At 70.9% G+C, this 88113-nt stretch carries 74 protein-coding genes, 1 tRNA gene, 2 pseudogenes and 1 riboswitch; of the genes and pseudogenes, 28 read left to right on the top strand and 49 right to left on the bottom strand.

Translation table 11 applies throughout. The features are described from left to right. The coding region (locus ACFYOY_RS42710) for an acyl-CoA dehydrogenase family protein (RefSeq protein WP_351902485.1) at positions 1–176 on the bottom strand (176 nt) is incomplete at its 3' end. A 164-nt stretch (positions 177–340) separates the two neighbouring features. On the opposite strand from ACFYOY_RS42710, the gene ACFYOY_RS42705 reads away from it, so the two are divergent. Continuing rightward, entirely contained in the window at positions 341–1681 is a 1341-nt protein-coding gene (locus tag ACFYOY_RS42705) for a UDP-glucose/GDP-mannose dehydrogenase family protein (protein ID WP_351902306.1), read from the top strand. A 169-nt stretch (positions 1682–1850) separates the two neighbouring features. Here the strand turns inward: ACFYOY_RS42705 and ACFYOY_RS42700 are convergent. The 4 genes and pseudogenes from ACFYOY_RS42700 to ACFYOY_RS42685 form a co-directional block, all read right to left on the bottom strand. Continuing rightward, a pseudogene (locus ACFYOY_RS42700) lies at positions 1851–2782 on the bottom strand (alkaline phosphatase family protein); the annotation flags it as partial. 197 nt (positions 2783–2979) lie between these two features. Beyond that, complete coding sequence (locus ACFYOY_RS42695; protein ID WP_351902309.1) at positions 2980–4179, bottom strand: dipeptidase; 1200 nt, start codon at positions 4177–4179, stop codon at positions 2980–2982. A gap of 185 nt (positions 4180–4364) precedes the next feature. Further along, on the bottom strand, positions 4365–4889 hold the full coding sequence (purE, locus tag ACFYOY_RS42690) for a 5-(carboxyamino)imidazole ribonucleotide mutase (protein ID WP_351902312.1): 525 nt from the start codon (positions 4887–4889) through the stop codon (positions 4365–4367). Then, a complete protein-coding gene (locus tag ACFYOY_RS42685; RefSeq protein WP_388593166.1) occupies positions 4886–6034 on the bottom strand; it encodes a 5-(carboxyamino)imidazole ribonucleotide synthase in 1149 nt (382 codons plus the stop codon). The genes purE and ACFYOY_RS42685 overlap by 4 nt, the downstream gene beginning before the upstream one ends. 163 nt (positions 6035–6197) lie before the next feature. Between ACFYOY_RS42685 and ACFYOY_RS42680 the strand changes: the two genes are divergently transcribed. Beyond that, the gene (locus tag ACFYOY_RS42680) at positions 6198–6725 is read left to right on the top strand and encodes a GtrA family protein (protein WP_119989178.1); all 528 of its coding nucleotides are present in this window, start codon (positions 6198–6200) and stop codon (positions 6723–6725) included. Positions 6726–6750: 25 nt separating this feature from the next. Here the strand turns inward: ACFYOY_RS42680 and ACFYOY_RS42675 are convergent, their stop codons facing one another. Next, positions 6751–8001, bottom strand: a complete 1251-nt coding sequence (locus ACFYOY_RS42675) for an ATP-binding protein (RefSeq protein WP_351902318.1) — start codon at positions 7999–8001, stop codon at positions 6751–6753. A gap of 31 nt (positions 8002–8032) precedes the next feature. Further along, positions 8033–8713, bottom strand: coding sequence for a response regulator transcription factor (locus ACFYOY_RS42670; protein ID WP_014061218.1), 681 nt, complete (start codon positions 8711–8713; stop codon positions 8033–8035). 325 nt (positions 8714–9038) lie between these two features. Here ACFYOY_RS42670 and ACFYOY_RS42665 point away from each other — a divergent pair, with 325 nt between their 5' ends. Continuing rightward, positions 9039–10565 (top strand): oligopeptide:H+ symporter, encoded by a 1527-nt coding sequence (locus tag ACFYOY_RS42665; RefSeq protein ID WP_351902322.1) that lies wholly within the window; start codon positions 9039–9041, stop codon positions 10563–10565. Between the two features lie 95 nt (positions 10566–10660). Here ACFYOY_RS42665 and ACFYOY_RS42660 read toward each other — a convergent pair whose 3' ends face one another. From ACFYOY_RS42660 to ACFYOY_RS42635, 6 genes are all read right to left on the bottom strand, one after another. Continuing rightward, positions 10661–12067 (bottom strand): hypothetical protein, encoded by a 1407-nt coding sequence (locus tag ACFYOY_RS42660; protein ID WP_351902325.1) that lies wholly within the window; start codon positions 12065–12067, stop codon positions 10661–10663. A 1-nt stretch (position 12068) separates the two neighbouring features. Further along, a complete protein-coding gene (locus ACFYOY_RS42655; RefSeq protein ID WP_351902328.1) occupies positions 12069–13133 on the bottom strand; it encodes a hypothetical protein in 1065 nt (354 codons plus the stop codon). Beyond that, positions 13130–14050, bottom strand: a complete 921-nt coding sequence (locus ACFYOY_RS42650) for a hypothetical protein (RefSeq protein ID WP_351902331.1) — start codon at positions 14048–14050, stop codon at positions 13130–13132. Before ACFYOY_RS42650 ends, ACFYOY_RS42655 begins: the two co-directional genes overlap by 4 nt. Before the next feature lie 98 nt (positions 14051–14148). Beyond that, entirely contained in the window at positions 14149–14904 is a 756-nt protein-coding gene (locus ACFYOY_RS42645; protein ID WP_086710830.1) for an LPXTG cell wall anchor domain-containing protein, read from the bottom strand. A gap of 323 nt (positions 14905–15227) precedes the next feature. Beyond that, a complete protein-coding gene (locus tag ACFYOY_RS42640; RefSeq protein WP_093462359.1) occupies positions 15228–15737 on the bottom strand; it encodes an ATP-binding protein in 510 nt (169 codons plus the stop codon). Between the two features lie 183 nt (positions 15738–15920). Beyond that, positions 15921–16289, bottom strand: coding sequence for an STAS domain-containing protein (locus tag ACFYOY_RS42635; protein ID WP_069873351.1), 369 nt, complete (start codon positions 16287–16289; stop codon positions 15921–15923). A 252-nt stretch (positions 16290–16541) separates the two neighbouring features. On the opposite strand from ACFYOY_RS42635, the gene ACFYOY_RS42630 reads away from it, so the two are divergent. Further along, complete coding sequence (locus tag ACFYOY_RS42630; protein ID WP_351902488.1) at positions 16542–17486, top strand: RNA polymerase sigma factor SigF; 945 nt, start codon at positions 16542–16544, stop codon at positions 17484–17486. Positions 17487–17591: 105 nt separating this feature from the next. Here the strand turns inward: ACFYOY_RS42630 and hutI are convergent, their stop codons facing one another. From hutI to hutU, 4 genes are all read right to left on the bottom strand, one after another. Further along, the gene (gene hutI / locus ACFYOY_RS42625; protein WP_351902336.1) at positions 17592–18800 is read right to left on the bottom strand and encodes an imidazolonepropionase; all 1209 of its coding nucleotides are present in this window, start codon (positions 18798–18800) and stop codon (positions 17592–17594) included. A gap of 44 nt (positions 18801–18844) precedes the next feature. Next, on the bottom strand, positions 18845–20239 hold the full coding sequence (locus ACFYOY_RS42620; protein ID WP_351902339.1) for a formimidoylglutamate deiminase: 1395 nt from the start codon (positions 20237–20239) through the stop codon (positions 18845–18847). Then, a complete protein-coding gene (locus ACFYOY_RS42615) occupies positions 20230–21417 on the bottom strand; it encodes an allantoate amidohydrolase (protein WP_351902342.1) in 1188 nt (395 codons plus the stop codon). The genes ACFYOY_RS42620 and ACFYOY_RS42615 overlap by 10 nt, the downstream gene beginning before the upstream one ends. Positions 21418–21509: 92 nt before the next feature. Next, entirely contained in the window at positions 21510–23168 is a 1659-nt protein-coding gene (gene hutU / locus ACFYOY_RS42610) for a urocanate hydratase (RefSeq protein ID WP_351902345.1), read from the bottom strand. 200 nt (positions 23169–23368) lie between these two features. Between hutU and ACFYOY_RS42605 the strand changes: the two genes are divergently transcribed. Beyond that, complete coding sequence (locus ACFYOY_RS42605) at positions 23369–24385, top strand: NADP-dependent oxidoreductase (RefSeq protein ID WP_351902348.1); 1017 nt, start codon at positions 23369–23371, stop codon at positions 24383–24385. A gap of 62 nt (positions 24386–24447) precedes the next feature. On the opposite strand, the gene ACFYOY_RS42600 is transcribed toward ACFYOY_RS42605, so the two are convergent. Further along, positions 24448–25368 (bottom strand): SDR family NAD(P)-dependent oxidoreductase, encoded by a 921-nt coding sequence (locus ACFYOY_RS42600; protein WP_351902351.1) that lies wholly within the window; start codon positions 25366–25368, stop codon positions 24448–24450. A 422-nt stretch (positions 25369–25790) separates the two neighbouring features. Between ACFYOY_RS42600 and ACFYOY_RS42595 the strand changes: the two are divergent. Continuing rightward, positions 25791–26682 (top strand): annotated as a pseudogene (locus ACFYOY_RS42595) (helix-turn-helix transcriptional regulator). Then, positions 26679–28034, top strand: a complete 1356-nt coding sequence (locus tag ACFYOY_RS42590; protein WP_388593156.1) for a diaminopimelate decarboxylase — start codon at positions 26679–26681, stop codon at positions 28032–28034. Before ACFYOY_RS42595 ends, ACFYOY_RS42590 begins: the two are co-directional and overlap by 4 nt. 413 nt (positions 28035–28447) lie before the next feature. Here ACFYOY_RS42590 and ACFYOY_RS42585 read toward each other — a convergent pair whose 3' ends face one another. The 4 genes from ACFYOY_RS42585 to ACFYOY_RS42570 all read right to left on the bottom strand — a co-directional run bounded on the left by ACFYOY_RS42585 (position 28448) and on the right by ACFYOY_RS42570 (position 33920). After that, positions 28448–29665 (bottom strand): helix-turn-helix transcriptional regulator, encoded by a 1218-nt coding sequence (locus ACFYOY_RS42585; RefSeq protein WP_388593153.1) that lies wholly within the window; start codon positions 29663–29665, stop codon positions 28448–28450. A gap of 980 nt (positions 29666–30645) precedes the next feature. Further along, a complete protein-coding gene (locus ACFYOY_RS42580; protein ID WP_351902363.1) occupies positions 30646–31236 on the bottom strand; it encodes a hypothetical protein in 591 nt (196 codons plus the stop codon). Between the two features lie 127 nt (positions 31237–31363). After that, complete coding sequence (locus ACFYOY_RS42575; RefSeq protein ID WP_351902366.1) at positions 31364–32362, bottom strand: MurR/RpiR family transcriptional regulator; 999 nt, start codon at positions 32360–32362, stop codon at positions 31364–31366. Positions 32363–32393: 31 nt separating this feature from the next. After that, positions 32394–33920, bottom strand: coding sequence for an aromatic amino acid ammonia-lyase (locus ACFYOY_RS42570; RefSeq protein ID WP_388593149.1), 1527 nt, complete (start codon positions 33918–33920; stop codon positions 32394–32396). A gap of 160 nt (positions 33921–34080) precedes the next feature. On the opposite strand from ACFYOY_RS42570, the gene ACFYOY_RS42565 reads away from it, so the two are divergent. The 5 genes from ACFYOY_RS42565 to ACFYOY_RS42545 are packed head-to-tail and all read left to right on the top strand — an operon-like array spanning position 34081 to position 39047. Then, the gene (locus ACFYOY_RS42565) at positions 34081–35280 is read left to right on the top strand and encodes an ABC transporter ATP-binding protein (RefSeq protein ID WP_351902372.1); all 1200 of its coding nucleotides are present in this window, start codon (positions 34081–34083) and stop codon (positions 35278–35280) included. Continuing rightward, positions 35277–35918: an ABC transporter permease gene (locus ACFYOY_RS42560; RefSeq protein ID WP_093462376.1), complete on the top strand. Its 642-nt coding sequence runs from the start codon at positions 35277–35279 to the stop codon at positions 35916–35918. Before ACFYOY_RS42565 ends, ACFYOY_RS42560 begins: the two co-directional genes overlap by 4 nt. A 1-nt stretch (position 35919) precedes the next feature. Next, on the top strand, positions 35920–36597 hold the full coding sequence (locus ACFYOY_RS42555; protein WP_059145155.1) for an ABC transporter permease: 678 nt from the start codon (positions 35920–35922) through the stop codon (positions 36595–36597). Positions 36598–36634: 37 nt separating this feature from the next. After that, positions 36635–37573: an ABC transporter substrate-binding protein gene (locus ACFYOY_RS42550; protein WP_351902376.1), complete on the top strand. Its 939-nt coding sequence runs from the start codon at positions 36635–36637 to the stop codon at positions 37571–37573. Positions 37574–37589: 16 nt separating this feature from the next. Continuing rightward, on the top strand, positions 37590–39047 hold the full coding sequence (locus ACFYOY_RS42545) for a cytosine permease (RefSeq protein WP_351902379.1): 1458 nt from the start codon (positions 37590–37592) through the stop codon (positions 39045–39047). Positions 39048–39079: 32 nt separating this feature from the next. On the opposite strand, the gene ACFYOY_RS42540 is transcribed toward ACFYOY_RS42545, so the two are convergent. Then, entirely contained in the window at positions 39080–40459 is a 1380-nt protein-coding gene (locus tag ACFYOY_RS42540; protein ID WP_351902382.1) for an acyl-CoA synthetase, read from the bottom strand. 119 nt (positions 40460–40578) lie between these two features. Between ACFYOY_RS42540 and ACFYOY_RS42535 the strand changes: the two genes are divergently transcribed. Then, positions 40579–41016 carry a hypothetical protein gene (locus ACFYOY_RS42535; RefSeq protein ID WP_351902385.1) on the top strand — a complete coding sequence of 146 codons (438 nt, stop codon included), beginning with the start codon at positions 40579–40581 and terminating at the stop codon, positions 41014–41016. A gap of 361 nt (positions 41017–41377) precedes the next feature. On the opposite strand, the gene ACFYOY_RS42530 is transcribed toward ACFYOY_RS42535, so the two are convergent. After that, positions 41378–42763 (bottom strand): cystathionine beta-synthase, encoded by a 1386-nt coding sequence (locus tag ACFYOY_RS42530; protein ID WP_351902388.1) that lies wholly within the window; start codon positions 42761–42763, stop codon positions 41378–41380. Positions 42764–42961: 198 nt separating this feature from the next. On the opposite strand from ACFYOY_RS42530, the gene ACFYOY_RS42525 reads away from it, so the two are divergent. The 3 genes from ACFYOY_RS42525 to ACFYOY_RS42515 all read left to right on the top strand — a co-directional run bounded on the left by ACFYOY_RS42525 (position 42962) and on the right by ACFYOY_RS42515 (position 47368). After that, positions 42962–43993 carry an SGNH/GDSL hydrolase family protein gene (locus ACFYOY_RS42525; RefSeq protein WP_351902391.1) on the top strand — a complete coding sequence of 344 codons (1032 nt, stop codon included), beginning with the start codon at positions 42962–42964 and terminating at the stop codon, positions 43991–43993. Between the two features lie 979 nt (positions 43994–44972). Continuing rightward, entirely contained in the window at positions 44973–46193 is a 1221-nt protein-coding gene (locus ACFYOY_RS42520; RefSeq protein ID WP_208520903.1) for an acetyl-CoA C-acetyltransferase, read from the top strand. A 254-nt stretch (positions 46194–46447) separates the two neighbouring features. Continuing rightward, a complete protein-coding gene (locus ACFYOY_RS42515) occupies positions 46448–47368 on the top strand; it encodes a hypothetical protein (RefSeq protein WP_351902394.1) in 921 nt (306 codons plus the stop codon). A gap of 116 nt (positions 47369–47484) precedes the next feature. Here the strand turns inward: ACFYOY_RS42515 and ACFYOY_RS42510 are convergent, their stop codons facing one another. Continuing rightward, positions 47485–47826, bottom strand: a complete 342-nt coding sequence (locus ACFYOY_RS42510; RefSeq protein ID WP_351902397.1) for a hypothetical protein — start codon at positions 47824–47826, stop codon at positions 47485–47487. Positions 47827–47946: 120 nt separating this feature from the next. Between ACFYOY_RS42510 and ACFYOY_RS42505 the strand changes: the two genes are divergently transcribed. Beyond that, positions 47947–48177, top strand: a complete 231-nt coding sequence (locus ACFYOY_RS42505) for a DUF4287 domain-containing protein (RefSeq protein WP_014061257.1) — start codon at positions 47947–47949, stop codon at positions 48175–48177. Between the two features lie 158 nt (positions 48178–48335). On the opposite strand, the gene ACFYOY_RS42500 is transcribed toward ACFYOY_RS42505, so the two are convergent. Further along, positions 48336–49214: a Bax inhibitor-1/YccA family protein gene (locus tag ACFYOY_RS42500; RefSeq protein WP_351902400.1), complete on the bottom strand. Its 879-nt coding sequence runs from the start codon at positions 49212–49214 to the stop codon at positions 48336–48338. A gap of 185 nt (positions 49215–49399) precedes the next feature. Next, a tRNA-Leu gene (locus ACFYOY_RS42495) sits at positions 49400–49482 on the bottom strand. Positions 49483–49885: 403 nt separating this feature from the next. Between ACFYOY_RS42495 and ACFYOY_RS42490 the strand changes: the two genes are divergently transcribed. Both ACFYOY_RS42490 and ACFYOY_RS42485 read left to right on the top strand, forming a co-directional pair. Then, positions 49886–50668 (top strand): ABC transporter ATP-binding protein, encoded by a 783-nt coding sequence (locus ACFYOY_RS42490; protein ID WP_351902403.1) that lies wholly within the window; start codon positions 49886–49888, stop codon positions 50666–50668. A 74-nt stretch (positions 50669–50742) separates the two neighbouring features. Next, positions 50743–53283, top strand: a complete 2541-nt coding sequence (locus ACFYOY_RS42485; protein WP_351902406.1) for an FtsX-like permease family protein — start codon at positions 50743–50745, stop codon at positions 53281–53283. A gap of 76 nt (positions 53284–53359) precedes the next feature. Here the strand turns inward: ACFYOY_RS42485 and ACFYOY_RS42480 are convergent, their stop codons facing one another. The 9 genes from ACFYOY_RS42480 to ACFYOY_RS42440 form a co-directional block, all read right to left on the bottom strand. After that, positions 53360–54673: a cyclopropane-fatty-acyl-phospholipid synthase family protein gene (locus ACFYOY_RS42480; RefSeq protein ID WP_351902409.1), complete on the bottom strand. Its 1314-nt coding sequence runs from the start codon at positions 54671–54673 to the stop codon at positions 53360–53362. 198 nt (positions 54674–54871) lie between these two features. Continuing rightward, positions 54872–56251 carry an NAD(P)/FAD-dependent oxidoreductase gene (locus tag ACFYOY_RS42475; RefSeq protein WP_351902412.1) on the bottom strand — a complete coding sequence of 460 codons (1380 nt, stop codon included), beginning with the start codon at positions 56249–56251 and terminating at the stop codon, positions 54872–54874. A gap of 395 nt (positions 56252–56646) precedes the next feature. Next, positions 56647–57606 (bottom strand): Ppx/GppA phosphatase family protein, encoded by a 960-nt coding sequence (locus ACFYOY_RS42470; RefSeq protein ID WP_351902415.1) that lies wholly within the window; start codon positions 57604–57606, stop codon positions 56647–56649. Further along, complete coding sequence (locus tag ACFYOY_RS42465) at positions 57603–58151, bottom strand: DUF501 domain-containing protein (RefSeq protein ID WP_351902418.1); 549 nt, start codon at positions 58149–58151, stop codon at positions 57603–57605. The genes ACFYOY_RS42470 and ACFYOY_RS42465 overlap by 4 nt, the downstream gene beginning before the upstream one ends. A gap of 69 nt (positions 58152–58220) precedes the next feature. Next, a complete protein-coding gene (locus ACFYOY_RS42460; protein ID WP_014061265.1) occupies positions 58221–58703 on the bottom strand; it encodes a septum formation initiator family protein in 483 nt (160 codons plus the stop codon). A gap of 118 nt (positions 58704–58821) precedes the next feature. After that, entirely contained in the window at positions 58822–60102 is a 1281-nt protein-coding gene (eno, locus tag ACFYOY_RS42455; protein ID WP_093462405.1) for a phosphopyruvate hydratase, read from the bottom strand. 303 nt (positions 60103–60405) lie between these two features. Then, on the bottom strand, positions 60406–61092 hold the full coding sequence (locus tag ACFYOY_RS42450) for a transglycosylase family protein (RefSeq protein WP_351902422.1): 687 nt from the start codon (positions 61090–61092) through the stop codon (positions 60406–60408). Positions 61093–61099: 7 nt separating this feature from the next. Next, positions 61100–61267, bottom strand: a riboswitch (cyclic di-AMP (ydaO/yuaA leader). A gap of 254 nt (positions 61268–61521) precedes the next feature. Further along, a complete protein-coding gene (locus ACFYOY_RS42445; protein WP_351902425.1) occupies positions 61522–62520 on the bottom strand; it encodes a transglycosylase family protein in 999 nt (332 codons plus the stop codon). Positions 62521–62666: 146 nt separating this feature from the next. After that, positions 62667–63944 carry a cytochrome P450 gene (locus ACFYOY_RS42440; protein ID WP_388593135.1) on the bottom strand — a complete coding sequence of 426 codons (1278 nt, stop codon included), beginning with the start codon at positions 63942–63944 and terminating at the stop codon, positions 62667–62669. A gap of 651 nt (positions 63945–64595) precedes the next feature. Between ACFYOY_RS42440 and ACFYOY_RS42435 the strand changes: the two genes are divergently transcribed. The 7 genes from ACFYOY_RS42435 to ACFYOY_RS42405 all read left to right on the top strand — a co-directional run bounded on the left by ACFYOY_RS42435 (position 64596) and on the right by ACFYOY_RS42405 (position 71349). Continuing rightward, positions 64596–65753 (top strand): ATP-binding protein, encoded by a 1158-nt coding sequence (locus ACFYOY_RS42435; RefSeq protein WP_351902431.1) that lies wholly within the window; start codon positions 64596–64598, stop codon positions 65751–65753. Next, entirely contained in the window at positions 65750–66151 is a 402-nt protein-coding gene (locus tag ACFYOY_RS42430) for a roadblock/LC7 domain-containing protein (RefSeq protein ID WP_216345818.1), read from the top strand. Before ACFYOY_RS42435 ends, ACFYOY_RS42430 begins: the two co-directional genes overlap by 4 nt. Beyond that, complete coding sequence (locus ACFYOY_RS42425; RefSeq protein WP_014061272.1) at positions 66148–66519, top strand: DUF742 domain-containing protein; 372 nt, start codon at positions 66148–66150, stop codon at positions 66517–66519. Before ACFYOY_RS42430 ends, ACFYOY_RS42425 begins: the two co-directional genes overlap by 4 nt. Beyond that, the gene (locus ACFYOY_RS42420) at positions 66494–67084 is read left to right on the top strand and encodes an ATP/GTP-binding protein (RefSeq protein ID WP_351902436.1); all 591 of its coding nucleotides are present in this window, start codon (positions 66494–66496) and stop codon (positions 67082–67084) included. Before ACFYOY_RS42425 ends, ACFYOY_RS42420 begins: the two co-directional genes overlap by 26 nt. A gap of 9 nt (positions 67085–67093) precedes the next feature. After that, positions 67094–68440 (top strand): cytochrome P450, encoded by a 1347-nt coding sequence (locus ACFYOY_RS42415; protein ID WP_351902439.1) that lies wholly within the window; start codon positions 67094–67096, stop codon positions 68438–68440. Positions 68441–68782: 342 nt separating this feature from the next. Further along, positions 68783–69928 carry a tryptophan dimethylallyltransferase family protein gene (locus ACFYOY_RS42410; RefSeq protein WP_351902442.1) on the top strand — a complete coding sequence of 382 codons (1146 nt, stop codon included), beginning with the start codon at positions 68783–68785 and terminating at the stop codon, positions 69926–69928. Between the two features lie 47 nt (positions 69929–69975). Then, positions 69976–71349: a tryptophanase gene (locus ACFYOY_RS42405; RefSeq protein ID WP_351902445.1), complete on the top strand. Its 1374-nt coding sequence runs from the start codon at positions 69976–69978 to the stop codon at positions 71347–71349. A gap of 138 nt (positions 71350–71487) precedes the next feature. On the opposite strand, the gene ACFYOY_RS42400 is transcribed toward ACFYOY_RS42405, so the two are convergent. The 4 genes from ACFYOY_RS42400 to ACFYOY_RS42385 form a co-directional block, all read right to left on the bottom strand. Next, a complete protein-coding gene (locus tag ACFYOY_RS42400) occupies positions 71488–71907 on the bottom strand; it encodes a DUF6479 family protein (RefSeq protein WP_351902448.1) in 420 nt (139 codons plus the stop codon). Positions 71908–72012: 105 nt separating this feature from the next. Continuing rightward, positions 72013–73071 (bottom strand): nucleoside triphosphate pyrophosphohydrolase, encoded by a 1059-nt coding sequence (locus ACFYOY_RS42395; RefSeq protein ID WP_388593127.1) that lies wholly within the window; start codon positions 73069–73071, stop codon positions 72013–72015. Beyond that, positions 73032–73649, bottom strand: coding sequence for a SurA N-terminal domain-containing protein (locus tag ACFYOY_RS42390; protein ID WP_351902453.1), 618 nt, complete (start codon positions 73647–73649; stop codon positions 73032–73034). Before ACFYOY_RS42390 ends, ACFYOY_RS42395 begins: the two co-directional genes overlap by 40 nt. Before the next feature lie 144 nt (positions 73650–73793). Continuing rightward, entirely contained in the window at positions 73794–74492 is a 699-nt protein-coding gene (locus tag ACFYOY_RS42385; RefSeq protein WP_351902456.1) for an HNH endonuclease family protein, read from the bottom strand. An 83-nt stretch (positions 74493–74575) separates the two neighbouring features. Between ACFYOY_RS42385 and ACFYOY_RS42380 the strand changes: the two genes are divergently transcribed. After that, positions 74576–76039 (top strand): DUF2079 domain-containing protein, encoded by a 1464-nt coding sequence (locus tag ACFYOY_RS42380; protein ID WP_388593123.1) that lies wholly within the window; start codon positions 74576–74578, stop codon positions 76037–76039. Between the two features lie 41 nt (positions 76040–76080). Here the strand turns inward: ACFYOY_RS42380 and ACFYOY_RS42375 are convergent, their stop codons facing one another. From ACFYOY_RS42375 to ACFYOY_RS42365, 3 genes are all read right to left on the bottom strand, one after another. Beyond that, positions 76081–76863 carry a VOC family protein gene (locus tag ACFYOY_RS42375; RefSeq protein ID WP_351902462.1) on the bottom strand — a complete coding sequence of 261 codons (783 nt, stop codon included), beginning with the start codon at positions 76861–76863 and terminating at the stop codon, positions 76081–76083. Positions 76864–77101: 238 nt separating this feature from the next. Further along, entirely contained in the window at positions 77102–78364 is a 1263-nt protein-coding gene (locus ACFYOY_RS42370) for an Ig-like domain-containing protein (RefSeq protein WP_351902491.1), read from the bottom strand. Between the two features lie 281 nt (positions 78365–78645). Then, on the bottom strand, positions 78646–78972 hold the full coding sequence (locus tag ACFYOY_RS42365; protein ID WP_351902465.1) for a hypothetical protein: 327 nt from the start codon (positions 78970–78972) through the stop codon (positions 78646–78648). Between the two features lie 99 nt (positions 78973–79071). Here ACFYOY_RS42365 and ACFYOY_RS42360 point away from each other — a divergent pair, with 99 nt between their 5' ends. Then, positions 79072–79368 (top strand): hypothetical protein, encoded by a 297-nt coding sequence (locus ACFYOY_RS42360; protein WP_351902468.1) that lies wholly within the window; start codon positions 79072–79074, stop codon positions 79366–79368. 73 nt (positions 79369–79441) lie between these two features. Here ACFYOY_RS42360 and hutH read toward each other — a convergent pair whose 3' ends face one another. The 6 genes from hutH to ACFYOY_RS42330 form a co-directional block, all read right to left on the bottom strand. Next, positions 79442–80986, bottom strand: a complete 1545-nt coding sequence (hutH, locus tag ACFYOY_RS42355) for a histidine ammonia-lyase (RefSeq protein WP_388593119.1) — start codon at positions 80984–80986, stop codon at positions 79442–79444. Positions 80987–81312: 326 nt separating this feature from the next. After that, positions 81313–82434, bottom strand: coding sequence for a sensor domain-containing diguanylate cyclase (locus ACFYOY_RS42350; RefSeq protein WP_351902494.1), 1122 nt, complete (start codon positions 82432–82434; stop codon positions 81313–81315). Positions 82435–82787: 353 nt separating this feature from the next. Further along, complete coding sequence (locus tag ACFYOY_RS42345; protein ID WP_388593117.1) at positions 82788–83582, bottom strand: enoyl-CoA hydratase/isomerase family protein; 795 nt, start codon at positions 83580–83582, stop codon at positions 82788–82790. A gap of 93 nt (positions 83583–83675) precedes the next feature. Next, positions 83676–85223 (bottom strand): cytochrome P450, encoded by a 1548-nt coding sequence (locus ACFYOY_RS42340; RefSeq protein ID WP_351902476.1) that lies wholly within the window; start codon positions 85221–85223, stop codon positions 83676–83678. Positions 85224–85481: 258 nt separating this feature from the next. Further along, on the bottom strand, positions 85482–86672 hold the full coding sequence (locus ACFYOY_RS42335) for an adenylate/guanylate cyclase domain-containing protein (protein ID WP_351902479.1): 1191 nt from the start codon (positions 86670–86672) through the stop codon (positions 85482–85484). A 147-nt stretch (positions 86673–86819) separates the two neighbouring features. After that, the gene (locus ACFYOY_RS42330; RefSeq protein ID WP_351902482.1) at positions 86820–87707 is read right to left on the bottom strand and encodes a biotin--[acetyl-CoA-carboxylase] ligase; all 888 of its coding nucleotides are present in this window, start codon (positions 87705–87707) and stop codon (positions 86820–86822) included. Positions 87708–88113 lie beyond the last annotated feature (406 nt).

Genomic DNA, 88113 nt, shown 5'->3' with positions numbered 1-88113 from the left:
TGCAGATCGTTCGCGACCAGGGCGTCGAGCGCCTCCTGGGGGAACCGGGCCCCCTCGTCGACCTCTGCGGCGAAGGGGGCTATCTTCGCCTCGGCGAGAGAGCGGACGGCGTCCCGGAGCATGTCATGCTCCTCGGACGGCCGGTACAGGTCGAAGTCGTTCACCGAGGACGCCAAGCCTCTCACTCCTCAAGAGTGCTAACTACCGTTAAGTAACTGAATTCTAGGGGCGACGCCCCGGCAGGTATACGTGAGTTACCCGACAGAGTCGGCTGAGCCCGTCCCACGGTCCCGACTATGCTCAGGCACCGCATCTGCGATCGACCGTTCTGGAGCACTGCATGGCCCTCAAGATCACTGTGATCGGCACCGGCTACCTCGGCGCCACCCACGCAGCGGCCATGGCGGAACTGGGCTTCGAGGTGCTCGGCCTCGACATCGTGCCCGAGAAGATCGCGATGCTCACCGAGGGCCGGGTGCCCATGTACGAGCCCGGCCTCGAGGACCTGCTGCGGCGCCACGTCGCGGGGATCGAGGGCGCCACCGGGCGGCTGCGCTTCACCACCTCCTACGAGGAGGCCGGGGAGTTCGGCGACATCCACTTCATCTGCGTGAACACCCCGCAGAAGCACGGCGAGTACGCCTGTGACATGAGTTACGTGAACGCCGCGGTGGACTCGCTCGCCCCGCATCTGCGCCGCCCCGCGCTGGTCGTGGGCAAGTCCACGGTGCCGGTCGGCAGCGCCGACCTGCTCGCGGCCCGGCTGGCCGAGCTGGCCCCGGTGGGGGCGGACGCGGAGCTCGCCTGGAACCCGGAGTTCCTGCGCGAGGGGTTCGCCGTCCAGGACACCCTGCACCCGGACCGGATCGTGGTCGGCGTCGCCGGCGACCGGGCCGAGAAGCTGCTCCGCGAGGTGTACGAGACGCCCATCGCCGAGGGCTCGCCCTTCGTGGTGACCGACTTCCCGACCGCCGAGCTGGTGAAGGTCGCGGCCAACTCCTTCCTGGCGACGAAGATCTCCTTCATCAACGCCATGGCCGAGGTCTGCGAGGCGGCGGGCGGCGATGTGGTCAAGCTGGCCGAGGCCATCGGCTACGACGAGCGCATCGGCAAGAAGTTCCTGCGGGCCGGGATCGGCTTCGGCGGCGGCTGTCTGCCCAAGGACATCCGGGCCTTCATGGCGCGCGCCGGTGAGCTCGGCGCCGACCAGGCGCTGACCTTCCTCCGCGAGGTCGACTCGATCAATATGCGGCGCCGCGGCCACATGGTCGAGCTGGCCCGCGAGGCCGTCGGCGGCAGCTTCCTGGGCAAGCGGGTGGCTGTGCTGGGCGCGACCTTCAAGCCGGACTCCGACGACGTCCGGGACTCTCCCGCACTCAATGTGGCCGGTCAGATACAGCTCCAGGGCGCTCAGGTGACCGTCTTCGACCCCAAGGGCATGGAGAACGCCCGGGCCCTCTTCCCGACCCTCGCCTACGCGGCGACCGCGACCGAGGCGGCGCAGGGCGCCCATGCGGTGCTGCATCTCACCGAGTGGCGCGAGTTCCGCGAGCTGGACCCGGCGGCCCTCGGCAGCGTCGTCGCCGAGCGCCGCATCCTGGATGGGCGCAACGCCCTGGACCCCGACCACTGGCGCGAGGCCGGCTGGACCTACCGCGCGTTGGGGCGCCCGCTGGCGTAGCCGTTCGCCCTGGGCCGCCTCCTGGCGTAGCCGTTCGCCCTGGGCCGCCTCCTGGCGTAGACGTCGCACTGGGCCGCCCCTTGGCGTAACCGCCGCCCCCGCCGGACGGGCTCCGGCGGCGGCGGCTTCGGTCGGGTCGGGCCGGTTTCAGCGGCGGGGGCGGTGGCTGGCTGATGTTCGGCTCCTCGACCCCGGTCAGCCGCTCCAGGAACTGCGGCACCGAGATGTGGTCGAACGCCTGGCCCGCGGCACAGCCGCCCACCGTCCACGGCGAGACGATCAGGCAGGGCACCCGGAAGCCGCCGCCGATGGGCAGGCCGCCCACGAACTCCTCCACGGTCCCCTGCTTGGGGGTGGGCGGCGGGACGTGGTCGAACAGTAGTCGTCCTCCTCCTGGTACACCTTCCAGCTCACGCCGGCCTGCTGGAGGCGTTCGGCGTACGTCGTCCAGCGGTAGGGCTGCGGGGCGGTGTTGTCCAGGATCGGACCGCCCCTGCCGCCGGTCGGGTCGATGGTGCCCGTCATCCAGTACAGCCGGTTGGGCCAGGTGGGGCCGAAGACCGGGCAGAAGTAGTTGTCGCAGATCGTGAACGCCTCGGCGAGCGCGAACTGGAACGGGATGTCCTCACGGGTGTGGTAGCCCATGGCATACCGGCCGTTCTTGCCGTCGGCCTTACGGTGCGCGGGCAGCCACTTGTCCATGGCGCCGTCGTTCCACGCCTCGTGCTGCACCGACCCGGCGTGGCTGGTGGAGGGGATCGCCTGGGCGCTGGTGGAGTGGGTGTCCAGGTGGAACGGGAGCAGATAGCCGTCCGGGTTCTCCTCGTCCGGCTGGTACAAGACGGACTTGCCGGTGGAGAGGGTCAGGGCGTCCGGGTCGGCGAAACCGCGCACTCCCTTGAGGGTGCCGAAGTAGTTGTCGAACGAGCGGTTCTCCTGCATCAGCAGGACGACGTGCTCGATGTCGTGGAGGGAACCGCCCTTGGCCGGGCCGGCGGCTATCGCCTGCTGCACACTCGGCGGCACCAGCGACGTCGCCGCGCCCACACCGAGCGAGCCGGCGGCGGCACCGAGAAGTCTACGACGGGTGAAGTCGGACATAACGCCTCTTCCCGTTGAGCGCGTGAGAGATCGTCAGACCGCTTCGACTCTCTCGCCCGCAAGGCAACGAGGAAGAGGAGAATTGCGTGAACGATGCATCAAGGCATCACAAAGGCACCAAGGGCCACTAAAGGGCCTGTTGGTGTGTCAGGTGGGTTGGTGCGTTGTCCGGCTCGGTGCGCCGGGCCGGTGGGGTGTCAGGCGGTGGCTGCGCCGTCCAGTTGGTCGATGGTCGCGAGGGACGGGCCGCGGCTGCTCTGCGCGGCGCGCGCCACGTCCTCGGCACCGCGCAGCGTACGGACCGCGTTCTGCCAGGTCAGCTTGGCGAGGTCGGCCGGTGACCAGCGGCGGTCGAGGAGCTCGGCGATCAGGTTCGGATAGCCCGCGACATCGGTGAGGCCCTCGGGGGTGAAGGCGGTGCCGTCGAAGTCGCCGCCGATGCCGATGTGGTCGATGCCCGCCACTTCGCGCATGTGGTCGAGATGGTCGGCGACGGTCGACACGGTCGCCAGGGGGCGCGGGTTGGCCTCCTCGAAGGCGCGCTGGACCTTCATCCCGGCGGGCGTCATCTCCAGCGGATGCAGTCCGTGGGCGCGCATGTTCTCGTCCGCCGCCCGGGTCCAGGCGACCGCCTCGGGCAGGACGAACTTGGGGACGAAGGTGGCCATCGCCAGGCCCCCGTTGGCGGGCAGCAGCGCCAGCACATCGTCGGGGATGTTGCGCGGATGGTCGCAGACGGCGCGTGCGGAGGAGTGCGAGAAGACCACGGGCGCCTCGGTCACCCGGAGCGCGTCCCGCATGGTGTCGGCCGAGACATGCGAGAGGTCGACGAGCATGCCCAGGCGGTTCATCTCGCGCACCACCTCCTCGCCGAAGCGGGTGAGGCCGTGCGCCTTCGGCTCGTCGGTCGCCGAGTCGGCCCAGGGGACGTTGTCGTTGTGGGTGAGCGTCATGTACCGCACGCCCAGGTCGTACAGGGTGCGCAGAGTGGCCAGGGAGCAGTTGATGCTGTGGCCGCCCTCGGCGCCCATGAGGGAGGCGATCCGGCCCTCGGTCCGCGCGGCCTCCATGTCGTCGGCGGTGAGGGCTGGGCGCAGGTCGGTCGCGTAGCGGTCGGTGAAACGGCGGACGACGTCGATCTGCTCGAGGGTGGCACTGACCGCGGTGTCGCCGCTGAAGTCCGAGCGCACGTACACCGACCAGAATTGGGCGCCTACGCCGCCTGCGCGGAGGCGGGGGATGTCGGTGTGGGTGTGCGGGGTGAGATCGGCGGCCATGTCGCGCTGGTCGAGGTCGTAGCGGACCTGCTCGCGCAGGGCCCAGGGGAAGTCGTTGTGGCCGTCTACGACGGGGTGGGCGGCCAGCAGGTCGTGGGCTTGCGCGAGGTGATCGGTCATCCTGGCATTTTCGTATGCGGCCGGGTCGAAGTCACGTGTTGGGGGCGCCTGCGGCGGCTTGCCCCACCCCGCCCCTTCCCGGAACTGGGGGCTCCGCCCCCAGCCCCCGCTTTCTGGGCTCCGCCCCGGACTCCGCTCCTCAAACGCCGGAGGGGCTGGAGTTACCCGGTGGGGCTGGAATGGGCTCAGTGGCCGAAGCCGAACGCGCCCGCCCCGTCCACCTTCGCGCGCAGGCGCTTGCCCTTTTCCGTGGCCTGGGCGTTGAGCTCGTCCTGGAACTCGCACATCCGCGCCTGGAGTCCGGGGTCATGTGCGGCCAGGATCCGGGCGGCGAGCAGGCCCGCGTTGCGGGCGCCGCCGATGGAGACGGTGGCCACCGGGACGCCCGCGGGCATCTGGACGATCGACAGCAGGGAATCCATGCCGTCGAGGTACTTCAGCGGTACGGGCACCCCGATGACCGGCAGCGGGGTGACGGACGCGAGCATGCCCGGGAGATGGGCGGCGCCGCCCGCGCCCGCGATGACGGCCTTGAGGCCGCGGGACGCCGCGTTCTCCCCGTAGGCGACCATCTCGCGCGGCATGCGGTGGGCCGAGACGACATCCACCTCATACGGGATCTCGAACTCGTCGAGGGCCTTGGCCGCTTCTTCCATGACGGGCCAGTCGGAGTCGGAGCCCATGACGATGCCGATCACAGGAGCGCTCATTCGGTGATGGTCCCTCGGAGGTAGTCGGCGGCGTGCCGGCCGCGCTCGCGCACATCGGCCAGGTCGTCGCCATAGGTGTTGACGTGGCCGACCTTGCGCCCGGGCTTCACGTCCTTGCCATACATATGGATCTTGAGCGCCGGGTCGCGCGCCATGCAGTGCAGATACGCCCCGTACATATCGGGGTAGTCGCCGCCGAGCACATTGGTCATCACGGTCCACGGCGCGCGCGGCCGCGGATCGCCGAGCGGCAGGTCCAGCACGGCCCGCACATGGTTGGCGAACTGGGAGGTGACGGCGCCGTCCTGGGTCCAGTGACCGGAGTTGTGCGGGCGCATCGCCAGCTCGTTGACCAGCAGCCGGCCGTCGAGGGTCTCGAACAGCTCGACCGCGAGATGGCCGACCACCCCGAGCTCCGCCGCGATCTTCAGCGCCATCTCCTGCGCCGTGCCGGAAAGCTCCTCGGAGAGACCGGGGGCCGGGGCGATCACGGTGTCGCAGACCCCGTCCACCTGGATCGACTCCACGACGGGGTAGGCCACGGCCTGGCCGTGCGGGGACCGTACGACATTGGCGGCGAGCTCACGGGCGAAGTCGACCATCTCCTCGGCGAGGACGGGCACCCCCGCACGGAACGGCTCGGCCGCCTCCTCCACACCGCGGACGACCCAGACGCCCTTGCCGTCGTAACCGCCGCGCACCGTCTTGAGGACGACCGGAAATCCGTCGCCCTCCCCCGCTTCCTCCGCGAACCGCGCGACGTCCTCGGGGTCGGTCACGATGCGGTGGCGGGGGCACGGCACACCGGCCTCACTCAGCCGCTTGCGCATCACCCCCTTGTCCTGGGCGTGCAGCAGCGCCTCGACTCCGGGGCGGATGACCACGCCATCCGCTTCCAGAGCGCGCAGATGCTCCGCCGGGACATGCTCGTGGTCGAAAGTGACCACATCACAGCCTTGTGCGAAAGCACGAAGAACGTCCAGGTCGCGGTAGTCGCCGATGACGACATCGCTGACCACCTGGGCCGCCGAGTCCTGGGGGGTGTCACTGAGGAGCTTGAACCTGATGCCGAGGGGGATGCCCGCCTCATGGGTCATACGGGCGAGCTGGCCGCCGCCGACCATGCCGACTACCGGGAATGTCACCCTCCCAGGGTAACTTCCTCCGCCGACCGGCCCTGACCTGCGTTGGAGGAACCTCCAGAGATACGCACCGGACACTTGACCGCGGGCTGAAGGGCACGGGGCACGGCCGCTGGTTAGCATGGGGGGATGGACGACACCGACAGGACGGGGCTGAACGATCACCATGAGTGAACGGAGCACACTCGGCGGGCTGCGCGCCCAGATGGGGCAACTGGCTCGCGAGATCGCGAAGTTCGGGGTGGTCGGCGGCGCCGGCGTCTTCGTCAATCTCGCGGTGTTCAACCTGGTCCGCAGCGTCACCGAACTGCCGGTGGTGCGGGCCAGCATCGTGGCCACGGTGGTCGCCACCGGCTTCAACTACGTGGGATACCGCTACTTCACCTACCGGGACCGCGACAAGCAGGGCCGCACCAAGGAACTCAGCCTCTTTCTGCTGTTCAGCGCCATCGGCCTGATCATCGAGAACGGTGTGCTCTACGCCGCCACCTATGGCTTCGGGTGGGACAGCTCACTGCAGAGCAATGTGTTCAAGTTCCTCGGCATCGGCCTGGGCACCCTCTTCCGCTTCTGGTCCTACCGGACCTGGGTGTTCCGGACACTGCCCGCACGGGACGCCGTCGTGTGCGCGGAAGCCTTCCTGTCCGACGCGCCGCCCGCCCAGGCCACCCGTAAGCAGCCGGTCCGCAAGTAGCGCCCGAGGGGCCCTCGGGCGCCGCTCAAGAGCCCGAGGCGTCCTCGGCCTCCCGGCTGAGGAAGAGCGCGAACACCGGCGGATGCTGCTGCAGCAGCTCCAGCCGGCCGCCGTCCGCCTCGGCCAGGTCCCGCGCGACGGCCAGCCCGAGCCCCGTGGAGTTCCGCCCGCTGACCGTCCGCTCGAAGACCCGCGCGCCCAGGTCGGGCGAGACCCCCGGACCCTCGTCGGAGACCTCCACCACGGCCTGGTTGCCGGTCACCCGGGTACGCAGCGCGACCGTGCCGTCACCGTGCATCAGCGAGTTCTCGATCAGCGTCGCCAGCACCTGGGCGACCGCGCCCGGGGTGCCCACCGCGCGCAGCCCCTTCTTGCCCGAGCGCACGATGGCGCGGCCCTCGCTGCGCGAGGCCGGGCGCCACTCCTCGATCTGCTGCTTGACGACCTCGTCCAGGTCGAAGGCGACCGCCGAGCCGCTGCGCGGATCGCGCGAATTGGTCAGCAGCCGCTGGACGACGTCGGTGAGCCGCTCCACCTGGCCCAGCGCGATCATCGCCTCCTCCTTGACCGTCTCCGGGTCGTCGGTGAGCGTGATCTCCTCCAGCCGCATCGACAGCGCGGTCAGCGGCGTGCGGAGTTGATGCGAGGCGTCGGCGGCCAGCCGCCGCTCGGCGGTGAGCATCCGGGCGATGCGCTCGGCGCTCCCGTCCAGCACGTCGGCGACCCGGTCCAGCTCCGGCACCCCGTAGCGCCGGTGGCGCGGCCGGGGGTCCCCGGAGCCCAGCCGCTCGGCGGTCTCCGCGAGGTCGGTGAGCGGGGCGGAGAGCCGGTGCGCCTGGCGTACGGCGAGGGCGACTGCGGCGAGCACGGCGAGCAGCGCGACCGCGAGGATGATCAGCATGGTGCGGCCGACCTCGCGGCTCACCGTCGTCCGGGACGCCTCGACCCGTACGACCTCGCCCTGCTCACCCGGCTCCTCGGCGGAGATGACGCTGCCCTCGGGGCGCTTGCCGATCTCCACATTGCGGTGGTCGGGCATCCTGATCACGGCATAGCGGCCGGGCTCGATCTGCTCGCGCAGCACTCTGGGGGTGACCCCCTCGCCCCCGAGCAGCCTGCTGTCGACGATGCTGACCAGGCGCACCGCGTCGGAGCTCACACTCTCCTGGGCGCTGTTCTCGATGGTCCGCGTCTCGACGATGACCAGCGACAGGCCGAAGACCGCGATGACGACGAGCACCACGGCGAGCGTGGAGTTGATCAAGCGACGGCGCATTGCCCTACCGTGTCAGCCCTGGTCACCTTTTTCAGCTTTTCTCGAATCGGAAGCCGACACCACGAACGGTGGCGATATAGCGGGGATTGGCCGCATCGTCACCGAGCTTCTTGCGCAGCCAGGAGATGTGCATGTCGAGGGTCTTGGTGGAGGACCACCACGTGGTGTCCCACACCTCACGCATCAGCTGATCGCGGGTGACGACCCGCCCGGCGTCCCGCACCAGGACGCGCAGCAGGTCGAACTCCTTGGCGGTCAGCTGCAGCTCCTCGTCGCCCATCCAGGCGCGGTGCGACTCGACGTCGATCCGCACCCCGTGGGTGGCCGGCTGCTGTTGCTGCGTCTCGACGGCACCGCGCCGCAGCAGCGCCCGGACCCGGGCGAGCAGTTCGGCGAGCCGGAACGGCTTGGTGACGTAGTCGTCGGCGCCGGCGTCCAGGCCGACCACCGTGTCCACCTCGTCCGCGCGGGCCGTGAGCACCAGCACCGGAAAGCCATGGCCCTCCGTACGGAGCCGACGGCAGACCTCGAGCCCGTCCATCCCGGGCAGGCCGAGGTCGAGGACGAGCAGGTCGACGCCTCCTTGCAGACCGGCGTCGAGCGCGGTGGGTCCGTCCTCGCGCACCTCGACCTCGTACCCCTCGCGGCGCAGGGCGCGGGCGAGCGGCTCCGAGATGGATGCGTCATCCTCGGCGAGCAGTACTCGGGTCATGGGGGTGATGGTAGTCCGCTGAGGTCGGGGCACGGGGCGCGTACGGCGCGACGGACGGTGCACGGAAGGTTGCACGCCTCCGCCGTGAGCTATCTCTCACCGTCTCCAGGAGTGTCAAGTACGTGTCGTATGGTGAAACAACGTCTGTAGCACTCCTCCGGGACCTTTGGTGACGACGACGCACCCAAAGGTCTCTGTCATGTCCGGAGCGGGGAAGGGGTCGGCACGACCGGCCCGGGCCACGTCCGGCGCTCAGTCGCTCAGCCATCCCCCCATGGGCGCTGGCCCTGTCGGCAGCGCTCTCTGAGCACGCAAGGAAACCACCATGGCGTCCAGCCTGACGAAGGGCGCCACCGCGCAGGGGACCCCTGCCGGCGGCAAAACCTTCTTCGGCCACCCCCGCGGCCTGGCCACTCTCTTCATGATCGAGATGTGGGAGCGGTTCAGCTTCTACGGCATGCGGGCCCTCCTCGTGGTCTATCTGATCTCCGGCGGCCCCGACGCCAAGGCCGGCGGGCAGGGCGGCGGGCTCGGGCTGACCGAGGGCAACGCGGTGGCCATCTACTCGGTCTACCTGGCCATGGTCTATCTGCTGGCCATGCCGGGCGGCTGGTTCGGCGACCGGGTGTGGGGTCCGCGCAAGACGGTGGTCATCGCGTCCGGGATCGTCATGGCCGGACATCTGGCGCTCTCCGTCCCCGGCCAGGCCACCTTCTTCGTCGGTCTCGCCCTGGTGGCGCTCGGCTCCGGTCTGATCAAGGCCAACATCTCGACGATGGTGGGCCAGCTCTACGACGGTCCGCAGGACCCGCGCCGGGACGGCGGCTTCACCCTCTTCTACATCGGCATCAACCTCGGTGCCTTCGCCGCCCCGTTGGTCATCGGCACCGTCGGCCAGTCGTACAACTGGCACCTGGGCTTCGCGCTCGCCGCGCTGGGCATGGCCTTGGGCCTGGTCCAGTTCCTGATCGGCACCCGCCATCTGAGCCCGGAGAGCAACGTCGTCCCCACCCCACTGGCGACCGAGGAGCGCCGCTCCTGGCTGCGCAAGGCGATGATCTGGCTGATCGTCGCCGCGGTCTTCTACACCGGCGTGGTGCTCAGCGGGAGCTGGACCCTCAACTGGGTGCTGATCCCGATCACCATCCTGGGCCTGATCATCCCGACCGGCGTGCTCATCCGGATCAAGCGCGACCGGGAGCTCTCGGCGGTCGAGCAGACCAAGGTGAGCGGCTACATCTGGTTCTTCGTGGCCGCCGCGGTGTTCTGGATGATCTACGACCAGGGCGGTTCGACGCTGTCCGCCTTCGCCGACTCCAAGACCGCGGACACGATCTTCGGGCTGCACTTCCCGTCCTCGTGGTTCCAGTCGGTCAACCCGCTGATGATCATGGCGCTGGCCCCGGTCTTCGCCTGGCTGTGGCTGTGGCTGGCGCGGCGTGACCGCGAGCCGAACACCACGCTGAAGTTCGCGATGGCCCTGGTCCTGATCGGCGCCTCGTTCTTCGTCTTCGTCGTGCCGATGGGGATGGCCCAGGACGGGACCAAGGTCAGCCCGCTGTGGCTGGTGTCGATCTACATGGTCCAGACGATGGGTGAGCTGTGCCTGTCGCCGGTCGGCCTGTCGGTGACCACCAAGATGGCGCCGGCGAAGTACGCCAGCCAGATGATGGGCGTGTGGTTCCTGGCCGTGACCGCGGGCGACTGCATCACGGGACTGCTGTCCATCGCCGGGGTCGACCTGAGCGGGGTCGGGGTGATCACGCTGGAGGCGGCCATGGCGGCACTCGCGGGCTTCGCGGTCTTCATGTACCGGAAGAAGGTCGTGGCCCTGATGGCCGACGTCCACTGACGTCCGCGGCGGTAGGCGCTACTCCGTAGCGATACGAGGGGCCCGGCGCGGAGAGACCGCGCCGGGCCCTTCGCCGTTCGGTGTGGCTATTTGGCTCAGCGGGTGGTGCCGCGCAGCTTGCGCCACGGGGTGAGGGTGAAGATGGCACCGCCGAGCAGAACGGTGGTGCCGGCGATCAGGGCGAGCGCCTTCAGCCCGCCGTGGTCGTTCGCACCGGTGTCGGCGAGCCCGCCGCTGGTGGCCGAACCGCCGCTGCCCGAGGTGCCGCTGCCGCCGGAGGTGCCACCCCCGGAGCCGCTGCCCCCGGTCGTGCCACCGCCGGTCGTGTCACCTCCGGTGGTGCCGCCGGGCTGGCCGGTGGTGTCCAGTTCGAGCGAGACGCCGGGGTCCTTGGACGGGGTGCAGGTGGTGGTCGTGCCGAGCGCCTTGACCGTCAGCACCCCGGGGGTGAGCGTCGACTTGCCGCTCGCGCCCGGCTTGTAGGTGCCGGTGAGGTCGGGAATCTCGATCGGATCACCGGACTTGATGGGCTCCTTGTTGGTCGGCCCCGCCACGGCGACGGTGCCCTTGTCGGCACCGCCCACCTTGACGGCCATCGAGGGCTTGACCGAATCGGCGGGAATATCGGCCGGGCTGTCCATCACGGACTTGCCGAACTTCACGGTCAGCGCGAAGCTCCCGCCGCGCTTGGTGGCGTTGATCTGGACCGGGGAGGTCGCGTTCTTGTCGCCGATGGGGGTCTTGCAGGCGTAGGCGACCTCAACCTCCTTGCCGGTGTACGAATCGTCTCCGCCGCCCCCGCCACCGGTGGTACCGCTGGTGGTACCGCTGGTCGTCCCGCTCGTGGTGCCACTCGTCGTCCCGCTGGTGGTGCCACTCGTCGTCCCGCTCGTGGTGCCACTGGTGGTACCGCTGGTCGTCCCGCTCGTGGTGCCGCTGGTCGTGCCGCCCGGACCGCTGCCGCCGTCCGTCACCTTGATGGTCGCCGCGGTCTTGACCGCCTCCTTCGCCGAGCATTTGGTGTCCGTGGGCAGCGGCTTGCTGACGTTGATGTTGTAGCCGCCGGGCGTCAGCGTCACCTCCCCCGCCTTTGTGAGCTTCAGCTTCCCCTTCATGTCGGAGAGCTTCATCTCACCGCCCTTGGGGATCGCCGGGTTCTCCCGCGGCCCCTCCAGGGACAGGTCACCGGTCTGTGCGCCGCCCACCGTGATGGTGCCGGTCGGCAGGATGGTGTTGGCCTCCAGGTCGAGGATCGGCGGGTTCTTGGAGGCGGCCTGCACCGTCTTCCACACCACCTCGACCTCCTCCCCGACCTTGGCCGTCGCCGGTGCCGTGACGGCCACGGTCGTGGTGCCCTCCACCGGCGGCAGACCGGAGATCGGAGGCGGTAGACACTCGGTCTGGTACGAGACCTCGGCGCCCTCTGCGCTGCCCGCGCCGAGCAGCACGCCCGCACCGCCGAGCAGCAGCGCGACGGCGGCCGCACTCACTCTTCGTCGCATCTCAGGTGGTTCCTTTCGGAGTCGATCGGATCTCCTCGGACGGTGCGGAAATCTGGTGGTGCGGCGGTGCCTCCGGCGCCGTGTCGGGGGTGAACCAGGGCAGCGCCGGATGCGGGCCGCTCGCCCCGGCCGGTCCGATGCTGGACGGGGGCGGGGATGGGGGCGGCAGTGGCGCGGCCCGGGCCGTACGGGGCCGTACCTTGTCCACGACGGCCATGCCGATCCGGAAGACCGTCGCCGCGACCACCACGCACAGCAGGACCCAGAAGAGCGTGACCCCCCAGGGCCGTCCCACCGCCCACGGCTGTTCGACGAGCAGCTTGGATCCGTAGCGCAGCGAGACCAGATAGTCGCCATGGGCCCCGGCCGACAGTTCGACGTCCAGCTTGACCTGCGCCTTCTTCCCCGGCTGGATCGTCCCCCGCCATCGCTGCTCCTCCCAGGAGGGGGCGAAGACGCCATGCGAGGTGCCCACTTCGAAGACCGGATCGCGGGCCGGTGTCGAGCCGAGATTGCCGACGGTGACGACGAGCCGTCGACGCGGTGGCGCGCCGAACCAGGTCAGCAGCCCGCTGGACCCGTCGAGCCGGGCCGAGAGCACGCTCAGCCGCTCGCCTCCGCGCCGCTCCTTCGGCAGCGGCGCGACCGGATGCCCGGCGACCTTGAACGCCACGTCCGCGGCGGCGGCTTCACCGGTCGCGGTCGCTATATGGATGACACAGGGACAGGGTTTGGGCGGCTCGGCGACCGGCAGCTTCTTGGTGAAGGTGCCGTCCGCGCCGACGGTGACCGCCCTGCCGTCGCCGTTGGCACAGGAGTTGGTGCCGCCGATCATGTTCTGCCCGCAGATGAGCAGCGTGAGCAGGGCACGCGGCCGCCATCGGGCGCCGGTCACGGTGACCGTGCCACCCGTACCCGCCTCGGCCTGGGAGACCTTCGCGGTCGGGCCCTCGGCCGCCTTGGCGCCGCCCGTAAGGGGCACGCCGAAGGTGAGGAGGACCAGGGCGAGCACGGTGACCACGGCGGACGGCCGGGCCGGGGTGCCTGCGCATCGGCATGGGTTCACGTGGTCGCTCCTGCCCCTGTGCTCTGCGGTTGCGGCTGCGGTCCCGGGGTGTGGCGTCGACGCCGTCGTCTTCGCAGCAGCCGGACGCCTCCGCCGGCACCCGCGCCCACCAGGGCCGCCGCCACGGGGGCGAGCAGCCACCAGGGGACGGCCGTGTATCCGGCGGTCGCTGTGGCGTGCGCGCCCCCGCCCGCGGTGACCGTGAGCCGCACGTCCACCGAGTCGAGGGCGGGCGGGTGCGGCCAGCTCTCGGTGAGCCGCACCCGTTTGCCCGGCGGCAGCTCGACCGGCAGGGTGCGCGGGGCCCGGCGCAGCACCTGGCCGAAGAGCCCGTCGGCGCGTACGGCCAGCCGCGGGGTGAGCACGGTGTTGCCGCGGTTGACGAGGGCGTAGCGGATGGCCGCCCGGTCGCCGCGGCCCTGGATCGTCACGTCCTCCACGGCGAGGGCGGACAGCGTCGCGCCGCTGATCCGCAGCCGCAGCCGGACCGCGATCTCGCGGCCGCCGGAGGAGACCATGACCGTGCCGGGGCGTTCGCCGGGCACCGCGTCGGAGGGGACGGTGAGGGTGAAGGGGATGTCGGCGCGGGTGCGGGGCGGCACCGTCACCCGCTGTTCGGCGAGCGCGATACGGGCGCCGTCGGCGCCGCGCAGCCGGACGGTGCGGGGGCGCTCGCCCTTGTTGGTGACCGACAGCTTGTCCTCCAGGACGGCGCCGGGCCCGCCTTCGAGGTAGATGTACGGCCGGTCGCCCGCGCCCGGTGCGCTGCCGCCGCCCGCGGCGGGAGCCGCCGACCAGTCGGGTCCGGCGGCGGCAGCCGGGGAGGCCCAGGACATCGGGGTCGCCGGGGTCATCAGGGACGCGGCCAGCAGGGCCGGGGCCCAGACGCGGACGGCTGGGCGGATGACGGCGTGCATGGCCGCACGGCCGGCTGCTCGGCCGGCTGTACGGCGCACTGCACGGCGGACGGCACGGATGCGCGACGGCATCGGCGGCTCCTCGGATGCCGCGAGCGTCAGGGGGTCCGCTGACGGCGGGTCAGCCAGAGCGCCCCGGCCACTCCGGCGAGCAGCACCGTGCCGCCGAGGGTGCCGAGCGCGACGGCGGAGTCCGCTGGTCCGGTCTGTGGCAGCTGGTCGTTGCCGGAGCCGCCCTGCGCACCGCCGGATCCGCCCGTGCCGCCCGTACTCGTACCGCCCGTGCCGCCCGTACCGCCGGTGGAGCCGGAGTCCCCGCCGCCGCCCGCGCCCTTGACGTCCAGCGTCAGGGAGGGCTTGGGGTTGTTGCCGGGGGTGCAGGTCGTGGTCGTTCCCAGCGCCTTGATGGTGAGGGTCGAGGCGGTGAAGGTGACCTTTCCGCTCTTCTTGGGGGTGTAGGTGCCCGACAGGTCACTGATCTTGATCGGGGTGTTGGCCGGGATGGCCTTGTCGTTGGCGGGCCCCGACACCGAGACCGTACCGCTCTCCGCTCCGCCCAGTTTGATCAGCGCGCTGGGGTGCATGGCGCCCTTGCCGAGCTCGACGGGGCTGGAGGAGACGCCCTTCTCGAAGGACATCGTGAGCTTGTAGGAGCCGCCGCTCGCCACGCTCTTGATGTCGATGGGCGAGACGGCGCTCTTGTCGCCGATCGGCGTCTTGCACTGGTAGTCGACGTCCACGGTGTCGGCGTGCGCGGCCGGAGCGGTGAGGAGCACCACGGAGCCGGCCAGGGCCGCCGCGAGCGTGAGGGCGCCGCCACGGCCGGCCGGGCGCCGTTGGTTGTGGGACACCACGAGATCCCCTCTCGTCAAGCGCCGCAGCCGAATGTAACTGACGGCACATCAGATTGGGCGCTGACGGTACGCCGGGGACCTTGCCAAGGGAAGACAAAAAGCACGCCGGATCGGCGCGAAGCGGAGAAGAGGGGTGAAGTGGCCGCCGCGGCGGCCGGGATCAAGCGGGCCCGGGGCCGGAAGTGCGGCCGGGATCAAGCGGGCCCGGGGCCGGAAATACCGGAGGAGCCACCGGCCGTGGCCGGCACGGCCGGGTCGGCGCGGCGGATCAGCCGGGCCTGCGGGTGGACGGTGGCATCGCGGTGGGGCCGAAGCCGCGCTCTTCAGCCCGGCGCGGCGAGTTCGGCCCAGACCGTCTTGCCGGATCCCTCCACGTTCCGCACGACCCCCCAGTCGAGGCACAGCCGCTGGACGATGAACATGCCGTGACCGCCGGGCCGGCCGGCGCGGTGCGGGGTGCGCGGCGCGGGCGTACCGGTGCCGAGGTCCACGACCTCGAGGCGGAGCACTTTGGCGTTGCAGCTGACGCGCAGCTCCTCGGGACCCTCGGCGTGCAGGCAGGCGTTGGTGACCAGTTCGGAGACGACGAGCAGGACGTCCTCGGCGGCGGCCCGGTGGTCGGCGGTCGCGGCCGGAAGCCACCCCCAGTCGCGCAGTGCCTCGCGCGTGAAGTCGCGGGCGCGCGGAACGGCCCCGCTGGCCCCGATCAGAGCGAGCCTGCGGGTCTGGCGGATGGGACCGGCGGTCGGGGGGGCCGGTGGGGAGGCCGAAGCCGCGGGGCCGTCCGGGTCCGGGCCGCGGTCGCCCGGCGGGTACGGCCGGGTGGTGCTCATCAGCGCTTCACCTCACCGATTCACCGATTCAGGGTCAAGGGATACCTGATCTCTTCAACAGTTTCAGCCTGTCTCCTGCCCGGCCAAAGCGTGAGAACACCCACTACTTCCGCCCCACCGATGTGACGCGGGCAACGCATCGCTGACCCACCGATGACACGCCGGAAACAGGAGTGATCTATGTCACTCGACAAGGGCCGCGTCAAGCGACTCGTGCACCGTAAAGACGGCGTCCGCGCCCGTGATCTCGAACACTCGGGCAACGATCGGCAGCATCCCGGCCAGATGGACACCGCCGCCTTCGGCCTCGGCCTTGAGTCGTGCGCCGAGGAGGACATTGAGTCCGGTGGAGTCGCAGAACTCCAGCTTCGAGCAGTCCACCACCAGCCGGACACGTCCCCCCTCTACGCACTTCTCGAGCGGCTCGCGCAGCACTTCGGCGGTGTGGTGATCCAGCTCACCCGCCGGTGTCACGACTGCGCTCGCCCCGTGGTGCCGAACCTCGACCTGGAGCCGGCCTTTGCTGGCGCTGCCGACCATCCCGCGGTCCATCTGCGCACCTCTTCTGGCGTCTCGTTGCTTTCGATTGCGCGCATCGAACCCTACGCCTTCTACCCGGTCCTCTGGTAGCTGAACATTTCGCATAGTTCGGCAAATATGGACAACGTGGACTTGCCACTTGGTGGCTGATGCAGGTAGGCGTAGAGGGTCACATCCGCTTACGGCCCGGCTTTGGAGGCGCCGCTCACCGGAGCAGCACGTTATGGCACCGGCAGCCATATGCCGAGAACGATGGAGGAGACTATGTCACCCCGCCTCGACGACACGCGTACCGAACCCTCGGGGAGTACCCGGACCACCGTTTCGTCGGCCCCCCTGCCCGAGCAGTTCACCCCCGACGCGGACGCCCAGGCGACCGTTGGCTTCTTCGACGAACTGCCGGAATTGTCCGATCTGCCGGAAATACCTCCTTATGACACGGTAGCACCGGTAGACGCAAGGGCTCTGTCGAAGACCCTTTTCGAACGTCTCGAGGTGCTGGAGGAAGGCACCCACGAATACGCCTATGTGCGTAACACCCTGGTCGAGCTCAACTTGGCGCTGGTCAAGTTCGCGGCCTCCCGGTTCCGCTCCCGCAGCGAGCCGATGGAGGACATCGTCCAGGTCGGCACCATCGGCCTGATCAAGGCCATCGACCGCTTCGAGACCGGCCGGGGCGTCGAGTTCCCGACCTTCGCGATGCCGACGATCGTCGGTGAGATCAAGCGCTTCTTCCGCGACACCAGCTGGTCGGTGCGCGTACCGCGGCGGCTGCAGGAGCTCCGTCTCGACCTGGCCAAGGCCGGCGACGAACTCGCCCAGCGGCTGGACCGGGCCCCCACCGTCAGCGAGCTGGCCAAGCGGCTGGACATCAGCCAGGCCGAGGTCGTCGAGGGCATGGCCGCGAGCAACGCGTACACCGCGAGCTCGCTGGACGCCCAGCCGGAGGAGGACGACTCCGAGGGAGCGCTGGCGGACCGGATCGGCTACGAGGACCACGGACTCGAAGGCATCGAGTACGTCGAGTCCCTGAAGCCGCTGATCGCCGATCTGTCCGCGCGCGACCGGAAGATCCTCTCCCTGCGCTTCGTGGCGAATATGACGCAGTCGGAGATCGGTGAGGAGCTGGGCATCTCCCAGATGCATGTCTCGCGGCTGCTGTCGCGCACCCTCCGTCGGCTCCGTAAGGGTCTGATGATCGAGGAGTGACGCCTCCGCAGACGGATAAGGGCCCGCCCCCGGCCGACCGGGACGGGCCCTTATCCGTGCTCGCCGCCATTCCCCGTCAGGTCACGTCAGATCGCTGCCGTTCCGTCAGGCCAGGTCAAGGTCAGACCTGATCAGGGTGCCGTTGTGCCACACCGCCGAGACCAGCGGGACGCCGGGGCGGTAGGCGAGGTGCACATGGGACGGGGCGTCCAGCAGCGCCAGATCGGCGCGGGCGCCCGGGCTCACCCGGCCCACGTCGGTACGGCGCAGGGCCCGCGCCCCACCGGCCGTGGCGGCCCACACCGCCTCGTCGGGCGTCATCCCCATCTCCCGTACGGCCAAGGCGATGCAGAACGGCATGGAGCTGGTGAAGGACGAGCCCGGGTTGCAGTCCGGGGACAGCGCGACCGTGGCGCCCGCGTCGAGCAGCCGGCGCGCGTCCGGATAGGTCGAGCGGGTGGAGAACTCCGCCCCGGGGAGCAGAGTGGCGACCGTCTCCCCCTGGGCCAGCGCGTCGACGTCCGCATCGGTCAGATGCGTGCAGTGGTCGGCCGAGGCGGCTCCCAGCTCCACCGCCAGCTGCACCCCGGGGCCGTAGGAGAGCTGGTTGGCGTGGACCCGCGGGACCAGCCCGCGCTCCTTGCCCGCCGTCAGGATGGTGCGGGCCTGGTCGCCGTCGAAGGCGCCCTGCTCGCAGAAGACATCGATCCAGCGGGCGTACGGGGCGCAGGCGTCCAGCATCGGGCCGGTGACCAGATCCACGTACGCGGCCGGGTCGTCGGCGAACTCGGGGGCGACGATATGCGCCCCGAGAAAGGTCACCTCGTCGGTGTGGGCACCGGCGATGGTCAGCGCGCGGGCCTCGTCCTGCGAGGTCAGCCCGTAGCCGGACTTGATCTCGACGGTCGTGGTGCCCTGGCGGCGCGCCTCGGCCACATAGCGGCCGACGTTGGCGTGCAGCACGTTGTTCGACGCGGCGCGGGTGGCGGCGACGGTGGTGCGGATCCCGCCGGCGCTGTACGGGCGGCCGGACATCCGGGCGTTGAACTCCTCGGTCCGGTCGCCCGCGAAGACCAGATGGGAGTGGGAGTCCACAAAGCCCGGAATGGCGGCCCGGCCACCGGCGTCGACCCGGTTGTCGGTGGCGGGTGCTTTGCTGGACTCACCGACCCAGGCGATGCGGTCGCCGTCGATGACGACGGCCGCGTCCCGGATCAGGCCGAGGGGGCCTTCACCGAGGGAGGGGTCATTGGTGACCAGACCGGCGATGTCGGTGATGGCGGTCGTGGTCGGCGCAGTCGTCGCGGTGGTCATCGTGGGGGTGTTCTCCTTCGTCGGCCGTTGCGGTAGCGGCCGGATCACCGTCCGTGCAGGGCTTCGATGGATTCGGCCAGCGCTTGCGGGACGCGCGGGACGAGTTGATGGGTGCCGTCCCGTACGACATGGCGGCCGCCGACCACGGTGTGCCGGACGTCCGCGTTGGTCGCCGCGAATACGGCGGTCTCGGCGCCCAGCCGGGGCGGCGGCCCCGCCGTGCGCACCGAGTCCAGCGCGACCGTGGTGAGGTCGGCGAGCGCGCCCACCTCGATCCGGCCGGCCTCCGCACCCCAGCCGAGCGCCGCGTGACCGTCCACGGTGGCGGCCCGCAGCAGCTGGGCCGCGGTCCAGTGGCCCCGGGCGCGGGTGCGCAGCCGCTCGTCGAGCTCCATGGCGCGGGCCTCCTCCAGGATGTCGATCACGGCATGGCTGTCGCTGCCCAGCGAGAGCGGTGAGCCCGCGCTCTGCAGCTCGGCGGCCGGGCCGATCCCGTCGGCGAGGTCACGCTCGGTGGTCGGGCACATACAGACACCGGTGGCGGTGTGGCCCAGGAGCCGGATGTCGCCGGGGGTGAGATGGGTGGCGTGCACGGCGGTCGTCTCCGAGCCCAGCACGCCGTGGTCGGCGAGCAGCCGGGTGGGGGTGAAGCCGTGCGCCTCCACACAGGCGTCGTTCTCGGCGGTCTGCTCGGAGAGGTGGACGTGCAGGGGCGCCGTGCGCTCCTGGGCCCACCCGGCCACGGTCGCCAGCTGATCGGCGGGAACGGCCCGCACCGAGTGGATCGCCGCGCCGATGCGGGTGTTGCCGTCGCTCTTCAGCCCGGAGACCCGCTCGGCCCAGGCTTCCGCCGTGCCGTCGGAGAAGCGCAGCTGGTGCTCGCTGGGCTCGGCCCCGAAACCGGAGGAGAGATAGCAGGTGTCGAGCAGGGTGATCCGGATACCGGCCTCGGCCGCGGCCGCGATCAGGGCCTCCCCCATCGCGTTGGGGTTGCCGTAGCGGGCGCCGCCGGGCGCGTGGTGGAGGTAGTGGAACTCCCCCACGCAGGTGATCCCGGCCATGGCCATCTCGGCGTAGACGGCGCGGGCCAGCTCGAAGTAGCTGTCCGGGGTCAGCCGGTCGGCGACCCCGTACATCACCTCGCGCCAGGTCCAGAAGGAGTCGGGCGCGCCCTTCCCCCGCCCCTCGCGCTGCCGGTCCGGCGCGCCCTCCGCCTGTACGACACCGCGCAGGGCCCGGTGGAAGGCGTGGCTGTGGGTGTTGGCCAGACCGGGGATGGTCAGACCACGGAGCGTGACGGACCCGGCGGGCGGCCGTGGGCTCCCGGGCACCACCGCCGCGATCCGTCCGTTGGCCGCGGCCACGATCACCACGTCCGACCGCACGCTTCCGTCCACCCAGGCGTGCTCCGCCCAGTACGTCTGCGCCGTCAGTGACACGCCAGGCCCTCCAGTACCTCCGCGAGTGCGGCCACACCGGCGAGGCAATCGTCCTCGCCCGCCGTCTCCGCGGGTGAATGCGAGACGCCGGTGGGGTTCCTTACAAACAGCATGGCCGTAGGAACGGACGCGGACAAAATGCCGGCGTCGTGCCCGGCCCCGGTCGGCAGCACCGGAACGCCGCCCAGCAGCCCGGACAGCCGGTCCCGAAGGTCGTGGGCGAACTCGACGACCGGGGTGAACGACTCCCGGGTGACCCGGACGTCCACCCCGTCGCGCTCCCCGCGCTCCTGCGCGGCGCGCTCGATCTCGCCGACCACGGCGGCCAGGGTCTCCTCGTCGGCGGCGCGCGAGTCCAGCCAGCCGCGGACCAGGCTCGCGATCGCGTTGACCCCGTTCGGCTCGACGCTGACCTTGCCGAACGTCGCCAGCGCCCCGGCGATCCTGGCCTTCTTACGGGCCGCGAGAACGGTGTTGGCGTAGGTGAGCATGGGATCGCGGCGGTCCTCGATCCGGGTCGTCCCGGCGTGGTTGGCCTCACCGTGGAAGTCGAACCGCCAGCGGCCGTGCGGCCAGATCGCGGACGCGACGCCCACCGCGTCGTTCGTGTCGGCCAGGGCACGCCCCTGCTCGATATGCAGCTCGACGAAGGCCCCGATGCGGGCCAGCCGCTCCGGGTCGGGGCCGATGGCGTCCGGATCGTATCCGGCGCGCTCCATCGCCTGGGGGAGGCTCAGCCCGTCCGCGTCGCGCAGCTGGTGCGCCTGGTCCGTGGTGAGCTGCCCGGCGGTCAGCCGGGAGCCCACGCAGGCCAGGCCGAAGCGGGCGCCCTCCTCGTCGCCGAAGTTGACGATGGCGAGCGGTTTGGTGGGGTGCGCACCCCGTGCTCGCAGCTCGTCGAGGGCGGCGAAGGAGGAGACGACGCCCAGCGGGCCGTCGAAGGCGCCGCCGTCGGGGACGGAGTCGAGGTGGGAGCCGGTGACCACGGCGCCTTGGGCGGTGGGGTCGCCGAGCCAGGCCCATTGGTTGCCGTTGCGGTCCACCTCGTAGGTGAGACCGCGGTTCTGGGCTTGTTCCTTGAACCACGTTCTGCAGTCGGCGTCCGCGTCTGTCCAGGCGTAGCGGCGGTAGCCGTTTGTTGTTGTGTTGCGGCCTACGGGCGCCAGGTCGCGCCACATCTCGTGGAACGACGGGGTTTCGTGGGCGGCTGACGGTCGGTGGGTGGGTTGTGCCCACCCGTCCCGCCCTGCGGGACGATTGCCCACAACACTCACTGTGCTTCCCTCATCGGGATTCGGACGTCTCGCTCCTCCGCCACCTCGTCCGCGCGGTCATAGCCCGCGTCCACGTGGCGGATCACGCCCATGCCGGGGTCGTTCGTCAGCACCCGGCGGATCTTCTCGCCCGCCAGCGCGGTGCCGTCGGCGACCGTGACCTGGCCCGCGTGGATCGAGCGGCCCATGCCGACGCCGCCGCCGTGGTGGATGGAGACCCAGGACGCGCCCGAGGCCACGTTGACCATGGCGTTGAGCAGCGGCCAGTCGGCGATCGCGTCCGAGCCGTCCAGCATGGCCTCGGTCTCGCGGTACGGGGAGGCCACCGAGCCGCAGTCGAGGTGGTCGCGGCCGATCGCCAGCGGTGCGGCGAGCGTGCCGTCGGCGACCATCTCGTTGAAGCGCTCGCCCGCCTTGTCGCGCTCGCCGTAGCCGAGCCAGCAGATACGCGCGGGCAGTCCCTGGAAGTGGACCCGCTCCCCCGCCATCTTGATCCAGCGGGCCAGCGACTCGTTCTCCGGGAACAGCTCCAGCATCGCCTTGTCCGTGGCCGCGATGTCCCTCGGGTCGCCGGACAGAGCGGCCCAGCGGAAGGGGCCCTTGCCCTCGCAGAAGAGCGGCCGGATGTAGGCGGGCACGAAGCCGGGGAAGGCGAAGGCGCGTTCGTAGCCCGCGAGCTGGGCCTCGCCGCGGATCGAGTTGCCGTAGTCGAAGACCTCGGCGCCCGCGTCCATGAAGCCGACCATGGCCTCCACGTGGCGGGCCATCGCCTCGCGCGCCCGCTGAGTGAAGTCGGCGGGCTTCTCGGCGGCGTACGACGCCATCGCGTCGAAGTCCACGCCGATCGGCAGATACGCCAGCGGGTCGTGGGCGCTGGTCTGGTCGGTGACGATGTCGATCGGGGCGTTCATCGCGAGCAGCTGCGGGACCAGTTCGGCCGCGTTCCCCAGCACGCCGATCGACAGGGGGCGCCGGGCGTCGCGCGCCTCGGTGGCCAGCTGCAGGGCGTGGTCCAGGCTGTCGGCGCGAACGTCCAGGTAGCGGTGTTCGATACGGCGCTCGATGGCGCGGGGGTCGCAGTCGATGCAGATCGCGACGCCGTCGTTCATGGTGACCGCCAGCGGCTGGGCGCCGCCCATGCCGCCGAGACCCGCGGTGAGGGTGATCGTCCCGGCCAGGGTGCCATTGAACTTCTTGGCCGCCACGGCCGCGAAGGTCTCGTAGGTGCCCTGGAGGATGCCCTGGGTGCCGATGTAGATCCAGGAGCCCGCGGTCATCTGGCCGTACATGGTCAGGCCCAGCGCCTCCAGGCGACGGAACTCCTCCCAGTTGGCCCAGTCGCCGACCAGATTGGAGTTGGCGATCAGCACCCGCGGCGCCCATTCGTGCGTCTGCATGACGCCCACCGGGCGGCCCGACTGGACCAGCATCGTCTCGTCCTGCTTGAGCGTGCGCAGGGTGCGGACCATGGCGTCGAAGGAGCGCCAGTCGCGGGCCGCCTTACCGGTGCCGCCGTAGACGACGAGCTTGTCGGGATGCTCGGCGACCTCCGGATCGAGGTTGTTCTGCAGCATCCGCAGGGCGGCTTCCTGCTGCCACCCCCGAGCGCTGAGCTCTGCACCACGCGGCGCCCGTACGGGTCGCGGTCCTGTCATGGGGCCAAGCCTCCCTGCCATCGATTGGATCGAGTTATTCACATCTTGATGCCGATGAATATGGCTAGTCAATACCGCGGAGCTGCGCATACACCCGGGTGGTTCAGCGGCGCGGGCTCGCGGGGGACACGACCGGCACGGTCCGGCCCCCCGGGGTAGCGTCACCGGGACGTGTCCGCTCCGCCCGCGAGGAGCCCTGCGTGTCCCTTCCCGCCACCCATCGCGAGGTCCGTCTGGCGGCCCTGCCCGAAGGGGCGCTCACCCCCGGTCACTTCGAGGTCGTCACCGCTCCCGTCCCCACCCCCGGCCCCGGACAGGTGCTGGTGCGCAACCGGCTGATGAGCGTCGCCGCCGTAATGCGCCCGCTCACCCTCCCCGACCCCGACACCTTCGGCCTTCCCCAGCTGCTGCACAAGACCGGCGAGGTGATGCGGGGCCCGGCCCTCGGCGAGGTGATCAGCGCGCCCGGCACGGAACTCGCCCCCGGAACCCTCGTCCGCCACCGCGCCGGCTGGCGCGAATACGCGGTGCTCGACGCCGCGCAGGCGTCGCCCATCGACCCCGGGGCGCTGCCGGACCCCGCCGCGCATCTGTCGCAGGGGTTCGCCGCCTGGCTGGGGGTGGTGCGCGGGGCCGGGGTGCGGCGCGGCGACACGGTGTTCGTCACCGGCGCGGCGGGCGGCGTGGGCTCCCTGGCCGGGCAGTTCGCCCGGCTGCACGGCGCCGAACGGGTCATCGGCTCCACCGGCTCCCGCCACAAGGCCGACCGGCTGACGCGGGAGCTGGGCTACGACGCGGCCGTCCTCCGCGGGGCCGGACCGATCGAGGAGCAGTTGCGCGCGGCCGCCCCCGACGGCATCGACGTCCTCTTCGACACCGTCGGCGGCGAACAGCTCGAGGCCGCCCTGGCGCTGGCCCGCCGCAACGCCCGTTTCGCCCTGGTCGGCGCGCTGGCCGCGCAGCTCTCCGACGACGCGCCGGCCCCGACCGGGATCAGCACCCTGGCCCTCATCGCCCGCGGCGTCACGCTGCGCGGCATCAGCGCGCTGGATCACCAGGACGCCTTGCCCGCGTACACGCGCGAGTTCGGCCGGGCGCTGCGCGAGGGCGCCCTCACCTATCCGTACACCCGGCTGACCGGGATCGGCCAAGCGCCGCGCGCGCTGTGCGAGTTGGTGGCGGGCCGTCACCTCGGGGCGGTGCTGGTGGAGCTGTGACCTGGGCGGGGTGCTGGGGTGGCAGCCCTCGGGGCGGTGCTGGTGGGGGTTGTCGAGCGCGGTCAGTCCGAGGCCAGGAGCCGCTCCGACGTCGCCCAGAGGCGGTCGGCGCCCTCCGGGTCGAGGGCGTACGGGGCGACCCCCGCCATCATGGCGATGAGGTCCTCGGGGCGGCGGCTCACCGGCTCGGCCTCGGCGCAATCCGCGAAGTAACGCCCGCCGACGCCCTCCAGCAGTGGCGAGGCGGCCAGCAGCACCGAGGTGGCCGCCCCCTGCTCCGGGGTCTTCCACACCATCGCCGGGGCCGTGAGGGTCCCGACGTGGCGCTGCAGATTGGTCCGGATGCCCCCGGGGCTGAGCGCGTTGACCGTGATGCCGTCGCCCGCCCAGCGGGCGTGGGCGCCGACCGCGAAGAGCACGTTCGCGGTCTTGGACTGCCCGTACGCCTGCATCGGTTCGTACGGCCGGTAGTCGAAGTGGAGGTCGTCGAAGACGACAGGTGAGCGCAGATGCGCGGCGGAGCTGACCGAGACGATCCGCGCGCCCCCGGCGGCCGCCAGGGCGCCGTGCAGGCCGCGCGCCAGCGCGAAGTGGCCGAGGTGGTTGACGGTGAACTGCCGGTCCCAGCCCTCGGGCGTACGTCCCTCGGGCAGGGCCATGACGCCCGCGTTGTTGACCAGGATGTCCAGCGGCCCGTCCCACCCGTCGGCGAACGCGGCGACCGAGGCCCGGTCGGCCAGGTCCAGCGGTGTGACATGCAGCCGCTTGTTGCCGGTGGTGGCGGTGATGTCCTCGGCGACCCGGGCCCCGGCCTCGAGGTTCCGCACCGCGAGGGTCACCTCGGCCCCCGCTCCGGCCAGCGCCCGCGCGGTCTCGATGCCGATGCCGGAGGCGGCCCCGGTGACCACCGCGCGCCTGCCCGAGAGGTCGATGCCGTCGATCACCTCGGCGGCGGTGGAGCGGGAGCCGAAAGGTGTCGTCATGCGTGTTTCGTTCTGGTCCATGCCCCCAGCGTCGCCCCGCCCACCGCCCCCAGCCAGACCCCACGCATCCTGGGAGTCACAGGGACAGGCTCGGACCGCGCCCTCGCCCCCACGGCCACGCGGGCCGCGCCCGCGCCCCGGGCGGCACGGGGCCCTCTTCACACGCCGGGAGGACAGCCGCCCGCCCGTCGCGATCAACCGGACTCACGGCTGATCGCTTGTCCCGGGAGCGACAGGCACGGGCCCCGCGCCGGGCGCCCCACCTCCACCTACGACCTCATGCCGGGCGACGGACGGGCCGCTCCCGGCGGGCGGCGGGCCCGCGCCCCTCCCCACCGCCCGCCGGTCCAGCCCGCCGCACAACCGGGTCCTGGGAGTCACAGGGACAGGCTCGGACCGCGCCGGGCGCATAGCGTGGAGGTATGGCGGAGAGCACGAATCGGCTGGGCGAGTATCTGCGGGCCCGACGCGAGCTGGTGGGGCCCGAGGACGTCGGGCTGCCCGCCGTCGGACGGCGCCGGGTGCCCGGGCTGCGCCGTGAGGAGCTCGCGCTCCTCGCGGGCATCAGCAGCGACTACTACCTGCGGCTGGAGCAGGGCCGCGACCGCCCCCCCCTCCGAGCAGGTGCTCGACGCCCTGGCCCGCGTGCTGCGGCTCGACGACGACGCCACCGCCCATCTGCACCGGCTGGCCCGCCCCGCGCCCCGCCACCGTCCGCGGCGGCCGGAGCGGGTGCCCGCCGGGATCCAGCAGCTGGTGCTGTCCTGGACGCGGAACCCCGCCTTCGTCCAGGGCCGCTATATGGACATCCTCTTCGCCAATCCGCTGGCCATCGCCCTCTCCCCGCTCTGCAGACCCGGGGTGAACGTGGTCCGCGCGCTCTTCCTCGACCCGGAGATCCGCGAGGCGCACGGCAGCGAGACCGCCACCGCCGGTGTCGTGGCCGGCCTGCGCGCACTCGTCGGCCCCGATGTCGACGATCCGCCCCTCGCCGAGCTGGTGGGTGAGCTGTCGGTCAGGAGCGAGCGGTTCCGGCGGCTGTGGGCGCGCCATGACGTCAAGCCCAAGGCCGGCGCCGGTACGTCCACCTTCCAGCACCCGCAGATCGGCCCGATCGAGCTGAGCTACGAGAAGCTGGCCGTCACCGGCACCGAGGGCCAGCTCCTGGTGGTCTACCACGCCGCCCCGGGCAGCCCCGCCGAACAGGCCCTGGCACTGCTGTCCGGGCTCGCGGCCGACGCCGGGCAAGACCCCCGGAGCGGCCCCGGGGCAGTTGGCCCGCAGCCGTCCTCGGATGGTTGGCTGAGGTCATGACTTCGAAACCGGTGGCGATGGCCGCCCGGCGCGAACGGGCCGTTCGGGCCGCCGTGGAGCAGGGGCTGCTGGGCCCGGATCAGCCCGTCGTCGGGCTGCTGGACGTGGCCGGGATCCGCGCCGCCGCCGCCGAACTGCGCGCGGCCTTCGAGGACGTCGTCACGCCCGGCACCCCCGTCCTGCACGCCTTCGCGGTCAAGGCCGCCGCGCTCGTCCCGGTCCTGCGGCTGCTGGCCGACGAGGGCCTGGGCTGCGAGGTGGCCAGCCCCGGCGAACTGGCGCTGGCCCGCGCGGCGGGGGTGACGCCCGACCGGATCGTCCTGGACTCCCCCGCCAAGACCCCCGCGGAGCTGCGCGAGGCCCTCGACCTGGGTATCGCCGTCAACGCCGACAACCCACAGGAGCTGGACCGGCTCGGCGCGCTGGTGGGGGACCGCGCGGACCCGCCCGCACCCCTGGGCCTGCGGATCAACCCGCAGGTGGGCGGCGGCAGCATCGACGCGATGAGCACGGCCACCACGACCTCCAAGTTCGGCGTCGCCCTCCAGGATCCGGGGGCGCGCGAGTGGGTCGTCCGCGCCTTCGCCGAGCGCCCCTGGCTGACCCGGCTGCACGCGCACGTCGGCTCCCAGGGCTGTCCACTGGAGCTGATGGCGGCGGGCATACGGGTGGCCTACGAGCTTGCCGAAGAGATCAACGGGACGGTCGGCCGACAGCAGATCGACGCCCTCGACATCGGCGGCGGCCTCCCGGTGAACTTCGCCTCCGACGAGATCACCCCCAGCTACCGGGAGTACGCACAGCTGCTGCGGACCACCGTGCCGGGGCTCTTCGACGGGCGGTACAAGCTGGTCACCGAGTTCGGACGGTCCCTCCTGGCCAAGTCCGGCCTGGTGCTGGCGCGGGTCGAATACGCCAAGTCCGCGGGCGGCCGCCCGATCGCGGTCACCCACGCGGGCGCCCAGCTCGCCACCCGTACGGTCTTCGCCCCCGAGGCCTGGCCACTGCGCGTCACGGCCTACGACGCGGAGGGCCGCCCCAAGACGGGGGGCTCCGACGGCCAGGTCCCCCAGGACATCGCCGGTCCCTGCTGTTTCGCGGGCGACCTGGTCGCCCGGGACCGGCCCCTGCCGGAGCTGGCGGCGGGCGATCTGGTCGGCCTGCTGGACACGGGCGCGTACTACTTCTCCAACCACTTCGCGTACAACAGCCTGCCCCGGCCCGGGGTCTACGGCTTCGACGCCACCGGCGACGAGGTGCGCTTCGCGACGGTGCGGGAGCCGCAGACGGTGGACGAGATCGTGGTCGAGAGCGGCGCGGCCCATGCGCTGGGCCTCAGCCGCCTGCGGTAGCGGACCACGTCCAGGCGGGCTGCGATGCGCCGCATATCGCGAGGTGCGCCCAGGCCGCATGAGCTCAAGGTCCATCGCGCGCCTACCGCTTCGTCTCGCTTGGCGTCGTTTGAGCATCGGGACAGGTAGGGGCGGCCCGGAGCCCGGCCACCCCACCCGATGGGGGTACCCCCTTCCAGAAAACGCTTGATCTGACGCAACTAATTCATCAAACGATTTCGCGAGGGGTACCCCCCGCAGTCCGGATCGGCGCGAAGCCCAGGCCGGAGGGGCGCCGCAACCGGGCCCGCCCCCACCGGCCGCCCCCGGCAACGGGCCCCGGCCAGGGCACCCCCGGCCCCATGCTCAAACGCGCCGAAGGCGCGAAACGGCGCCGCACCCACCCACGCCGCGCAACCCCCACAGCCTGGTTTCTAAGCTGCCTGATGCTCGGCGAGCAGGGTGGCCACTTCCGGCACCTCTGCGCACTTCCGCAACCTGGCGAGGATGACGCGTACCCGTTCGGCCGTGCGTTCCGAAGAGATGTCTGCTGCCAAGGTGATGACCCGTTCCGCTACGGCTGCTGCCTCTTCTGGTTCATTGGCGTCAGCCAGGGCCACAGCAAGCCAAGACAGATACAAAGCCATTTCCCGAGTATGCGTGGCGTCGTAGCCGCCAAGGACTTCGCGGAGCAAGGGCACAGCACGCAATGGCCGGCGAAGCTCCGCATAGACCCTGGATTCCATCACCCGGAGTTCCCCGGCATCCACCCAATACAGGTAGGCAGGTGATTCCGTGCCGGGGCCGTCTTCGCTGAGCGCCTCCCCGGCTTCCCCCAGCGCTCGCATGGCCTGTTGCCCGTTCTCGATGCCCCCGGCTTTCGTATGAGCCCAAGCCACCCGGTCGAGATAGAGCGCGCGGGCTTTCGGGGGCGCCTTGCTGCCGGCGTCATTCAGTGCAGCATGGGCCAGTGTGAGTCCTTCTGATTCCCGACCCGTATTGCTGAACTGATAGGCCAACGATCCTGCGATATTCCCGGCTAGGGTGTGGTCTTCAGCTTGCCTTGCGGCGCTGATTCCTAGACGGTAGATGCGCTCTGCCTCTTCATGCTGTCCGGCGTCGCTGGCAATCCATCCAGCAATCTGCGTCAACTCTCCGATTTGGCGTAGAAGCTGCCGACCTACTTCGCCGCTGTGAGTTCCCTCGCGGTACAGCTTCACGGCAGAGCGGAGTTCCCGGAGCGCTGGGCGGATCAGGTCGCCTCCGGCGAGGACATCATCGGCAAGCCTCAGCCCATGCACACGCTGTTGCAGGTCGTCCACCGCACCCATGCCGATACGGCGTCCTGCGTGAGCTTCCAGCGGACGTAGCGGATCATCTCCGGGCAGGAAGTCAGCGAGCGTGGGCAGAGGTGGTTCAGCAGGCGCCTGAGGTGTCCTGAGCGTTTCCTCGGACACGCCCAAGGCGGTAGCAATGAACGACAGCCATTCCCGAGGCGTGCGTTTCCCGTTCTCCCACCGGTTGACTTCCTGCCGCCCGACTGGATCACCAGCCAATCCGGCTGCCCGGCAGATCTCACGCGCCAGCCGCGCCTGACTCCACTCGTGCTCTTCACGTAGGCGTCGGATGTTGGCCCCGATGTCGCTGCCCATGTGCCAATTGTGGCCGACAGTCGGCCTACAGGGGGCCGCTATGCAGTCACTCATTGGAGCGGAAGCGTAGGGACGGCAACAAGGACCCCCGCGACCGTGCGACCGGTCCGGGGGCGTGGCCCTCAACCCCGTGGAGGTTGACGACGTGTCCCAAGCTACAGCGAGAGTGTTCCTGCCGTTGCTGCGGCTCCTACTGCCCCCTGTGGGCCGTCACCGGGCGGCTGATCAGCCGTCGTCATCCCGGCCCGTGAGTGCGCCTCGTGCGGCCGCGCTGAGAGGTGAGGACATCGGGCTTGTCCGGCCGTACCTGGTGGCTCATGAACGTCGGCAGCAACGAGCGCGGCGCCGTGCCCTATGGCTGGCCGTTCACGGAGTCGATATCGGCCCCCGGCGGATTCACGGAGTGGAGGTTTCCGCATGACGGGCCGGCCAACTGACGCATCAACGCCCTCGGATGGAAGCATGCGGGCTTCGGCGTCAGATACAGAAGCCAGGACTGTTTGCAGCTCTTGTGCGCTGACGGAGTTGGCAGACTCGGCGAGTTGTCCTGTGTGCGCCGCGTTGCTCAGGCAACAGGCAGCGCACGTGCGGGCCGGGGATCACAAGCGTCTGGCGCTCTGTATGAGGGAACTCAACGAGCACAAGACCGGTTGGGCCCACAGGGGGCGGGCATGAGCGACCCCACGCTTATGACCATCCGTGTGTCACGCGACAACGGGCAGACCTTCGGCCCTACGACCATCTACAAGGCGTCCAACCAATCTCTCGAACCGCTGAAGTCATCAGCATGGCCACCGTGCGAATGCCCTCGGTGCCTCTCGTCCTATGGCTCACGGCGGCTACAGGAAACGCTGGCGCAGCGCAGCAGCTAGCCACAAAACCGGCCCCGTCCACGCGCAGAACCCCTGAGCCACGGGCGGGGCTTCCCCTTGTTCTGATCGGGGCAGGCGTGCCCCTCGAAAGCCCCGCGGGGCGACCCCTCAGCGCGTGGCCGTCGCCACGGTCCGCGAGGAGCGGCGCGCGCCGCCCGGGCCCGCGTCGCCGGCCACGATGCCCGTCGTCTGGTAGGCGTCCACCGTCTTGCCCGCGGGCCGGCCGCCGGAGACCCGCTCGGTGCGTACCCACAGCAGCACATCGTTGGCGCGCTCCCAGCGGCCCAGCCACAGCGCCTTGGCCCACAGCCCGGCGCCGAGCCCCGCCATCAGCATCCCGCCCGCCGCCGGAACGGCGAAGGACGAGCCCATCGCGGCGAGGAAGGCCAACAGCAGCCACCACCGCAGGGCGCGTCGGCGCGTCCGTACGGTCACCGCGCGATCCTGGAGGAAGACCGACTTGCTCGCGCGCGAGGCACCGCGCGCCAACTCCAGGTACCGCTTCCTACGCGCCGTGAACACCACGACCGCCGCGATCAGGAAGAGCGCCGCCCCCGCGAGCACTCCGATCCGGCGCCCGGTCAGCCCCGGCACCAGCACTCCGATTCCCGCGGCCAGCACACCGGGCCACCACAGCCACCCCGCAGGGGCCCTCACGACCACCGCCACCCGTGCCAGCGCATATGCCCCGCGCCCCACGACCGACCTCCTCACCCTGGCGAATCCCTGATGAAATCCCTGTCGAATCGAGGAATCTAGCCAGGATGCCTGAGAATTGGGTGAGAGGGGCGGGGGTTGACACACAGAGCGGCCCGGAAGCCCGGGCTCACTCCACGAACAGTCCCCGCTCCGCCGCCTTCGCGTCGAACTCCTCCAGCCGCGCCTGCGCATCCGGCAGCGCGTCGCACATCGCCTCCAGCAGCACCCGCCCCAGCAGCATCGGCGCACACGCGGTGTCGAAGGCCAGGCCCGTGCCGACCGCCGCGGGCAGCAGCAGATCGCTGTGGCGGGCGACCGGGGCGAAGGCGCTGTCGGCGACGGCGACCACGGTCAGGCCCGCCTCCTGCGCGTACTCCAGACCCTCCACGACCTCCCGTGGATGCCGCGGCAGCGCGAAGCACAGCAGCGCCGTCGCGCCCGCGCGCTTCGCCGCGTCGACGCGGTCGGCGAGCATCGTGCCGCCCTCGTCGAGCAGCCGGACGTCCGGATGGACCTTGCGCGCGAAGTAGACGAAGCCGCGCGCTTGCGCGGAGGCAGCGCGCAGCCCGAGGACCGGCAGCGGGCGGGACTCGGCGAGCAGCCGGCCGGCGCGGACGACCGGGGCGGGGTCGGCCAGCAGCGCCGCGAGATGGCGCAGATTGTCGATCTCGGACTGCACGGCCTGCTGGTACTCGTTGTACGACCCCTCGTCCGCCTCCGGCTCGGCGGGGGCGACATCGCGCAGATGTTTGCGCAGCGCCGGATAGCCGTCGAAGCCGAGGGCGACCGCGAAGCGGGTCACGGACGGCTGGCTGACGCCCGCGAGTTCGGCCAGCTCGACGCTGGAGAGGAACGGAGCGTCCGCGGCCCGCCGCACCATGCAGTGGGCGATCCGCCGCTGGGTCGGGGTCAGCCGGTGGCCTTCGAAGAGCGCCTGCAGCCGAGCGGCGGTCGAGACACCGGAAGCGGCCGAGGCGACCGAACCCGTCGTCGCGGCCGAGCCACCCGCACCGCCCGGGCCGCCCGCGCCCACCGACACCCCCGGCGACGCCACCGCGACGTCCTCGCCCGCCGGCGCCATCCGGGCACCGCTCACCCCGTCGCTCACCCCATGGTCCGTACTCATCGCGTCCTCCCGAACCTCGTACCCTCGTCCCTCATACCCCCGCCAGCCGGTCGAGCAGGCGCGCGGCCACCGCCACATCCTCCGTCAACGGCCGGTCCTCCATGCGGGGATCGAGCACTTCCGACGCCATGGCGAAGGCGACACCGGCCGGGAGCTCCGGGTCCGGTTCCAGACCGCGCTGGCGCAACGCCCTTACGGCCGCGACCAGTTCGCAACCCAGCACCAGCCGGTAGTGGTCGGCGACCCGCAGCGTCTGGCGGGCGCCGAGCGAGGCGAAGCTGGCCTGTTCCTCGACACCGCGGGAGAGCACGGCATGGCCCAGCGAGGCGGGGTGGGAGACCGCGCGCATCTCGCCGAGGGCCGCCCCCGCCGCGTATTCGAGGATCATCACGCCCGAGCTGGCGGGCGCGGCGTCGCCGAGGAAGGGGCGCAGCCGGGTGAAGTCGGGTTCGCTGAGCGCGGCGAGCCGGGCCGTGGAGAGCCGGGCGGTCTGCAGCGCGGCGAGCCGGAAGGCGTCCAGGGCGAGGGCGGCGTGCGCGGCGTAGAAGTTGCCGTGGTGGTAGGCGGCCTCGTCGGCGGAGCTGATCAGCGGGTTCTCGGTGGCCGCGTTGAAGTCGACGGTCAGCACCCGCTCCAGCGCCTCCGCGGCGTCCAGCGCCGGTCCGTGGATCTGCGGCAGACAGCGGAAGCCGTACGGGTCCTGGATGCGCCCGAGCGGCGGGGTGGGCCGGGCCGGGGCGCCGAGCAGGGCGCGCATCCGGGCGGCGGCCGCGACGGAGCCGGGGTGCGGCCGGGCGGCGTGCACGGGTTCGGCGTACGCCTCGTACGACCCGCCGACCGCGATCAGCGAGAGCGCGGCCACCGAGAGCGAGGCGGACAGCAGCCGCCGCAGCTCGGCGAGGGCGAGCGCGGACTGGCCGAGGGTGAGGGCGTTGCTGCTGATGAGCGCGAGGGCGTCGTTGCTGTCCAGCACGATCGGGTCGGGGGCGCGGCGCCCCGGGGCGGCCTCGGTGAGGTCCCAGGGGTGCTCGCCGACGAGCGCGAGACCGGTCTGGGCGAGCGCGGCGAGGTCCCCGGTGCCGACCGCGCCGTATTCGTTGATCACCGGGTGGGCGCCGCTGTCGAGCCCCTCGACGAGCGCGGTGACGACGGCGGGGCGCAGCCCGGCGCCGCCCGCCAGCAGCTGATTGGCGCGGACGGTCATCATGGCGCGCACCTCGCGCCCGGGCAGCGGTGCGCCGATCGCGCCCGCGTGGCTGCGCAGCAGCCGCAGCCCGTGGTCGGAGTCGGCCGGGCCGACGTCCTCGGTACGGTTGGCGCCCACGCCGGTGCTCCGGCCGTAGACGCGGCCGGTGGCGGCCAGCCGGTCCGCGGTCTCCCAGGCGCGCTCGGCCAGCGCGAGCGCGGTCGGGTCGGGCGCCGCGGGCCGGCTGATGCGGTCGGCCAAGCGGGCGATATCGACGACGCGTAGGCTCCGGCCGTCCAGTGTGATCCGCTGAGCTGTGCCGCCTGCGCCCTCGGCCGCCGCGGCATCAGCATCCAGCATGTGAGACAACATCCAGGGCAACTCCTCTCAAAATGCCCATTCCGGGCCAGCCGCCAGGCACTTCGTCCACATCGCGAGCAGAAGTAACCGGTGATTAACGCAGACCTCTTGACTTCTATTCACTCGACTATGACTGTGCATGACTATATGCAGACAGGGCAAGGGGAAGCGGATGATCAGCTTCAAGGACGTCAGTAAGCACTACCCGAACGGCACCACGGCCGTGGACCGGCTCAGCCTCGAACTCCCGGAAGGGGGCATCACGGTTCTTGTCGGCTCGTCCGGCTGCGGCAAGACCACCACCCTCCGCATGGTCAACCGCATGGTCGAGCCGAGCAGCGGCACGGTGAGCGTGGCCGGGCGTGATGTCCTCGCGGCGGACGCCGCCGAGCTGCGGCGCGGGATCGGCTATGTGATCCAGCAGGCGGGGCTCTTCCCGCACCGTACGATCCTCGACAACATCGCCACCGTCCCGCTGCTGCTGGGCTGGGGCCGCCGCAAGGCGCGGGCCCGCGCCGCCGAGCTGCTGGAGCTGGTCGGGCTGCCCGGCGACTCCGGCAAGCGCTATCCGCACCAGCTATCGGGCGGTCAGCAGCAGCGCGTCGGGGTCGCCCGCGCGCTGGCCGCCGATCCGCCGGTGCTGCTGATGGACGAGCCGTTCGGCGCGGTCGACCCGGTCGTACGGACCCAGCTCCAGAACGAGCTGCTGCGGCTGCAGAGCGAGCTGCGCAAGACGGTCGTCTTCGTCACCCACGACATCGACGAGGCGGTACGGCTCGGCGACCGCATCGCGATCTTCCGCACCGGCGGGCATCTCGTCCAGTGCGCACCCCCCGCCGAGCTGCTGGCGAGCCCCGCCGACGACTTCGTGGCGGGCTTCCTGGGCGCCGAGCGCGGGCTGAAGCTGCTCTCCCTGTCCACCCTCGCGGACCTGCCGCAGGAGCCCGTCCCCGCCGATGGGGACCGCTGGCGGCTGGTCACCTCCGAGCGCGGTGAGCCGCTGGGCTGGCGCGACGCCGAGGGGCCGGACGGCGACCGGGCCCCGCTGCTGCCGGTGCGGGCGCTGCGGGACGGCGATTCGCTGCTCACCGCCCTGGACGAGTCGCTGGCCTCCCCCGCCGGCCTGGTGGCCCGCGTGGACGCCGACGGCGTCCTCACCGGGGTCACCGGGCGTGAGCGGATACATGAGTTCGCGGGGCGCCGCCACGCGGAGGCGGGCCGCGCGGCCGCCCTCAAGAACGCCGCGGAAGCCGCCGGGGCCGCTGAGACCGCCGAAGCCCCCGAAGCCGCCAAGACCCGTGGCGAGACCGACGCCGAGAACGCCCAGGGCTCCGACGACACCCCGGCCTCCGACCCGAGCGTGACCGCATGACCGTCGACTGGGGCTGGTTCCCCGATCACCAAAGCGACCTGGTCACGCTCACCCTCGACCACCTCTCCACCGCCGTCCCCGCCGTCCTCTTCGGTCTGCTGATCGCGCTGCCCCTGGCCGTGATCGCCCACCGGGTGCGGGCCCTGCGCGGACTCCTCCTCGGGCTCTCGAACATCCTGTTCACGATCCCGTCCATCGCGATCTTCGTCCTGCTGCTGCCGGTCACCGGCCTCACCCGCACCACCGCCATCACCGGCCTGACCATCTACACCCTGGTCGTGCTGCTCCGGAACACCGTCGAGGGGCTCGACAGCGTCCCCACCAAGGTCCGCGAGGCGTCCACCGCGATGGGCGCCCGTCCGCTGCGCACCCTGCTCACCGTCGAGCTGCCGCTCGCCTTCCCGGTGATCATGGCGGGCGTACGGGTCGCCACGGTGATGGCGATATCCCTGGTCAGCGTGGCCAGCTACATCGGGTACGGCGGTCTCGGCCAGCTGTTCACCGACGGCTTCCAGCGCAACTACCCCACCCCCGTCGTGGCCGGGGTCCTTCTGTCCCTGCTGCTCGCGCTGGTCGCGGACGCCGTGCTGGTCACCATCCAGTGGCTGTGCACCCCGTGGCTGAGGAGGCGTGCCTGACATGATCGAACTGCTGAAGGACCTCCTCCGCTGGCTGACCAGCGGCTCCCAGTGGTCCGGGACCGACGGCATCGCGACCCGCCTCCTGGAACACCTCCAGTACTCCCTGCTGGCCACCCTGGTCGCCGCCGCCATCGCCCTTCCGGTCGGGCTGCTCATCGGGCACACCGGACGCGGCGCGTTCCTCGCCATCAACCTCTCCGGCTTCGGGCGGGCGCTGCCCACCGTCGGCCTGGTCACCCTGGTCTTCCTGGCCAGCGGGCTGAGCATGTGGCCGGTGTACATCTCGCTGGTCGCCCTCGCGGTCCCGGTGATCGTCACCAATACGTACGCGGGCATGGCCGCCGTCGACCCCGAGGTCCGGGACGCGGCGCGGGGCCAGGGCATGCGCTGGTACCAGGTGCTCTTCCAGGTCGAACTGCCCCTCGCGCTCCCGCTGATCATGACCGGGCTGCGGCTGGCCTGCGTCCAGGTCGTCGCCACCGCCACCATCGCCGCGTACGTCAGCTTCGGCGGGCTCGGCCGCTACGTCTTCGACGGGCTCGCCCAGCGCGATCTGGTGCAGGTGCTGGGCGGGGCGGTGCTGGTCGCCGTGCTGGCCATCGCCCTGGACCTGGCGCTGGCCGGAGTGCAACGCCTGCTGTTCCGCAACCGTCCCCCGCGCGCCCACGCGCACTGACGTCACCGACTCACTCCGGATCCGAGGAGAGCACCCCATGAACCGCAGGAAACTGCTCGGCGGCCTGCTCGCCGGCGCCTCCGTGCCCGCGCTGGCCGCCTGTAGCGGCGGCGTCACTTCACTGAAGGGCGATGGCGGCAGCGGTGGCTCGGGCGGCGGCAGCAGCCTGGGCGGCCTGGTCATCGGCACCGCCAACTTCACCGAGAACCAGCTGCTGGGCTATCTCTACGCCGAGGCGCTGAAGGGCGCGGGCATCAAGACGAGCGTGCGGCCCAACCTCGGCTCCCGCGAGATCGTCATTCCCGCCCTCCAGCAGGGCGATATCGATCTGCTCCCCGAGTACCAGGGCAATCTGCTGCTCCACTTCGACGACAAGGCCCCCCAGACCGAGGCCGGCGACCTGCAGAACGCCCTCACCGTCGCCCTTCCCAGCGGCCTGGAGGCCCTGTCGTACGCGGCCGCCGAGGACAAGGACGTCTTCTGCGTCACCCATGAGGTCGCGCAGAAGTACGGTCTGCGCAGCTTCGCCGACCTGGCCAAGCAGAACGGCAAGCTGGTCTTCGGCGGCCCGGCCGAGGACAAGAAGCGCGTGGTCGGCCTGGTGGGCCTCAAGGACCGCTACGGCGTGACCTTCAAGGAGTTCAAGGCCCTCGACGCCTCCGGCCCCCTGGTCAAGGGCGCGTTGAAGAAGGGCGATGTCGACGTCGCCAACCTCTTCTCCACCGATCCCGACATCGAGGCCAACGACTGGGTGATCCTCGCCGACCCCAAGGCCCTCATCCCCGCCCAGCACATCGTGCCCGTCGTCCGCTCCGCCAAGGCCGACGCCAAGGTCCGCAAGGCCCTGGCCCGCCTGGGCGGCGCCCTCACCACCCAGGAACTGGCCCGTCTCAACAAGCTGGTGAGCAACGACAAGAAGGACCCGGACCGGGTCGCCGCCGACTGGGCCGCCAAGAACGGCCTCACCAAGAAATAGCGGCAGGAGCACCCCTATGCCCGATTCCCTCGACTCCCGCGACACCCTCGACTCTCTCGTCGAGAAGCGCTCGATCGACGTCGTCCCGGACGCGGAGCGCCATGGCACCGCCTTCAGCCAGTTCACCCTGTGGCTCGGCGCGAACCTCCAGATCACCGCCGTCGTCACCGGCGCGCTGGCCGTCGTCTTCGGCGCGGGCGCCTTCTGGTCGATCATCGCCCTGCTGCTCGGCAACCTGCTCGGTGGAGCCGTCATGGCGCTCCACTCGGCCCAGGGACCCCGGCTCGGCCTCCCCCAGATGATCTCCTCCCGGGCCCAGTTCGGGGTCCGGGGCGCGATCGTCCCGCTGCTGCTGGTCATCGTCATGTACGTGGGCTTCTTCGCCAGCGGCAGCGTGCTGGCGGGCCAGGCGGTCGGCGAACTCACCCATCTCGGCGACACCACCGGGATCATCCTCTTCGCCCTCATCACCGGCGTGGCGGCCGCCGTGGGCTACCGCCTGATCCACACCCTGGGCCGGATCGCGGGCGTCGTCTGCGCCCTGGCCTTCGTCTACCTGGGCATCCGGCTGCTGGACCGCACCGACCTGGCCACCCTGCTCCACGACCGGACCTTCGACTTCCCGCTCTTCCTCCTCGCGGTGTCGCTGTCCGCCTCCTGGCAACTCGCCTTCGGCCCGTACGTCGCCGACTACTCCCGCTACCTGCCGCGCACCACCTCCGCCAAGGCCACCTTCTCCTGGACCCTGGCCGGCACCGTCCTCGGCTCGCAGTGGTCCATGACCTTCGGCGCCCTCGCGGCCGCCGCGGCCGGTCACGCCTTCGTCGGCAACGAGGTCTCCTACATCGTCGGCCTCGGCGGCGGCGCGGCCGTGATCACCTCACTGCTCTACTTCGTCATCGCCCTCGGCAAGCTGACGATCAACGTCCTGAACACCTACGGCGGCTTCATGTCGATGGTGACCAGCATCAGCGGCTTCCGCGGCAACGCCACCCTCTCCCCGCGCGGCCGGGCCGCCTACATCGCCGGGATCATGGTCGCGGGCACAGCGGTCGCGCTGCTCGGCAAGGACAGCTTCCTGTCCTCCTTCAAGGACTTCCTGCTGTTCCTGCTGACCTTCTTCACCCCGTGGAGCGCGATCAACCTCGTCGACTACTACGCCATCGCCAAGGAGCGCTACGACATCCCCGCCCTCAGCGACCCGGGCGGCCGCTACGGCGCCTGGCGCTGGAAGGCCCTGTCCACCTACGCCGTGGGCGTCCTGGCCCAACTCCCCTTCCTGTCAACGGCCTTCTACACCGGCCCCTTCGTCGCCCCGCTGGGCGGCGCGGACATCTCCTGGCTCGTCGGCCTCGCCATCCCCGCCGCCCTCTACTGGCTCCTGGCCCACCGCGACACCGCCCACGTCCCCGACCACATGATCCTCGCCCCGGAGCCGTCACCCGACCGCCCGTACGCCACCGAACCCGGGTGACGGCAGGGCCCCCGGACAACGGCGGGGCCGGATCAGGCCGGGGGCAGGAGCTTCTTCTGGGGCTTGCCCATGGCGTTGCGCGGCAGGGCCTCCAGGAAGCGGACCTTGCGGGGCCGCTTGTGGACGGAGAGCTGGGTGGCGACGAAGTCGATCAGCTCCTGTTCCCCGATGCCGTCGGCAACGACATAGGCGACGATCTCCTGGCCCAGATCCTCGTGCGGGGCGCCGACGACGGCGGCCTCGCGGACGGCGGGGTGGTCGAGGAGGGCGTTCTCGACCTCGCCCGCGCCGATGCGGTAGCCACCGGACTTGATCATGTCGGTGGAGGCTCGGCCCACGATGCGGTGGAAGCCGTCCGGGTCGAGCGCGGCGATGTCGCCCGTGCGGAACCAGCCGTCCTCGGTGTACGAACCGGCCGTGGCCTCGGGCCGGTTCAGATAGCCGTCGAAGAGGGTGGGGCCGGTGAGCTGGAGTTCGCCGATCTCAGCGCCCTCCTCGGCGGCGATCCGGGTGCGGATGCCCGCCAGCGGGGTGCCGACATAGCCGGGGCGGCGCTCACCGTCGGCCCGGGTGGAGAGGGTGATGAGGCTCTCGGTCATGCCGTAGCGCTCGATGGGGCGCTGGCCGGTGAGCCGCTCGAGGTCGCGGAAGACCGGGGCGGGCAGCGGGGCGCTGCCGGAGACCAGCAGCCGGGCGGAGGCCAGGGCGCGGGCGGAGTCCGGGTCCTGGACGATCCGGTTCCAGACCGTCGGCACCCCGAAGTAGAGGCTGCCGCCCGCCGCCGCGTACGCCGCCGGGGTCGGCTTGCCGGTGTGAACGAGGCGGCTGCCCGTCCGGAGCGCGCCCAGGACGCCCAGCACCAGGCCGTGCACATGGAACAGCGGCAGCCCGTGGACCAGGGTGTCCTCCGCGGTCCAGGCCCACGCCGCGGCGAGCCCGTCCAGGTCGGCGGCCACCGCCCGCCGCGAGATCAGCGCGCCCTTGGGCGCCCCCGTGGTCCCCGAGGTGTAGAGGATGAACGCCGTGGACTCCGCGTCCGGCTCCGGCTTCGTCCACTCCGCCCGCTCGGCCGGGTCCACCGGGACGGTCTCGATCGGGGCCGCTATGGCCTCCCCGGTGAGCAGCAGGGTGGCGCCCGAGTCCCGCAGTATGTGGTCACGTTCGGCCGGGCCGGAGTCCGGCGGTACGGGCACCACCGGCACCCCGGCCAGCAGCGCGCCGACCACCGCGACCACCGTCTCCGGGGTCGCGGTCGCCCGGACCGCGACGACCGGCGCACCGGCGATACGGGCCGCCACCGCGCCCGCGGCACCGAGCAGTTCCTCGCGCGAGAGGGAGCGGCCGCCGACGCTCAGCGCGTCGGGGCGGTCGCCGCCGGGCGCGGCGAGGGACGTGAGGAGAGGTGCGGTCACGGAACTGACTCCTTCCACAGCGGGCCGGGGGTACCAGGGGTGTACCTCTTCGCGCCCGCGCGTCTTTCGGGGGCTAGCCCTACCGACAAAGCGTCCCCGCGACCGTACCGTCATTAAGCATGGACGCCCGTGACCCGGATCTGAAAAAAGAACTCGACGCGGCCCTGCAGACCCGTAAGGAGCTGGGTGCGGAGTACGAGTCGGAACTGGTCGACTCCTTCATGGAGAAAGTCGAGCAGCGCTTCAACGATACGGCGGACCGGCATGTCCGCCGCCAGCTCGCCGAACAGCAGATGGCCGCGGCCCGCGGTACCCGCCCGTACGCCACCGGCACGCATCCGGACCAGCCCCACGGAATGGGCGTCGGCGAGCGCTTCGCCTTCGTCGGGATCTCCCTGGTGCTGGCGATCCCGCTGTCGGCGATCGGCGTGGTGAACGAGGGCCTGCCCGGCCTGCTGATCACCTGGGCCGGGATCTTCGGGGTCAATGCGGTCCACGCGGCGGGCGGCTTCTCCTGGCTGCGCCGGGAGCGGAGCCAGGAGGAGAGCCGGGAGTAGGTTCCGCGAACGCCGAACCTCCAAAAAAGACTGCGCGGGGACCGCCGCACCCCGGTGCTGGGCACCGAGGGCGGGACGACGGCGGTCCCCGCGGGGGACGCGGGCCGGGTCAGGGCCGGACTTCCGCGTCCAGGCGACTGTGGAGGTCCGGGAGCCGCTCCGGAGGTCCTGTCGCCTCATCCTGGGTGTCGGTGTCGTCCTTCCGACGCCCACTAATCTGCCGGAGCTGTGTTAACCCTGTGCTGCGGGCGCGTGACACGTACGTACCACTTCCCCGAAGCCCTGGCCGGCCTCCCTCGAAGGGCAGTTGGGCCCCGTTCGGGTCCCGTTCGAGCCCCCTGATGAGCCCCCTGATGTGCGCTTACTTGACGCCGCTGGCCAGGTACGCCAGCAGGTCCTGCCGGCTCACCACGCCCTTCGGCTTCCCCTCCACCAGCACGATCGCCGCGTCCGCCGTGCCCAGCACCGCCATCAGGTCCTCGACCGGCTCGCCGGAGCCGACGTGCGGCAGCGGCGGGCTCATGTGCTTCTCCAGCGGGTCGGTCAGCTCCGCGCGGCGGGCGAACAGGGCGTCCAGCAGCTCGCGTTCCACCACCGAACCGATGACCTCGGCGGCCATCACATCCGGGTGCCCGGCGCCCGGCTTGACGATCGGCATCTGCGAGACGCCGTACTCCCGCAGCACGTCGATGGCCTCGCCCACCGTCTCGTCCGGGTGCATATGGACCAGCGAGGGCAGTCCGCCCTGCTTGCCCTGGAGGACGTCGCCGACGCGCACCGAGGGGCCGTCCTCCTCCAGGAAGCCGTAGTCGGCCATCCACTCATCGTTGAAGATCTTGGACAGATAGCCACGGCCGCTGTCGGGCAGCAGCACGACCACCACATCGTCCGGGCCGAGCCGCTCGGCGACCTTCAGCGCGGCCACGACCGCCATTCCGCAGGAGCCGCCGACCAGCAGCCCCTCCTCCTTGGCCAGCCGCCGCGTCATCTGGAAGGCGTCCTTGTCGGAGACCGCGACGATCTCGTCCGCGACGGTCTGGTCGTAGGCGGTCGGCCAGAAGTCCTCACCGACGCCCTCGATCAGATACGGGCGGCCGGAGCCGCCGGAGTAGACCGAGCCCTCGGGGTCGGCGCCGACCACCTGGACCCGGCCCTCGCTGGCCTCCTTCAGATAGCGGCCGGTGCCGGAGATCGTGCCGCCGGTGCCGACGCCCGCGACGAAGTGGGTGATCTTCCCCTCGGTCTGCTCCCACAGCTCGGGGCCGGTGGACTCGTAGTGGGAGAGCGGATTGTTCGGGTTGCTGTACTGGTCGGGCTTCCAGGCACCCGGCGTCTCGCGGACCAGCCGGTCGGAGACGTTGTAGTACGAGTCGGGGTGCTCGGGGTCCACGGCCGTGGGGCAGACCACCACCTCGGCGCCATAGGCCCGCAGCACGTTGATCTTGTCCGTGGACACCTTGTCCGGGCAGACGAAGATGCACTTGTAGCCCTTGCGCTGGGCGACCATCGCGAGGCCCACGCCCGTGTTGCCGGACGTCGGCTCGACGATGGTGCCGCCCGGCTTGAGCTCACCGGAGCGCTCGGCCGCCTCGATCATCCGGACCGCGATCCGGTCCTTCACGGAGCCGCCGGGATTGAAGTATTCGACCTTGGCCAGGACGGTTGCCCGGATGCCCTCGGTCACGGTGTTGAGCTTCACCAGCGGGGTGTTGCCGACCAGCTCAATCATCGATTCGTAGTACTGCACACCTGCTCCTGGTCCGGTTCCGCGGGATCTCCGCGTCGGGGCGGCCGCCATCGCGGCGCCGTGCTGTCAGCTTATTGCGCGCCCCCGCCCTGCGACCCAGTGCGTTGGGAGGAAGGCTGTGCGGGGCAACAAGTTGTTAGCGAGGCGTACAAAGGAGAAAGAAGCGCGTGCGCGTGCGGACGGAGGTGGGCTGGACCCATGTCGATGTCGAGGGCGAGGGTGGCGCGGCGGATCGCGGCCGCGGCGGCGTACGGGGGCGGCGGGATCGGGCTGCTGGGCGGGGTGACCGCCGTGCTGTTGCTCACTGAGGTGTCCCATGCGAAGCGGGTCGTGGGCGGATCGGACGATCCTCCGCCGCGCGCCGACGGCCGATATGGCTTCGCCTTCGCCCGCAGGACCGGCCAGCCCCCACTCCGGCTGGCCTTTCTCGGCGACTCCACGGCCGCCGGGCAGGGCGTCCACCGCCCTAGTCAGACACCGGGCGCGCTGCTCGCCTCGGGGCTCGCGGCGGTCGCCGAGCGCCCGGTGGACCTGCGGAACGTGGCGCTGCCGGGGGCGCAGTCCAGCGATCTGGAGCGCCAGGTCACGCTGGTGCTGGAGGATGCGGAGCTGCTCCCCGACGTGTGCGTGATCATGATCGGCGCCAATGACGTCACCCGCCGGATGCCGCCCGCCAAGTCGGTGCGGCTGCTCTCGGACGCGGTGCGCAGACTGCGCGAGAGCGGCTGCGAGGTGGTGGTGGGCACCTGTCCCGACCTCGGCACGATCGAGCCCGTCTATCAGCCGCTGCGCTGGGTCGCGCGGCGGCTGAGCCGACAGCTGGCCGCCGCGCAGACGATCGGGGTGGTGGAGCAGGGCGGGCGTACGGTCTCGCTGGGCGATCTGCTCGGCCCCGAGTTCGCCGCCAATCCGCGCGAGCTGTTCGGCCCGGACAACTTCCACCCCTCGGCGGAGGGGTACGCGACGGCCTCGATGGCCGTTCTGCCGACCCTGTGCGACTCGCTGGGCCTGTGGCCCGAGGAGGCGCCGGAGACGCTCGACGAAGGCATCCTGCCGGTCGCCAAGGCGGCGGCCGAGGCGGCCGCCGAGGGTGGCACCGAGGTCACCGCGGCTCGCGGGCCCTGGGCCCGGTTGCTGCGGCGCCATCGGCCCGCGACGAAGGAGCCGGCGAGCGTGTCCGGCTCCACCGACACCTCGTCCCCGAGCTCCCCGCCCCCTTCGGGCTCCTGACCCCGGCCGGGGCCCGGCCCGCCTGGGGCCACAGCCCCCAGCCCACCCGGGCCTGCGGCCCAGCCCACCCGGGCCTGCGGGCCCCGGGCCGGGGCCGAGGGCCGGGCTGCCACGCCGTCGCCGGACTCCGGCTGCCCCTTGGGCGCGGGCTGATCCGCCCGGCCGGGCGCGGGTTTCGTCTCGCGCCTGCGGCGCAATTGAGCAGCGGCGGCGGAGGTGCCCGGCCAAGCCCTCGCCGCCGACCACCGGGCCGGAAGAAGCGAGGGCCGGTGGCGGCCCCCGCCACCAGGGGCAAGGCCGACACCGGACAGCAAGCGGGGCCGCGCCACGCCCGCACCGCCGGACCGGTAGCGGCTCCGGTGGCCGCGCCCCGGCCGCCATGCCCCTTGGGCGCGGGCTGATCCGCCCGGCCGGGCGCGGGTTTCGTCTCGCGCCTGCGGCGCAATTGAGCAGCGGCGGCGGAGGTGCCCGGCCAAGCCCTCGCCGCCGACCACCGGGCCGGAAGAAGCGAGGGCCGGTGGCGGCCCCCGCCGCCAGGGGCGAGACCGACACCGGACAGCAAGCGGGGCCGCGCCACGCCCGCGCCACCGGCCGCCGGGGCGGTGGCGGCTTCCGTGGGCCGGGGGCAAGGCCGATGCCGGGGCAGGGGGGTGGGGGTACCCCTCTGGAAATCGCTTGATGAATTAGTTGCACCAGATCAAGTACTGGCCGCCGGGGGCGCCGGGCCCGGAAGCGCCCGCTCGTCCGGGCAGCGGGCGCCCGCCCCGCGTTCGGGGCCCCGGCGGCGGCGCCCGGGCGCGTATCGGCGGCCGGGTAGGGCGCGAGGGAAGGGCGCCGCGGGCGGGGCGAACCCGGGGTCGCTGAGCGTACGCTTGGAAAAAAGAGTCCCGCGTCACAGCCCGCACCCCGTGACCCTGCCGATACGTACGGGTAACTTCCCTCAGAGTCCAGCCCGCACCCCCGCCCCCATGGAGCCGTGATGCCCGAAGCAGTGATCGTCTCTGCAGCCCGTTCTCCCATCGGCCGCGCCTTCAAGGGATCGCTCAAAGATCTGCGCCCGGACGACCTCACCGCCGAGATCATCCAGGCCGCGCTCGCCAAGGTCCCCGAGCTCGATCCGCGCGAGATCGACGACCTGATGCTCGGCTGCGGAGCGCCCGGCGGTGAGCAGGGGCACAACCTGGGGCGGGTCGTGGCCGTGCAGATGGGGATGGACCACCTCCCCGGCTGCACGATCACCCGCTACTGCTCCTCCTCCCTCCAGACCTCGCGGATGGCGATGCACGCCATCAAGGCGGGCGAGGGCGACGTCTTCATCTCGGCGGGCGTCGAGATGGTCTCGCGGGCCAAGAAGGGCACCTCGGACGGGCTGCCGGACACCCACAACCCGCTGTTCGCGGACGCCGAGGCCCGTACGGCCACGCGCGCCGAGCAGGGCGGCGAGGGCTGGCACGACCCGCGCGAGGACGGCCTGCTCCCCGACGTGTACATCGCCATGGGCCAGACGGCCGAGAACCTGGCCCGGCTCAAGGGAGTCACCCGCGAGGACATGGACGAGTTCGGCGTCCGGTCCCAGAACCTCGCCGAGGAAGCCATCAAGAAGGGCTTCTGGGAGCGTGAGATCACCCCGGTGACCACCCCGGACGGCACGGTCGTCAGCCAGGACGACGGCCCCCGCGCGGGTACCACCCTGGAGGCCGTGCAGGGCCTGAAGCCGGTCTTCCGCCCCGACGGCCGGATCACCGCGGGCAACTGCTGTCCGCTCAACGACGGCGCCGCGGCGCTGGTGATCATGTCCGACACCAAGGCGCGGGAGCTGGGCGTGACCCCGCTGGCCCGGATCGTGTCGACCGGCGTCTCCGGCCTCTCCCCCGAGATCATGGGGTACGGACCCGTCGAGGCGTCCAAGCAGGCGCTGGCCCGCGCCGGGATGTCGATCGGCGACATCGACCTGGTGGAGATCAACGAGGCGTTCGCCGCGCAGGTCATCCCGTCCTACCGCGACCTGGGCATCGACCTGGACCGGCTCAATGTCAACGGCGGCGCGATCGCCGTGGGCCACCCCTTCGGCATGACCGGCGCCCGGATCACCGGCACGCTGATCAATTCGCTGCAGTTCCACGACAAGCAGTTCGGCCTGGAGACCATGTGCGTCGGCGGCGGCCAGGGTATGGCGATGGTCATCGAGCGCCTGAGCTGAGCCGGGCGGCCGAGCCCGGCCGAGCCGCCCCGCGTCTGAGACACTGGTTTCGATCGAGCCGTGACCGAATCTCCCCCAGGATGTGACAAAGGTCCTGGGGGAGAGGCGTCTGCCCAGCTCAGCACCGGTGACCAAAGACTCTCCCGGTACCGAATTCTGCCCATTTGGTGATGGTATGCACTGAGGTCGAGAGGCGATAAGCCTCAAGCTGAGGTAGGAATTCGGGGGATCAACAGCCAACCGGGAGTACGTCAGTGAGCCCCACGACTCTTGCCCTCCTCCTGGCCGCGGTGACCGCCACGGCCGTAGGGGCGGCCGCCCTGCACACCGCGCGCGGTATGCGCCGGCAGCTCTGTGAGCTGCGCGCCGAACTCGCGGCCACCGTCGCCGCAGGCGCCCAGGCGGGCAGAGGCGGCGAGGAGAACGGTGTGACGGTGCCCGCACCCCGCGCCACCCCGGCCGCCGAGATACGCGCGGCCGTGGCCGAGGCGCTCGCCGAGGAGCGGGAGCGCGAGCTGGCCGAGGCGCGGGCATTCTGGGCCGCCCAGGAGGCCAGGGACTCCGCCGGAACGGCCGACGCCCACTCGCTGCTGGGCGGGCCGGGCGGGTACGGCGAGGACTCCGTCCAGGACGCGCAGCTCTTCGTGCCCCGCCAGGCCGATCTGGCCGGGCTCGAACCGCTGCTCGGCCTGGACGCGCTGGGCCCCGAGGCGCTGGACTCCGCCGGGGACCAGGAGCCCGAGGTCGAGGCCGAGGTGGAGCTGGAGCTGAGCGTCGAGCCGGAGCCGGCGGCCGAGCCCCGGGAGTCGGCCGAGCTCGCGGCGGCCCGCCGGCGCCATCCGTCCCACCCCGACTTCTCCCCGTCGTCACCCGTGGCCGACCACGACCGCACGGTGACCCGGATCACCGAGCTGGCCGACGCCCGCACCCCGCTGTCCGATGTGCGCCCCGGGCCCCTCGGCACCCTCGATGTCTACGTCTTCGCCGACGGCACCACGATCTGCATGACCCCGGGCCACCGGGAGACGGCCGAGCGGCTGGCGGACGCGCTGCGCGAGGGCACCACCCCGGTGCTGCTCGGCGGCTCGGGCGTCTCCGGTGCGTATGCGCTCACGTTCGGTTGCGGCGAGGACAATGTGTACGTCCTGGCCGACCGCGTCATCGCCTCGCTGTAGGCCCCGGCGCACCCGCGCGGTAAGCCCCGGTACGTACTCGCGGTAAGCCCCCACAGGAATCAGTAAGAACAAACCGGCCAGAACGGGGAAGCCGCCCGGCCCCGGAACCGGCGCCCTCAGACCCCGCAGCGCCCGGCCGTCTCCACCACGAGCGCCACCGCCTCGGTGACCCCCTGCGCCGTCCGGCCGCCCCCGGCGCCCCCCGGCGCACGCTCCAGCGCGTGCACCAAGTCATGTCCGGCCACCGCGACCTGGTCGGCGACCACGAACAGCCCCGCGTCCGGCATGATCCGCGGCGGGGTTCCCGGCTCCTCCAGACGCTGTGCGCGCGCCGACAATTCCCTGGCCAGCGCCAGCCCTTCGGCCGCCGCGCCCGCGCGCAGCCGGGACTGCGGAAGGGCCCGCAGCCGGTCGGCGAGCCGGTCGACGGCGGTCAGGAGGGGGGTCGTATCATCCACGCTCCGAGCGTATGCGCCACTGAGGGACTGTTGCCAACGGGCGAACACTCAGGCACGGTGAGCTGAAGGAAACCCGGGCCATGGACCCGGGGGCCGGCATGGAAGCGTCCGGAGGCGCCGATGTCCCAAATCTTCTCCGACGAGACTCACCGGAACCTACTCTCCCGCATCCCACAGTGCACGGGCCGTGAAGTTGCCGACTGGCTGCGCACGGTCGACGATGGCCCCGCTTTCTTCCGCTTCGAGGAGAAGGTCAGCTGGTTGCGCGGCGAGCACCAGCTCGCTTACGGCCACGCGAAGGCCATCATCCATGAACACGACTTGAGGCGTGCGGCACGCAAGCTGCTGTAGCCGCTGCCCGGAGGCAGAAGCGTGTATGACAGACCCACCGAACCGGGCGGCTTAAGCCGCACAGGAAGAAGGGCCCGCGGAGGTCATCGCCTCCGCGGGCCCTTTCAGGTGTTGCGGGTCCGAGCCGGTGGTGCGGATGAGGCCCGCACCACCGGGCGCTAGTCCCTGAAGATCGAGATCAGCCGGAGCAGCTCCAGGTAGATCCACACCAGCGAGAGCGTCAGCCCGAAGGCCGCCAGCCAGGACTCCTCGCGCGGAGCGCCGTACCGGACGCCGTCCTCGATCTGCTTGAAGTCCATCGCCAGGAACGCCGCGCCGAGCACGACACCGACGAGGCCGAAGACGATGCCGAGGCCACCGCTGCGGAAGCCGAGGCCGTCCCCGCCGCCGATGGCGGCGAACAGCAGGTTGACCGCCATCAGCAGCACGAAGCCGATGGCGGCGGCGAGCACAAAGCGCTGGAATCGCGCGTTCACCCGGATGAGACGGGTCTTGTACGCGACGAGCACACCGACGAACACGGCCATCGTGCCGAGCACGGCCTGCATCGGGATGCCGGACCAGCGCTCGTTGTACACCTGGCTGATGACGCCGAGGAAGAGGCCCTCGAAGAGGGCGTAACCCATGATCAGCGCAGGCGAGGCCGTGCGCTTGAACGCCTGGACGAGGCCGAGCACCATCGCCACGAGCGCGGCGCCGAAGCCCACGCCCACCGGAAGCTGCGCGATCCACGCGGCCGCGGCGGCGACGATGACGGTGCCGAGCGTCATACCGGTGCGCATGACGACGTCGTCCATCGTCATCCGGCCGGTCTGCAGCGGGCCCGCCGGCGGCGCGCCGTACATCTGCTGCAGCTGCTCGGGGGTCAGATTCTGCTGGTCGCCCGCCGCATAGGGGTTCGTGGGCGCCTGTGTCTGCGCGTACGGATTGCCCTGACCGGCGACGGGGCTCCCGGCCTGCGGCGCCGCGCCGAAACCGGCGTAGCCGCCGCTGCGGCTGAACCCCCGTCGCGAGAAGACCGGGTTGCTGCTCCTCATCTCACTCCTCCATGGCCGCCGGGCGCGACCTTGACTTAAGAGTAATAGGTAAGCAAAGAAAGCACCCTAGTGCCCAAGGAGGATCTTTTCACGCAGGGAGAGACCGCGCGAGGCCCCTGCGGGCCCCGCGCACGCACATTGGGCGACCATCCACACACGCTGAGTGCGCCCACCGGATCTGAAGGTGCCCGGAACCGGACTTGAACCGGTACGCCCGCGAGGGGCAGCGAGGTTTAAGCTCGCCGTGTCTGCATTCCACCATCCGGGCGGCGGTTCCCCCTGGGCCGTACGGAGCGCATACGGCCCTCCCCTGGAAGAGAGCAGCACGAGCCTATCCGGGGACATGCCCCCGCACAGTGAATCCGCGGACCGAGGTTGTCTTATTTTATTGGCAACTGAGGGTGCATCAGCAGCGGGGCGGGGTACCCGAAGATGCCGACGGCCATTGGACCTGCCGATATGCCCTGAACCCCCATTAACTGGGGATTGACGCAATCTCGACGCCCCGCCCGGGGTGTCTTCTCCTCCTCAAGGAGGACTCCGCCACCACCACCTACATCGCGAGACCCCCCGCAGAACCGGAGCACGGGCTGATCCCGTCCCCCTTCACAACCGGAACCATGGAGTGACGTCCCGCCCACTCCCGCAGAGCACGACAGGAGTCATCCACCGTGACCACCACCCCCTTCGGCGTCGAAACCGCCCACCGCACCTCAGCGGCGGCCGCCCGGGCCACCGATCTCTCCAAGGTCTACGGCGAGGGCGAGACCCAGGTCATCGCCCTGGACTCGGTCTCGGTCGAGTTCCGCCAGGCGGAGTTCACCGCCATCATGGGCCCCTCGGGCTCCGGCAAGTCGACGCTGATGCACTGCATGGCGGGCCTCGACACGATCTCCAGCGGCTCGGCCCGGATCGGCGACGTCGAACTGACCACGCTCAAGGACAAGAAGCTCACCCAGCTGCGCCGCGACAAGATCGGCTTCATCTTCCAGGCGTTCAACCTGCTGCCGACGCTGAACGCGTTGGAGAACATCACCCTCCCGATGGACATCGCCGGTCGCAAGGCCGACTCCGCGTGGCTGGACCAGGTCGTGGCCACGGTCGGCCTGGCCGGGCGGCTCAAGCACCGGCCCAACCAGCTGTCGGGTGGTCAGCAGCAGCGCGTGGCGGTGGCCCGCGCCCTGGCCGGCCAGCCGGAGATCATCTTCGCCGACGAGCCGACCGGAAACCTGGACTCCCGCTCCGGCGCCGAGGTCCTGGGCTTCCTCCGCAACTCGGTGCGGGAGATGGGCCAGACGATCGTGATGGTGACCCACGACCCGGTCGCCGCGTCCTACGCCGACCGCGTGGTCTTCCTCGCCGACGGCAGGATCGTGGACGACCTGCGCAACCCCACCGCCGACTCGGTCCTCGACCGTATGAAGCGGTTCGACGCCAAGGGCCGTACGAGCTGACGCGAGGCGCGTCCATATCTGCTTTTGCTCGGTTCGCCTCGCACTCCCCTCCCCACCCCTCAGGACTGACACTCATGCTCCGTACAGCCCTGCGCAATGTGCTTGCGCACAAGGCCCGGTTGCTGATGACCGTGCTCGCCGTAATGCTCGGTGTGGCCTTCGTCGCCGGCACCCTGGTCTTCACCAACACCATCTCCGACGCCTACCAGAAGAGCTCCCAGAAGGGCTTCAAGGGCGTCGACGTCGCCATCACCCCCGACAAGAAGGATGACGACTCCAGCAACCCCGGTGACGCCCCCCGGCTGAGCCAGCAGGTGCTGGACAAGGCGGCCAAGGTGCCCGGCGCCGGCTCCGCCTTCGGTGTCGTGAAGGGCAACTCCGCCCTTGCCGACAAGAAGGGCGACCTGCTCGGCGGCGGCTTCTCCAACCTCGGCGGCAACTACTACCCGGGGACCGACGGCAAGGACCCCCGGTACACGATGACCGAGGGCCGCGCCCCCAAGGCCGCGGGTGAGATCGCGCTCGACTCCAAGACCGCCGAGCGCGGCAAGTACAAGACCGGGGACTCCATCCGGGTCTCCGTCGACGGCCCGGTGCGCACCGAGAAGGTCGTCGGCGTCTTCACCACCGACGACGGCAATGTCGCGGCTGGCGGCACCCTCGCGCTGTACGACACGGTCACCGCCCAGAAGCTGTTCGCCAAGCCCGGGCAGTTCGACGAGATCGACGTGAAGGCCGCCGCGGGCACCTCGCAGGCCACGCTGAAGTCCGCGATCGACAAGGTCCTGCCCGAGCAGGCCAAGGCCACCACCGGCAAGAAGCTCGCCAAGGACCAGGCCAAGGCGATCGAAGAGGGCATGAGCAGCATGCAGACCGCGATGCTGGTGTTCGCCGGGATCGCGCTCTTCGTCGGCATCTTCATCATCGTCAACACCTTCTCCATGCTGGTCGCCCAGCGCACCAGGGAGCTCGCCCTGATGCGCGCGGTGGGTGCGACCCGCCGTCAGGTGACCCGCTCGGTGCTGATCGAGGCCACCTTCGTCGGCGCCGTCGCGGCCGTGGTGGGCCTCGCCGCTGGTGTCGGCATCGGCGCCGCGCTGCGCTCGGTGCTCAACTCCACCGGGGCCAGCGTCCCGGACGGTCCGCTGATCGTCGCGCCGACCACCGTGCTGGTCTCGGTGCTCGTGGGCGTCGTGGTGACCGTGCTCTCCGCCTGGCTGCCCGGCCGCCGCGCCGCCAAGATCCCGCCGGTCGCCGCGATGAACAGCGTGCACGCCGCGCCGACCACCCGTGGTCTGGTGGTCCGCAACACCATCGGCTCGATCCTCGCCGCGGCCGGTATCGCTCTGGTGGTGGCCGGTGCGGGCATGGGCGGCGACGGCCAGGGCCCGATGGCGTTCGGCGCGGCCGTCCTGGTGATCGGCGTCTTCGTCCTCACCCCGCTGCTGTCCCGCCCGCTGATCGCCGCCTCCTCCCCGGTGCTGCGGCTCTTCGGGATGCCCGGCAAGCTGGCCCGGCAGAACGCGGTGCGCAACCCGCGCCGTACCGCCGCCACCGCCTCCGCCCTGATGGTCGGCCTCACCCTGATCACCGGTATGACGGTGATCGCGGGGAGCATGCAGAAGGGCATCGACAAAATGGCCGCCGACGGCCTGAAGTCCGACTACGTCGTCAGCATGGGCGGAACCAGCCCGCGGCCGCTGTCGCCGGATGTGTCCAAGACCCTGACGAAGCTGCCCGAGGTCACCGCGATCAGCCCGCTGCGCTCCTCCCCGGCCCGGGTCGCCGGTGACACCGACACCCTGACGGGCGTCGACCCCAAGGCCATCAAGGACCTGGTGAACGTGGACTTCACCGAGGGCTCGTTCGGCGCGCTCGGGGGCACCAAGGTCCTCATCGATGACAAGATCGCCGACAAGCACCACTGGAAGGTCGGCTCCACCATCCCGGTGACCTACGAGGACGGCAGCAGCGGCCGGCTGACCGTGGGCGGTGTCTACGAGGGCAACCAGATGATCCGCGGGGTCATGCTCGACAACGCCACGGTCACCCCGCACATGACGACCGTCGCCGACTTCCAGGTGATGCTGAAGACCAAGAGCGGCGCGACGCAGGACACCAAGGACCTGCTGAAGAAGACGCTCGGCGACAACCCCGCGATCAAGATCCAGAACAAGCAGGACACCTCCGACGAGATCGCCAGTGCCTTCACCCTGATGCTGAACATGCTCTACGGGCTGCTCGGCATGGCCGTGATCGTCGCGGTGCTCGGGGTCATCAACACCTTGGCGATGTCGGTCTTCGAACGGTCCAAGGAGATCGGCATGCTGCGGGCGATCGGCCTGGACCGGGCCGGTATCAAGCGGATGGTGCGGCTGGAGTCCCTGGTCATCTCGCTCTTCGGCGGGGTGCTCGGCCTCGGCCTCGGCGTCTTCTTCGGCTGGGCGGCCGGTGAGCTGATCGCCACCGAGCTGCCGAGCTACGAGCTGGTGCTGCCGTGGGCCCGGATGGGTCTGTTCGTGGTGATGTCCGCGTTCGTCGGCGTGATCGCCGCGCTGTGGCCGGCCCGGCGGGCCTCCAAGCTCAACATGCTGGCGGCCATCAAGGCCGAGTAGCCGCGAGCCGATCGGCGAACCACTACCGGACGTCCCCGTCCGCCCCCTCTCCGGGGCGGACGGGGACGTCCGCGTTTCAGCCGCGCCAGTCGCGGGCGCGCAGCGGCAGCCCCGAGGTCCCGCTCTCGGGGGTGCGGACGGCGAGGATCTGGTTGACCCCGATCCGGTTGCGTTCGAAGGAGAGGGCGGAGGCCGCCATGTAGAGCCGCCAGACCCGGGCCCGGCCCGGGGAGGTCAGCCGCATGGCCTGGGTCCAGGACCGCTCCAGGTTGGCGACCCAGCTGCGCAGCGTGAGCGCGTAATGCTCACGGATGGCCTCCACATCGCGCACCTCGAAGCCCGCCTCCTCCAGCTGGGTGACGGTCCGGCCGACCGGGGCGAGCTCACCGTCGGGGAAGACGTAGCGGTCGATAAACTCGTCCACGTGGTACGCCTCTTCGTCCGGCTGGGGGCGCCGGGCGATCTGGTGGTTCAGCACCCGCCCGCCGGGCCGCAGCAGCCGGTGCAGGATGGCGGTGTACTCGGCGTAGCGCACGGAGCCCACGTGCTCGGCCATGCCGATGGAGGAGATGGCGTCGTAGGGCCCGTCCGGAACCTCGCGGTAGTCCTGGACCCGGATCTCCACCTGGTCGGTGAGCCCGGCGTCCGCGATGCGCTTGCGGGCGTACGCCGCCTGCTCCTCGGAGAGCGTGACGCCGACGGCGCGCACCCCGTACTCGCGGGCCGCGTGCAGCACCATCGAGCCCCAGCCGCACCCCACGTCCAGCAGCCGCTGGCCCGGCTGCAGGGCCAGCTTGCGGCAGACGAGGTCCAGCTTGGCGCGCTGGGCGTCCTCGAGCGCCGAATCCGGTCTGTCCCAGTAGGCGCAGGAGTAGACCATCGAGGGGCCGAGCACCAGCTCGTAGAAGTCGTTGCCGACGTCGTAGTGGTGGCTGATGGCCTTCTTGTCGCGGCGCAGGGAGTGCAGCGGGCCGAAGCTGGTCCGCGCCTCCTCGTGGGGCGGGGCCGGCGGCAGCCCCGGCCCGGCGAGCGCGATCAGCTTCCGGGCGGCGGTGCGCAGCGCGGGGTCGCGCAGCGCCTGGAGACCGGTGCTGAGCCGGGACCGCGGCGCGGTGGCGGGGCCGCGCTCCCACAGCAGCCCGGACAGGCGCTCCAGGGCGTCGTACAGATCGCCCTCGACATCGAGGTCTCCGGCGACCCAGGCACGGGCCAGGCCCAGCTCGCCCGGCCGCCACAGCAGCCGGCGCAGCGCGCGGCGGCGCCGGATGACCAGGGTGGGGGCGCCGGGCGGGCCGGCCTCGCTGTGGTCCCAGGCGCGGACGCGGATCGGGAGGGGCTCTCCCAGCACCTCCTTGGCCAGGGTGGCGATCCGCCCAGCGGCGTCGGACATGTCACACCTCCGTGATGGCGAGTCAGGAAGATTCACTCACCACGTAAACACCATGGAACCCGCTTTACAGTCCCGCCGACACGTCTGGAATCGGTAAAACAGCTTCAAAAGGCGGGCCATCTGCGGGCAGACGAAAGGGCGTCCGCCCCACGGATGGCGGACGCCCTCGGCGTCGGATGTGCGGGTCCGGCCCGGAGGTCAGGACGCCTTGGCCTTCTCGGCCGGTGCCGACGGCTTGGCCGCGGCGGCGGCGCTGACCGGGGAGGCGGCCTCGTAGAACTCCTCCCGGGGGTTCTCGATGGCGCCGAGCGAGACGACCTCGCGCTTGAGGAACATCCCCAGCGTCCAGTCGGCGATCACCCGGATCTTGCGGTTGAAGGTCGGCATGGCCATGCCGTGGTAGCCACGGTGCATGTACCAGGCGAGACGGCCCTTCAGCTTGATCTTCATCTTGCCGAAGACGATCATCGCGACGCCCTTGTGGAGGCCCAGGCCCGCGACGGCGCCCTTGTTGGCGTGCTTGTACTCGCCCTGCGGGAAGCCCCGCATACCGGAGATCACGTTGTCACCGAGGACCTTGGCCTGGCGCAGCGCGTGCTGGGCGTTCGGCGGGCACCAGGCGCCCTCGCCGACGGCGAGGTCCGGCACCTGGGCGTTGTCGCCGGCGGCCCAGATGTAGTCGGTGCCCTGGACCTGGAGGGTCGGGGCGGTGTCCACATGGCCGCGCGGGCCGAGCGGCAGGCCGAAGCGGGCCAGCGCCGGGTTGGGCTTGACGCCGGCGGTCCACACGATGGTGTTGGAGTCGACCTCGAGGCCGTTCTTGAGGACGACATGGCCGTCGATGCAGGAGTCCATCGAGGTCTTGAGGTAGACCTCGACACCGCGCTTCTGCAGGTGCTCCAGACCCCACTGGCCCAGCTTCGGGCCGACCTCGGGGAGGATCTTGTCGGCGGCGTCGACGAGCACGAAGCGCATGTCCTCGCGCTTCACGTTCGGGTAGTACTTGGCCGCGTCGCGGGCCATGTCCTCGATCTCACCGATAGTCTCCGCGCCGGCGAAGCCACCGCCGACGAAGACGAAGGTGAGCGCCTTGCGGCGGATCTCCTCGTCCGTGGTGGAGTCGGCCTTGTCGAGCTGCTCGAGGACGTGGTTGCGCAGGCCGATGGCCTCCTCTATGCCCTTCATACCGATGCCGTTCTCCGCGAGACCGGGGATCGGGAAGGTGCGGGAGACCGCGCCGAGGGCGATGACCAGGTAGTCGAAGGGCAGCTCGTACGTCTCGCCGACGAGCGGCTGGATGACAGCGACCTTGCGGTCCTGGTCGATGGTCGACACTCGGCCGGTGAGGACCTCCGCCTTGGGGAGCACGCGCCGCAGCGGAACCACGACGTGGCGCGGGGAGATGCTGCCGGCCGCAGCTTCGGGGAGGAAGGGCTGGTACGTCATGTACGAGCGGGGGTCGACGACCGTGACGGTCGCCTCGCCGTACCGCATCTTCTTGAGGATGCGGCGTGCCGCGTACAGGCCTACGTACCCACCGCCTACAACGAGGATCCTGGGACGCTCCGTGGTGCTCATGTTTCGAGTATCCAGCACCCTCCGAGGGGGACCTCGTGAGCCCCTTCACAAGCATGGTGACGGTATCTGCTACACTCCGCCGCCCCCGTGACGGATGCCATATCGACGGAGGGGAACCACACGGCGGATCGGCACGTTCCCGCCCCCTCTGAGCAGGGCTTGTGGTTGAACTCGGGAGTAGACCAGGCGGTCCGCACCGGGGCCCGCGACACCCCCCTGACACCTCACGATCCGGTCAGCGACGGGACCCGGCCACCGAAACCGCCCCGGAGGGCCGCATCGGTCGGCCACCAGGCGCCTTTTTCATGTGAAGAGTTTCACGAACTTTCTCGGAGGCGGTTCACGGACGGCCCCCGAAGGGGGTTCCGTGGCCGCTCATACGTTATTCCGCCCGCTCAGGCGATGCTCCAGGCGATGCCGTCGAGGATGTCATGCTCGCTCACCACGACCTCCTGGGCGCCGGTCCTTTCCATGATCGAAAGCAGGATGAGCGCCCCCGCGCCGATCACATCGACCCGCCCCGGGTGCATCACCGGAATCTCCGCCCGCTCGGCGTGGGTGGAGCCGAGCAGCTTCGCGGTGATCTCGCGGACCTGGTCGACGGTGATCCGCGAGTGGTGGATCGCGGAGGAGTCGTACTCCTGCAGACCCAGCGCGATCCCGGCCACGGTGGTGACCGAACCGGCCAGCCCGACCAGCGCGTGGCCGTCCGCGGGACGGCAGGCACGGGTGAGCGGCACGGTCCGCTCGGCGAGGTCCAGCGCCGCGTCCACATCGCCCTTTATCGCGGCGAGCTGATCCTCCGTCGGGGGATCGGTGATCCGGCCGTCCGCCACCAGATGGCGCTCGGTCAGCCGGACGCAGCCGATGTCCACGCTGCGGGCCGCGCGCACCCCCTCGCCGCCCTCGACGAACTCCGTCGAACCGCCGCCGATGTCCACCACCAGATACGGCCCGGCCACATGATCATGACCCATGAGCTCCTTGGTGGCCCCGGTGAAGGAGAACTCCGCCTCCTGGTCCCCGGTGATCACCTCGGGTTCCACGCCCAGGATCTCCACGACCCCGCGCACGAACTCCTCGCGGTTCTCGGCGTCGCGGGAGGCGGAGGTGGCCACGAAGCGGATGCGCTCGGCGCCCAGCTCCCGGATGACCTGCGCATACTCGCGGCAGGCGGCGAAGGTGCGCTCCAGGGCCTCGGGGGCGAGCCGGCCCGTGCGGTCCACGCCCTGACCCAGCCGGACGATCTTCATCCGGCGGTCGAGCTGGCTCAGCTCCCCGGTGGCCGGATCGGCGTCCGCCACCAGCAGCCGGATCGAGTTGGTGCCGCAGTCCACGGCGGCGACGCGGGTCATGCGCGCTCCTCCCGGCCCGTGCCCTCGGCCTCGCAGGGGCTCACACACGGGCCCTTGCGCCACCACTCCGGCAGCATCGCGAGCGCCTCGTCCCCGAGCGGATTGACCCCGGGCCCGGCCGCGAGGGCGTGGGCGACCAGGACGTGCAGGCACTTCACCCGGTCCGGCATCCCGCCCGCGCTGGGGAAGCCCTGGAGCACCTCGATGGCGTCGCGGCGCGCGATGTAGTCCTCGTGGGCGGCGCGGTAGGCGGCGGCGAGCTCGGGGTCGGTGGCCAGCCGGGCCGTCATCTCCTTCATCACGCCCTCGGCCTCCAGCGTGCCGATCGCGGACGCGGCGCGCGGACAGGTCAGGTAATAGAGGGTGGGGAAGGGCGTACCGTCCTCGAGCCGCGGCGCGGTCTCCACGACGTCCGGATTGCCGCAGGGGCAGCGGTGCGCGATCGCACGCAGACCCCGGGGCACACGGCTGAGCTGCTCCCGTACGGCGTGAATGTCCGCGTCGGTGGGCGCGGTGGGCTCCGTCTGGGGCGGGGGCGTATCCATGAGTGGGAAAGTTCTTCTTCTTCGTTTCGATTCGTCACCGGGTGCGACTGGTGGCCGGAGCGCGGCGCCTCAGCGGCGCGCGCTGCCCGCCCCCGCCGCGTCCGCCGTGTCCACGGCGTCCCAGAGGTTGGAGTACCAGGGGCGGCCGGCCGCGCCCTGGTCGGTGGAGCGCTCGGTGGAGCCGCTGCCGTCCACCACGCTGTAGCCGGTCTCCCCCGGCATCAGGAAGTGCAGCCGCTCCCGGGCCTGCTGCTCGGTGTAGGCGGGGTCACGCAGCCGGGCCTTCCGCTCCCGCAGCTTCTTCACGTCCTCACGGGCCCGCTGTGCCTCGCTCCGCTGCTCGGCGATGTCGGAGCGCTGGGAGATGTACTGCCGCATCGGGTAGGCGAGCGCCACCACGAGGGAGCAGACGACCAGCGCCAGCAGGGCCGCGCGGCCGGTCAGCCGGCCCCGGCGGCGCTTGGTCCGCACCCGGTAGACCCGGGCGGCGGCGTGCTCGCCGAGCGCCTTGAGCCTGGTCGCGGTGGAGAACCGTTCGCGATCCGCCGGCACGTCGCCTCCCCGGTGATGACTTCGCTTGAGTGACGCGTAACGCCGTCCCCGGTCACGGTACGGGACCGCGGCCGGGGACGGGTGTCAGACGTGTCTGCTACTTGAGGTCGTACGCAGGTCAGCCCTTGAAGCGCGGGAAGGCCGAGCGGCCCGCGTACACCGCGGCGTCGTCGAGGATCTCCTCGATGCGCAGCAGCTGGTTGTACTTGGCCACCCGCTCGGAGCGGGCCGGGGCGCCGGTCTTGATCTGGCCGCAGTTGGTGGCGACGGCCAGGTCGGCGATGGTGACGTCCTCGGTCTCACCGGAGCGGTGCGACATCATGCACTTGTAGCCGCTGCGCTGGGCCAGCTCGACGGCGTCGAGGGTCTCGGTCAGCGAGCCGATCTGGTTGACCTTGACCAGCAGGGCATTCGCGGTGTCGCTGTCGATACCGCGGGAGAGCCGCTCGGGGTTGGTGACGAAGAGGTCGTCGCCGACCAGCTGGACCTTGTCACCGAGCTGCTCGGTGATGGTCTTCCAGCCGTCCCAGTCCTCCTCGTTCAGCGGGTCCTCGATGGAGACCAGCGGGTACGCGGCGACCAGCTCGGCGTAGTACGAGGTCATCTCGGCGGCGGTGCGGGACTTGCCCTCGAACTCGTACGACCCGTCCTTGTAGAACTCGGAGGCGGCGACGTCGAGCGCGAGCGCGATGTCCTGGCCCGGCTGGTAGCCGGCCTTCTTGATCGCCTCGAGGATCAGGTCGAGGGCCTCACGGTTGGAGCCGAGGTTCGGCGCGAAGCCGCCCTCGTCGCCGAGGCCGGTGGACAGGCCGCGCTCCTTCAGCACGGACTTCAGGGTGTGGTAGACCTCGGCGCCCCAGCGCACGGCCTCGGAGAAGGACTCCGCGCCGATCGGCGCGATCATGAACTCCTGGATGTCCACATTGGAGTCGGCGTGCGATCCGCCGTTGAGGATGTTCATCATCGGGACCGGCAGCAGATGGGCGTTCGGGCCGCCGAGGTAACGGAAGAGCGGGAGGTCGGACGCCTCGGAGGCGGCGTGCGCGACCGCGAGGGAGACGCCGAGGATGGCGTTGGCACCGAGCGAGGACTTGTCCGGGGTGGCGTCCAGGTCGAACATCGCCTGGTCGATCAGGCGCTGCTCGGTGGCGTCGTAGCCGACCAGCTCGGGGCCGATCTGCTCGATGACGGCGAGGACGGCCTTCTCCACGCCCTTTCCGTTGTAGCGGTTCTTGTCGCCGTCACGGAGCTCGAGGGCCTCGAAGGCGCCGGTGGAGGCGCCGGACGGAACGGCGGCACGGCCGGTGCTGCCGTCGTCGAGGCCGACCTCGACCTCGACCGTGGGGTTGCCTCGCGAGTCGAGGATCTCGCGAGCTACGACGACGTCGATGGACGGCACGAGGTTCTCCTTCGTATGGGTCTGCGGTAGCAGCACGAGCCTAACGGGCCGGGAGGGCTGCACCCCGCGTTCGCCCGCCCCACGAGACAGGGGCGTGACACAAAAAGCCAGATTCTGAATCACATATCCAGATTTCTGGTGAATCGGAAGATGAAGGAGCCCCGGTGGGGCGCGCCATAGGGGCGGCACGCCCCGACCGGGGCTCGTCTCAGGGTGCTCGGGCGGCGGCCTCAGGGGACTCGGAGGGGTCCTCGGGAGACTCGGGAGGAGTCCTCAGGCCGCGGCCGCGACCGTGACCGTGGCTCAGCCGAGGTGCAGCTTCTGGCCCGGGTAGATCAGGTCGGCCTTCTCCACGATGTCCTCGTTCAACTTGAAGAGCTTCTTCCAGCCGCCCTTGACGTGGTGCTCCTTGGCGATCTTGCCAAGGGTGTCACCGGACTTGACCTTGTACTCGCCGTCACCCTTCTTGATCGGGCCACGGGGCTGCTCACGCGTGGCGCGCTCGGGCGCGGTGTGCGGCTGCGCCTTCGGCTGGGCAGGCTGGGCGGCCGGGGCCGACTTGGTGGAGGCCGAGGGCTGGTCCTGCGAACCGGAGGGCGCGGACGGCGCGGACGGGCTGCCGCCGGAGGTCAGACCCTTGCCGCAGACCGGCCAGGCGCCCTTGCCCTGGCTGCCGAGGACCTTCTCGGCGATCTGGATCTGCTGGGCCTTGCTGGCCTTGTCCGCGGTGGGGGCGTAGGCGGTGCCGCCGTACGCGGCCCAGGTGGAGCTCGAGAACTGCAGGCCGCCGTAGTAGCCGTTGCCGGTGTTGATCGACCAGTTGCCACCGGCCTCGCACTGCGCGACCTGGTCCCACTGGGAGCTGGTGGCCGCGGAGGCGGAGGTCGCCCCGATGAGGGGCGCCGCCACGGCGGCACCGGCGAGACCGGTGAGCGCGGCGATACGGGTGGCCTTGGAGGGACGGCGGTGCTTCCCGTTGGACTTCAGCATCGTTGGTTCGTTTCCTCACCGACGCCTACGAGGTGAGCTGTCGGGTTCGGACGTGAGTTGCCCGGCCGGTCGCGATGATCGCTCCCGGCTTCACCCCTAGCCGACGAGCCCGTGTCCACAGGCCACTCGGCACCTACCTTGGGTCCCCCGCTCCTGCCTTCGGCGCTGACGCGTCGGTTCCCCCCGACCGCCGGCAGGATTCGGCGTGACGATCGACGGTGCCCGCGGTGGCGAGCGGAAAGACGTTAAACACACCTCCCGAGAACGTTCAAACACCCCAATGGCAGCGAATGGGGCTGTAATTGATCTCACTCGGCCCACATCGGCGCAGGTAGGGCCGGGTGAGGAGAGATCGGACACGAGGTGCGGCCCGGAAATTGTGACGAGATGTATGTCTCACCGGAACCAGATCGGGCAATTCCCCCCGAATCACTGCGCCCTGATGGAGAGGTCGAGTCGCTGACCAGGGATGATCAGGTCGGGGTCGATTCCGATGAGGTCCTCGTTGCTCTCGTAGAGCCCTTCCCAACCTCGGGACACATTCCGGTCCTCGGCGATGCCTGACAGGTTGTCACCGGGGCGAACAGTGTAATCGTCGTCCGTGGGGCTCTGGTCGCGGTCCGCGGCGTCACGCGAAGCGTGGCGCCCGGAGGGCTGCCCGTCCGCCGCATCGCCGTCCTCGGCCCGCTCCCCGGCGTCCGGGGAGCCGCGGTGGCGGCCGGAGGGCGAGGGGTCGGCGGAGGGATCCGACGAGGACCCCTTCGAGCCGTCCGACGCCGAGTCGTCCGAGGCCGGGTCATCCGAGGCCGAACCGTCCGACGTCGGGGTGTCCGATGCCGAGCCGTCCAGTCCGTCGGGGGACTTGGAGGTGCGGGGGGCCTCCGACTCCTCGGTCGATCCGGACGAATCCGGCTCACCGGCGCTGCCGGACGTCCCCGAACGGTCCGACTCCGCGGAGGAGGAGCCGTCCCGTCCCCGGTCCCCCACCTCGCCCCGGCCCGTCCCCGGGTCCGCGGTGGCCGTGCCACCGGGGTCCACATCGGGGGCGCCGGAGCCGTCGGTGAGCCCTGCACCCAGCGCACAGCTCGGCCAGGCGTCGGGGCCGCGGTCGCCGAGGATCGACTGGGCGACGGATATCTGCTGGGAGCGGCTGGCCAGGTCGGGGCGCGGGGCGTACTCCGTGCCGCCGTAGTCCTTCCACATGTCGAGGGTCAGCTGGAGTCCGCCGTAGAAGCCGTTGCCCTCGTTGGCGCTCCACATGCCGCCGCTCTCGCACTCGGCGACCTGATCCCAGGTGGAGGTCTGGGCGGCCTGTGCGCCGGACGCCCCGAAGAGGGGCAGGGCGATGCTCGCTCCCGTGACCCCCGCCGCGACGATGATGGCCGGAGCCTGACGGGGGCGACGGTGTCGACCATTACCGGAACGCATGCGATTGCCCTCTCTATGGCGAACTCGGTTGCCGGTGAACATAGCGAGGGCACTCGATCATCACAAGCCGATGTATCCCAGGTCACGCCGAGGTCACATGGCTGATCATTCGTCACCAATGTCCGTACGTACGGGGCTTGGACGCCTCAGCGGTCCGCGGAATTCCAGGTCACCGGGAGCGTGCGCAGCCCGCGCATGATGAGCCCGCCGCGCCACCGCAGATCCTCCGGATCCGCCGCGAGCCGCAGTCCGGGCAGGCGCCGCAGCAGGGTGGCGATCGCGGTCTGCGCCTCCAGCCGGGCGAGCGGGGCGCCGAGGCAGTAGTGGATGCCGTGGCCGTAGCCGAGGTGCTGGTTGTCGCGGCGGGTGAGGTCGAGGACGTCGGGCTCCGCGAACCGCTCGGGGTCCCGGTCGGCGGCGGCGAGCACCACCAGCACCGGCTCCCCTTCGGCGATGTGCTGCCCCGCGAGGGCGAGCGGCTCGGTGGCGAACCGCCAGGTGGCGATCTCCACGGGCCCGTCGTAGCGCAGCAGCTCCTCGACCCCGGCGGCCAGCAGCCGCTCGTCCCCTTCTTCCAGGGCCCGCCGCATGACGGCGCGCTGCTCCGGATGGCGCAGGAGTGCGTAGACGCCGTTGCCGATGAGGTTGACGGTGGTCTCGAAGCCGGCGAACAAGAGGATGAAGGCCATGGCCGCGGCCTCGTTCTCGGTGAGGTGCTCACCGTGGTCGCTGGCCCGGATCAGCCCCGAGATCAGATCCTCCCCGTCCTCTTCTTCCCTCCGCTCCACGAGCTCCAGGCGCTTGCGGTGGATCAGCTCGCCGAGATACGCGCGGATCCTCTTCACGGCGCGGGCCACTCCGCCGCGCGGGCCGCCGCCGTGCCGGATCATCGCGCCGGCCCAGTCCCGGAAGTCGTCCTGGTCCTCGCGCGGCACCCCGAGCAGATCGCAGATCGCATAAATAGGGAGAGGGAAGGCGAACTCATGGATGAGGTCCGCCTCTCCCCCTTCCTCGAAGGCGTCGATGAGCTGATCGGTGAGGGTCTGCACCCGAGGGGCGAACGCGGCGACCCGGCGCGGGGTGAACGCCTTGGACACCAGCCGCCGCAGCCGGGTGTGGTCCGGAGGGTCGATATTGAGCAGATGTGTCATCAGGTCGGCACGTTGTTCGCCGGGAATGCCCACCTTGCCCTTTGCGTGGGCCGCCGCGCTGTGCCGCTGGGGGTTCTTGGAGAGCCGGGGATCGGCCAGCGCCTTCCTGGCATCGGCGTAACGGGTCACCAGCCAGGCGTCGACACCACTGGGCAGCGTGGTCCGGTGCACCGGGGCGTGCTCGCGTAGCCAGGCGTACGCAGGGTAGGGATCGGTGGCGAACTCCCAGGTGAAGAGGGTGGGAGCGGAGCTGTCACGGGGCTGTTCCGACACGCCCCGACGATACCCGCGCCCAGTCGCCCCCTCCGGCCTGTCGGAAGTAACGGGCAACACGAGAAATAAGTGAATAAGCAGAACAAAGAGAATAAGGGAGTAATGACCGGGATGAATGTCTAGCGGAATTCCCCATTCATCTCCACACACCCTTCACCACCCGCGCACAGCGCGGGTCGAATGCCCGGATATCTGATGGCTGCGACCGCCGTTCGGTGGTTGCCCGCGCCGCCCCGATACGAACCCCCGGGACATGCCCTGACGTCGGTCAACGCGGTGAACTGACGGTGTGGCTGAGACGGCGTCAGGTGAACGAATGGGACTGGGGCACATGCACGGGGCCCAGTGATACCGGTGATACGATCACCGCGCTTGCCAGGCGAGCCAAGGGCGCGTAAGACACACGGCGATCCGGCACATCAGCCGAGAGGATCCCCACTCTGAGGAGCATTATGCCGCCAGTTGGGCATATGGAGCCGTTCCGGCGCACCGACGCCTGCGCGCTGCCGTCGGCAAGACGAGTGCGATGTCCCCGGAACCCGCGGGCGCCGTACGGGCGCTGACTTACCGCTGCTCAGGCACATTCCAGACGCATAACGCACCACACCTCCCTAAAGTCCCTGGCGGTCTAGTCGTTTAAAGAGAGTCTTAATGACGCAATATCTACAGGATCCAGCACTCTGGGCCCTGATCGCTGGCACGCCTCTCGCCGCAACCGCCATTATTCGCGGGCGAAAGGCGCGGGCGAATCTGCGCCAGGAGAAGGCGGAGCTAGAGAAACGCGCGGCCGACCTCGAGAACAATTACGCCGACGCGGTGCAGGAGGCGCACAACCGCGCCGAAGAGGCCACCAAGAGCGCGCTGAAGTCCGCTATGCGTACGCTTCAGGGTCTCGCCAACGAGCAGCAGTTGGCCATCTCCAAGACGCAGGACAAATACGGCGAGCATCAGCTTCTCCAGGACCTCCTGGAGATCGACCACATGAACTCGCAGTTCGGGCGGCGTGCGCAGTCCATCGCGGTGCTGTGTGACGGCTGGCTGGGCCGGCAGCGTGCGGTCGCGTCGGTGTACGACGTGGTCCGCAGCGCCAAGGGCCGTATCCGTCACTACACCCGGGTGGAAATCCGCTCACAGAGCAACTTCGCACTGGTCAGCCGGGCCGTGGAACCGGTCGCGCTGGCGCTGGCCGAGCTTTTGGACAACGCGACCAGTTACTCCGCGCCCGACTCGCCGATCGACATCACCATCCGCACCGTCCCCAAGGGCGTCTGCGTCATCATCGACGACGCCGGTGTCGGTATGAACGAGGAGGAGAAGAACCGGGCGGACAAGCTGCTCTCGGCCACGCACGCCACCGGTGTGACAGGACTGGGCAATCCGCCGCAGTTCGGTTTCGCGGTGATCGGTGTGCTCGCCGCGCGCTACGGCTTCACGGTGTCCGTCGATTCGGCCTCTCCCTACGGTGGTGTACGCGCGGTCGTGCTTCTCCCCGAGGACCTTCTGACCAATATGCCCGAGCCGGAAGAGCAGCCGACGACCCACGTTCCCGCCGAGGCCCAGCAGCCGCAGCCGAGCGGTTCCACCATGACCGGTTCCACCGTCAGCGGTTCGACCGTGAGCGGTGCCACCGCCGGGGGCTTGCCCAAACGTCGCCGTAAGGGCTCGATTTCCATCGTCCCCAGAGCGGACTCCACCAGTGCCCCGGCACGGACGAGCGAGGAATCCGCATCGATCATGGGCGCGTTCCAGCGCGGCACGCAGTCCGGACGCTCAGCAAACCCGAACAGGGAAGGGCATGATCCTCAGTGAACAACGACCTGTCATGGATGCTTGAGAGCGCCCTGGAAGTACCAGGGGCTCGTCATGCGATCCTGGTCTCCGCCGACGGTCTGCTGATGGCCCGTTCTCAAGAGGTCAAAAAGGACGAGGCCGACACCGTCGCCGCGGCGATGAGCGGCATCCAGTCGCTGAGCCGCACCATGGCCGGCTTCTGCGGTGGCACCCATATGACATGGCGCCAGACCCTGGTCGAGTTCGACGGTGGCTGGGTCTTCCTCATCTCCGCGGGTGAGGGCGCGTATCTGGCGGTCTCCTCCGCCCCGGACGTCGACATGGCCGACATCACCTTCCGGATGCAGCAGCTTGTCGGGCAGCTCGGCAAGGCGCTGTCCACACCACCTCGCGAAAACACCGGAATTCAGGCATGACGGCACCAGGCGAGCAAGAGCCCCAGTCCGCTCAATTAGTGCGACCGTATGTCATCACCAACGGTCGCGGGCTTCCGGAGAACGACCAGTTCAACCTGATCACGCTGGTCACCGCCTCCGAACAGAGACCTCCCAGTCAGCTCGACCCGGAGAAGCGCAGCCTCTTGGAGCTGTGCGCGGGTGGCTATCTCTCGGTTGCCGAGATAGCGGGGCATATGGGTCTCCCGATCGGCATCGTGAAGGTCCTGCTGTCCGATCTCTCATCGGACGGATACCTGATCACCCGTGCCCCCGCGCCTCCCGCGCAGCTTGTCGACGTTTCGCTCCTTCAGGAGGTGCTGGATGGGCTCCAGGCCCGTTTCGGATGACGACGTCTATCTGAACGAAGCGGTGCAGATCGCGGCCAAGATCCTCGTCGTGGGGCATTTCGCGGTCGGAAAGACGACGTTCATCGGCACCATGTCCGAGATTCCTCCGCTGCGCACCGAGGAGCGGATGACTCAGGCCGGAGCCCACGTCGACGACCTCATGGGCACCCGAGGCAAGACCACGACCACCGTGGCCATGGACTTCGGCCGTCTCACGCTGAGCGAGAGGCTTGTCCTGTATCTGTTCGGCACGCCCGGACAGGAGCGCTTCGTCCAGGTGTGGGAGGACATGACCCGAGGCGCTCTCGGGGCACTGATCCTCGTCGATCCCGAACGCATCAAGGAATCCTTCCCGGTGATCGACCTGGTGGAGCACTACGGACTCCCCTATGCGATTTCCGTCAATCACTTCGACGGCACGCCGGTCCGCCCCGACGCAGAATTGCGCGAGGCGCTCGATCTGCTGCCCGAGACCCCCATCGTCACCTGTGACGCACGTGACGAGAAGTCATCGGCCAATGCCCTGATGGCGCTTGTCCGTTACCTACAGGAACGTACCCGCTAGGAGCACCTGATGAACACGCAATCGGATTTTTCGGCGGTGCCGCCACCCGGCTGCCCCGCCCATGGCAGCGGCAAGCGGGTGCCGCTGTACGGGACGGAGTTCGCCGCCGATCCGGGTGCCTATTACACGTATATGCGCTCATACGGCCCGGCCGCACCGGTCGAGCTCTCCCCGGGTGTCGAGGCCACGCTGATCACGGATTACTCGGCGGCGCTTCAGCTGCTGCAGAACCCCGACACCTTCCGGAAGGACTCGCGCCGCTGGCGCGATTACAACGAGGGCAAGGTCACCCGGGACAATCCGGTCGTCCCGCTGCTGGAATACCGGCCGAACTGCATGTTCACCGATGGCGCCGAGCATATGCGACTGCGGCAAGCGGTGACCGACAGCCTGGCCAAGGTGGATACGCATCGACTGAGCCGCCATGTCGAGCGCGTCGCGGACTATCTGATGGACCAGTTCATCTCCCGCGGCTCGGCCGATCTGCTCAATGACTATGCCAAACTGCTGCCGCTGTTTGTTTTCAATGAGCTCTTCGGATGCCCGGCGGAAATCGGCGACCGGGTTATCTTCGGCATTTCCGGGATTTTCGACGGAATCAATGCGGAGAAGGCGAACGAGGTGCTCGGCCAGAGCGTCAGCGAACTCGTCGCACTGAAGCGCAGGCAGCCCGGGGAAGACGTCACCTCCTGGCTTATGCAGCACCATGCCCAGCTGACCGATGAGGAAATGGTTCATCAGCTGGTGCTGCTGCTGGGTTCCGGCGCCGAGCCCCAGCGGAATCTCATCGCCAACGCGCTGCTCCTGCTGCTCTCCGACGAGCGGTACGCGGGAGCCGGGCTGCTGGTCGAGGACGCCCTCGACGATGTGCTGTGGAACAGCCCGCCGATGTCCAACTACGCCCCCCATTACCCGGTTTCCGACGTGGACTTCGCCGGGACCCGGCTGCGGGCGGGCGATCTGGTGCTGGTCTCCATCGCGGCGGCGAACACCGACCCCGCGCTGTCCGCCTCCCGGCAGCAGCTCAGCAAGCGGGCGCACCTCGCCTGGAGCGCGGGTCCGCACGCCTGCCCGGCCAAGGACACCTCTCAGCTCATCGGTGTGGTGGCCATCGAAAAACTGCTCAACCAGCTGCCCGATATTGAACTCGCGGTGCCCGAGTCGAGCCTGACTTGGCGCCCCGGTCCGTTCAACCGCGGGCTGACCGCACTACCTGCCCGATTCACTCCGATACGTACGGACAAACAGCCCGTTGCACAGCAACAGATCCCGACGGGCGACCATCGCGGCCACGCCCAGAATAAGCAGGAGAAGGGCGGCTTGTGGAGTTCGTTCCTCTCGTGGTGGAGAGCGTGATCCACACCACATCCGGAACCCATTTCATACCGCATGAATGTTCAACTGAACGGGTAGGCACTATCGCGCAATTTTTGTTGGCCCATTCCTAAGAGGAGCTGTCGTGAGGTCTCCCGCCGCCGACGACGCCACTGTCGGTCGACGATCCGCGGTTTCACTCATATCCCGACCGCACCACCCCCGCGGCCAATCGAACACCTACCCTAATTTCGCGGAAGCACACGCGATGGGAGCCGAGATACCCGCCCCACGGGGCGGGTATCTTCTCGTGGGGCATGACCGCCCGATAACCCCGCCGCACAAACCCAAACAGCCGTTCCTCTCGATTCAGCGGGAGGTTCGATGAACGGATTCCGTTCGGGTGAGACGCTGCTCGGCGACCTCGCCACGGGCCAGCTGACCCGGCTGTGCCAGGTGGCGGGGCTGAGCGAGGCCGATACGGCCGCCTACGCAGGGGTACTGATCGAGAGTCTGGGCACCTCGGCCGGACGGCCGTTGGCGCTGCCACCCCCGTCACGGACCTTTCTGTCCGACGACCACAGCCCCGTGGAGTTCTCCCTGGCCTTTCTGCCGGGGCGGGCTCCGGACCTGCGGGTCCTGGTGGAACCGGGCTGCTCCCGCGGTGACGACCTCGCGGAGAACGGCCGGGCCGGTCTGCAGGCGATCCACGCCATGGCGGACCGCTGGGGGTTCTCGACCGACCAGCTCGACCGGCTCGAGGACCTGTTCTTCCCCCACTCCCCCGAGGGGCCGCTGGCCCTGTGGTGCGCCCTGGAGCTCCGCCCCGGCGGCGTCCCCGGGGTCAAGGTCTACCTCAACCCCTCGGCGAACGGCGCCGACCGGGCCGCCGAGACGGTACGCGAGGCGCTGGCCAGGCTGGGCCATCGGCAGGCGTTCGACTCGCTGCCCCGGGCGGACGGCTTTCCGTTCTTCGCCCTGGACCTCGGCGACTGGGACGCCCCGCGGGTGAAGGTCTACCTCAAGCACCCCGGCCTGTCCCCCACCGAGGCGGGCTCCCTCCCCCGGATGTCGCCCGCACCGGGCCGGGAGCCGCTGGAGGAGTTCTTCCGCACCGCAGGGGATCTCCCCGCCGCCGAGGATCTCACCGCCGATGAAGGCGCCGACCGGCTCACCGGACGCCCCGCCCTCACCTGCCATTCCTTCACGGAGACGGCGACCGGACTGCCCAGCGGATACACCCTCCACGTGCCCGTCCGCGACTACGTCCGGCACGACGGCGAGGCCCGGGAACGGGCAGTGGCCGTGCTGCGCAGCCATGACATGGACAGTGCAGCGCTCGACCGGGCGCTGGCCGCGGTGAGCCCGCGCCCCCTCGGCGACGGGGTGGGGCTGATCGCCTACCTGGCGCTGGTCCATGAGCGCGACCGGCCGCAGCGGGTGACCGTCTACGTCTCCTCCGAGGCGTACCGGACACGGCCGCCCCGCGAGACGGTCCCCACCCGCGACCGGGTGCGGGCACGGCTGTGACATCCGCCGAGACACCGAACAACGAAAAGACAGGAGCAACGGTCAGCGTGGAGCCGTACAGGATCAAGGTCGTCGAACCGATACCCTTCACCACCCGGCAACAGCGCGAAGCGGCGCTGCAGCGTGTGAACTACAACCTCTTCGATCTGCGCGCCGAAGAGGTGACCATCGACCTGCTCACCGACTCGGGCACCGGAGCGCTCTCCGCCGCCCAGCTCGCCGCGGGGATGGCCGGCGACGAGTCCTACTCGGGCTCCCGCTCGTTCTACCGGTTCCACGAGACGGTCACCGAGCTCACCGGTTACGCGCATATCCTCCCCGCCCACCAGGGGCGCGCCGCCGAGCGGGTGCTGTTCTCCACCCTGCTGGAGCGCGGCGACCTCGTGCTGTCGAACACCCACTTCGACACCACCCGGGCCAATGTCGAGCTGAACGAGGCCGAGGCGCGCGATCTGCCGTGTCCCGAGGCCAAGAACCTCGACAGCACCGAGCCGTTCAAGGGCAACATCGATCTGGAGGCGCTCGCCCGGACGCTGTCCGGGCCCGACGGCTCCCGGGTCGCCGTGGTGGTCATGACGATCACCAACAACGGCGGCGGCGGCCAGCCCGTCTCCATGGACAACCTCAAGCGGACGGCGGCGCTGTGCCGTCAGCACGGTGTCCCGCTCTTCCTGGACGCCGCCCGGTTCGCCGAGAACGCCTGGCTGGTCACCCGCCATGAGGAGGGCTACCGCGACCGCACCCCCCGGCAGGTCGCGGAGGAGGCGTTCCGGCTGGCGGACGGCTGCATGATGAGCGCCAAGAAGGACGGCATCGTCCACATCGGCGGTTTCATCGGCACCAACGACCCGGAGCTCGCCCAGAAGTGCGAGCTGCTCCTCATCGCCACCGAGGGGTTCGCGACCTACGGCGGTCTGGCCGGACGCGACCTCGACATGATGGCGCAGGGGCTGACCGAGGTGACCGAGCCGAGCTATCTCGCCGAGCGCGCCGAGATCGCCTCCCACCTCGCCCACCGGGTCCGCGCCGCGGGCGTGGACATCGTCGAGCCGCCGGGCATGCACGCGCTCTACCTCAACGCCGGGCGGTTGCTGCCGCACATCCCGCCGCACCACTACCCCGGCCACGCCCTGGCCTGCCAGCTCTACCTGGAGGGCGGCATCCGCTCGGCCGAGCTGGGCTCGCTCTACCTCGGTGAGGAGGACGAGCACGGGAACCCGATCAAGAGCGCGCCGTACGAGCTGGTCAGGCTCGCCCTGCCGCGCCGGGTCTACACCCGCAGCCACTACGACCACGTGGGCGAGACGCTCGCGAAGATCGCCAAGAACGCGGACCAGGTGTACGGCTTCCGGATCACCGACCAGTCGCCGATCCTGCGCCACTTCCGCGCCACGCTGGTGCCGGTGCCCATCACGGGCTGACCGCCGCACCACAAGGGACACGGACGCGGGCCCGGCACCGGACACCACCGGTGCCGGGCCCGCGTCGTAGGCCCGTGTCGCGCGCCCGCGGCACAGTGGGCAGCCCGTAACCCCGGCCCCCGTGGCCGGGCCCGCGCCTCAGCCGTTGCCGAACGAGCCGCTGCTGCCCTCGGTCCAGATCGGCCGGCCCTCGGCGCCGCCCTTGCCGGAGTCCCGCGTCCCCGAGCCGCCCAGCTCGGACGGCAACCGGCGGCCGCGGTCCCGGTCCAGCTCATCGGGCTCGCGGTGCTGGGTGACATAGCCGACGCCGGCGTCGTCGTCCTGATGCCCCGGGCCATGGCCCGCCGCCCGCGCCTCGTGGTCGGCCTCCTGGGCCTTCTGCCAGGCGCCGGCGCGGGGCTGCGGATGCTGGGGCGGGACCGGTTCACGGGCCCGTAGCCGTATCCCCCACCACACGGCCCCGAAGCACAGGATGACGACCACCAGACCGACGATGAACGGCCCGGTCCCGACCAACAGGTCCCGGGTCATGGCGAGATCCTCGGTATACGTATCCATGACGGCCGGGTACCCGGACCCGCCCGGATATCACTCCGGCCCCACGGGCGTCACACCCCGCCCGCGTCACCGCCCCGTGCCACCGCGTCGCAGCACCGCGCCGCGTCACCTCCCCGCGGAGCCCTCCGCCGCCCGTATCGCGTCGCGGTAGGCGCGGGCCGCCGCGCGCAGCGCCGCCTCCGGGTCCACGCCGTCCGCCTCGGCGCGCACCGCGAGCGCCAGCAGCTCATAGCCGACGCCCGCCCCGACCGGCAGGGCCACGTCGAGAGCGGCCGTACGGGCGCGGAAGGCCAGCTTGGCGGTCAGCGCGAGCGCGGGCTGGCCGAGTGGCACCCCTTCGGTGACCGAATCGCGTTGCTTTTCGGCCGCCTTGGTCCGCAGCCAGTGCCTCTGGACGTCCTCGGCGGTCTCGGCGGCCTCGTCGCCGAAGACATGCGGATGGCGGTGGATCAGCTTGTCCACGATGCCGCCCGCCACATCGTCGATCGAGAACGGGTCCTCGGGGTCGTCCTGGGCGATCCGGGCGTGGAAGACGACCTGCAACAGCACATCGCCGAGCTCCTCCAGCAGCGCCTCGCGGTCGCCCTCCTCGATGGCCTCGACGAGTTCGTACGCCTCCTCGATGCCGTACTTCACCAGCTCCTCGTTGGTCCGGGTGCCGCTCCACGGGCACTCGGCCCGGATCCGGTCCATGACCTGCACCAGATCGAGCAGCCGGGCGCCCGGCAGATCGTAGGAACCGGGCAGCAGCTCCAGGTCCGGCATCGCCTCACGGCCGGATCCGGCCAGCCGGGCCAGCCCGTCGGTCAGCTCGGACTCGCCCTCGGCGGAGGTGAGCACGACGGCCGTGCGGCCGCCCTGGGCCACGCAGTAGTCGACCAGCTCGCGGGCGGCCGGTGAGCCCGGCTCGACCTCGACGCCCGCCTCCCGCAGATAGGGCAGCTGCGGATGGTCCGGATCGCCGGAGAGCACCCGGTCCGCGCCGTGCAGCGTCTGCCAGGCGGGCCAGGACAGCAGCCCCGGCGCCACCCGGTGGGTGGTGGTGAGGAGGACGATGCGGCCGGTGGGGGCGGCGGCGTCGGCGGGGACGGGCGAGTCAGCTGCGGTCACCCTTGCAACGTAACTTACGCCTGCTCCGGGGTGCCGCCGGAGGTGCGCAGCCATGCCTCCCTGGCGAGGACGGCGGTGCCCTGGGTGTTGTCCCACTTTCCGTAGCGGGGGTTCACCCTGATGTCGAGCGCCTTGGAGGTCCGGGCGAACACCTGGTTGACCTTGGAGGTGCCCAGCTTGCGCAGCAGGGCGTTGCGCGTGAGGTCCATCCGGACGGCCTCGTCGATGCCGCCGGGCGCGATGCCCTGCTGCAGATACAGGGCGCGCAGGGCGGTGGCCCCGCCGCTCTGCGTCTCGGCGGCGGAGCGGGCGCGCTGGATCTCGCGGCGGGTGAGGCTGATCCCGTTGTCCTTACCGGCCCGCTCGATCACCCGGAACTGGATCATCCGGATCAGCGTGTCCTGGCTCAGCCGGCCGCTGCCCGCGACCATTTGAGCCGCCCTCGGGTCATTGCGCTGCGCCTCCCGGACGGCCTTGACCTGCCCCTGGAGCTCGGACACGGTGATCCGGCCGCCGTCCATGACCGCCGCGGCGCCGGGCCGCGGGGCCTCGCCGCACGCGGTGAGCAGCGGGGCGGAGAGGAGGAGCGCGGACGCGGCGGAGACGGAGAGCGCAGTATGGCGGCGGATCATTGAGCCTCCCGGCAGAGATCGTGCGGCGCGACAAACGATCTGGCGTTGATCGATGGTATGGAGTCGGCGCGGCCTAGGCCACTGCTTGGACAACGATTCACCACGGTCTTGGTCAGCCTCCGGCCGCCATCGGCCCGAGCGGGCCTAGCGGCCGCCGGAGCGCACGGGCAGCTCGGCCGTGGGGCAGCCGCCCAACACCCGCTTCATCGCGCCCTTCTCGGCCTCGGTCACCCACAGCCCGTACGCCTTCTTCACGGCCACCTGATGCGCCACATAGTCGCAGCGGTACGCCTTGTTGGGCGGCAGCCAGGTCGCCGCGTCGCCGTCTCCCTTACGGCGGTTGGCGGACGCGTCCACGGCGATCAGATTCAACGGATCGTTGGCGAACGCCAGGCGTTTGTCCCGGTCCCACTTCTGGGCGCCCTTCTGCCAGGCGTCCGACAGCGCGACCACATGGTCGATGTCCACCTTGCTGTGGCCCCGGACGAACCGCACATCGCGACCGGTGTACGGATCGTCGGTGAGCGTGCCCGAGGCGACCAGGCAGTGGCCGTCGCGGAACCTCACGTCCTTCAGGTCCCGCTTGAGGATGTCGTCGCGGGTCCCACAGCCGTTGTCGTCGGTGTCCACCCACGAGCTGCCGAACTCGCTGCGCTCATAACCCGTCTTCGGCGCACGCCCTTTGACTGTGAGCGAGGACACAGCCGTAAGGGCCGATCCGGACGCCGCGGGCGCGCTCGAAGCGCCCCCGCCCTTGCCGCCACCCTGGTCACCGTCCTGGTCGCCGGCCTTGCAGCCGCCGACCGCCAACAGCGCGACCAGCACCGCCACAGAACTCCGCATCGGTATGCGAAACCGTCCCTGCAACCTTCCCGCCCCCTTCGCGTATCTTTTCGCACAGACCGCCCACACGATAAGGACCCTGGATGGATACGGCCGCAACCGCTCCGCCCGGCACCGGCGCCGAGAGGGCGACCGCCGTCACCACGGGGCGTACCCGGCTCGTCGCGCGAGCGGGTTTACTGCGGCATCCGCGGGCCGATCCGTACTGGCTGGCCCTCGCCCTCTTCGCCGCCTTCACGGCGCTGTCGGTCTGCCGCTACCGCCGCATGGCCACCATGTCCTGGGACCTGGGCATCTTCGAGCAGGCGATACGGGCGTACGCGCACTTCCAGGCCCCCATAGCCGATCTCAAGGGCCCCGGCGCCAATATCCTCGGCGACCACTTCAGCCCCATCACGGCGCTGCTGGGCCCCGTCTACCGGCTCTTCCCCGGCCCCGTCACGCTGCTGGTCGCGCAGGCGGCGCTGTTCGCCGTCTCCGCCGTCCCCGTCACCCGCGTCGCCGCCCGGCTGCTGGGGCGCGGCCGGGGGCTCGCGATCGGCATCGCCTACGGGGTCTCCTGGGGCGTCCAGCGCGCCGTCGACTTCGACTTCCACGAGATATGTTTCGCCGTTCCGCTCATCGCCTTCTCCCTGGAGGCGGTGATCCGGGGGCGCTGGTACCCGGCGATGCTGTGGGCCGCCCCGCTGGTCTTCGTCAAAGAGGACATGGGCGCCACCGTGGCCGCGATCGGCGCGGTCGTGTGGATCCGCGCCCGGCGTGACCCCGAGCGCGGCCCCCGCGCCGTCCCGCTCGCCGTCGTGCTGATGGGCTTCGGCGTCATGGTCTCGGCGCTCGCGCTCGGCGTCGTCATCCCCGGCTTCAACGGCGGGGGCTCGTACGACTACTGGGACAAGGTCGGCAACGGCGGTGAGCAGACGGGCACGATCCCCTTCGGCACCGCGCTGCGCACCCTGCTGTGGATCCTGCTGCCGACCACCGGTCTGCTGGCGCTGCGCTCCCCGCTGCTGCTGGCCGCCGTGCCCACCCTCGGCTGGCGCTTCCTCTCCCACGACGACCACTACTGGGGCACGGACTGGCACTACAACGCGGTGCTGATGCCGGTCGTCCTGCTGGCCCTGGTGGACGCCCTGGACCGCACCCGCGCCACCCGGCGGCCCTGGCTCGCCTCGTACGCCCGTCAGCTGCCCGCCGCGGTGTGCGGCGCGGCCCTGGCGCTGTCGTCCTCCATGCCGCTGTACGGCCTCACCCAGGGCGCCACCTACGACAAGCCGCCGCAGGCCGGCGCGGTGGAGCGGCTGCTGGACCGGATCCCGGACGGGGCGACGGTGGAGGCCAACGTCGGGCCGATAAGCCGGCTCACCAGCCGCTGCCGGGTGCTGTGGGTCGGCGCCACCGAGGACGTACAGCCGGACTACATAGCCCTGCAGGAGCCGCCGGAGCGCACCGTGCGGCAGGTGGTCGACTACGCGGGGCAGCTCCACCCGGACACGCGGTACACGCCCGTCGGCTCCACCTCGGGCTACTTCGTCCTCAAGCGGGTCTGAGCGGGATCGAGCGGGGGTTCCGCGCCGGTTCGGCCCGCGGCTCAGCTCATGGGCTTCGGGGCGATGAGGGCGAACGGCGCCCCCTGCGGGTCCTTCACCAGGGACATCCGGCCCGCGATCATGTCGTACGGCGGGCGGAGGACCGTGCCGCCCTCCGCGGACACCTTGGCCGCGGAGCGGTCGGCGTCCTCGACGGCGAAATAGACCAGCCAGTGCGGGGGCACCTCCGGCGGCATCCCCTCCCGCAGCGGCTGGAGCCCGCCGACCGTGCGGCCGTCGACGGAGAGCGCGAAATAGCCCTCAGCGCCCTCCATCGGGGTCGACTCCAGGCCCAGCGCCTCGGCGTAGAACGCCGAAGCCGCCTCCCGGTCGGTGGTGTTGAGCTCGTTCCAGATCAGCGTGCCCGGCTCGTTGACGAGACCGGTGCCGGGGAAGCTGAGCGGCTGCCAGACGCCGAAGACGGCTCCCAGCGGGTCGGCCGCCACCAGCATCCGTCCCAGGTCCATCACGTCCATGACCGGCAGCAGCACGGTGCCCCCGGCCCGGCTGATGGCCTCCGAGGTGGCCTGGGCGTCGGCGGAGCAGAAGTAGGTGGTCCACACGGTCGGCGGCGGGCCCTCACCGGACATCGACTGCGCGGACATGGCCCCCGCGACGGGCTTGCCCTTCAGGGTGCACATCGCATAGCCCCCGGCCTCCGGAGGGCCGACCTCCGCCTCCCAGCCGAACAGCCCGGAGTAGAAGTCCAGGGCGGCCCGTTGGTCGGGGATCATCAGATCGATCCAGCAGGGCGTTCCGGGCTGATAGGACGTGACTTCGGGCATGGGGCCGCCTCCGTATCGCCACCTCCGGCCGGGCGCGGCCGGATGGGATGGCCCCCTTCGGCCCATTCTCCTCCGGCCGGGGCGGCACGCCACTCGACGGGATCGCTGCGGCGCGCACCGGTCGGTGAACCGCCGGGCACGCGGCTGTCCGGCCGTTCTTGAGGCTGCCGTGAAAACCGCCGGGCGGCGGCCGGCCCGAAGGCCGACCGCCGCCCGGCGGTGGTGAGGAGAGGGTGTGTCAGGCGCCGCCGACGGCGCTTCCGGACACCCACTGGCTCCAGTCCATGTTCCATCCGTTGAGGCCGTTGTCCGGCTGGATGGTCTTGTCGTTGGAGTTCTTCACGACGACGACGTCGCCGACCTGGGAGTTGTTGTAGAACCAGGCGCCGTCCGTGTTGGCGTCGCCCGCTCCCTTGGTGTCCGACAGGCCGACACAGCCGTGGCTGGTGTTGACGTTGCCGAAGATGGACTTGGCGCCCCAGTAGTTGCCGTGGATGAAGGTGCCCGAGGTGGACAGCCGCATCGCGTGGGGCACGTCCTTGATGTCGTACTCGCCCTTGCCGTCGTCATCCGTGAAGCCGACCGTCGCGCCGTTCATCCGGGTCTCCTTGAACTTCTCGGAGATCACCATCTGACCGTTGTAGGTCGTGTTGTCGGGGCTGCCGGCCGAGATCTTGATGGTCTTCAGCAGCTTGCCGTCGCGGACGACCTTCATCTCCTTGGACTCGGCGTCGACCGTGGAGACCTGCGAGTGGCCGATCTTGAAGTTGACGGTCTTCTCCTGGACGCCCTTGACACCGGGCGACGCCTCGACACCGTCCAGGTCGAGCTTCAAGGAGACGGTCGAGCCCGCCTTCCAGTAGTCCTTCGGACGCAGGTCGAGCCGGTTCCCGTCGAACCAGTGGCCGACCACCTGCTGGCCGCTGCTGGAGGTGACCTTGATGTGCGACTCGACGTCCTTCTTGTTGGTCACCGCCTTGTCGAACCGGATCGACACCGGCATGCCGACGCCGACCGTGGAGCCGTCCTCCGGCGTGAAGTTGCCGATGAAGCTGTTGGAGGGCGAGACGGTGGTGAAGGACGAGTTCTCGGTCGCCTTACGGCCCTTGGAGTCCTCGGCGGACGCGGAGATCTTGTACTGGGTGGCGCGCTCCAGCTGCCCGCTCGGCTTCCAGGACGTCTTGTCGGGCGATATGGTCCCGGCCACGGTGTTGCCGGTCGCCGCGGACGTCATCGTGACGGAGCTGAGCTTGCCCCCGCTGACCGTGACCTTGGTGTCACTGTTGATGCCCGCGTTCGTCGCACCGGCCTTCGGCGTGATCTTGATGTGGGCGTCCGACGCGTCCTTGGCCGCTGCCTCGTCGACCTGCGACTGCGACTTGTTCCCGTCGTTCTTGGCGTCGTCACCGCCGCCATCCCCGCCGCATGCGGCGAGAGTGAGTACGCCGCCGAGCACGGCAGCCGCGGCCACCAGCCCCTTACGGCGCTTGCCGTCCGTCATCACACGCTTCTCCATTTGACCTGGATCTTGATCTGGACCCCAGAAACCCCGGACCTGCCTGAAAAGAACGCCTGTACCTTTTGGCCGGTTCCACGCACAGTAAAACTGTGCGCAAGGCCACTTAGCAAAGACACCGGACAAGCCTAAGACCCGCCGGCACCCGGACCCGTACGGCTCTGCCGTCTTCGCCCCGTCTTCGCCGCCCTGAGCCCCCTCGGTGCCGCCCTGAGCCGCCGTGTGCGCCGCCCCGGGGGCCGCCGTGGGCGCCGCCGCCCGGCTCCTCAATCGTCCTCGTCCAGGTCGGCGAAGGCCCCGGACCACTCGGCGGCGCGAGGATCGTAGTCGATGTGCTCGCTGCTCCAGGACGCCTGGGCCAGTTCGACCCCCGGCACCTCCTCCACCAACTCGAACGGATCGACCAGATACGCCAGCGCCTCGGCCTCGTCCGATTCCACCATGCGGCGCGCGTGTCCTCGCTCCTCCGCGGCCAGGGACTCATCGCCGTCGATCCGTTCGTACGTCGCGCGCCGCAGCCCGTCCGGATCGGTGATCTCCACCACGAGCTCCACGCGAAGCCGGACAAACCGGGATGTCTCGGTACTCGTCATGCGACGGAGGTTAGGGGTCCTACCCGTCTCGCTTCCGCACGACCCGCAGTTGTCACTACGATCGGCGCACGGGGTCAATTTGCCGCAGCCTCAAGGAGGATGCCGTTGTCCGCACGCCGACCGCTGCTGACGGCCGCCGCTGCCGGTTCGCTGCTGTGCGCCCTGTGGTTCGTTCCGTCCGCCAACGCGACGGTGGAGGACCCTGGGTCGTCGTCGGCGACCTCGCAGACCTCGCCCGGATCCGGGCCCAGGACCGAGGCCGTGCCCGACGGGGATCTGGCCGACACCGGCAGTGTGGACGTCACCCCGTATCTCTTCGGCGGCACGGCCTTTCTGGGCCTGGGCGTCGCGATGGTGACGGCCTCCGTACGGCGGACCCGCCCGGAGGCGTACTGACACCGCTGACGCGGCCGGTCCAGTCCGGGCGGACCGCTCGATCCACGTGGCCTCTTCCGTTCACGCGGCCGGTTCAGTCCAGGCGGCCCGTCACCGACTCCACGGCCTCGATCAGCTCTCCGGACCGTACGAACGCGTCCGCCGCGGCCAAGTCGGGCGCCAGATAGCGGTCCCCGCCCGGCCCCTCGACGCCCGCCCGGCGCACCGCCGCCAGCACCGCCCGGCTCGCGGGCGCGGGCTCCAGCCCCTCGCGCAGCTCGACGCCGCGGGTGGCGGCGACCAGCTCGACGGCCAGGACGCGGGCCAGGTTGTCCACCGCCGTACGCAGCTTGCGGGCCGCCGACCAGCCCATCGAGACATGGTCCTCTTGCATCGCGGAGGACGGGATGGAGTCGACCGAGGCGGGCACCGCCAGCCGCTTCATCTCGCTGACCAGCGCCGCCTGGGTGTACTGGGCGATCATCAGCCCCGAGTCCACGCCCGGGTCGCCGGCCAGGAAGGGCGGCAGGCCGTGGGAGCGGTTCTTGTCCAGCAGCCGGTCGGTGCGGCGCTCGGCGATCGAGGCGAGGTCGGCCGCCGCGATGGCGAGGAAGTCCAGGACATACGCCACGGGGGCGCCGTGGAAGTTGCCGTTGGACTCCACCCGCCCGTCCGGCAGGACGACGGGGTTGTCCACGGCGGAGGCCAGCTCGCGGTCGGCGACCAGCCGGGCGTGCGCGAGGGTGTCCCGGCCGGCGCCCGCGACCTGCGGGGCGCAGCGGATCGAGTACGCGTCCTGGACGCGCGGCGCGTCGTCCTGGTGGTGCCCGGTGAGCCCCGAACCCTCCAGCACCCGCAGCATGTTGGCGGCGCTGGCGGCCTGCCCCGGGTGGGGGCGGATGGCGTGGAGCTCGGGCGCGAGGACGCGGTCGGTGCCGAGCAGCGCCTCCAGCGAGAGGGCGGCGGTCACATCGGCGACGGTGAACAGCCGGGCGAGATCGGCACAGGCCATGATCAGCATGCCGAGCATCCCGTCGGTGCCGTTGAGCAGCGCGAGCCCCTCCTTCTCACGGAGCTCGACCGGCTCGATGCCGTGCTCGGCCAGCAGCTCGGCGGCCGGCCGCACCACCCCGTCGGGGCCCTCGGCCTCGCCCTCGCCCATCAGGGTCAGCGCGCAGTGGGACAGCGGCGCGAGGTCCCCGGAGCAGCCCAGCGAGCCGTACTCGTGCACCACGGGGGTGATCCCCGCGTTGAGGAGCGCGGCCATCGTCCCGACCACGACGGGCCGGACCCCGGTACGGCCGGACGCGAGCGTCTTCAGCCGCAGGAACATCAGCGCCCGCACCACCTCGCGCTCGACCCGCGCACCCATGCCGGCGGCGTGCGAACGGACGATGTTGCGCTGCAGCTGGGCGCGGAGCTCGGGGCTGATGTGGCGTACGGCGAGCGCGCCGAAGCCGGTGGAGACGCCGTAGACGGGCTCGGGCTTGGCGGCGAGATCGTCGATCACCTGCCGTGAGGCCGAGATGGCCTCGATCGCCGCCTCGGAGACCTCGACGCGCGCGGCGCCGCGTGCCACGGCGATGACATCGTCGGCGGTCGTTCCGGACGTCCCCACGACCACAGAGTGCATATCCATATTCAGGCACCCTAGAGAGTGAATCGCCCCCTGTCACCCCGCTGGACCTTCCCTCACCCCACCCCTTCCCGAACGGGGCCACCCCCACCCCCACCGGGGCTCGGCCCGCCGGGTCCGAGGGGGCGCGGCCCCGCCAAGCCCCCGGGGGTGGAGCCCCATCTTCCAGCCCCTCCGGCGATTGAGGAGCGGGGTCCGGGGCGGAGCCCCGGTTCGGGAAGGGGCGGGAACGGTGGGGAACGAAACGCGTCTCGCCCCCACGCCGGGGTCCGGGGCGGAGCCCCATCGGGGCCCTCGGGGCGGGTGGGGAACGAAACGCGCCGTGCGCCTCAGCGGCGGCCACGGAAGCGGCGACGCTCCGGGGGGTGGGCGGGGGACGTGTCAGCCAGGCGGATCACCGAGTCCTCCGTGCCCCCATCCCGCCCCGCCACCACCGGCTTGAGCGAGCGCGCCGCCTTGGCCCGGTACTGCGCCGCGTCCGCCAGACGGAAGAGGCGGCGAGCCGACGGCACGGGGCCGATCGGATCGCCCGTGGAGGCGATCCCGCAGGCGACCCCCTCGCCCATCTCCAGCTCGGCGGCCCGGCGGCACAGCTCATCCGCCACCCGCACCACCTCGTCCGCCGGGGGCCCGACCCCCAGCAGACAGAACTCATCGCCACCCAGCCGGGCCACCAGCGCCCCGGGCAGCATCGCGCCGCACAGCGAGAGCAATGAGCCGAACCGTTCCAGCAGGCGATCGCCGACCGCGTGGCCCAGGGTGTCGTTCACCCGCTTGAGGCCGTTGAGATCGCAGACCACCAGGCTCACCACGGTGCCGTCCGCGTGATACGCCTCCAGCGCCTCGTCCAGCCGTATGTCCACCGCGCGGCGGTTGCCGAGGCCGGTCAGCGGATCGGTGAAGGCGAGGCGGCGGGCCTCCTCCAGGCGCTCGGTCTGGGCCAGCCCGGCGGCGGTCACCGAGGCCAGCACGGTCGCGAAGTCGGCGTCGTCGCGGTCGAAGACGGGACGTCCGGCCGCCCGGGCCACATACAGCTCGCCCCACGCCCGCCCGTGCAGCACGATCGGGGCCACCACACAGCTCCCCCGGCCGCGCCGCCGCAGGGCGGCCACCCTCCCCCAGCTACCACTGGCAGGCGCGCCCTGGTGACCGGGCGGGGTCGAGCCGGGGCGTACGCCGTCCGCGGTCTCGACCCAGGCGTGCGGCTCGCCGCCCGCGGCCCAGTGCTCATGCAGGAACTCGGCGATCTCCGGGAAGTCGTGCACCGGATACGACTCGTCCTCCGGCAGCGGCTCCTCGCCCGCCATCAGCTCGCCCACGTTGACCAGCACCCGCAGCCGCCCCCGCGCACGCTCCCACACCGAGATCGCCGCGAAGCCGCCGTCGAGGGCGCGGCGGGCCGCCTCGGCCGCCGCGCCCACCGACTCCTGCGGGGTGTGCGCCGCCGCCATCCCCTGGGCGAGCCCCACGACGGCCCGCAATCGCCCATCGACCCCGGCGGGCCGTCCGCCGATCTCCCCGTTGTCCGTCACGACGGCCTCGCATTCCTCACGGCCATGCATCGTTCGCTCTGCTCTCCAGCGTAAGAACGTCGAGAACAATCCGCTGCGGGCCGTTCACCCCGGGTATCCGAGCGAACGGTCACCCCCGGTGACCGCGCGCTCGCCGGGCCGGGGCCACTCCCCGGACCCGGTCGGCTTCCCCGGTCCGGGATCCCTACTCCCCCGGCCCCCGGCCAGTCCGGCGGACGGCGGACGTGCTTCTCACTCTCCGGCCGGCCCGGCCAGTCCGGCCGACCCGCCCCTCACTCCCCCGGCCAGTTCGGCGACCGCTTCTCGTTGAACGCGGCAACACCCTCCGCGCGGTCGCCGGAGAAGGCCACCGTCCGCCACGCCGCGTCCTCGACCTCCAGACCGGCCCGCAGATCCAGCCCCTGCCCCAGCCGCAGCGCCTTCTTGGCGGCCCGCACGCCCACCGGGGAGTTGGCGGCGATGGCCCGGGCCAGCTCCAGCGCCTGGGTCCGGTCCTCGCCCTCCGCCGCCAGCCGGTCCACCAGGCCCAGCTCATGGGCCTCCGCGGCGGCCACCCGGCGTGCGGAGAAGATCAGCTCGGCGGCGCGTGCGGCGCCCACCCGGCGCGGCAGCAGCTGGGTTCCGCCGCCGCCCGGGATCACCCCGACCGACACCTCCGGCAGCCCCACCACGGCGGTGGGGTCGGCGACGATCACGTCACAGGACAGGGCCAGCTCGAAGCCGCCGCCCAGCGCAAAGCCGTGCATCGCGGCGATGGCGGGCATCGGCAGCTCCAGCACCCCGGTGTAGGCGGCGCGGGAGACCGGCCGGTGCCGCAGCATCTCGGCGTCGGAGAGCGAGTTGCGCTCCTTGAGGTCCGCGCCCACGCAGAAGGCCCGCTCATGGGTCGAGGTCAGCACGACGGCCCGCACGTCACGGTCCTCGGACAGTGCCGCGCAGGCCGCCGTGATGCAGCGCGCCATCTCGGAGGAGACGGCGTTCATGGCCTTGGGCCGGTCCAGCACCAGCTCGGCCACGAAGCCGTCCCTGCGGACCGCGACCCACTCCCCGTACCGCTGCTCACTCATCACACACTCTCCCGGTTAACGACCGTGAACCCCATGCGGCGATCATTTCAGCTCCCCGGGGTGTGCGGAACCTGTGAGCCACCCGGACCGGGCCTAGCGGGCCCGCCGCCACCGGTTCAGAAAGCCCAGCAGGACCGACTGTTTCTGCCCGTCCTCACCCTGCTCCTCCAGGTCCGTCCCCTCCAGGGGCTCACCTCCGGACACGGACGCCCCCTCGGTGGCGAGCGGCAGCGAGAACGGCGGGATGGGCGGCGGCGGAGGCGCCCCCTGCGGCATGCCCTGCGGCATGCCCGGCAGCGCCCCTTGCGGCGCCTCGGGCCGCTGGTCCTGCGGGTCCCGCTCGCCGGGGCGGGCGGCGGGCGGGCCGGGGCGCCGTCCCCCCGGCCTGGCGACGGGGGCGAACCGCACCGGCAGGGAGACCACCCCCCGTACGAAGATCCCGGACAGCCACTTCAGCTCCTCGACATCCCCGGCCAGCGCGAGGTCCGGGATCCGGTCCAGCAGCTTCTCCAGCGCGACGGAGGCGATCAGCCGGGCCGAGCCCCGGCCGGGGCAGGCGTGGGGGCCCGCGCCGAACGCCAGATGGGCCCGGTTGCCCTGCTTGTGCGGGGACCTCAGCAGGGCGTCCCGGTTGGTCGCCGCGAAGCTGATCATCACGGCGTCGCCCGCGCGCAGCCGCTTCCCGGCGAGGTTGGTGTCATGGACCGGGAAGTAGAGCCCCATGTTGGCCAGCGGCGGATCGGTCCAGAGCACCTCGTCCAGGGCGTCCTCGACGAGCATGCTGCCGCCCATCAGCTCGCCCGAGAACCGCTCGTCGGTGAGCAGCACCCGCAGCGAGTTGCCGATCAGACCGGGCACCAGCCCGGTCACCATCCCGATCAGCAGCAGGAGCTGCTCGACCAGCTCCTCGTCGGTCAGCCGCGCCGGATGGGCGATCAGCCAGGACGTGATGTCGGCGCCCGGATCGCGTCGCTTGAGGTCGATCAGCTCGCGCAGCGCCGCGCCCGCGGCCCGGTCCCCGCCCGCGGGATCCGAGCCGTCGATGAACGCCACCACGCCCCTCAGCAGCGGGTCCATGGACTGCTGCGGGAAGCCGAAGAGCTGGCTGGTCACCAGCACCGGGACCAGTGCGCAGTACGTCCCGATCAGCTCGGTCTCGCCCGCCTCGCAGAACTGGTCGATCAGCGAGTCGGCGATGCGCTCGACATAGTTCCGCAGCGCACCGGAGTCGATCCGGCCGGTGCAGTCCTCGATGGCGCCGCGCAGCCGCCGGTGCTCCTCGCCGTCCACGAAGTCGGCCTGCGGCCGGGGCCTGATGACCTGCGGGGCATAGCTGGTCCCGGGCAGCACGCCCTCGTTCCTGGCCCGCCAGTGGCGGGGGTCCTTGGAGAAGGTCTCGGGGCGCCGCATGATCTCCAGCGCGGTGTCGTACCCCAGGCACAACATGGCCGGGACGCCTCTGTCCAGCTCCACCGGCGCGAGCTGGCCGTGGGTCTCACGCAGGCGCCGGTAGACCGCGAAGGGGTCTCTTCCGAACTCGGGCGCGTGGAGCGGCTCGGCACCGGCCCCCTCATGGGCGGGGCAGCCCGGCGGAGGTAAGGCGTCCGGACGCTGAGCACTCGAATCGTAAAGCGGGGTCACACGAGCTCCTGGACACCGCCGGGCCCACCCCGCGGGCGGACGCGGACGGTGCTACTTCGACGACAGGACCTGGGATCCACCGAGTGGATCTTGCGGACGTAGGCTAGCCCAACAGGCCCGGATCCGCGCCCGGTTCAACGATCCGGCCGAAGCCACCGAAGGGATCCGGACGACAGTCGCCCGCCATGTCCCGCCCGGCGGCGACCCGGGGTCATGCGCGACGGCGCCCCGAGGTCATGCCCGGCCGCCCGCCCGGGGTCATGCGCGGCGGCTCAACAGCCACGGCTCCACGACCCCCAGACCACGCACCGGCCGCTGCCACATCGGCTGGAGCGCGAACCGGTACGAGGGCGGCTCCTCGCCCTCCTTCTCCGCCGCGGCGGCCGCCTCCGCGGCCTCCGCCTCCGACACCGGGGCGTCTCCGGTGCGGCTCAGCTCCTCCGCGAACGCGCCGTCCACCAGGACCGCGTTCTTGGGGGCTATGGACGTCAGCCGGCTCGCCAGGTTCACCGTCGTTCCGAAGACGTCGCCCATGCGGGTCGTGACCGTGCCGAACGCGATCCCGACCCGCAGCTCCGGCATCGTCTCGTCATGCGTGAGCGTCTCGATCAGGCGCAGCCCGATCTCGGCGGCGATGCCCGCGTCGTCGGCCGCGTAGAGCACCTCGTCGCCCAGCGTCTTGATCAGCCGCCCGCCGTGGGCCGCCACGAGGTCGGCGGCCGTGGTCTCGAACGCCTCGACCAGCTCGCCGAGCTCCTCCTCCTCCAGCCGCCGGGTCAGCCGGGTGAAGCTCACCAGGTCCGCGAAGCCGACCGCCAGCCGCCGGTCCACCATCTCCGCGTCGTCCGCCGCCTGCACCACCCGGCCGGTCGCGGCCGCGAGCTGGCGCCGGTAGACGTAGACCAGGAACTCCTCAAGCTCCGGCAGCAACAGCTCGACCAGCGGATACGCGATCTCGGTCCGGGTCATCCCGGTCTCCTGGGGGTCGGTGAGCCCCTCCAGGAACGAGTCGATCTGCCAGTCCGCGAGCCGAGCGCTGGTCTGGCCGGTGGACCGCGCCACCTGGATGGCCATCGGCTCGCTCAGCAGCCCGGCCTCCACCAGACCGGACAGCCGGCGCAGCGCCAGTACATCGGCCTCGGTCAGCGCCTTGGCCTGGCCGATGTCGGCGAAGCCCATGGCCCGCCAGAAGCGGGTGGCCAGCTCGACCGAGACGCCCGCGCTGCGGGCGGCCTGGAAGGGGGTGTAGCGCCGCTCGGCACCGAGGATGAGCTGCTCCAGCCGGAGCGCGATGGGATCCGGCTGGTCCTCCTCGTCGGGGGCCTCCTCGGGAGCCTGGGCGGCGGAGCTCTCCCGCGCCCCGGTGTCCCGTACGGCCCCGTCCGGCGCGGCGGCGTCCCACGCCTCGCGCTCCTCGGCCGTGCCGGAACCCGCGTCGTCGGCGGTCACCGCCCGCCCCCTGTCAGATCCCTGCGCACTGCCCTTCCGTTCCCTCTTCCCGGTTGGGGTTCCGAATCGCCCACAGCCGCCCCGAGCTGGACCGACCGCGACCACGATACGTCAGGTGTGCCGTAGCTCACTCTCCACGGCAGGGGTTCATTCCTCCCTCGGTACGGAGCGTAGATGCACGATGTCCCCGGCGGAGACCGGCTCCTGAACCCCGCCCTCGGTGGCCAGAACCAGCCGTCCGTCGCCGTCGACCGCGACCGCCTCGCCGACGCGCTCCCGGCCGCCCGGAAGCTCGGCGCGCACCTGCCGCCCGAGGGTCGCACAGCCCGCCGCGTAGGTCTCCTGGAGGCCGCTCGCCCCGGGGTCGCCCTCGAAGCGGCACCACTCCCCGTACCACTCCGCGATCGAGCGCAGCACGGCCCGCAGCAGCGGATCGCGGTCGGTGGAGATCGCGTCGGCCAGGGCCAGCGACCCGGCGGTGGGCACCGGAAGCTCATCGGCGCGCAGCGAAACGTTCAGCCCCATGCCGATGACCACCGCGTCCCCGGCCCGCTCGGCGAGGATCCCGCCGAACTTCCGCTCCTCGCCCGCCACCGTCACCAGCAGGTCGTTCGGCCACTTCAGCGCGGTGTCCACGCCCGCCGTGCGGCTGAGCGCCCCGGCGCTCGCGACCCCGGCCAGCAGCGGCAGCCAGCCCCAGCGCTCCGTGGGCACGCCGGCGTCGGCGGGCCGTAGCAGGATGGAGAAGAAGAGCCCGGACCGGGCCGGGGCCGTCCAGGCGCGGTCGAGCCGACCGCGCCCCGCGGTCTGCTCCTCGGCGACGAGCACCGCGCCCTCGGGGGCTCCGGCCCGGGCCCGGGTGACCAGATCCGTATTGGTCGAGCCGGTCGCCTGCACCACCTCGAACTCGGTCCACAGCCCGCCGGGGCGCACCAGACCCCGGCGCAGCGCGGTAGCGTTCAAGGGGGGCCGCTCGAGATCGGACCAGCGGCCGGGCCCGTCACCTGGGCTCCCTGAGGTGTCAGAAGGCGTCATGAGGGCCAGCCTAGGGTCAGGAGGTGTGGCCAACGACGCAGTGCCACCAAGCGGAGCCGCCGATACGCTACGTGCCGGTAGCCCAGCCGGCGCAACGGCTGCCGAACGGTCCGTAACCACCGAACGTCCTTAGGCCCCACTGATCACGATTCCGACCCCATACCCCGTTTCCACCGCTTCCTCCGATTCCCTCCGACCCTGAAGAAGTCCGCCGTATCCAGAAGTCCGCCGTATCCACCCCCAGGACGAGCAGGAGCCGCATCCCGATGTCCGAGCCGGAGATCGCCCCCGAGATTCCAGACCGTCACACCACCGCGGGGAAGCTCGCGGATCTGCAGCGCCGCATCGAAGAGGCGACCCATGCGGGGTCCGCGCGCGCGGTGGAGAAGCAGCACGCCAAGGGCAA

It is taken from the genome of Streptomyces sp. NPDC007875 (assembly GCF_042868035.1).
In the GTDB taxonomy this organism is placed as follows: domain Bacteria; phylum Actinomycetota; class Actinomycetes; order Streptomycetales; family Streptomycetaceae; genus Streptomyces; species Streptomyces antimycoticus.
The sequence above is the reverse complement of the archived record's forward strand: the minus strand, read 5'-3'. Positions and strand labels throughout refer to the sequence as shown.

What these genes read in the sequence shown, in the direction of transcription:
- ACFYOY_RS42435 (WP_351902431.1), top strand. Translation starts at nt 64,596, where the DNA reads ATGACGCAATATCTACAGGATCCAGCACTCTGGGCCCTGATCGCTGGC.
- hutI (WP_351902336.1), bottom strand. Translation starts at nt 18,800, where the DNA reads ATGACCACCGCGACGACTGCGCCGACCACGACCGCCATCACCGACATC.
- ACFYOY_RS42395 (WP_388593127.1), bottom strand. Translation starts at nt 73,071, where the DNA reads ATGGCTGCGCACCTCCGGCGGCACCCCGGAGCAGGCGTAAGTTACGTT.
- ACFYOY_RS42705 (WP_351902306.1), top strand. Translation starts at nt 341, where the DNA reads ATGGCCCTCAAGATCACTGTGATCGGCACCGGCTACCTCGGCGCCACC.
- ACFYOY_RS42350 (WP_351902494.1), bottom strand. Translation starts at nt 82,434, where the DNA reads ATGGCGGCGGCGCACACCCCGCAGGAGTCGGTGGGCGCGGCGGCCGAG.
- ACFYOY_RS42385 (WP_351902456.1), bottom strand. Translation starts at nt 74,492, where the DNA reads ATGCGGAGTTCTGTGGCGGTGCTGGTCGCGCTGTTGGCGGTCGGCGGC.
- ACFYOY_RS42555 (WP_059145155.1), top strand. Translation starts at nt 35,920, where the DNA reads ATGATCGAACTGCTGAAGGACCTCCTCCGCTGGCTGACCAGCGGCTCC.
- ACFYOY_RS42650 (WP_351902331.1), bottom strand. Translation starts at nt 14,050, where the DNA reads ATGCACGCCGTCATCCGCCCAGCCGTCCGCGTCTGGGCCCCGGCCCTG.
- ACFYOY_RS42370 (WP_351902491.1), bottom strand. Translation starts at nt 78,364, where the DNA reads ATGACGGACGGCAAGCGCCGTAAGGGGCTGGTGGCCGCGGCTGCCGTG.
- ACFYOY_RS42485 (WP_351902406.1), top strand. Translation starts at nt 50,743, where the DNA reads ATGCTCCGTACAGCCCTGCGCAATGTGCTTGCGCACAAGGCCCGGTTG.
- ACFYOY_RS42565 (WP_351902372.1), top strand. Translation starts at nt 34,081, where the DNA reads ATGATCAGCTTCAAGGACGTCAGTAAGCACTACCCGAACGGCACCACG.
- ACFYOY_RS42630 (WP_351902488.1), top strand. Translation starts at nt 16,542, where the DNA reads ATGTCACCCCGCCTCGACGACACGCGTACCGAACCCTCGGGGAGTACC.
- ACFYOY_RS42635 (WP_069873351.1), bottom strand. Translation starts at nt 16,289, where the DNA reads ATGGACCGCGGGATGGTCGGCAGCGCCAGCAAAGGCCGGCTCCAGGTC.
- ACFYOY_RS42680 (WP_119989178.1), top strand. Translation starts at nt 6,198, where the DNA reads ATGAGTGAACGGAGCACACTCGGCGGGCTGCGCGCCCAGATGGGGCAA.
- ACFYOY_RS42550 (WP_351902376.1), top strand. Translation starts at nt 36,635, where the DNA reads ATGAACCGCAGGAAACTGCTCGGCGGCCTGCTCGCCGGCGCCTCCGTG.
- ACFYOY_RS42545 (WP_351902379.1), top strand. Translation starts at nt 37,590, where the DNA reads ATGCCCGATTCCCTCGACTCCCGCGACACCCTCGACTCTCTCGTCGAG.
- ACFYOY_RS42410 (WP_351902442.1), top strand. Translation starts at nt 68,783, where the DNA reads ATGAACGGATTCCGTTCGGGTGAGACGCTGCTCGGCGACCTCGCCACG.
- ACFYOY_RS42675 (WP_351902318.1), bottom strand. Translation starts at nt 8,001, where the DNA reads ATGCGCCGTCGCTTGATCAACTCCACGCTCGCCGTGGTGCTCGTCGTC.
- ACFYOY_RS42560 (WP_093462376.1), top strand. Translation starts at nt 35,277, where the DNA reads ATGACCGTCGACTGGGGCTGGTTCCCCGATCACCAAAGCGACCTGGTC.
- ACFYOY_RS42380 (WP_388593123.1), top strand. Translation starts at nt 74,576, where the DNA reads ATGGATACGGCCGCAACCGCTCCGCCCGGCACCGGCGCCGAGAGGGCG.
- ACFYOY_RS42470 (WP_351902415.1), bottom strand. Translation starts at nt 57,606, where the DNA reads ATGACCCGCGTCGCCGCCGTGGACTGCGGCACCAACTCGATCCGGCTG.
- ACFYOY_RS42640 (WP_093462359.1), bottom strand. Translation starts at nt 15,737, where the DNA reads ATGAGCACCACCCGGCCGTACCCGCCGGGCGACCGCGGCCCGGACCCG.
- ACFYOY_RS42480 (WP_351902409.1), bottom strand. Translation starts at nt 54,673, where the DNA reads ATGTCCGACGCCGCTGGGCGGATCGCCACCCTGGCCAAGGAGGTGCTG.
- ACFYOY_RS42500 (WP_351902400.1), bottom strand. Translation starts at nt 49,214, where the DNA reads ATGAGGAGCAGCAACCCGGTCTTCTCGCGACGGGGGTTCAGCCGCAGC.
- ACFYOY_RS42670 (WP_014061218.1), bottom strand. Translation starts at nt 8,713, where the DNA reads ATGACCCGAGTACTGCTCGCCGAGGATGACGCATCCATCTCGGAGCCG.
- ACFYOY_RS42535 (WP_351902385.1), top strand. Translation starts at nt 40,579, where the DNA reads ATGGACGCCCGTGACCCGGATCTGAAAAAAGAACTCGACGCGGCCCTG.
- ACFYOY_RS42465 (WP_351902418.1), bottom strand. Translation starts at nt 58,151, where the DNA reads ATGGATACGCCCCCGCCCCAGACGGAGCCCACCGCGCCCACCGACGCG.
- ACFYOY_RS42400 (WP_351902448.1), bottom strand. Translation starts at nt 71,907, where the DNA reads ATGGATACGTATACCGAGGATCTCGCCATGACCCGGGACCTGTTGGTC.
- ACFYOY_RS42345 (WP_388593117.1), bottom strand. Translation starts at nt 83,582, where the DNA reads ATGAGTGAGCAGCGGTACGGGGAGTGGGTCGCGGTCCGCAGGGACGGC.
- ACFYOY_RS42475 (WP_351902412.1), bottom strand. Translation starts at nt 56,251, where the DNA reads ATGAGCACCACGGAGCGTCCCAGGATCCTCGTTGTAGGCGGTGGGTAC.
- ACFYOY_RS42590 (WP_388593156.1), top strand. Translation starts at nt 26,679, where the DNA reads ATGACTTCGAAACCGGTGGCGATGGCCGCCCGGCGCGAACGGGCCGTT.
- ACFYOY_RS42695 (WP_351902309.1), bottom strand. Translation starts at nt 4,179, where the DNA reads ATGACCGATCACCTCGCGCAAGCCCACGACCTGCTGGCCGCCCACCCC.
- ACFYOY_RS42665 (WP_351902322.1), top strand. Translation starts at nt 9,039, where the DNA reads ATGGCGTCCAGCCTGACGAAGGGCGCCACCGCGCAGGGGACCCCTGCC.
- ACFYOY_RS42365 (WP_351902465.1), bottom strand. Translation starts at nt 78,972, where the DNA reads ATGACGAGTACCGAGACATCCCGGTTTGTCCGGCTTCGCGTGGAGCTC.
- ACFYOY_RS42445 (WP_351902425.1), bottom strand. Translation starts at nt 62,520, where the DNA reads ATGCGTTCCGGTAATGGTCGACACCGTCGCCCCCGTCAGGCTCCGGCC.
- ACFYOY_RS42425 (WP_014061272.1), top strand. Translation starts at nt 66,148, where the DNA reads ATGACGGCACCAGGCGAGCAAGAGCCCCAGTCCGCTCAATTAGTGCGA.
- ACFYOY_RS42420 (WP_351902436.1), top strand. Translation starts at nt 66,494, where the DNA reads ATGGGCTCCAGGCCCGTTTCGGATGACGACGTCTATCTGAACGAAGCG.
- purE (WP_351902312.1), bottom strand. Translation starts at nt 4,889, where the DNA reads ATGAGCGCTCCTGTGATCGGCATCGTCATGGGCTCCGACTCCGACTGG.
- hutU (WP_351902345.1), bottom strand. Translation starts at nt 23,168, where the DNA reads ATGACAGGACCGCGACCCGTACGGGCGCCGCGTGGTGCAGAGCTCAGC.
- ACFYOY_RS42570 (WP_388593149.1), bottom strand. Translation starts at nt 33,920, where the DNA reads ATGTTGTCTCACATGCTGGATGCTGATGCCGCGGCGGCCGAGGGCGCA.
- ACFYOY_RS42360 (WP_351902468.1), top strand. Translation starts at nt 79,072, where the DNA reads ATGCCGTTGTCCGCACGCCGACCGCTGCTGACGGCCGCCGCTGCCGGT.
- ACFYOY_RS42415 (WP_351902439.1), top strand. Translation starts at nt 67,094, where the DNA reads ATGAACACGCAATCGGATTTTTCGGCGGTGCCGCCACCCGGCTGCCCC.
- ACFYOY_RS42450 (WP_351902422.1), bottom strand. Translation starts at nt 61,092, where the DNA reads ATGCTGAAGTCCAACGGGAAGCACCGCCGTCCCTCCAAGGCCACCCGT.
- ACFYOY_RS42615 (WP_351902342.1), bottom strand. Translation starts at nt 21,417, where the DNA reads ATGTGGCGCGACCTGGCGCCCGTAGGCCGCAACACAACAACAAACGGC.
- ACFYOY_RS42505 (WP_014061257.1), top strand. Translation starts at nt 47,947, where the DNA reads ATGTCCCAAATCTTCTCCGACGAGACTCACCGGAACCTACTCTCCCGC.
- ACFYOY_RS42520 (WP_208520903.1), top strand. Translation starts at nt 44,973, where the DNA reads ATGCCCGAAGCAGTGATCGTCTCTGCAGCCCGTTCTCCCATCGGCCGC.
- ACFYOY_RS42375 (WP_351902462.1), bottom strand. Translation starts at nt 76,863, where the DNA reads ATGCCCGAAGTCACGTCCTATCAGCCCGGAACGCCCTGCTGGATCGAT.
- ACFYOY_RS42575 (WP_351902366.1), bottom strand. Translation starts at nt 32,362, where the DNA reads ATGAGTACGGACCATGGGGTGAGCGACGGGGTGAGCGGTGCCCGGATG.
- ACFYOY_RS42390 (WP_351902453.1), bottom strand. Translation starts at nt 73,649, where the DNA reads ATGATCCGCCGCCATACTGCGCTCTCCGTCTCCGCCGCGTCCGCGCTC.
- ACFYOY_RS42660 (WP_351902325.1), bottom strand. Translation starts at nt 12,067, where the DNA reads ATGCGACGAAGAGTGAGTGCGGCCGCCGTCGCGCTGCTGCTCGGCGGT.
- hutH (WP_388593119.1), bottom strand. Translation starts at nt 80,986, where the DNA reads ATGGATATGCACTCTGTGGTCGTGGGGACGTCCGGAACGACCGCCGAC.
- ACFYOY_RS42330 (WP_351902482.1), bottom strand. Translation starts at nt 87,707, where the DNA reads ATGACGCCTTCTGACACCTCAGGGAGCCCAGGTGACGGGCCCGGCCGC.
- ACFYOY_RS42600 (WP_351902351.1), bottom strand. Translation starts at nt 25,368, where the DNA reads ATGACGACACCTTTCGGCTCCCGCTCCACCGCCGCCGAGGTGATCGAC.
- ACFYOY_RS42525 (WP_351902391.1), top strand. Translation starts at nt 42,962, where the DNA reads ATGTCGATGTCGAGGGCGAGGGTGGCGCGGCGGATCGCGGCCGCGGCG.
- ACFYOY_RS42585 (WP_388593153.1), bottom strand. Translation starts at nt 29,665, where the DNA reads ATGGGCAGCGACATCGGGGCCAACATCCGACGCCTACGTGAAGAGCAC.